Annotated in this window: 108 protein-coding genes, 3 tRNA genes and 4 pseudogenes (1 of these 115 running past the window's edge); 23 read left to right on the plus strand and 92 right to left on the minus strand. The window is 70.7% G+C overall.

From position 1 onward, the window contains the following. The 6 genes and pseudogenes from ABEA42_RS00005 to ABEA42_RS00030 form a co-directional block, all read right to left on the minus strand. A pseudogene (locus tag ABEA42_RS00005) lies at positions 1–268 on the minus strand (hypothetical protein); the annotation flags it as partial. Positions 269–401: 133 nt separating this feature from the next. Then, positions 402–848, minus strand: a complete 447-nt coding sequence (locus ABEA42_RS00010) for a hypothetical protein (RefSeq protein WP_345500295.1) — start codon at positions 846–848, stop codon at positions 402–404. Further along, positions 845–1,273, minus strand: coding sequence for a cupredoxin domain-containing protein (locus ABEA42_RS00015; RefSeq protein WP_345500296.1), 429 nt, complete (start codon positions 1,271–1,273; stop codon positions 845–847). Before ABEA42_RS00015 ends, ABEA42_RS00010 begins: the two co-directional genes overlap by 4 nt. Before the next feature lie 113 nt (positions 1,274–1,386). Beyond that, positions 1,387–2,472 (minus strand): redox-regulated ATPase YchF, encoded by a 1,086-nt coding sequence (ychF, locus tag ABEA42_RS00020; RefSeq protein ID WP_345500297.1) that lies wholly within the window; start codon positions 2,470–2,472, stop codon positions 1,387–1,389. 12 nt (positions 2,473–2,484) lie between these two features. Beyond that, positions 2,485–3,336, minus strand: coding sequence for a thioesterase family protein (locus ABEA42_RS00025; protein ID WP_345500298.1), 852 nt, complete (start codon positions 3,334–3,336; stop codon positions 2,485–2,487). A gap of 57 nt (positions 3,337–3,393) precedes the next feature. Then, positions 3,394–4,302 carry an NUDIX hydrolase gene (locus ABEA42_RS00030; RefSeq protein WP_345500300.1) on the minus strand — a complete coding sequence of 303 codons (909 nt, stop codon included), beginning with the start codon at positions 4,300–4,302 and terminating at the stop codon, positions 3,394–3,396. 65 nt (positions 4,303–4,367) lie between these two features. Here ABEA42_RS00030 and ABEA42_RS00035 point away from each other — a divergent pair, with 65 nt between their 5' ends. Continuing rightward, positions 4,368–5,561: a DNA recombination protein RmuC gene (locus ABEA42_RS00035; protein ID WP_345500302.1), complete on the plus strand. Its 1,194-nt coding sequence runs from the start codon at positions 4,368–4,370 to the stop codon at positions 5,559–5,561. Here ABEA42_RS00035 and ABEA42_RS00040 read toward each other — a convergent pair. Together ABEA42_RS00040 and ABEA42_RS00045 are read right to left on the minus strand one after the other, a co-directional pair. Then, positions 5,501–6,778, minus strand: a complete 1,278-nt coding sequence (locus ABEA42_RS00040) for a cytochrome P450 (RefSeq protein WP_345500303.1) — start codon at positions 6,776–6,778, stop codon at positions 5,501–5,503. The two genes, ABEA42_RS00035 and ABEA42_RS00040, sit on opposite strands and share 61 nt — an antisense overlap. A 117-nt stretch (positions 6,779–6,895) precedes the next feature. Then, a complete protein-coding gene (locus ABEA42_RS00045; protein WP_345500304.1) occupies positions 6,896–7,921 on the minus strand; it encodes a 4-hydroxy-3-methylbut-2-enyl diphosphate reductase in 1,026 nt (341 codons plus the stop codon). Positions 7,922–8,004: 83 nt separating this feature from the next. Between ABEA42_RS00045 and xseA the strand changes: the two genes are divergently transcribed. Beyond that, positions 8,005–9,267, plus strand: coding sequence for an exodeoxyribonuclease VII large subunit (xseA, locus tag ABEA42_RS00050; RefSeq protein ID WP_345500306.1), 1,263 nt, complete (start codon positions 8,005–8,007; stop codon positions 9,265–9,267). Positions 9,268–9,278: 11 nt separating this feature from the next. After that, the gene (locus ABEA42_RS00055; RefSeq protein ID WP_345500308.1) at positions 9,279–9,527 is read left to right on the plus strand and encodes an exodeoxyribonuclease VII small subunit; all 249 of its coding nucleotides are present in this window, start codon (positions 9,279–9,281) and stop codon (positions 9,525–9,527) included. A gap of 30 nt (positions 9,528–9,557) precedes the next feature. Here the strand turns inward: ABEA42_RS00055 and ABEA42_RS00060 are convergent, their stop codons facing one another. Then, positions 9,558–10,112 (minus strand): DUF4245 domain-containing protein, encoded by a 555-nt coding sequence (locus ABEA42_RS00060; RefSeq protein WP_345500310.1) that lies wholly within the window; start codon positions 10,110–10,112, stop codon positions 9,558–9,560. Positions 10,113–10,209: 97 nt separating this feature from the next. Here ABEA42_RS00060 and glpX point away from each other — a divergent pair, with 97 nt between their 5' ends. From glpX to ABEA42_RS00080, 4 genes are read left to right on the plus strand one after another with little or no spacing between them, the layout of a single operon-like run. Then, positions 10,210–11,259, plus strand: a complete 1,050-nt coding sequence (gene glpX / locus ABEA42_RS00065) for a class II fructose-bisphosphatase (RefSeq protein ID WP_345500312.1) — start codon at positions 10,210–10,212, stop codon at positions 11,257–11,259. Further along, positions 11,259–12,176 carry a carbohydrate kinase family protein gene (locus ABEA42_RS00070; protein WP_345500314.1) on the plus strand — a complete coding sequence of 306 codons (918 nt, stop codon included), beginning with the start codon at positions 11,259–11,261 and terminating at the stop codon, positions 12,174–12,176. Before glpX ends, ABEA42_RS00070 begins: the two co-directional genes overlap by 1 nt. A gap of 34 nt (positions 12,177–12,210) precedes the next feature. Further along, positions 12,211–13,905, plus strand: a complete 1,695-nt coding sequence (locus ABEA42_RS00075; protein WP_345500316.1) for a fumarate hydratase — start codon at positions 12,211–12,213, stop codon at positions 13,903–13,905. Continuing rightward, positions 13,902–14,420 (plus strand): beta-class carbonic anhydrase, encoded by a 519-nt coding sequence (locus ABEA42_RS00080; protein ID WP_345500318.1) that lies wholly within the window; start codon positions 13,902–13,904, stop codon positions 14,418–14,420. The genes ABEA42_RS00075 and ABEA42_RS00080 overlap by 4 nt, the downstream gene beginning before the upstream one ends. 85 nt (positions 14,421–14,505) lie before the next feature. Here the strand turns inward: ABEA42_RS00080 and ABEA42_RS00085 are convergent, their stop codons facing one another. Further along, positions 14,506–14,934, minus strand: coding sequence for an organic hydroperoxide resistance protein (locus ABEA42_RS00085; protein WP_345500319.1), 429 nt, complete (start codon positions 14,932–14,934; stop codon positions 14,506–14,508). A 107-nt stretch (positions 14,935–15,041) separates the two neighbouring features. Here ABEA42_RS00085 and ABEA42_RS00090 point away from each other — a divergent pair. Further along, positions 15,042–15,110, plus strand: a pseudogene (locus tag ABEA42_RS00090) (hypothetical protein); the annotation flags it as partial. A 106-nt stretch (positions 15,111–15,216) separates the two neighbouring features. Continuing rightward, positions 15,217–16,227 (plus strand): annotated as a pseudogene (lhgO, locus tag ABEA42_RS00095) (L-2-hydroxyglutarate oxidase); the annotation flags it as partial. A 12-nt stretch (positions 16,228–16,239) separates the two neighbouring features. On the opposite strand, the gene glmM reads toward lhgO, so the two are convergent. From glmM to rplM, 3 genes are all read right to left on the minus strand, one after another. After that, complete coding sequence (glmM, locus tag ABEA42_RS00100; RefSeq protein WP_345500320.1) at positions 16,240–17,586, minus strand: phosphoglucosamine mutase; 1,347 nt, start codon at positions 17,584–17,586, stop codon at positions 16,240–16,242. A 217-nt stretch (positions 17,587–17,803) separates the two neighbouring features. Continuing rightward, positions 17,804–18,304 carry a 30S ribosomal protein S9 gene (gene rpsI, locus ABEA42_RS00105; protein WP_056883327.1) on the minus strand — a complete coding sequence of 167 codons (501 nt, stop codon included), beginning with the start codon at positions 18,302–18,304 and terminating at the stop codon, positions 17,804–17,806. Positions 18,305–18,346: 42 nt separating this feature from the next. Beyond that, positions 18,347–18,790 (minus strand): 50S ribosomal protein L13, encoded by a 444-nt coding sequence (rplM, locus tag ABEA42_RS00110; RefSeq protein WP_345500322.1) that lies wholly within the window; start codon positions 18,788–18,790, stop codon positions 18,347–18,349. Between the two features lie 235 nt (positions 18,791–19,025). Here rplM and ABEA42_RS00115 point away from each other — a divergent pair, with 235 nt between their 5' ends. The 3 genes from ABEA42_RS00115 (at position 19,026) to ABEA42_RS00125 (ending at position 21,705) form a co-directional block, all read left to right on the plus strand. After that, the gene (locus ABEA42_RS00115; RefSeq protein WP_345500324.1) at positions 19,026–19,643 is read left to right on the plus strand and encodes a winged helix-turn-helix domain-containing protein; all 618 of its coding nucleotides are present in this window, start codon (positions 19,026–19,028) and stop codon (positions 19,641–19,643) included. Next, entirely contained in the window at positions 19,640–20,938 is a 1,299-nt protein-coding gene (locus tag ABEA42_RS00120) for an MFS transporter (protein WP_345500325.1), read from the plus strand. The genes ABEA42_RS00115 and ABEA42_RS00120 overlap by 4 nt, the downstream gene beginning before the upstream one ends. A gap of 107 nt (positions 20,939–21,045) precedes the next feature. After that, positions 21,046–21,705 (plus strand): LmeA family phospholipid-binding protein, encoded by a 660-nt coding sequence (locus ABEA42_RS00125; protein ID WP_345500327.1) that lies wholly within the window; start codon positions 21,046–21,048, stop codon positions 21,703–21,705. A gap of 58 nt (positions 21,706–21,763) precedes the next feature. On the opposite strand, the gene pulA is transcribed toward ABEA42_RS00125, so the two are convergent. Both pulA and ABEA42_RS00135 read right to left on the minus strand, forming a co-directional pair. Then, the gene (gene pulA, locus ABEA42_RS00130) at positions 21,764–27,574 is read right to left on the minus strand and encodes a pullulanase-type alpha-1,6-glucosidase (RefSeq protein WP_345500329.1); all 5,811 of its coding nucleotides are present in this window, start codon (positions 27,572–27,574) and stop codon (positions 21,764–21,766) included. A gap of 140 nt (positions 27,575–27,714) precedes the next feature. Further along, on the minus strand, positions 27,715–29,397 hold the full coding sequence (locus ABEA42_RS00135; RefSeq protein WP_345500330.1) for an ABC-F family ATP-binding cassette domain-containing protein: 1,683 nt from the start codon (positions 29,395–29,397) through the stop codon (positions 27,715–27,717). A 170-nt stretch (positions 29,398–29,567) separates the two neighbouring features. Here ABEA42_RS00135 and ABEA42_RS00140 point away from each other — a divergent pair, with 170 nt between their 5' ends. Beyond that, a complete protein-coding gene (locus ABEA42_RS00140; protein WP_345500332.1) occupies positions 29,568–30,521 on the plus strand; it encodes a hypothetical protein in 954 nt (317 codons plus the stop codon). Here ABEA42_RS00140 and ABEA42_RS00145 read toward each other — a convergent pair. Further along, complete coding sequence (locus ABEA42_RS00145; RefSeq protein WP_345500334.1) at positions 30,511–31,155, minus strand: TetR/AcrR family transcriptional regulator; 645 nt, start codon at positions 31,153–31,155, stop codon at positions 30,511–30,513. The two genes, ABEA42_RS00140 and ABEA42_RS00145, sit on opposite strands and share 11 nt — an antisense overlap. A 62-nt stretch (positions 31,156–31,217) precedes the next feature. Here ABEA42_RS00145 and ABEA42_RS00150 point away from each other — a divergent pair, with 62 nt between their 5' ends. Continuing rightward, positions 31,218–31,754 (plus strand): cupin domain-containing protein, encoded by a 537-nt coding sequence (locus ABEA42_RS00150; RefSeq protein WP_345500335.1) that lies wholly within the window; start codon positions 31,218–31,220, stop codon positions 31,752–31,754. Here ABEA42_RS00150 and ABEA42_RS00155 read toward each other — a convergent pair. Next, complete coding sequence (locus ABEA42_RS00155; protein WP_345500336.1) at positions 31,709–32,656, minus strand: tRNA pseudouridine synthase A; 948 nt, start codon at positions 32,654–32,656, stop codon at positions 31,709–31,711. The genes ABEA42_RS00150 and ABEA42_RS00155 overlap by 46 nt on opposite strands. 125 nt (positions 32,657–32,781) lie before the next feature. Between ABEA42_RS00155 and ABEA42_RS00160 the strand changes: the two genes are divergently transcribed. Beyond that, on the plus strand, positions 32,782–33,972 hold the full coding sequence (locus tag ABEA42_RS00160; protein WP_345500338.1) for an MFS transporter: 1,191 nt from the start codon (positions 32,782–32,784) through the stop codon (positions 33,970–33,972). A gap of 146 nt (positions 33,973–34,118) precedes the next feature. Here ABEA42_RS00160 and rplQ read toward each other — a convergent pair whose 3' ends face one another. The 33 genes and pseudogenes from rplQ to ABEA42_RS00325 form a co-directional block, all read right to left on the minus strand. Next, on the minus strand, positions 34,119–34,817 hold the full coding sequence (gene rplQ / locus ABEA42_RS00165) for a 50S ribosomal protein L17, sunset domain variant (RefSeq protein ID WP_345500340.1): 699 nt from the start codon (positions 34,815–34,817) through the stop codon (positions 34,119–34,121). Positions 34,818–34,879: 62 nt separating this feature from the next. Then, positions 34,880–35,914 carry a DNA-directed RNA polymerase subunit alpha gene (locus tag ABEA42_RS00170; RefSeq protein ID WP_345500341.1) on the minus strand — a complete coding sequence of 345 codons (1,035 nt, stop codon included), beginning with the start codon at positions 35,912–35,914 and terminating at the stop codon, positions 34,880–34,882. A gap of 143 nt (positions 35,915–36,057) precedes the next feature. Then, the gene (gene rpsD / locus ABEA42_RS00175) at positions 36,058–36,666 is read right to left on the minus strand and encodes a 30S ribosomal protein S4 (protein ID WP_345500342.1); all 609 of its coding nucleotides are present in this window, start codon (positions 36,664–36,666) and stop codon (positions 36,058–36,060) included. A 23-nt stretch (positions 36,667–36,689) separates the two neighbouring features. Beyond that, entirely contained in the window at positions 36,690–37,094 is a 405-nt protein-coding gene (rpsK, locus tag ABEA42_RS00180; protein WP_056883316.1) for a 30S ribosomal protein S11, read from the minus strand. Further along, entirely contained in the window at positions 37,094–37,471 is a 378-nt protein-coding gene (rpsM, locus tag ABEA42_RS00185) for a 30S ribosomal protein S13 (protein ID WP_345500343.1), read from the minus strand. Before rpsM ends, rpsK begins: the two co-directional genes overlap by 1 nt. 255 nt (positions 37,472–37,726) lie before the next feature. Beyond that, on the minus strand, positions 37,727–37,840 hold the full coding sequence (rpmJ, locus tag ABEA42_RS00190; RefSeq protein ID WP_010148647.1) for a 50S ribosomal protein L36: 114 nt from the start codon (positions 37,838–37,840) through the stop codon (positions 37,727–37,729). Between the two features lie 73 nt (positions 37,841–37,913). Further along, entirely contained in the window at positions 37,914–38,135 is a 222-nt protein-coding gene (infA, locus tag ABEA42_RS00195) for a translation initiation factor IF-1 (protein ID WP_013493543.1), read from the minus strand. A gap of 175 nt (positions 38,136–38,310) precedes the next feature. Further along, positions 38,311–39,153, minus strand: a complete 843-nt coding sequence (gene map, locus ABEA42_RS00200) for a type I methionyl aminopeptidase (RefSeq protein WP_345500345.1) — start codon at positions 39,151–39,153, stop codon at positions 38,311–38,313. Next, positions 39,153–39,728: an adenylate kinase gene (locus tag ABEA42_RS00205; RefSeq protein ID WP_345500346.1), complete on the minus strand. Its 576-nt coding sequence runs from the start codon at positions 39,726–39,728 to the stop codon at positions 39,153–39,155. The genes map and ABEA42_RS00205 overlap by 1 nt, the downstream gene beginning before the upstream one ends. Continuing rightward, positions 39,728–41,041 carry a preprotein translocase subunit SecY gene (gene secY, locus ABEA42_RS00210; protein WP_345500347.1) on the minus strand — a complete coding sequence of 438 codons (1,314 nt, stop codon included), beginning with the start codon at positions 41,039–41,041 and terminating at the stop codon, positions 39,728–39,730. Before secY ends, ABEA42_RS00205 begins: the two co-directional genes overlap by 1 nt. A 200-nt stretch (positions 41,042–41,241) precedes the next feature. After that, positions 41,242–41,742, minus strand: a complete 501-nt coding sequence (rplO, locus tag ABEA42_RS00215) for a 50S ribosomal protein L15 (protein WP_345500348.1) — start codon at positions 41,740–41,742, stop codon at positions 41,242–41,244. A 2-nt stretch (positions 41,743–41,744) separates the two neighbouring features. Beyond that, the gene (rpmD, locus tag ABEA42_RS00220; protein WP_056884064.1) at positions 41,745–41,927 is read right to left on the minus strand and encodes a 50S ribosomal protein L30; all 183 of its coding nucleotides are present in this window, start codon (positions 41,925–41,927) and stop codon (positions 41,745–41,747) included. Beyond that, entirely contained in the window at positions 41,924–42,571 is a 648-nt protein-coding gene (gene rpsE, locus ABEA42_RS00225; protein ID WP_345500350.1) for a 30S ribosomal protein S5, read from the minus strand. The genes rpmD and rpsE overlap by 4 nt, the downstream gene beginning before the upstream one ends. 46 nt (positions 42,572–42,617) lie before the next feature. Next, positions 42,618–42,992, minus strand: coding sequence for a 50S ribosomal protein L18 (gene rplR, locus ABEA42_RS00230; protein WP_056883310.1), 375 nt, complete (start codon positions 42,990–42,992; stop codon positions 42,618–42,620). 3 nt (positions 42,993–42,995) lie between these two features. After that, the gene (gene rplF / locus ABEA42_RS00235) at positions 42,996–43,532 is read right to left on the minus strand and encodes a 50S ribosomal protein L6 (RefSeq protein WP_345500351.1); all 537 of its coding nucleotides are present in this window, start codon (positions 43,530–43,532) and stop codon (positions 42,996–42,998) included. Positions 43,533–43,544: 12 nt separating this feature from the next. Then, positions 43,545–43,943 carry a 30S ribosomal protein S8 gene (gene rpsH, locus ABEA42_RS00240; RefSeq protein WP_056883308.1) on the minus strand — a complete coding sequence of 133 codons (399 nt, stop codon included), beginning with the start codon at positions 43,941–43,943 and terminating at the stop codon, positions 43,545–43,547. 97 nt (positions 43,944–44,040) lie between these two features. Then, positions 44,041–44,226, minus strand: a complete 186-nt coding sequence (locus ABEA42_RS00245; RefSeq protein WP_056883307.1) for a type Z 30S ribosomal protein S14 — start codon at positions 44,224–44,226, stop codon at positions 44,041–44,043. Between the two features lies 1 nt (position 44,227). Next, entirely contained in the window at positions 44,228–44,794 is a 567-nt protein-coding gene (rplE, locus tag ABEA42_RS00250; protein WP_345500352.1) for a 50S ribosomal protein L5, read from the minus strand. A gap of 5 nt (positions 44,795–44,799) precedes the next feature. Beyond that, complete coding sequence (gene rplX, locus ABEA42_RS00255) at positions 44,800–45,150, minus strand: 50S ribosomal protein L24 (protein ID WP_056883305.1); 351 nt, start codon at positions 45,148–45,150, stop codon at positions 44,800–44,802. Between the two features lie 3 nt (positions 45,151–45,153). After that, positions 45,154–45,522: a 50S ribosomal protein L14 gene (gene rplN / locus ABEA42_RS00260; RefSeq protein ID WP_056883304.1), complete on the minus strand. Its 369-nt coding sequence runs from the start codon at positions 45,520–45,522 to the stop codon at positions 45,154–45,156. A 147-nt stretch (positions 45,523–45,669) separates the two neighbouring features. After that, positions 45,670–45,960, minus strand: a complete 291-nt coding sequence (gene rpsQ / locus ABEA42_RS00265; protein WP_056883303.1) for a 30S ribosomal protein S17 — start codon at positions 45,958–45,960, stop codon at positions 45,670–45,672. A 35-nt stretch (positions 45,961–45,995) separates the two neighbouring features. Next, a pseudogene (gene rpmC / locus ABEA42_RS00270) lies at positions 45,996–46,208 on the minus strand (50S ribosomal protein L29); the annotation flags it as partial. Then, positions 46,208–46,627, minus strand: coding sequence for a 50S ribosomal protein L16 (rplP, locus tag ABEA42_RS00275; protein ID WP_056883301.1), 420 nt, complete (start codon positions 46,625–46,627; stop codon positions 46,208–46,210). The pseudogene rpmC and the gene rplP, both read right to left, overlap by 1 nt. 1 nt (position 46,628) lies before the next feature. Then, positions 46,629–47,459 carry a 30S ribosomal protein S3 gene (gene rpsC / locus ABEA42_RS00280; RefSeq protein WP_345500357.1) on the minus strand — a complete coding sequence of 277 codons (831 nt, stop codon included), beginning with the start codon at positions 47,457–47,459 and terminating at the stop codon, positions 46,629–46,631. Further along, positions 47,459–47,827: a 50S ribosomal protein L22 gene (gene rplV, locus ABEA42_RS00285; RefSeq protein WP_056884063.1), complete on the minus strand. Its 369-nt coding sequence runs from the start codon at positions 47,825–47,827 to the stop codon at positions 47,459–47,461. The genes rpsC and rplV overlap by 1 nt, the downstream gene beginning before the upstream one ends. A 32-nt stretch (positions 47,828–47,859) precedes the next feature. Continuing rightward, positions 47,860–48,141, minus strand: coding sequence for a 30S ribosomal protein S19 (gene rpsS, locus ABEA42_RS00290; RefSeq protein WP_056883299.1), 282 nt, complete (start codon positions 48,139–48,141; stop codon positions 47,860–47,862). 18 nt (positions 48,142–48,159) lie between these two features. Beyond that, entirely contained in the window at positions 48,160–48,996 is an 837-nt protein-coding gene (gene rplB, locus ABEA42_RS00295) for a 50S ribosomal protein L2 (RefSeq protein ID WP_345500359.1), read from the minus strand. Between the two features lie 34 nt (positions 48,997–49,030). Continuing rightward, positions 49,031–49,336, minus strand: coding sequence for a 50S ribosomal protein L23 (rplW, locus tag ABEA42_RS00300; RefSeq protein ID WP_056883297.1), 306 nt, complete (start codon positions 49,334–49,336; stop codon positions 49,031–49,033). Beyond that, a complete protein-coding gene (gene rplD, locus ABEA42_RS00305) occupies positions 49,333–50,088 on the minus strand; it encodes a 50S ribosomal protein L4, sunset domain variant (protein WP_345500361.1) in 756 nt (251 codons plus the stop codon). Before rplD ends, rplW begins: the two co-directional genes overlap by 4 nt. A gap of 5 nt (positions 50,089–50,093) precedes the next feature. Next, positions 50,094–50,747, minus strand: coding sequence for a 50S ribosomal protein L3 (gene rplC / locus ABEA42_RS00310; RefSeq protein WP_345500363.1), 654 nt, complete (start codon positions 50,745–50,747; stop codon positions 50,094–50,096). A gap of 11 nt (positions 50,748–50,758) precedes the next feature. Beyond that, complete coding sequence (gene rpsJ, locus ABEA42_RS00315; RefSeq protein ID WP_009775966.1) at positions 50,759–51,067, minus strand: 30S ribosomal protein S10; 309 nt, start codon at positions 51,065–51,067, stop codon at positions 50,759–50,761. Positions 51,068–51,426: 359 nt separating this feature from the next. Next, positions 51,427–52,530 (minus strand): YihY/virulence factor BrkB family protein, encoded by a 1,104-nt coding sequence (locus ABEA42_RS00320; RefSeq protein WP_345500364.1) that lies wholly within the window; start codon positions 52,528–52,530, stop codon positions 51,427–51,429. A 111-nt stretch (positions 52,531–52,641) separates the two neighbouring features. Then, positions 52,642–54,609, minus strand: a complete 1,968-nt coding sequence (locus ABEA42_RS00325) for a S53 family peptidase (RefSeq protein ID WP_345500365.1) — start codon at positions 54,607–54,609, stop codon at positions 52,642–52,644. A gap of 234 nt (positions 54,610–54,843) precedes the next feature. Between ABEA42_RS00325 and ABEA42_RS00330 the strand changes: the two genes are divergently transcribed. Beyond that, the gene (locus tag ABEA42_RS00330; RefSeq protein ID WP_345500366.1) at positions 54,844–56,133 is read left to right on the plus strand and encodes an alpha-hydroxy-acid oxidizing protein; all 1,290 of its coding nucleotides are present in this window, start codon (positions 54,844–54,846) and stop codon (positions 56,131–56,133) included. Positions 56,134–56,282: 149 nt separating this feature from the next. Here the strand turns inward: ABEA42_RS00330 and tuf are convergent, their stop codons facing one another. The 25 genes from tuf to ABEA42_RS00455 all read right to left on the minus strand — a co-directional run bounded on the left by tuf (position 56,283) and on the right by ABEA42_RS00455 (position 85,726). Continuing rightward, positions 56,283–57,479: an elongation factor Tu gene (tuf, locus tag ABEA42_RS00335; protein ID WP_345500367.1), complete on the minus strand. Its 1,197-nt coding sequence runs from the start codon at positions 57,477–57,479 to the stop codon at positions 56,283–56,285. Positions 57,480–57,599: 120 nt separating this feature from the next. After that, positions 57,600–59,717, minus strand: coding sequence for an elongation factor G (gene fusA / locus ABEA42_RS00340; RefSeq protein ID WP_345500369.1), 2,118 nt, complete (start codon positions 59,715–59,717; stop codon positions 57,600–57,602). 117 nt (positions 59,718–59,834) lie between these two features. Next, positions 59,835–60,305 carry a 30S ribosomal protein S7 gene (gene rpsG / locus ABEA42_RS00345; protein ID WP_056883291.1) on the minus strand — a complete coding sequence of 157 codons (471 nt, stop codon included), beginning with the start codon at positions 60,303–60,305 and terminating at the stop codon, positions 59,835–59,837. After that, complete coding sequence (rpsL, locus tag ABEA42_RS00350) at positions 60,305–60,679, minus strand: 30S ribosomal protein S12 (protein WP_056883290.1); 375 nt, start codon at positions 60,677–60,679, stop codon at positions 60,305–60,307. The genes rpsG and rpsL overlap by 1 nt, the downstream gene beginning before the upstream one ends. A 375-nt stretch (positions 60,680–61,054) precedes the next feature. Further along, the gene (locus ABEA42_RS00355; protein ID WP_345500371.1) at positions 61,055–64,933 is read right to left on the minus strand and encodes a DNA-directed RNA polymerase subunit beta'; all 3,879 of its coding nucleotides are present in this window, start codon (positions 64,931–64,933) and stop codon (positions 61,055–61,057) included. 100 nt (positions 64,934–65,033) lie between these two features. Further along, the gene (rpoB, locus tag ABEA42_RS00360) at positions 65,034–68,510 is read right to left on the minus strand and encodes a DNA-directed RNA polymerase subunit beta (protein WP_345500373.1); all 3,477 of its coding nucleotides are present in this window, start codon (positions 68,508–68,510) and stop codon (positions 65,034–65,036) included. A 399-nt stretch (positions 68,511–68,909) separates the two neighbouring features. Then, complete coding sequence (locus ABEA42_RS00365) at positions 68,910–69,662, minus strand: hypothetical protein (protein ID WP_345500375.1); 753 nt, start codon at positions 69,660–69,662, stop codon at positions 68,910–68,912. After that, positions 69,646–70,266: a hypothetical protein gene (locus ABEA42_RS00370; RefSeq protein ID WP_345500377.1), complete on the minus strand. Its 621-nt coding sequence runs from the start codon at positions 70,264–70,266 to the stop codon at positions 69,646–69,648. The genes ABEA42_RS00365 and ABEA42_RS00370 overlap by 17 nt, the downstream gene beginning before the upstream one ends. Then, entirely contained in the window at positions 70,263–71,543 is a 1,281-nt protein-coding gene (locus ABEA42_RS00375) for an MlaD family protein (RefSeq protein WP_345500378.1), read from the minus strand. Before ABEA42_RS00375 ends, ABEA42_RS00370 begins: the two co-directional genes overlap by 4 nt. Continuing rightward, the gene (locus ABEA42_RS00380) at positions 71,540–72,850 is read right to left on the minus strand and encodes an MCE family protein (protein ID WP_345500380.1); all 1,311 of its coding nucleotides are present in this window, start codon (positions 72,848–72,850) and stop codon (positions 71,540–71,542) included. Before ABEA42_RS00380 ends, ABEA42_RS00375 begins: the two co-directional genes overlap by 4 nt. 2 nt (positions 72,851–72,852) lie before the next feature. Beyond that, positions 72,853–74,112 carry an MCE family protein gene (locus ABEA42_RS00385; protein ID WP_345500382.1) on the minus strand — a complete coding sequence of 420 codons (1,260 nt, stop codon included), beginning with the start codon at positions 74,110–74,112 and terminating at the stop codon, positions 72,853–72,855. After that, on the minus strand, positions 74,112–75,083 hold the full coding sequence (locus ABEA42_RS00390; RefSeq protein ID WP_345500384.1) for an MlaD family protein: 972 nt from the start codon (positions 75,081–75,083) through the stop codon (positions 74,112–74,114). Before ABEA42_RS00390 ends, ABEA42_RS00385 begins: the two co-directional genes overlap by 1 nt. Next, the gene (locus ABEA42_RS00395) at positions 75,083–76,111 is read right to left on the minus strand and encodes an MlaD family protein (protein ID WP_345500386.1); all 1,029 of its coding nucleotides are present in this window, start codon (positions 76,109–76,111) and stop codon (positions 75,083–75,085) included. Before ABEA42_RS00395 ends, ABEA42_RS00390 begins: the two co-directional genes overlap by 1 nt. Before the next feature lie 58 nt (positions 76,112–76,169). Then, on the minus strand, positions 76,170–77,432 hold the full coding sequence (locus tag ABEA42_RS00400) for an MCE family protein (RefSeq protein WP_345500387.1): 1,263 nt from the start codon (positions 77,430–77,432) through the stop codon (positions 76,170–76,172). A gap of 132 nt (positions 77,433–77,564) precedes the next feature. Continuing rightward, complete coding sequence (locus ABEA42_RS00405) at positions 77,565–78,392, minus strand: MlaE family ABC transporter permease (protein WP_345500388.1); 828 nt, start codon at positions 78,390–78,392, stop codon at positions 77,565–77,567. Between the two features lie 12 nt (positions 78,393–78,404). Continuing rightward, positions 78,405–79,175 carry an MlaE family ABC transporter permease gene (locus ABEA42_RS00410; protein WP_345500390.1) on the minus strand — a complete coding sequence of 257 codons (771 nt, stop codon included), beginning with the start codon at positions 79,173–79,175 and terminating at the stop codon, positions 78,405–78,407. Then, positions 79,175–80,251 carry an ABC transporter ATP-binding protein gene (locus ABEA42_RS00415; protein ID WP_345500391.1) on the minus strand — a complete coding sequence of 359 codons (1,077 nt, stop codon included), beginning with the start codon at positions 80,249–80,251 and terminating at the stop codon, positions 79,175–79,177. The genes ABEA42_RS00410 and ABEA42_RS00415 overlap by 1 nt, the downstream gene beginning before the upstream one ends. Before the next feature lie 382 nt (positions 80,252–80,633). After that, positions 80,634–81,023, minus strand: a complete 390-nt coding sequence (rplL, locus tag ABEA42_RS00420) for a 50S ribosomal protein L7/L12 (protein ID WP_345500392.1) — start codon at positions 81,021–81,023, stop codon at positions 80,634–80,636. Between the two features lie 87 nt (positions 81,024–81,110). Continuing rightward, a complete protein-coding gene (gene rplJ, locus ABEA42_RS00425; protein ID WP_345500393.1) occupies positions 81,111–81,734 on the minus strand; it encodes a 50S ribosomal protein L10 in 624 nt (207 codons plus the stop codon). Between the two features lie 327 nt (positions 81,735–82,061). Next, entirely contained in the window at positions 82,062–82,841 is a 780-nt protein-coding gene (locus tag ABEA42_RS00430; protein ID WP_345500394.1) for a hypothetical protein, read from the minus strand. Positions 82,842–83,014: 173 nt separating this feature from the next. Then, entirely contained in the window at positions 83,015–83,734 is a 720-nt protein-coding gene (gene rplA, locus ABEA42_RS00435; RefSeq protein WP_345500395.1) for a 50S ribosomal protein L1, read from the minus strand. Positions 83,735–83,846: 112 nt separating this feature from the next. Continuing rightward, positions 83,847–84,284 carry a 50S ribosomal protein L11 gene (rplK, locus tag ABEA42_RS00440; protein WP_056882220.1) on the minus strand — a complete coding sequence of 146 codons (438 nt, stop codon included), beginning with the start codon at positions 84,282–84,284 and terminating at the stop codon, positions 83,847–83,849. Between the two features lie 92 nt (positions 84,285–84,376). Then, the gene (gene nusG, locus ABEA42_RS00445) at positions 84,377–85,261 is read right to left on the minus strand and encodes a transcription termination/antitermination protein NusG (RefSeq protein WP_345500398.1); all 885 of its coding nucleotides are present in this window, start codon (positions 85,259–85,261) and stop codon (positions 84,377–84,379) included. 64 nt (positions 85,262–85,325) lie between these two features. After that, entirely contained in the window at positions 85,326–85,586 is a 261-nt protein-coding gene (gene secE, locus ABEA42_RS00450; protein WP_345500400.1) for a preprotein translocase subunit SecE, read from the minus strand. Positions 85,587–85,653: 67 nt separating this feature from the next. After that, a tRNA-Trp gene (locus ABEA42_RS00455) sits at positions 85,654–85,726 on the minus strand. Positions 85,727–85,995: 269 nt separating this feature from the next. On the opposite strand from ABEA42_RS00455, the gene ABEA42_RS00460 reads away from it, so the two are divergent. The 3 genes from ABEA42_RS00460 to ABEA42_RS00470 all read left to right on the plus strand — a co-directional run bounded on the left by ABEA42_RS00460 (position 85,996) and on the right by ABEA42_RS00470 (position 89,054). Further along, positions 85,996–87,306: an aminotransferase class I/II-fold pyridoxal phosphate-dependent enzyme gene (locus ABEA42_RS00460; protein WP_345500401.1), complete on the plus strand. Its 1,311-nt coding sequence runs from the start codon at positions 85,996–85,998 to the stop codon at positions 87,304–87,306. A 106-nt stretch (positions 87,307–87,412) separates the two neighbouring features. After that, positions 87,413–87,913 carry a DUF5709 domain-containing protein gene (locus tag ABEA42_RS00465; RefSeq protein ID WP_345500402.1) on the plus strand — a complete coding sequence of 167 codons (501 nt, stop codon included), beginning with the start codon at positions 87,413–87,415 and terminating at the stop codon, positions 87,911–87,913. A gap of 115 nt (positions 87,914–88,028) precedes the next feature. Continuing rightward, complete coding sequence (locus tag ABEA42_RS00470) at positions 88,029–89,054, plus strand: adenosine deaminase (RefSeq protein WP_345500403.1); 1,026 nt, start codon at positions 88,029–88,031, stop codon at positions 89,052–89,054. Between the two features lie 9 nt (positions 89,055–89,063). On the opposite strand, the gene ABEA42_RS00475 is transcribed toward ABEA42_RS00470, so the two are convergent. The 17 genes from ABEA42_RS00475 to ABEA42_RS00555 form a co-directional block, all read right to left on the minus strand. Continuing rightward, positions 89,064–90,140 carry a UDP-N-acetylmuramate dehydrogenase gene (locus ABEA42_RS00475; RefSeq protein WP_345500405.1) on the minus strand — a complete coding sequence of 359 codons (1,077 nt, stop codon included), beginning with the start codon at positions 90,138–90,140 and terminating at the stop codon, positions 89,064–89,066. Positions 90,141–90,150: 10 nt separating this feature from the next. Then, positions 90,151–90,573, minus strand: a complete 423-nt coding sequence (locus ABEA42_RS00480; RefSeq protein WP_345500407.1) for a MaoC family dehydratase — start codon at positions 90,571–90,573, stop codon at positions 90,151–90,153. Positions 90,574–90,575: 2 nt separating this feature from the next. Beyond that, positions 90,576–91,022: an FAS1-like dehydratase domain-containing protein gene (locus ABEA42_RS00485; RefSeq protein WP_345500409.1), complete on the minus strand. Its 447-nt coding sequence runs from the start codon at positions 91,020–91,022 to the stop codon at positions 90,576–90,578. Between the two features lie 85 nt (positions 91,023–91,107). Then, the gene (rpmG, locus tag ABEA42_RS00490) at positions 91,108–91,278 is read right to left on the minus strand and encodes a 50S ribosomal protein L33 (protein ID WP_345500411.1); all 171 of its coding nucleotides are present in this window, start codon (positions 91,276–91,278) and stop codon (positions 91,108–91,110) included. Positions 91,279–91,401: 123 nt separating this feature from the next. Beyond that, positions 91,402–91,475 (minus strand) — tRNA-Met (locus ABEA42_RS00495). Between the two features lie 33 nt (positions 91,476–91,508). Further along, a tRNA-Thr gene (locus ABEA42_RS00500) sits at positions 91,509–91,581 on the minus strand. 135 nt (positions 91,582–91,716) lie between these two features. Beyond that, the gene (locus ABEA42_RS00505; protein WP_345500413.1) at positions 91,717–92,913 is read right to left on the minus strand and encodes an acyl-CoA dehydrogenase family protein; all 1,197 of its coding nucleotides are present in this window, start codon (positions 92,911–92,913) and stop codon (positions 91,717–91,719) included. Positions 92,914–92,936: 23 nt separating this feature from the next. Continuing rightward, positions 92,937–93,395, minus strand: a complete 459-nt coding sequence (gene aroQ / locus ABEA42_RS00510; RefSeq protein ID WP_345501398.1) for a type II 3-dehydroquinate dehydratase — start codon at positions 93,393–93,395, stop codon at positions 92,937–92,939. Positions 93,396–93,554: 159 nt separating this feature from the next. Beyond that, a complete protein-coding gene (locus ABEA42_RS00515) occupies positions 93,555–94,280 on the minus strand; it encodes an SRPBCC family protein (protein WP_345500415.1) in 726 nt (241 codons plus the stop codon). A 4-nt stretch (positions 94,281–94,284) separates the two neighbouring features. After that, positions 94,285–95,139 (minus strand): FAD binding domain-containing protein, encoded by an 855-nt coding sequence (locus ABEA42_RS00520; protein ID WP_345500417.1) that lies wholly within the window; start codon positions 95,137–95,139, stop codon positions 94,285–94,287. Then, positions 95,136–97,628, minus strand: coding sequence for a xanthine dehydrogenase family protein molybdopterin-binding subunit (locus ABEA42_RS00525; protein ID WP_345500419.1), 2,493 nt, complete (start codon positions 97,626–97,628; stop codon positions 95,136–95,138). Before ABEA42_RS00525 ends, ABEA42_RS00520 begins: the two co-directional genes overlap by 4 nt. Next, complete coding sequence (locus ABEA42_RS00530) at positions 97,625–98,125, minus strand: (2Fe-2S)-binding protein (RefSeq protein WP_345500421.1); 501 nt, start codon at positions 98,123–98,125, stop codon at positions 97,625–97,627. Before ABEA42_RS00530 ends, ABEA42_RS00525 begins: the two co-directional genes overlap by 4 nt. Before the next feature lie 88 nt (positions 98,126–98,213). Continuing rightward, positions 98,214–99,416: an XdhC/CoxI family protein gene (locus ABEA42_RS00535; protein ID WP_345500422.1), complete on the minus strand. Its 1,203-nt coding sequence runs from the start codon at positions 99,414–99,416 to the stop codon at positions 98,214–98,216. After that, on the minus strand, positions 99,409–100,533 hold the full coding sequence (locus tag ABEA42_RS00540; RefSeq protein WP_345500424.1) for a vWA domain-containing protein: 1,125 nt from the start codon (positions 100,531–100,533) through the stop codon (positions 99,409–99,411). The genes ABEA42_RS00535 and ABEA42_RS00540 overlap by 8 nt, the downstream gene beginning before the upstream one ends. Then, on the minus strand, positions 100,530–101,423 hold the full coding sequence (locus ABEA42_RS00545; protein ID WP_345500426.1) for an AAA family ATPase: 894 nt from the start codon (positions 101,421–101,423) through the stop codon (positions 100,530–100,532). The genes ABEA42_RS00540 and ABEA42_RS00545 overlap by 4 nt, the downstream gene beginning before the upstream one ends. A gap of 143 nt (positions 101,424–101,566) precedes the next feature. Next, positions 101,567–102,181, minus strand: a complete 615-nt coding sequence (locus tag ABEA42_RS00550) for a nucleotidyltransferase family protein (protein WP_345500427.1) — start codon at positions 102,179–102,181, stop codon at positions 101,567–101,569. Between the two features lie 14 nt (positions 102,182–102,195). Then, complete coding sequence (locus tag ABEA42_RS00555) at positions 102,196–107,709, minus strand: ATP-binding protein (protein WP_345500428.1); 5,514 nt, start codon at positions 107,707–107,709, stop codon at positions 102,196–102,198. 143 nt (positions 107,710–107,852) lie between these two features. Between ABEA42_RS00555 and ABEA42_RS00560 the strand changes: the two genes are divergently transcribed. The 4 genes from ABEA42_RS00560 to paaA form a co-directional block, all read left to right on the plus strand. Next, positions 107,853–109,241 (plus strand): cryptochrome/photolyase family protein, encoded by a 1,389-nt coding sequence (locus ABEA42_RS00560; protein ID WP_345500430.1) that lies wholly within the window; start codon positions 107,853–107,855, stop codon positions 109,239–109,241. Further along, on the plus strand, positions 109,238–109,960 hold the full coding sequence (locus ABEA42_RS00565) for a CPBP family intramembrane glutamic endopeptidase (protein WP_345500431.1): 723 nt from the start codon (positions 109,238–109,240) through the stop codon (positions 109,958–109,960). The genes ABEA42_RS00560 and ABEA42_RS00565 overlap by 4 nt, the downstream gene beginning before the upstream one ends. Before the next feature lie 4 nt (positions 109,961–109,964). Continuing rightward, the gene (locus ABEA42_RS00570) at positions 109,965–111,380 is read left to right on the plus strand and encodes a tryptophan-rich sensory protein (RefSeq protein WP_345500432.1); all 1,416 of its coding nucleotides are present in this window, start codon (positions 109,965–109,967) and stop codon (positions 111,378–111,380) included. Between the two features lie 147 nt (positions 111,381–111,527). Further along, positions 111,528–112,277, plus strand: partial view of a 1,2-phenylacetyl-CoA epoxidase subunit PaaA gene (gene paaA, locus ABEA42_RS00575; protein WP_345500433.1) — the 5' portion only. Its footprint extends 210 nt past the window's final position; 750 of the gene's 960 nt are visible here — the first part of the coding sequence; it begins with the start codon at positions 111,528–111,530; its stop codon lies beyond the right edge, outside the window.

Raw genomic sequence — 112,277 nt, forward strand, 5'->3', positions numbered from 1 at the left:
GGCACTCGTGACGGGCGTCGGCGCCGAAGTGGATGTGCGCTGCGTGGGGGTTGTCGGGCAGCAGCCCGTTGGCGGCCATGGTCACGTTGATCCGGTTGCCCGTGACCGTCACCATCGCGGTACCGCTCCCCTTGACGCCGTTGAGCGCGACCGGCCGCAGGGTGGCCATCGTGCTGCCGTCCGCGGCCTGCGCGATGCCGGCCCCCAGGAACGGGAGCAGGGCGGCAGAGCCGAGGGCGACGGAGGCGATCTTGGTGGTAGTACGCATTCGGTATCTCCTTGATTCGCGACCACTTCGGGTCGCACTGGGAACCACGCTTGTGCCGGTACTTCGTCACCTGGAGCGAACCGGATGGGTCTGTGTCCGGACTTTCTGCGCCGAGGGCCCACATCGGCGCCGGTCAGCGCCGGTGGAGGCGGTTTCCACCGACGAGCAGCCCCAGGCCGGCAGCCGCGGCCGCCACGCCCTCTGCGACCGCGCTCACGACCTTCTCGGCGAACCAGACGGGCTCGTACATCGCCGGCAGGGGCCCGAACGCAGGAATGTCGACGTAGCGGTAGAGGACGACCGCAGCCACTGCGCTCAGACCCACCACGAGGGCCGCGAGGTTCGCCGACCGGCTCCCTCGAGACAGCACCCACACGGTAGCGACCAGAGCGGCGACCGCCTCGACCCGAAAGAGGGTGCCCGCCCCGACTCCCCCGGGGGCCGACGCCTGGTAGCCCGTCGCGAGACGGAGGTGGACCACGGCGTCCACGAGCAGCGCCACCGCGACGAGGGCGCGGAGGGCGAGCGCTGCTCTAGAGCGCCCTGCGGCCCCGGACGAGTTGCGCCGGTCGGCGCTCACTTCACCACGAGCGTGCCGGTCATGTTCGCGTGGAACGAGCAGACGAACTTGTAGCTGCCCGGCTTGGTGGGAGCCTTCATGGTCGCCGTCCCCTGCGGGTCGACCTTGACGTCGAAGCCGCCCTCCTTGGACGTGACGGTGTGGGCCTGCGAGTCAGAGTTCTTGATGGTGATCGTGGCTCCGGGCGCCACCGACGCCGGCACCGTGTACGCGAAGTCCGCGATCGATATGACGGCTTCGGCACTGTCCGACGACGAGGAGGAGGGCGCGGTCGAGCTGCTGGAGCCCGAGGACGAGGGCATGTCCATCGACGACATCGAGCTGGAGGTCGATGACGACCCCGCATCGGGGGTCGACGAGCCACAGGCTGCGAGGCCCAGTGCCAGAGCAGGGATGATGCCGAGAAGAGCGATTCTGCGGGTCATGGGATGCCTCCGGGTCAGGCGGCCGACGAGACGACCACGACCAGGAGTTCGGCGCCACGGCCCCAGCGGGTTGGTGTCGTCGGCCCTTCGCTGACCTGCGGCGACGGCAGGGTCTAGACGTTGAAGCGGAACTCCACCACGTCGCCGTCGGCCATGACGTAGTCCTTGCCCTCGATGCGGACCTTGCCGGCAGCCTTGGCGGCGACCATCGACCCGGCCTCGACGAGGTCGTCGAACGAGACGATCTCGGCCTTGATGAAGCCCCGCTGGAAGTCGGTGTGGATGACACCGGCGGCCTGCGGGGCCGTCCAGCCCCGGCCGATCGTCCAGGCGCGAGACTCCTTGGGCCCGGCGGTGAGGTAGGTCTGCAGGCCGAGGGTGTGGAACCCCGTCCGCGCGAGCTGGTCGAGGCCGGACTCGGTGGCGCCGAAGGACTCCAGCAGCTCCATGGCCTCGTCGGGCTCCATCTCCATGAGGTCCATCTCCAGCTTCGCGTTGAGGAACACCGCGTCGGCGGGCTCCACCAGCGCGCGCAGCGACGCGTGCAGGTCCGCGTCCCCGAGCTGGTCCTCGTCGAGGTTGAACACGTAGATGAACGGCTTCGTGGTGAGCAGCCCCAGCTGCTTCGCCTCGGCGAGGTCGACACCAGCAGCCGCGCCGGCGGCATACAGGGTCCTGCCCTCCTCGAGGACCTTCTGGGCCGCCACGGCGTTGTCGTAGGAGGCCTTCTTGTCCTTCTGGATCCGCGACTCCTTCTCGAGGCGCGGCACGGCCTTCTCGAGGGTCTGCAGGTCGGCGAGGATCAGCTCGGTGTGGATCGTCTCGATGTCGGACGCGGGCGAGACCTTGCCGTCCACGTGCACGACGTCGCCGTCCTCGAACGCCCGGACGACCTGGCAGATCGCGTCGGCCTCGCGGATGTTGGCGAGGAACTTGTTGCCCAGGCCCTCACCCTCGGAGGCGCCGCGGACGATGCCGGCGATGTCGACGAAGGACACGGTCGCAGGGAGGATCTTCTCGGACGAGAAGATCTCGGCGAGCTTGCCCAGCCGTGCGTCCGGAAGGGGCACGACCCCGACGTTCGGCTCGATCGTCGCGAACGGGTAGTTCGCCGCGAGCACGTTGTTCTTGGTCAGGGCGTTGAACATCGTGGACTTGCCCACGTTGGGCAGGCCGACGATTCCGATAGTGAGAGCCACAAGGCCGAGAGTCTACCGTCGCGGTGTCGCGGCCCTGGCCAGCTGGCGGGAGAGGGCGACCAGCCTGCCCTCGCTGTCCCACACCTCCGCGTCCTCCTCCAGGTAGCCGCCCGACATGGTGCGGCTCGTGAGCACGACGCGCAGCCAGCCGGGCGCGGGGCGGGCTCGCACGTGGGCCGTCAGCTCCAGCGTGGGGGCCCAGCCCGGGAGGCCGAGCTCGAAGGCGACCGGGGGCAGCGCGTCGACGGCGAGCAGGAGCAGCAGGGGGTCGGGTTCGCGCCCGTCCGCCATGCGCAGCCACCCGCGGATGACACCGTTGCCCGACGGCTTTCCCACCGCCCAGCCGGTGGTGGCGGGGTCCAGCCTCAGGTCGAGGCGCTCGAGCAGCGACGCGTGCTTGAGGAACTGCGGGGGCGCCTGCTCGGCCGAGACGCAGCGGTCCGGGGGCGGCAGCTCCGGCGGCACCGCGGTGGTGGTCGCGTCCTGGTCCATGGTGGCGAGGTCGCCGTACGTCGCAAGGACCCGGAGGCGTTCGACCTCGCCACCCGCCCCGTCCTCCTGCACGAGGGAGGCCTGACCGTTGGAGACGGCCCGGCCGTGGCGCAGGACCGAGGTGCGCACCGTCGCCGGGCCGGGAACGCCGGGGGTCAGGTAGTAGGCGCTGATGGCCAGCGGGTGCGGGTGCCCGGGCCGTTCGCCGTCCTCGCGACCCAGCTCCTCCGAGAGCGCCCGACCCACGACCGACAGCAGCAGGCCGCCGTTGACCCCTCCCCCGATGCGCCACCCCTCGCCGAGCCCGGCGTCGTAGACCCCAACCTCACCCGCGCGTGCCGATACCGCCGAACCGTCGTCGAACTCGCTCACCGGCACAGTCTGGCGCACCCGCACGGCGGCCACGCGCGATACGTGTGCGGGCTCACCTCACAGGGCCGGGAGGCCGTCCTCGAGGTAGGCGGTGGGTCCCTGGTGCCCGAGGAGGAAGGCGAGCAGCCGCTGGTTGTACGGCGCGACGCGCGCCTCCAGCTCCTCCTCACCGACCCAGTGCACAGCGCGAATCTCCCTGGGCTGCAACGTGGTCCGCGCAACCAGGTCCTCGTCGGCGACGCCGAGGTCGAAGACGAACACCGTGGCGTCGGACCAGCCACGCCACGGCGGCAGCCAGTTGACGGCGAGCAGCGAGCGCACCTCGACGTCGACGCCCAGCTCCTCGCGGACCTCGCGGACCACGCACTGCGCCGGCGACTCGAACGGGTCGACGACCCCGCCGGGCAGGTCCCATTCCTGCTTGTAGACGAGCTCGCACAGCAGCACGCGGCCCTCGGCGTCCCGGATGACCCCCTGGGCGATGGCCCGCTTGGTGGGCAGCGCAGCGTTGAGCTGGGCGATGAAGCCCTCACGCGTGTGCGGCGGGGCGTCGTCGTCGAGCGCGCTGAGCACCATGACGTCCCCACGACCACCCGGGACCGCGACGGCGCGGCTCACCCCCTCCTTGCGCAGGCCGGCGCGCATGGCAGCCCGCACCCCGTCACGGTCGTCGTCCTCGACGCGGGCCTCGACGCGCCGCAGCCCGAGCTCGTCGAAGGCCCAGCGGACGACCAGGCGCAGGGCGCGCTCGACCACCCCGACGGCGCGGTACTGCGGCACGAACAGCCAGATGAGCTCGGCATCGCCGACGTCACCGCGCAGCAGCTCCACCCGTCCCACCCGCTCGTGCTGCCAGATGGCCTCGAAGGCCATGACCCCGTCGTCGACCGCGGCGTCGTGGAGCCCGTGCAGGACGAGGTCGTCGTCGACGAGGAGGGGCTCCGGCGCGGCAGGCTGGTCGGGCATGTCCGGCACGCTACCTCCGAGGCGCCTTCGCCATCCTGTCGGTGGGTGGTGGCAGGGTCCGCACCATGGAACTCGTCCTCGCCCTCCTCGCCGGGCTCGCCCTGGGCGCCGCCGTGGCCGCCGCCGTCACGCAGCAGCTGGGTACGGCGCGCGCTGCCGGGGTGCGCGCCGAGCGCGACCTGCTGCGCGAGCGGGTCGTCGACCTCGAGGCGGCCCTCTCCGACGACGCCCAGACCGCAGCCGCGTTGGCACCGCTGCGTGACGCCCTCGGCCGGGTCGAGCAGCAGGTGGGCACGCTGGAACGCGACCGCACCCACCAGTTCGCGGCCCTCGAGCAGACCATCGCCCAGGTGCAGGCCTCGACCACCGCCCTGGGCCGCCAGACCCAGAGCCTCGCAGGATCGCTCAACGCCTCGACCGTGCGCGGCGCCTGGGGCGAGGTGCAGCTGCGCCGGGTCCTCGAGCACGCCGGCCTGCTCGCGCGGTGCGACTTCGACGAGCAGGTGACCCGGGTGAGCCGCCACGACCGCCAGGTGCGTCCCGACGTCGTGGTGCGCCTCCCCGGCGACAAGTACCTCGTGGTCGACTCGAAGGCACCGATGGTCGCCTTCCTGCGCGCCCAGGCCGACGACCTGCCGGCGTCGGAGCGCACCGGCCTGCTGCGCGAGCACGCCACGACCTTGCAGGGACACGTGCGCTCGCTCGCGGCCAAGGACTACTGGTCGGCGTTCGACAGCTCGCCGGAGATGGTGGTGTGCTTCGTCCCGAGCGAGGCCATGCTCTCCGCGGCCCTGGCTGCGGACCCCGCGCTCCACGAGGACGCCATGGCGCGCCGGGTCGTGCTCGTCGGCCCGGGCGCCCTCATGGCCCTCTTGCGCACGGTGGCGTTCACCTGGCAGCAGGACGCCCTGACCGCCGGCGCCCGCGAGCTCATGGCCGTCGGGCGGGAGCTCTACGACCGCCTCGGCACCCTCGGCGGGCACGCCGCGCGGATGGGCAGTGCCCTGCAGCGGTCGGTCGAGACCTACAACCAGCTGGTCGGCGCGCTGGAGTCACGCGTCCTCGTCACGGCCCGCAAGATGCACGACCTCGAGATCGTCGAGGACCGGCTGGCCGTCCCGCGGCCGGTCGAGGCGGGGCCCCGGGTCCTCACCGCGGTGGAGCTGCTCGAGGCAGCCACCGCGCAGGACGCGAGGCCTCAGCTCGACCTCGACGCGGAGTCGGGGCCGAGGTGGACCGGCAGGGAGTCCACCGCGTAGACGATCGACTGGTCGCGGAAGCGCAGTGCAGAGGGGTCGACGGCGAGCCGCATCTCGGGGAAGCGCCGCACCAGCCGGGGGAAGGCCGTACGCAGCTCCAGCCGGGCCAGCTCGGCCCCCACGCAGCGGTGGAACCCGTAGCCGAAGGCCAGGTGCGGCGACGGCGGCCGGGTGGGGTCGAAGCGGTCGAGGTCGGGGCCGATGCGCCCGTCGCGGTCTGCCCGGCTGAGGGCCACCACGACGACGTCACCCTTGCGGACCTTCCTGCCGAACAGGTCGAGGTCCTCCAGGGCGAAGCGCGGGAAGGCGATCTGCACCACGGACAGGTAGCGCAGCATCTCCTCGACGACGGGGTCGACCGAGGCGTCGTCGTCACGGACGAGGTCGAAGTGGCGCCGGTCCCGCAGGAGCACCAGCGACCCCAGCGCGAGCATGCTGGCCGTGGTCTCGTAGCCACCGGTGAACACGCCGTCGGCCAGCCCCGCGATCTCGTCGTCGCCCACCTCGTCACCGACGGCGGTGATGATGCGCCCGAGCAGGCCGTCACCCGGGGCCTCGCGCTGCCGCCGCGTCGCCTCGAGCAGGAAGCTCCGCGAGGAGGAGATCGCGCCGAAGGCGCCCGTCCCCCCGGCCGAGACGTCGAACCGGGCGTGGCTGAGCGCCCGGAACCGCTCCCGGTCCTCGGGGGGCAGGCCCAGCAGCTCGCAGATCACCAGGAAGGGGATGGGGAAGGCGAAGTCACCGACCAGGTCGACGTTCGGGCCCTTCGCCGCGAACTCGTCGAGCTGGGCGTCGACGATCTGCTCGATGCGGGGCGCGAGCCGGTTGATCCGGCGCATCGTGAACTCGGGGGTGAGGAGCGAACGCAGCCGCGTGTGCTCCGGCGGATCGGTGAACCCCAGCCCGCCCACGCTGCCGCTGCTGCTGCCGACGTAGGGGCGCAGGTCGTTGCTGAAGCGACCCTGCTCGGCGAGGACGGCCCGACCCTCCTCGTGGCCGGAGACGAGCCAGATGTTCATGCCGAACATGTGGGCGAGGCGGTGCACCGGGTCCGGGACCGTCGCCCCGAGGCGCGCCACGGGGTCGAGGCCGTCGCGGCGCAGCGGGCGCAGGAGTCGGCGGGGCACCGAGTCGAGCATCGACAGGTCGACGACGGCAGGGCTGCGGGCCACCAGGCGCTTCAACACGCGCCTGCGCGTCGACGCCAGGGTGTTCATGGCCCAGACGCTACCTGCGAGGTGCCCCGGATCGACAAGACGCGCCGAACCCCGCGGGGTGGCCGTCGCACTGCCCGGGCGCCCGGTCGACGCGGTGCGCCCCCGACGCCGCCGGCGTCAGTGCAGGGAGCCGGCCTCCTCGAAGCTGGCGTCGTGGCGCATCTTGTCGCTGAGCCCCCGCGCCTTGAGGTCACGGCGGATCTCGTTGGGCAGGGAGAACAGCAGGCTCTCCTCGGCTGCCACGACCGGGGTGACGTCGCCGTACCCGCGCTCGGCGAGGTAGGTGAGCACGTCGCGGACGAGGACCTCGGGCACCGAGGCACCGGACGTGACGCCGACCGTGGTGACCCCGTCCAGCCAGGCCTCGTCGATCTCGTCGGCGTAGTCCACGAGGTGCCCGGCCCGGGAGCCGTGCTCGAGCGCGACCTCGACCAGGCGCACCGAGTTGGAGGAGTTGCGCGACCCCACGACGACCATGAGGTCGCACTCGGGGGCCATCTGCTTCACGGCCAGCTGGCGGTTCTGCGTGGCGTAGCAGATGTCGTCGCTCGGCGGGTCCTGCAGGGAGGGGAAGCGCTCACGCAGTCGCCGCACCGTCTCCATGGTCTCGTCGACCGACAGCGTGGTCTGGGAGAGCCACACGACCTTGTCGGGGTCGCGGACCGTGATGTTCGGGACGTCGTCCGGGCCGTCGACCAGGGTGATGTGCTCGGGCGCCTCACCGGCGGTGCCGACCACCTCCTCGTGGCCCTCGTGGCCGATGAGCAGGATGTCGTAGTCGTCGCTGGCGAACCGGACCGCCTCGCGGTGGACCTTGGTGACCAGCGGGCACGTCGCGTCGATCGTCTTGAGGCTCAGCGCCTTGGCCTCCTCGTGGACGACCGGTGCCACGCCGTGGGCGCTGAAGATGACGGTGGCGCCCTCGGGCACGTCGTCGGTCTCCTCGACGAAGATGGCGCCGCGCTTCTCCAGCGTGGTCACGACGTGCTTGTTGTGCACGATCTCCTTGCGCACGTAGACCGGGGCGCCGTAGAGCTCGAGCGCCTTCTCGACGGTGACCACCGCGCGGTCGACGCCCGCGCAGTACCCGCGGGGCGCGGCCAGCAGGACGCGCTTGGTGGGTCGTTCGGCGGTCTCAGTCATGTCCCCATGGTAGGTCGCGCCCTCGGGGCGCCCCAATCCGCGTCGCGCCGCCGGACCGGGGCGGCACCTCCTAGAGTGGCCCCGTGACCGGCCCCGAGCAGCGCCCGACCCTGCCCGAGCGGGCCGGCGACACGACCGCCGAGTCGCCTTGGCCGGTCCGGTTGCTCAGCATGAAGATCGCCGAGTACGTCGAGAAGATGTCGGTGCTGTGGGTCGAGGGCCAGGTCGTCCAGCTCACCCGCCGCCCCGGCTCCCGCACGGCCTACCTCACGCTGCGCGACCCCGATGTCGACATGTCGCTGTCGGTCGCGATCTCGACCAACGCCCTCGACGCCATGCCCGTGCCGGTCGCCCAGGGCGCGCGCGTGGTCCTGCAGGCCAAGCCGGTGTTCTGGACCCAGCGCGGCTCGCTCATGCTCGACGCGCGCCAGATCCGGCCGGTGGGCGTCGGCGAGCTGCTGGCCCGCGTGGAGCACCTCAAGCGCACGCTGGCGTCCGAAGGGCTGTTCGACCACGACCGCAAGAAGGCGCTGCCGTTCCTCCCCCGGACCGTCGGGCTCGTCTGCGGCCGCGCCAGTGCCGCCGAGAAGGACGTCGTCGAGAACGCCCGCCGCCGCTGGCCCACCGTGCGCTTCGAGATCCGGGAGGTCGCGGTCCAGGGCCCCTCGGCGGTCCAGGAGGTGATGGCCGCCCTGCAGGAGCTCGACGGGCTCGACGGGGTCGACGTCATCGTCATCGCCCGCGGTGGCGGCTCGGTCGAGGACCTTCTCCCCTTCAGCAACGAGGCCCTCCTGCGGGCCGTCGCGGCAGCCCGGACCCCGGTGGTGTCGGCGATCGGGCACGACGTCGACACCCCGCTGCTCGACCACGTCGCCGACTGGCGCGCTTCCACACCCACCGACGCGGGCAAGCGGGTCGTGCCCGACGCCCAGGCCGAGCGCGCCGGCACCAGGGCGGCTCGCGACCGGGCACGCCGGGCCCTGGCTGCCCGCGTGTCCAGCGAGCGCCGCCACCTGGTCGCCCTGCGCTCCCGGCCCGTGATGGCCAACCCCGCGGCGATGATCGACGCCAGGCGCGCCGAGCTGGACGCCCTGACCGACCGGGCCACCCGACGGGTGCTCGGGTCGGTGCACCGGGCGGCCGACCAGGTCGGCCACCTGCGGGCGCAGGTCCGCACGCTGTCCCCCCTGTCCACCCTGGAGCGCGGGTACGCCGTGGTGCAGCACCGCGACGGCCGCGTGGTCATGGACCAGGACGAGGTCGTGCCCGACGAGCTGCTGCGCGTGCGCGTGGCCCGCGGCGACTTCGCGACCCGGGTCGTGGGAAGCACCCCCGACGCCGGTTAGGCTCCTTCCCCATGGCCAAGGGAGCACAGCAGGACCCGTCCGCCGCACCCGGGACGGCCGAGGAGTTCGCGGACGTCGCCGAGCTGACCTACGAGCAGGCCCGCGACGAGCTCATCGACATCGTCGCGCAGCTCGAGGGCGGCCAGGTCGGCCTCGAGGAGAGCATGCGGCTGTGGCGGCGCGGCGAGGCCCTCGCCTCCCACTGCAGCACCTGGCTCGACGGCGCGGAGGCCGCGCTCACCCAGGACGACCCCCGGTAGGGAGGTCGCCGCACGTCGGACCCGCGGCGGTCAGCCCTTGGGGACCGGGCGCAGGCTGTCGGCGAACGCCGTGAGCTCGGGGAAGGTGCCCGTACCGGTCACGATGGTGGTGAGCTGTCCCACCGCGCCCTTGTTGACGAGGCTGTTCTGCACCTTGCCGTTGCGCACGTAGGTGTCCCACGTCCGCCCACCGGCCTCGGTGGTCCCCGTCTTCGCCGCCCGGTTGGTCTGCGCCTCGACCCAGCCGGAGGTGGCGTCCTTGGTCTGCTCGATCGCCACGTAGTTGCCGGTCGGCGACTGGTAGCCGGCGTGCCAGGTCATCAGGCCGTCGGTCGAGCGCACGTAGCGGACGCTCGTGGCCTTCCACCCGTCGGGCAGGCCCTCGGGCCGCTCGATGGCCCAGCCGCTGTCGCGGGCGACCTCCGCGGACGCGCCGGAGACGTCGACGGGCGGCTGGCTGACGTTGTTGACGCGCGGGACCACGGCCACCAGGACGGCGACCAGCGCCCCGATCACCAGGAGCGACCGGACCATGTTGGCGACGGAGCCGTTGGCGTAGGAACTGCGGGGTGCCGGGGTGCTCACGGACCCATCGTCCCTGACGCGGACCGGTCGGCGCCAACTGCCCCCGCCACCGATAGTCTCGGGGCACTCACCCGCCGCCGCGTGAAGGAACTGACGCATGTCCGAGCAGCACCTCCCCTCGTCCCTTCGCGTGGGTGTCGAGGCTCCTGACCGCAACCTCGCGCTCGAGCTCGTCCGCGTCACCGAGGCTGCTGCCATGGCCGGCGGCCGGTGGGTCGGGCGGGGCGACAAGAACGGCGCCGACGGGGCCGCGGTCGAGGCGATGCGGACCCTCATCTCCACGGTCTCCATGAAGGGCGTCGTGGTCATCGGCGAGGGCGAGAAGGACGACGCCCCGATGCTCTACAACGGCGAGGAGGTCGGCGACGGCAACGGGCCCGAGTGCGACGTGGCCGTCGACCCGATCGACGGGACGACGCTCACCGCCAAGGGGCAGTCCAACGCCGTCGCGGTGCTGGCGGTGGCCGACCGGGGCAGCATGTACGACCCGTCCGCCGTCTTCTACATGGACAAGCTCGTCACGGGCCCCGAGGCCGCCGACTCGGTGGACATCCGCCTGCCGGTGGCCGAGAACATCCGCCGCGTCGCCAAGGCCAAGCACCAGACCGTCGAGGACGTCACCGTCGTCATGCTCGACCGTCCCCGCCACGAGCAGCTGGCGGCCGAGGTCCGTGGCGCGGGCGCCCGGCTGCGGTTCATCTCCGACGGCGACGTGGCCGGCGCGATCATGGCGGCCCGCGACGACACGGGCATCGACCTGCTGCTGGGGATCGGGGGCACACCCGAGGGCATCATCGCGGCCTGTGCCATCAAGTGCCTCGGCGGCGTCATCCAGGGCCGGCTGGCCCCCCGCGACGACGAGGAGCGGCAGAAGGCCATCGACGCCGGGCACGACCTCGACCGGGTCCTGTCGACCGACGACCTCGTCCGCGGCGAGAACTGCTTCTTCGTCGCCACCGGGATCACCGACGGCGAGCTGCTGCGCGGCGTCCGCTACCGGGCGGGCGGGGTGACGACCCACTCGCTGGTCATGCGCTCCAAGTCGGGGACGATCCGCCACATCGAGAGCCACCACCAGCTGGCGAAGCTGCGCGCCTACAGCTCCATCGACTTCGACCACGCCACCTCCTCGAACCAGGACGCCTGATGACCGCCCGGCTGCTGGTGGTCGGCGAGGCCCTCGTCGACGTCGTCACCGACGCCAACGGCGAGTCGGCCGAGCACGTGGGCGGCAGCCCGGCCAACGTCGCCGTCGGGCTCGCCCGGCTCGACCACCCGGTCGACTTCGCCACGTGGCTGGGCCACGACGACCGCGGCGAGCGCATCGCCGCCCACCTGCGCCGCCACGGCGTCAACCTGCTCGAGGAGAGCTTCGGGCCGTCGCCCACGTCGGTCGCCGTGGCGACGCTCGACCAGCAGGGCGCCGCGACCTACGACTTCGACCTGCACTGGGACCTGCCGGAGGTGACGCTCCCCGAGGGCACCGGCCACGTGCACACGGGCTCCATCGCGACCGTGCTCCAGCCCGGCGCGCAGAGCGTCACCTCGGTGCTGCGCGCGGTCCGCGAGCAGGGCACGGTCTCCTACGACCCCAACATCCGGCCGAGCATCATGGGCGACCTCGACGCGGTACGGCGCCGCGTCGAGGAGCTCGTCGCCCTCTCGGACGTGGTCAAGGCCAGCGAGGACGACCTCGCCCTGCTGTACCCCGACGAGTCACCCGAGCAGGTCATGGGCCGGTGGGTCCGGCTCGGGGCGGGTCTGGTCGTGATCACCCTCGGCGCCGAGGGCGTGGCCTACCGCGTCGCCTCGGACGAGCGCAGCGAGCGGGCCCCGGCGCGCGTCAAGGGGGTCGTCGACACCGTCGGTGCCGGTGACTCGTTCATGGCCGGGCTGGTGTCCGGACTCGTCGTCGCAGGGCTGCTGGGCGACCCGGGTGCACGGCAGCGGCTGCACGACGCGACACTGGAGGAGGTGGGGCACGCCATCGAGCGCGGCCTCGCCACGAGTGGAGTCACCGTCGGCAGGGCCGGGGCCTACGCCCCCAGCCTCGACGAGCTGTAGTCGCCGCAGCGGCGACCCGAGGAACAGGAGCACCATGCCGGAGTTCGACCCGGAACCCGAGGTCCCCTACGAGGACCTGCTGCCCATCGGCCCCGACCGGACCGAGTACCGCCTGCTTACCTCCGAGGGCGTGAGCACCGTCGAGGGCCCGGGGGGCCGCACCTTCCTGCAGGTGGAGCCGGAGGCGCTGCGGCTGCTCACCGAAACCGCCATGCACGACATCGCGCACTACCTGCGCCCTGCACACCTCGCGCAGCTGCGCCGGATCATCGACGACCCCGAGGCGAGCAACAACGACAAGTTCGTCGCCCTCGACCTGCTCAAGAACGCCAACATCGCCGCCGGCGGCGTCCTTCCCATGTGCCAGGACACCGGCACCGCCATCGTCATGGGCAAGCGCGGCCAGCACGTCCTCACCGAGGGCACCGACGAGCGCGCGATCGCGCGCGGCGTGAGCGACGCGTACACCCGGCTCAACCTGCGCTACTCCCAGATGGCGCCCCTCACGACGTGGGAGGAGAAGAACACCGGGTCCAACCTGCCCGCGCAGATCGAGCTCTACGCCGACACCGCCGAGGGCCACGAGACCTCCTACAAGTTCCTCTTCATGGCCAAGGGCGGCGGCAGCGCCAACAAGTCGTTCCTCTACCAGGAGACCAAGGCGATCCTGAACCCCGAGCGGATGCTCGCGTTCCTCGACGAGAAGCTGCGCTCCCTCGGCACGGCGGCCTGCCCGCCCTACCACCTGGCCATCGTCATCGGCGGCACGAGCGCCGAGTTCGCCCTGAAGACGGCGAAGTACGCCAGCGCCAAGTACCTCGACGACCTCCCTCGCGAGGGCTCCATGAGCGCCCACGGGTTCCGCGACACCGAGCTCGAGGAGCAGGTGCTCGAGCTCACCCGCAACTTCGGCATCGGCGCGCAGTTCGGTGGCAAGTACTTCTGCCACGACGTCCGCGTCGTCCGCCTCCCCCGCCACGGCGCGTCGCTGCCGGTGGCCATCGCCGTCTCCTGCTCCGCCGACCGCCAGGCCCTGGGCAAGATCACCCCCGAGGGCGTCTTCATCGAGGTCCTCGAGAAGGACCCGGCGCGCTTCCTCCCCGAGACGACCCACGAGCACCTCGAGGGCGAGGACGACGTCGTCCGCATCGACCTCAACCGCCCGATGGACGAGATCCGCGCCGAGCTGTCCGGGTACCCCGTGAAGACCCGGCTCTCGCTCAGCGGGCCGCTCGTCGTCGCGCGCGACATCGCGCACGCCAAGATCAAGGAGCGCCTCGACGCGGGCGACGGCATGCCGCAGTACCTCAAGGACCACGCGGTCTACTACGCCGGGCCGGCCAAGACGCCCGAGGGCTACGCCAGCGGCTCGTTCGGGCCCACGACGGCCGGGCGCATGGACTCCTACGTCGACCAGTTCCAGGCCGCCGGCGGCTCGATGGTCATGCTGGCCAAGGGCAACCGCTCCAAGCAGGTCACCGATGCGTGCCACAGCCACGGCGGCTTCTACCTCGGCTCGATCGGTGGCCCCGCGGCGCGCCTCGCCCAGGACTGCATCAAGAGCGTCGAGGTCCTGGAGTACCCCGAGCTGGGCATGGAGGCGGTCTGGAAGATCGAGGTCGAGGACTTCCCCGCCTTCATCGTCGTCGACGACAAGGGCAACGACTTCTTCGCGTCCACCACCAAGCCGATGGCCATGTCCATCTTCAAGAGAGCAGGCCTGCTGTGAGCGAGTCATCCACCACCGCAACGGGTTTCGACGATCTGATCGCTGCCAACCAACGTTATGCCGAGACGGAGTTCACCACCGGCGGGTTCGACGGCATCGCCCACGCGGGCGTCGCCATCGTCACCTGCATGGACTCCCGCATCGACCCGCTGAGGCTCGTCGGGCTCAAGCCCGGCGACGCCAAGATCTTCCGCAACCCCGGGGGACGGGTCACCCTCAACGCTCTCGAGGCGCTGGTCCTCGGAGTGCACCTGCTCGGGGTCAAGCGCATCCTCGTCGTCCCCCACACCCGGTGCGCCATGGCCAGCAACACCGAGCAGGAGCTGCGCGAACGCGTGGGCCAGTCCGCCGGGCAGGATGCCTCGTGGCAGGGCTTCCACGTCGTCGGCGACCAGCGGGCAGCCCTGGCCGCCGACGTGGCCGCCGTCCGCAGCCACCCCCTCATCCCCGACTCGGTGGCCGTGGGTGGGTTCATGTACGACGTCGACTCCGGCCTGCTCGAGCAGCTCGTCTAGTCCGCCCCCGGACAGCACGAGGGCGGGGTACGGCGCGTGGTGACCACGCGCCGTACCCCGCCTTTGTGCGTGGCGGACGCTCGGGTCAGGCGCCCTTGCCGGTGATGGTGACGTCGATGTTGCCGCGGGTGGCCTTGGAGTAGGGGCACACCTCGTGGGCGGCGTCGGCGAGCTTCTGCGCGGTCGCGTCGTCGACGCCGGGGACCTCGGCGGTCAGCGCGACAGCGAGGCCGAAACCGGTGTCCGTGGAGCCGAACTCGACGTTCGCCGTGACGGTGGAGGTGCTGACGTCCAGCCCCTCCTTCTGGGCGACGGCAGCCAGGGCACCACTGAAGCAGGCGGCGTAGCCGGACGCGAACAGCGTCTCCGGGTTGGCCTTAGGGTTGCTCGTGCTGCCGGGCTTGCCGAGCGGCAGGTCCACGACCCCGTCCTCGCTCCGGACCCGTCCCTGGCGTCCACCCTGGGCGGAGGCGGCGGTGGTGTAGAGCGTCTCGTTCACTGCTTCGAAGGGCATGGTCGTCCTGTCTGTCGGTGGTCGGTTACCTCTGGGGCAACCGGGCGGGAACGGTGACCATTCCCCTGGTCCGCGTGCCATCCATCACGTGGACCTAGGTTGGGACCATGCCCACCAGCACCCGCGTCGTCGTGGTCGGTGGCGGCATCCTGGGCCTGGCCGTCGCCGAGCGCCTGTGCCGCACCCGGCCGGGCACCGCGGTGACCGTGGTGGAGAAGGAGGTCGCCTGGGCGCGCCACCAGACGGGGCGCAACAGCGGGGTCATCCACTCCGGCCTCTACTACCCCCCCCGGCTCGGCCAAGGCGCGGCTGTGTCGAGCCGGAGCGGGCTCGATGGTCGCGTTCGCCCGCGCCGAGGGCATCCCCCACGCGGTGTGCGGCAAGCTCGTGGTGGCGACCAGGGCGGACGAGCTCCCGCGTCTGCGGCAGCTCGCCACGCGCGGCCGCGCCAACGGGCTGACGGTCACCGAGCTCGACGCCGCGGGCGCGCGCGAGCACGAGCCGCACGTCGGGGCGCTGGCTGCCCTGCACGTCGCCGAGACCGGCGTGGTCGACTACGCGGCGGTGTGCGCGGCGCTGGTGCGCCGGCTCGAGGAGCACGAGGCCACCCTGCTGCTGGGCACGGAGGTGCTCGGCGCCCGTGCCGGGGCCGTGCTCACCTCCCGGGGCGATCTCGCTGCCGACCTGGTGGTGGCGTGCGCCGGGCTGCAGGCCGACGTCGTGGCTCGGAGGCTCGGGCACGACCCGACCGCCCGGATCGTGCCCTTCCGCGGCGAGTATCGCGTGCTGGCGCCCGACGCCGCCCACCTGGTACGCGGCCTCGTCTACCCCGTCCCCGACCCGGAGCTGCCGTTCCTCGGCGTCCACCTGACGCGGGGCGTCGACGGCTCGGTGCACGCGGGCCCCAACGCCGTGCTGGCGCTGGCCCGTGAGGGCTACACCTGGGGCACCGTGTCGTGGCCCGACCTGCGCGACACCCTCACGTTCCCCGGCTTCTGGCGGCTGGCGCGACGCCACCGCCGGACGGGAGCGCAGGAGGTGGCACGCTCGGTGTCGCCCCACCGGTTCGCCGACAGCTTGCGCCGCCTCGTGCCGGACCTGCGCGACGAGGACCTGCTGCCGTCACCGGCCGGGGTGCGTGCCCAGGCCGTGCGACCGGACGGCAGCCTGGTCGACGACTTCCTGGTGGAGCGCTCAGGCTCGGTCGTGCACGTCCTCAACGCGCCGTCGCCCGCTGCGACGAGTGCGTTCGAGATCGCACGCCACATCGTCGACGACCTGCTCGGCGCGTGACGAGCTGCTCGGCTACAGGCTCAGGCGGGCCTTGACGACGTCGACCAGTCGCCCGGCCACGGCATGGGCCTCGTCCTCGTCGCCCGCCTCGACCATGACGCGTACGACGGGCTCGGTGCCGGACTTGCGCAGCAGAACCCGTCCCGAACCGGCGAGGGCCGCTTCCTCCTTGGCCACGGCCTCCTGCAGCTCCGCATCGCTCTCGACCCGGGTCTTGTCGACGCCCTTGACGTTGACGAGCACCTGCGGGAGGCGACGCATGACCGACGCGAGGTCGGCGAGGGAACGCCCCGTCGACGCCATACGCGCAGCGAGCATGAGGCCGGTGAGGACGCCGTCGCCGGTGGTGCCGTGGTCGAGGAAGATGACGTGCCCGCTCTGCTCGCCGCCGAGGGACAGCTCGTGGGCGCGCATCTCCTCCAGCACGTAGCGGTCGCCGACACCCGTCTGGCGCACGGTGACGCCTTCGCGCTCCATGGCCTGGATGAGCCCCAGGTTGCTCATGACCGTGGCGACGAGGGTGTCCTGCGCCAGCACGCCGCGCTCCTTCATGTCGACCGCGAGGATCGCCATGATCTGGTCGCCGTCGACCTCGGTCCCGGACGCGTCGACGGCAAGACAGCGGTCTGCGTCTCCGTCGTGCGCGATGCCGAGGTCGGCACCCTTGGCCACGACAGCGGCCTTGAGGTGGTCGAGGTGGGTGGACCCGTACCCGTCGTTGATGTTGAGGCCGTCGGGCTCCGTACCGATCTCGTGGACCGTCGCCCCCGCGAGCCGGAACACCTCGGGCGAGACCGAGCTCGCGGCGCCGTGGGCGCCGTCGATGACCACCGTGATGCCGTCGAGCCGGTGCGGGAGCACCGCCAGCAGGTGGGAGATGTACCGCGTGTGCCCGTCCGGCATCGTCACCACGCGGCCCACGTCGGCCCCGGTCGGTCGCTCCCACTCGCGGTCGAGCAGGGCTGCGATCTCGTCCTCGACCGCGTCGTCGAGCTTGTGCCCACCCGTGGCGAAGAACTTGATGCCGTTGTCCGGCATGGCGTTGTGCGACGCCGAGAGCATGACCCCGAAGTCGGCGTGCGTGTCGGCCGTGAGGAAGGCGATGGCCGGCGTCGGCAGGACGTTGGCGTGGTAGACGTCCACCCCGGCGGAGGCGAGCCCGGCGATGACCGCGGCGGAGAGGAACTCCCCTGACGCCCGGGGGTCGCGCCCGACGACCGCCTTGGGACGGCGACCGTGCTTGCGCGCCTCGTCACCGAGGACGTGGGCCGCGGCGACGCTCAGCCGCAGGGCGAGCTCGGCGGTGATGTCGACGTTCGCGAGCCCGCGGACTCCGTCGGTACCGAACAGTCGTGCCATGGAGGGGAAGCCTTTCGACGAGCGGGGGTGCACACGGCGTACCCGAAGGGCATCGGCGCGCGGCAGGAAGCGTCTGGGCGAACCTACTCCCCCAGACGCCGAAGGCGGCACCCGAGTTGTCGGGTGCCGCCTTCGGTGCTGGCCAGCAGGCGCCGGAGCGGCGCCAGCCGGGATCAGCGCGTTGGAGCCAAGCGTGTGAGCCCGGCGCCAGCCGGGATCAGCGCTTCGAGTACTGAGGCGCCTTGCGGGCCTTCTTGAGACCAGCCTTCTTGCGCTCCGGGACGCGGGCGTCGCGGGTGAGGAAGCCGGCCTTCTTGAGCGCCGGACGGTTCAGCTCCTCGTCGACCCCGTTGAGGGAGCGGGCCACGCCGAGGCGCACCGCGCCGGCCTGGCCGGAGGGGCCACCACCGTGGACGCGCACGAGCACGTCGTAGGCGCCGTCGAGCTCGAGCAGCGTGAGCGGCTCGTTGACGATCTGCTGGTGGACCTTGTTCGGGAAGTACTGCTCGAGCGTGCGCCCGTTGATCTTCCACTCGCCGGTGCCGGGGACGATGCGCACGCGGGCGATGGCCTGCTTGCGACGACCGGTCGCGGCGCCGGGAGCCGACGCGCTGGGGCGCCGGACGGCCTCGCCGGAGACGGGGCCCTCGGACTCGGAGGTGTACTCGGTGAGCTCGACCTCGTCGGTCGAGTCGATGTTCTCGGTGGTGTCAGCCACGTGATGTCCTCAATTCGCTTTCTTGCACAGGTCCTTGCGGACTTACTGCGCGACCTGTGAGATCTCGAAGGGCTTGGGCTGCTGTGCCGCGTGCGGGTGCTCGCCACCGGCGTAGACCTTGAGGTGCGTCAGCTGCTCGCGCCCGAGGGTCGTCTTGGGGAGCATGCCGCGGACGGCCTTCTCCACGGCCTTCTCGGGGCTCTTGGCGAGGAGCTCGGTGTACGAGGTGCTCCGCAGGCCGCCCGGGAAGCCCGAGTGGCGGTAGGCCTTCTTCTGCTCGAGCTTGGCGCCGGTGAGGGCGACCTTCTCGGCGTTGATGATGATGACGAAGTCACCACCGTCGACGTGCGGGGCGAAGGTGGTCTTGTGCTTGCCGCGCAGGAGGATCGCGGTCTGGCTCGCCAGGCGACCCAGGACGACGTCCGTGGCGTCGATGACGTGCCAGGTCCGAGTGACCTCGGCCGGCTTCGGGGTAAAAGTGCGCAATGTACTGGCCCTTTGCTTGCTGGGAAGGATCGTGTGCCGTGGGCGCCCGAGGCGCTGGTGTGTCGCCTTCCGAGGGCGCACGGCACAACAGTGGTCAAGTTTACGGGTGGGGTGACCAGCACCCCAAATCGCTGCCCCGGGGTCCGAAAAGGGCACCTGACCTGCGCAGACGTGCAGAAGACCACCTCGTGCACACTACTTGTGCAAACAGATTGTGCAAAGGTATTGTGCACGCATGGCCCCTGACGAACCCCAGATGAGCGCCGGCATGACCGGCATCCGGCTCGACGCGACCTCACTGAAGGTCCTCGCCCACCCCCTGCGCTCCCGGCTGCTGTCGAGGCTGCGCGTCGGCGGCCCGGCCACGGCCACCGACCTGGCGACCGCCCTGGGCACCAACTCCGGCGCGACCTCCTACCACCTGCGCAAGCTCGAGTCCGTCGGGCTGGTCACCGACACCGGGGACGGCGAGGGCAAGCGGCGGCTGTGGCGGGCGGCCACCGAGAGCCACCAGTTCGAGCCCAGCGACTTCGTCGGCGACGAGGACTCCGAGACCGCGCTCAACTGGCTGGTGCGCGACTACACCCGCCACTTCTCCGAGCAGTTCGAGCGGTGGCTGGACGTCGAGGCGACCTGGCCGACCGAGTGGCGCGACGCCGTGGGCATGAACGACTCGTTCATCGTCGCCACCGCCGCCCAGGTCGAGGAGCTCAAGGTCGAGCTCGACGAGCTCATCGCCCGCTACCGCCGCGTCGGGCAGGGCAACCCCAACGCCCGGCGCCTCGCCGTCTACACCGCCACCTACCCGCTGGACCTCGACCGGGTGCCGCGGGGGACGGAGCAGCAGTCATGACCTACTCCCCCGTCACCGCCCGCCGCGCGCGCTCGGTACTGCTCCTGCTGACGTTCACCCGCTGGTTCCCGGTGGGCCTGACCATCGGCGTGACGACCCTGCTCGCACTCGAGCGGCACATGAGCCTGGCCCAGATCGGCGTCATCTTCTCGATGCAGGGCTTCGTCGTGCTGGGCCTCGAGCTGCCCACCGGTGGGTTCGCCGACGCCCTCGGCCGCCGACCGGTGCTCGTCGCCTCGGCCGTCGTGGCCCTGGTCTCGAGCCTGGTGTTCATCACTGCCCACACCTTTGCCGCCTTCGTCGTGGCCATGCTCCTGCAGGGCGTCTTCCGCGCCCTCGACTCCGGCCCGCTCGAGTCCTGGTACGTCGACACCGCCCACGCCGACGACCCCTCGACGAGGGTCGAGGACGGGCTCTCGCGTGCCGGCATGGTGCTCGGCCTCGCCATCGCCTCGGGCGCCCTGGTGTCCGGCGGCCTCATCGCGTGGCACCCCGTGCGCTCGATGACGGCCCTGGAGTTCCCGTACTGGTGCGCCATCGGGCTCTTCGCGGTGCACCTGGCCGCGGTGTCGACGCTGGTCCGGGAGCCGCGCACCCACGTCGACTCCACGGGGCTGCGGCGAGCGATGGCCTCGGTCAGGCAGGCGCCCTCCGTCGTCGTCGACGGCATCCGCACCCTCGGCACGTCACGGGTGCTGCTGGCGCTGGTGCTCGTCGAGGTCTTCTGGTCCGTGGGCATGATCGCGTTCGAGACGCTCATGCCGGTCAGGCTGGCCGAGGTGGCGGGGGGCGAGACCCGCGCGGGCGCCCTCATGGGCCCGGTGTCGGCGGCTGCCTGGGGGCTGTTCGCCGTCGGCTCGGCCGTTGCCGGCCTGACCAGCCGTCGCATCGGGGTCGGGTGGACCGCGCTCGCGGCGCGGGTCCTCAACGGCGCGTTCGTCGTCGTGATGGGCCTGATGGCCGGGCCCGTCGGCCTCATCACTGCCTTCCTCGTCACCTACACGCTGCACGGCTCGGCGGGGCCGGTCCACAGCACGCTCCTGCACCGGCAGGCGGAGGCGCGCAACCGCACGACCGTGCTGTCGATGAACTCCATGGTCGCCGGCGGTTGCTACAGCCTCGGACTGCTCGCGCTGGGCCCCCTCGCCGAGCACGCGGGCACGACCACGGCGATCATCACCGCAGGGGCGTTCAGCATCCTCGGCGCGGCGCTCTACCTCCCGGCCATCCGGCAGGAGCGCGCCGCCGAGCGGGTCACCGCGCCGGCGGCCGCCCAGCCCGTCCCGCCCGCCTAGCCCGTCACGCCCACCTCCCGCCCATCGGGCGGGCGGGACAGGTCGGGCCCAAGGCAGGCGGCAGCTGGCGGCGGGCGGCGGCGCGGCGAAGCACCCAGACTGGGCACATGCGCGCCTTCCTCGCCGGAGTCCTGACCACCCTCGTGGGCCTGGCCGTCGCCGCCGCGATCGCGGTCTCCTCGCTGCCGGTGGTCGACCCTGCCCAGGCCGCCCCGCCGAGCCCGGCCACGCCCTCCGCACCGGGGGCACCGAGCAGCGTGGCCAAGGGTGAGACCTGGCTGGCCGACGTCGACCTGTCCAGCAGCCGGGTGCTGACGTCCGACGGCCCGCTCACGGACGTCACCGCGACGGGCGCCGGGGTCCGGCTGACCTCCCAGGGCCTGCGCGCCCAGCGGCTCGACCTCGAGGCCGTTCTCCCCTTCGCCACGGCTGCCAAGCAGATCGGCAAGGACGTGCAGCTGTACGACGCGGGCGGCGGTCGCGCCGGTGTCCGCCGGATCGAGACGGTCCTGGGCCGACGGGTCGCGGTCCGTGCCACCGGCACCGTCACCGCCGTCAACGGCCAGCTGGTCATCGTGCCCGAGACCGTCGACCTCGGCGGCCCGGGCGTCATCGACTCCGCGCTCTCGACGGCCGCTCGCAAGCTCGTCACCATCCGGCACACCGTCACGGGACTGCCCGCGGGGGTGCGGCTCACGGCCGTGAAGGTGGAGCAGGGCGGCTTCCGCACGAAGCTCACGGGCACCGACGTCGTCCTGACCCAGTAGGCAGCGCGAGGCCCCCGGACGAACGCTCGTCCGGGGGCCTCGGTGACCGGGCCGCGGGTCAGCGCTGGACGAACACCGCCACCGACCGGGCAGGCACCGTGGCCGAGCCCGAGGCCGAGTCCCACGCCGAGGCCTTCACGACGGCGTCGGCGCCACTCGCCTGCACGGGCGAGAGGGACAGCGCTGCCCCGGCCAGTCCGGGCACCTTCTGGGTGACGGCCTCCGGCGAGGCGTTGATGACGACCACGAGGCCCTTGAGGGCGGGGTCGACGTCGGCGCCGACGGTGTCGTCGATCCGCATGGCGATGACCCCGGCCTTGGCGTCGGGCGTGCCACTGGCGGGGTAGCTCACCTTGGTGTTGATCGCCGCAGCCGAGCCCAGCCGGAACAGCGGGGTGGAGAACCGCAGCTCGAGCAGCTCCTGGGCCTGCGCGGAGGCCGACTGCACGTCGGACGCCGTCGGCTTGAGGGCCGGGTCGGCCAGCAGCGGCTTCATGTAGGGCCACTTGGCCTCGTTGTCGCCCTTGAGCGGCAGCCCGTGCCCGAAGCCGTTGTCGGCGCCGGTCCAGTCGAGGGTGTTGAACCAGTCGCCGCTGTCGTAGCTGTTGCGGTCGAGCGACTTGCTGCGCAGCAGGTCGGCTCCGGCGTGCCAGAACGACGGCGTCTGCGCGAGCGCCGTGGTCGCCAGCGAGATGGAGTTCATCCGCACACGGTCGGCCATCGAGGTGGCCTGCGGCAGCTTGAACGCCAGGCTGTCGAACAGGGTCTCGTTGTCGTGCGCGTCGACGTAGCTGATGACCTCGTCGGGCTGGTCGGCGTAGCCGGCGGGGGCGCCGTTGTAGTCGACGTCCTTGCCCTGGGCGACCTGGCCGTTCTCGTTGAGCCGCATGGAGAACGTGCGCAGGTTGCCTGCCATGCCGAGCTGCACGAGGTCGGTGTCGTGCTTGAGCCTCGTGGCTGCCGACGGGTTGGCCGTGGCGTCGCCGTTGGGGTCGGTGGCCTCGCCGCTGCCGAACCCCTGGGTGCGGGGGTCGTCGTCGAACGGGCCGCCACCGCGCACCGCGTCGCGGAGCCGGTCGGAGAACGTCCCGATGCCCGTGCCGCCGAGCTGGCCCTGGGTGGCCTGCACGAAGCGGGCGTTGTCGGCGACCTCGCCGAAGTTCCAGCCCTCGCCGTACAGGTAGATCTTCTTTCCATCGACCCCGTCCTTGGCCGGGGTGAGCGCGTCGAGGGCGGACCGGACAGCCAGCATGTTGGCCCTGCTGTGGTGACCCATGAGGTCGAACCGGAAGCCGTCGACCTTGTAGTCCCTGGCCCACAGCACCACCGCGTCGACCATGGCCTTCTGCGCCATGACGTGCTCGGTCGCGACGTTCTGGCAGCAGGTGGAGGTCTCCACGGCGCCGGTCGCGTTGAGCCGCTGGTAGTAGCCGGGGACGACCTTGTCGAGGACGCTGGTCGACGCCTGGCCCGAGGTCGGGGTGTGGTTGAAGACCTGGTCGAGGACGACCCGCAGCCCGTCGCGGTGCAGGGCACCGACCATGGTGCGGAACTCCGCGACGCGGGCGCCGCCGTCGGCCTTGGCCGGCGTGGAGGCGTAGGAGCCCTCCGGCGCCATCCAGTGCCACGGGTCGTAGCCCCAGTTGAAGGCGTCGCCGGCCCGGGTCGGCTCGATGCAGGCCTGCTGCTGGTCACTGTCCGGCGCGTACGACTTGAGGTCGCAGGCCGGCTTGGCCTGCTTCGCCGGGTCCTCCTCGATCGAGGCGATGTCGAAGGTCGGCAGGAGGTGCACGGTGTTGAGCCCCGCGGCGGCGAGCGCCTTGAGGTGCTTGGTGCCGTCGCCGTTCTCGGCGAACGCGAGGTAGGAGCCGCGGTTCTCCGCGCTCACCGTCGGGTCGTTGACGGAGAAGTCCCGCACGTGCAGCTCGTAGATCGTCGAGTCGACGTCCTGCTTGAGGGCGGGCGACCTCGTCGTCGACCACAGCGAGGGGCGGTAGGCCGCGTCCTTGAGGTCAACGGCCACCGACCGGGTCGAGTTCAGCGTCAGGGCCACGGAGTACGGGTCGGTGACCTGGGTGGTCTCGACCTTGCCCGTCGTGGGCACCCACACCGTCACCTCGTAGAGGTAGCGCGCGTTGCGCGCCCCCGCCGTCGCCGACCACGAGCCGTCGGAGGAACGCACCATCGCGGTCCGCGTGGCGGCGCTGGTCGGCGCGTCGGCGGCCGAGCCCGGCGCCCAAGTGAGGACGTCGACCTTCTGGGCGGTCGGCGCCCACAGGCGGAAGGACGGCTTCGTCCCCGCGAAGCTGACGCCGTAGGCGCGCTTGGTCGCCGCCGCGGAGTACACGTCGTCCAGGACGTAGGCGACCTGCACGCCGGAGGCGTCGAGCAGGCGGTTGAGGGAGTCGTACATGCCCACGGCCACCTGGCCCTGGAGGATGTCCGGCACCTGGGCCGTCGTGGTGCGGTCGAGGCGCAGGGCGAGGTAGCCCTTGAGCTCGGGGTGGGCGGCGACGACGCTCGCGGGCAGGCCCTTGGGGTCGTAGCGCAGCCCTGCTGACGAGCCACCGGTGATCGCCTCGGCGTCGACCGCCAGGCCACCCGTGCGCGACCAGGCCAGGCGCCACTTGAGCAGGGCCGGGTCGGCGCCGTCGGGCACCATGGCGGCCGGCCACGCCACCGTGTCCCTGCTGACCCAGATCGCCCGCTGCTTGGTCAGGTCGGGGGCGGAGCCCGCCTTGGCCACCTTCGTGGTCGTCTCGTGCGTCGCGAGGTCGTAGGAGATGGTCGTGACCATGCCGTCGGCCGGCACCGTGACGGAGATGTTGGCTCCGCCGGGGGCGCCGCCCGCACCGTAGTTCTCCGCCCAGCCCAGCCTGTGGGCGACCTTGAACTCGTAGGTGCCGGCGGGGAGCTGGTCGCTGGACCAGGTGTAGGTCCCGTCGCCGTCGGGGTCCTGCAGCCACGGCTTCATGCAGTCCGGGCTCCAGTCGGCGGGGCAGCCGAGCTCGGTCTGGAACGAGCCGGGCGCGGTGATGATGTCGCCCTGGGCGTCACTGGTGACCCAGTGCGTCGCGTGGTCGTAGTAGAAGCTGACCTGGCCGGAGGCAGGCACGGTGTAGCTGATGTTGTCGCCGTTGGGGCGCCCACCCGCCCCGTAGTTCTCGTCCCACTTCTTGTCGATGGCGGCCTTGTAGGCGTGCGGGGCCACCGGCAGCGTGTAGGTGCCCTTCCACACCTGGTCCTTGGGGTCCAGGGTCAGCTGGGCCTCGGGGCAGGCCGGGTCCCAGTCGCCGCCGCAGCCCATCTCGCTGTTGTGGTCGCCGGGGACGCTGACGTTGGCCGGCTGGGTGACCGGGCCGACCCCGCCACCGTCGCCGCCACCGCTGACCTTCGGGTCGCCGACGATGCCGTAGGACGAGGAGGCGGAGAGGTGCCCTGCGCTGTCCTTGGCGACGGCGCGGTACTCGAGCAGGGTGCCCTTGGCGAGACCCGTGACGTCGTGGAAGACGCGGTAGGGCGCGTTGTCGTCGGTGCCGAGCCGCTTCCAGGCGGTGGTGCCGACCGGGCGGTAGAGGAAGCTCACCTGCGCGAAGGTGTTGTCGGGGATGGCTGCGCCGATCTCGGCCCGGCCGCCGACGACGTCACCGGCGCCCGGCGAGGTCAGGTAGACGGGCGGGGCCGACTTCGGCGTGTCCATCGGCGAGGTCGCCTTCCAGACGGACACCGACTGGGCCGGGACGCTCACCGTGACGCGGCCGTCCTTGCCAGAGCGCACCGGGGCTGCCGCGCCGTAGACCGGCGTGAACGTCTGGTTGTGGCCGTACGTCGCGAAGGACGCAGACGAGGTCGTCGTCGCGTTGTTGGCGGCGACGACGTACTCGACGCGCCTGCCCTGGTCGATCCGGGAGAAGGCGTAGATGCCGGCGTTGCTGCTGGCGTAGCGGTGCACCTGCGCGCCGTCGGCCAGGGCCGGGTTGGCAGCGCGGACGGCCGCGAGCGCCTTGATGTGCTGGTACAGGGGAGCGCTCGTCGAGTAGCGGTCCATGGAGCCGGCGGTGCCACCGAGGACGGGCTGGGTGGTGTAGCCGCGGTCGACCGAGCCGTCCGGCTTGGTGCGGTCCTCGACCTTGGTGGCGAACATGTCCTGCCGCGCGTCCTTGTCACCGCCGTAGCCGACGAAGCCCTGCTCGTCGCCGTAGTAGGTGATGGGTTGGCCGCGGGTGAGGTACATGAGCGAGTCGGCGAGCTTGACCCGAGACATCAGCGCAGGACCGACCGGGTCCTTGCCCTGGAGGAGGAAGCCGACGCGGCCCATGTCGTGGTTGCCGAGGAAGGTCGGCAGCTCGTAGGCGTTGGAGTCGGTGTCGGTGTAGTAGTCGTCGTCGGCGTAGAGGTCGCGAAGGTCCGTGCCCGCCTTGCCCTGGGCCCAGCTGGTGGCCTGCGCCTGGAACCCGAAGTCGAGCGTGGCCGGCAGCTTCCCCGTGGTCGTGAACTGCGACATGTAGGACGGGCGGGCGTCGTAGACCTCGCCGAACATGAAGAAGTCGTCGTTGCCGTCCTTGCGGGCCTGCTCGAGCATCGCGGGGCTGAAGGACTGCCAGAACTCCATGTTGACGTGCTTGACCGTGTCGATGCGGAAGCCGTCGACGCCGAAGTCGACCCACGACTTGTAGATGTCCTCCATGCCCTGCTGCACGTTGAGCTTCTCGGTGAACAGGTCGTCGAGGCCGACGAAGTCGCCGTACTCCGCGGACTCGCCGGCGAAGGTGGAGTCACCGCGGTTGTGGTAGTTGGTCGGGTCGTTGAGCCACGCCGGGACCTTGGCCGTCGCGTCACCGGGGTTGGTGAAGACCGGGGTGTAGGGGAAGGAGGTGTTGGGGTCCATCGCCGGGAACCCGGGCTTGCCCGCGTACTGCTTGTCGTCGAACACCGTGCCGTCCGCGTCCTTGTAGGGGAACGCGGTCTTGTCGCGGTAGGTGTACTGCTTCTCCTTGTAGTCGATGACGTCGGCCGTGTGGTTGGTGATGATGTCGAAGAAGACCTTCATCCCCTTGGCGTGCGCGGCCGCGATCAGCGCCTTGAGGTCGGCGTTGGTGCCCAGGTGCGGGTCGACCTGGGTGAAGTCGGTGATCCAGTAGCCGTGGTAGCCGGCGCTCTCGGTGCCCGGGGTGCCCTGCACCGGCTTGTTCTTGAACGACGGCGTGAGCCAGATCGCCGTGGTGCCGAGGCCCTTGATGTAGTCGAGCTTGCCCTGGATCCCCTTGAGGTCACCGCCGTGGTAGAAGCCCTTGTCGGTGGGGTCGTAACCGGTTTTCAGCCGGTCGCCCGTCAGGCCGCCGAGGTCGTTGGACTTGTCGCCGTTGGCGAACCGGTCCGCCATGACGAAGTAGTAACGCTCCTTGGTCAGGGGCTGGCGCAGCGAGTCGGTCGCGTACGCTTGGTCTGCCCGGGTCGCAGGACCGGACAACCGGACGGGGCGCACCCCGATCTGGTGGGAGACGTCGTCGTAGGTGAACTCGAGCTTCGCGGGCCCCTGCAGGACCAGGGGGAGGTCGGCCCCGCCCTTGGCGCCGCCCGCGCCGTAGCTCTCGGCCCAGCTGTGGTCGATGGCGACCTTGTACGCGTAGGTGCCCGCAGGGACGGTGACGGTCTTCGCGTACGTCGTCGTGCCCTCCACCGGGGCGAGGTCGGTCGAGGTGCACGTCTCGTCCCAGTCCTTGCCGCACCCCAGCTCCGACTGCATCGTGCCGACGAGGGTCACCGTGCGCTGCGCGGCGTGGGCCGGCAGCGCACCCAGCGGGACCAGCAGCCCCGAGACGACGAGTGCCGCGCCACTGAGGGCGGCGACCAGGGACCTGCGGGCCATGACAGCTCCTTTGCTGCGGGGAGGGGCCCACCCCTGCGAGAGGACCGCGGGTCACCCTAGGACGCGGCGCCGACACCCCGCCAGAGGGCCTGTGCAAGTTTCTGCAAGAAATTGCACTCTCTTGACCTGCGGGAACCCGCTCAGCGGCTGCGGGCGACCCGGCCCTCGTCCCACACGGGCTCGTCGCTCTCGTAGACCCGGCCGTCGGCCCCGAACACGAGGAACCGGTCGAAGCCGCGCGAGAACCACCGGTCGTGGGTGACCGCGATGACGGTGCCCTCGAACGCCTCGAGCCCCTCCTCGAGCGCCTCGGCCGAGTGCAGGTCGAGGTTGTCGGTGGGCTCGTCCAGCAGCAGGCACGTGGCACCCGACAGCTCGAGCAGCAGGATCTGGAACCTCGCCTGCTGCCCACCGGAGAGCGAGTCGAACGTCTGCTCGCTGGCCCGGGCCAGGCCGTAGCGGTCCAGTGCTCGCGCCGCCTCCTCCCGCGGCTTGCCGGCGCGGTGCTCGTCGCCGCGGTGCAGGATCTCCAGCAGCGTGCGGCCCGTCAGGGAGGGCTGCTCATGGGTCTGGGCGAACCAGCCGGGCCGCACCCGGGACCCGAGCCGGAGCCGACCCGTGTGGGCCACGGGCGACGGCACGACGTCGCCAACGGGCCGGTGCTCGGCGTCGGGGTCACTGCCGCCGCACGCGACCAGCCGCAGGAAGTGGGACTTGCCCGACCCGTTGCTCCCGAGGACCGCCACCCGCTCCCCGAACCACACCTCGAGGTCGAAGGGCCGCATCAGCCCGGTCAGCTCGAGGCCCTCCGCGATGACGGCGCGCTTCGCGGTGCGGCCGCCCTGCAGCCGCATGCGGACGTTCTGCCGCAACGGGATCGCCTCAGGCGGCCCGGCCTCGACGAACCGCCGCAACCGCGTCTCGGCCGCCTGCAGCTTCGGCGCCATGTCTGAGTTGTAGGACGCCTTCTGCCGGTACATCACGACGAGCGCCTTGAGCTTGAGGTGCTCCTCGTCCCACCGCCGGGCGAGCTCCTCGAGCTTGGAGTTCCGGTCCTCGCGCGCCTGCTGGTAGGTCGAGAAGCGACCGGGGTGCACCCACAGGCTGGAGCCGGAGCTCCCCGGCTCGAGCGTCGCGATGCGGGTGGCCACGCGGTCGAGCAGCTCGCGGTCGTGGCTGACGAACAGGACCGTCTTGGGCGAGGCGATGAGCTGGTCCTCCAGCCAACGTTTGGCCGGCACGTCGAGGTAGTTGTCGGGCTCGTCGAGCAGCAGCACCTCCTCCGGGCCGCGCAGGAGCGCCTCGAGGACGACCCGCTTCTGCTCCCCTCCCGACAGGGTCGTGACCTTGCGCCACTGGGCCTTCTCGAACGGCATGCCGAGAGCCGCCACCGTGCACACGTCCCAGAGGGTCTCGTAGTCGTACCCGCCGACGTCGCCCCACGTGACCAGCGCATGGGCGTAGGCCATCTGGTCCGACTCCTCGTCGCGCTCCATCATCGCGAGCTCGGTGCGGTCAATCTCGGCCGCGGCGTCGCGGATCGCTGCAGGTGCCACCGAGACGAGCAGGTCGCGCACGGTGGACTCGTCACGCAGCTGACCCACGAACTGGCGCATCACCCCGAGGCCCCCGGAGCGCGTGACGGCCCCGTCCTGCGCCACGAGGTCGCCGGCGATGATGCGGCCCAGCGTCGTCTTCCCGGTGCCGTTGGGGCCGATGAGTGCGACCTTGGCGCCCTCCCCCACCCGGAGGGAGACGCCACCGAGCAGCGGCCTGCCGTCGGGCAGTACGAAGGTGACGGAGTTGACGTCGATGTGGCCCACGGGACCAGCCTGCTGCACGCGGAGCCCCTCCGTCACCTCCATATCAGCCCACCGGTCGGCCGGGGCCGCCGTGGACGAACGGAGGAGACGACCGTAAAGGCTTGGCCAAGTTGGCAAGGAGCACTCCCGCAGCCCGCTGACCATGGGAATGTCGTCGAAAGGAGCGCCCCGTGACCCCCCGCACCGCCCGGCCCCTGCGCCTGCTGGCTATCGTCGCCACCGTGGCCATCCTGGGTGCCGTGGGCGCCACCGCCGCCGGCGCCGCGCCGGCGGGGAAGACCTCCCGGACGACGGCCCGGGCGACGGCGCCGCTCACCCGGACGACGACCGCCCCCGCCTCCCGGGCCGACCGGCCGGCCGCACCGCGGGCCATGTGGGTGTGGGACACCTCCGACCCGGCAGCCGTGGTCACCCTCGCCACCAGCCGCGGCATCGGCCAGCTGTACGCCGCCGTGCCCCCCAGCGTGGGCAGCTCACCCCAGCTCGCGCAGCTGCGACGGCTCGTCGAGCTCGCCGACGCGGCGGGGCTGAGGGTCGACGCCCTCGGCGGGGACCCCGGCTGGGTGGACAACCCCACCTGGGTGGTCAACAACTGGCTGAAGCCCGCGCTCGCCACCGGGCTGTTCACGGGCGTCCACGTCGACATCGAGCCGTACACCACGTCTGCGTGGACGACGAACCGCGCCGCGGTGGTCAAGCGCTACCTGTCGACCCTGGACACCCTGCGCACCGCGGCCGGGGCCGCGCCGATCGAGGCCGACATCCCGTTCTGGTACGACGAGGTGGCCGCGAACGGCTCGACCCTCGACCGCGAGACGATGCGCCGGACCGCCGCCGTCACGGTGATGGCCTACCGCAACCTCGCCGATGGCGTCGACGGCTCGATCGCCGTGTCCGCCAACGAGATCCGGGCCGGCGTCGAGCTCGGTCGCCCGGTGCGGGTCGGCCAGGAGACCACCTACCTGGGCACGGACCCGACCGAGGTGAAGCAGACCTTCTTCGGCCAGTCGCTGACCCAGATGGAGTCCCAGCTCAGCCGCATCACCGCCGCCTACAGAGGGTCTGCCTCCTTCGCGGGCCTGGCGATCCACGACGCCAAGGGCTACGCCGCGGTCACGGGCTGAGCAGGACCCGGCACCACAGGTCCTCGAGCAGGTTCGACCAGCGCGTGGCCGACCAACCGCGCGACTGCATCGCCAGCCAGTAGTCGGGCGCGTTCGTCGACCAGACGATGTCGGCGACGTCCTGGTCGCTGAGGTCGTCGCGCACCTCGCCGGTGGCACGCAGGTCGCGTGCGAGGAGCAGCATGTTGGCCGCGCGACGGTCCATCACCGCCCGGTGGGCCCTCGCCGAGGCCTCGTCGACCTCCCCCGCGCGGCGCAGCGCCTCCAGCAGGGGCGCGACCCTCGGGATCAGGGTGCGCAGCGCCGCGGCGTACACCGCGAGCTTCTCCCGCGCCGTACCGGCTGCCTGCACCGCCACGACGTAGTCGCGTTCGCGGGCAGGGACGGGTTCGTCGGACGACGCGAGGACCATGTCGACCACGGCCACGGCCAGCTCTGGCTTGCGCCCCACGCTGGCGTAGACCGTGTCGACGGACACACCGGCCGCGGCGGCGACGGCGGCCACGGAGGTGCCCTCGTACCCCTGCTCGACGAAGAGGGACCGGGCGGCGAGGAGGACCGAACGCCGCGTCTGCTGCGCCTTCTCGGCACGCAGGGTCGAACGGTAGGTGCGGGTCTTGACGGTGTCGGCCACGCCACCTACCGTAGCAATATTCATCCGAATCCGCTTCGGGTGAAATAGTCAGGAGGACGTCCATGTCCGACATCGACAGCAGCACCGGGCAGCTCGGCACGGCCACCTCGGCGGTGGTCCACCGCCCCGCGGGGAGCGCCCGGGGCACGTGGGCCATGGGCAGCCTCTTCGAGCACCTGCTCACCGCCGAGGAGTCCGGGGGCCGCGTGGGCGTCGCCCTGGTCACCCAGCCGGCGGGCACTGCCACCCCTCTGCACCGCCACACGCGAGAGGCAGAGGCCTTCTACATCCTGTCAGGCACCATGACCTACCGTGCCGGCGACGAGCTCTTCCACCTGGCCGAGGGGGACTTCATCTGGCTGCCGCCGCACGTGCCGCACGCCTTCCGGGTCACCGGGCACGAGGACGTACGGTTCCTCGGCCTGACCGACCCCGGGCACCTCTTCGGTCTCTACGACGAGGTGGGGCTGCCGGCCACCGCACGCCGGCTGCCCGGCGCGGACGGCCGCCCGATGGGCGAGGAGATCGGGCGGTGGAACGTCGTCGGCCCCCGCTACGGGCTCGAAGTCGTCGGTCCCCCGCTGCCGGAGGACGCCTGAGCACCGCCCTCGCCACCATCCGGGGTCGGGGGCGCGGCTGCGGGCAGGCTGCGTACGGCGCGTGACTCGACCGCGCGCGCGGCGAGGTCGCGGTCGTCGGGGTAGACGACCTCCTCCAGCGACAGCCCGTGCGGCGGCATGACGCCCACTGCCGGGTCACGTCGCCGGGCCCGCATCACCTCGGCGGGCCAGCTAGCGTCGCGACGGCCCTCGCCGACGGGCACCACGGCTCCCACCAGCGCCCTGACCATCGAGTGGCAGAACGCGTCGGCCACCACCGTCGCCGCCAGCGTCCCGTCGTCGAGGCGCGCCCACGAGTACTCCAGCAGCGTGCGCACCGTCGTGGCGCCCTCCCGCTTGCGGCAGAAGGCGGCGAAGTCGCCCAGCCCCACAAGGGTCCGCGCCGCCCGGTCCATCGCCGCCACGTCCAGGGGGCGCTTGTGCAGCACCGTGTCGCGGCGCCGCAGCGGGTCGGCCGCAGCCGGGTCGTCGCACAGCCGGTAGAGATAGCGGCGCCGCAGGGCCGCGGAGCGCGCGTCGAACCCGTCCGGCGCCACCGTTGCGTCGTGCACCACCACGTCGGCGGGGAGCACCCCCCGCAGCCGCGACAGCGCGGCCTCTGACGGCGCCCGGTCGGACCGGCCCGGCAGCGCCTCCCAGGCGGCGACCCCGACGTCGGCGTGGACCACCTGGCCGCGGGCGTGGACCCCGGCGTCGGTGCGTCCGGCAACGGTGAGCCGCACCGGCTCGTGCGCCCGCAGGACGGTGGTCAGGGCGGAGGACAGCTCGCCCTCGACGGTACGCAGGCCGGGCTGGGCGGCCCACCCGGAGAAGTCGGTCCCGTCGTAGGCGAGGTCGAGCCGGATGCGCAGCGACCCCTCCTGCGCCCGCGACTCGACCATGGCGGCAGCCTAGCGAGGGCAGGGGCTGCCCCTCGCGCGTCCTGACCGGGAGCCCGTGGACGCCTGACCACCGCTCCACGGCGCGTGGCCCCGCCCCACCCCCTCCGGTCTGGGACAGTGGGCCCGTGAGCCTCCAGCGGACCGGCACCGAACCCGCCACCGACCTGTCCCGGCACCGCCTGGGCATCGCGGCGACCTTCGCCACCCAGGGGTTGCTCTTCATCTCGGTGACGACGCGCCTGCCGCGGTTCCAGGAGCGCTGGGACCTCACCGAGCTGTTCGTCACCGGGCTGCTGCTCATGGTCGTGCTGCTCGCCGGCCTGGGGTCGGTCCTGGCAGAGCCCGGGGCCGCCAGGCTCGGCAGCGCGAAGGTCCTGCGCTGGGCGTTCGGCCTCATCGCGGTGGGGCTGTCCCTGGTCGCCATCGCGCCGCAGCGCCCCGTCTTCGTCGCCGGCCTCGCCGTGTACGGGCTGGGCCTCGGCGCTGTCGACGCCGCCGGCAACATGCAGGCCGTGGCCCTCGAGCACCGGTGGGGCCGCACGATCCTGCCCTCCTTCCACGGCGCCTGGACGGTCGGCGGCATCGTCGGGACCCTCGTCGCCATCGCCGTCACGGGGGTCGGCCTGACCGCCGGGCTCCTCCCCCTGGCGGCGGTGGCACTGCTCGTCCTCGCCGCTCCCCTCCTCCCCCACGCGGTGTCCGCCGCGGCCGACGCGCCGAGCACCGTCACCGTGCAGGTGCCCTGGCGACGCCTGGGGCTGCTCGGCGCAGCGATGGTGCTCTTCTACATGGTCGACACGGCCGCGACGACGTGGGGCCCGGTGTTCCTCAAGTCGGCCCACCACGCTCCCGCGTGGCTGCTCCCACTCGCCACGCTCCCCTACCTCGTGGCCAGCGGCCTGACGCGGCTGCTCGGTGACCGGGCGGTGGAGCGGTTCGGCCCGGTCGCCCTGCTGCGCACCGGCGCGGTCATCGCCTCCGTCGGGCTCGCCATCATCGTGTTCTCGCCGGGGTGGGCGGTCGCGGTGCTCGGCTTCACCGTCGTGGGCGCCTCCGTGGCGGTCATCGCGCCGCTCAGCTTCTCCGCCGCGGCTGCCGTCGCAGGTGGTGGCGTCGACGGCGAGGCACGCCGGGCACGGGTCGACGCGGTCATCGCCCGCTTCAACCAGTTCAACTACGTCGGGGGCCTGCTGGGCGCGGTGCTGACCGGCGCGGTGGGCCAGGACTCCCTGCGGGTCGGTTTCGCCGTGCCCATGGTGCTGGTCCTGCTCATCCTCCCGCTGGCGGGCGTCTTCCGTACCCGCCGCGCTGCCTGACCCGCCCCGCCCCGCCACCCGACCCTGCCCGCGGCCGGACCCGCCCGGGCCATCCGGCTGCGCGACGCCGGCCCTGGAGATGGCGAAGGGCCGCCCACCCCGATGGGGTGAGCGGCCCTTCGACGGTCCAGCCGGTGGCTACCGGGTCAGGAACCGGCCTTGGTGAAGCCGGCCTTCTCCGCGTCCTCGGCGGACTTGAACCAGAACTCGGCCTGCGTCTGCTCGAACCACTGGCCGTCGGCCTCGTGGTACTTGCCGGAGTCGGCGTTGCCCTTGACGACGTAGGCCTCGTCGGGCGAGGACCCGTCCTCGTTGGCAGCGATCGCACCCTCGGGCAGCGCAGCCGCCTCGGTGGTCTCGGTCGCCTCGTCGGCCTTCGCCTCGTCCTCGGCGGCCTTGGTGTCAGCCGCGGCCTCCTTGGCCTCGGCCTGCTTGGCGGAGCGCTTGGTGGCGGCCTCCGCCTCCTTGACCGTGGCCTTCTTGGCGATGGGCTCGCGGACGAGCTCGATCACGGCCATGGGGGCGTTGTCACCCTTGCGGGCGCCGATCTTGGTGATGCGGGTGTAGCCGCCGGGACGCTCGGCCATGTCGGGCGCGATCTCGGTGAAGAGACGGTGCACGACACCCTTGTCGGAGATGACCGACAGGACGCGACGACGGGCGTGGAGGTCACCGCGCTTGGCGAACGTCACCAGACGCTCGGCCAGCGGGCGCAGGCGCTTGGCCTTGGCCTCGGTGGTGGTGATGGAGTCGTGCTCGAAGAGCGAGCTGGCCAGGTTGGCCAGGATGAGCCGCTCGTGAGCCGGACCGCCGCCGAGACGGGGACCCTTGGTGGGCGTAGGCATTCTTAGGTTCTCCTTGGTGTGTGAGGTGGCGGCTTGCAGACCGCCACCTCAGCGGCGGTTGGTCAGAGCTGCTCGTCTTCGGCCAGCGCGCGGCCGTCGTCAGCGAAGTCGTCGTCGTAGTCGCCGTAGTTGTCAGCGATCGCGCTCGGGTCGAACCCGGGCGGGCTGTCCTTGAGCGCCAGGCCCATGCCGACGAGCTTGGCCTTGACCTCGTCGATCGACTTCGCACCGAAGTTGCGGATGTCGAGCAGGTCGGCCTCGCTGCGACCCACGAGCTCACCCACGGTGTGGATGCCCTCGCGCTTGAGGCAGTTGTAGGACCGGACGGTCAGGTCGAGGTCCTCGATCGGCAGCGCGAGGTCGGCGGCCAGGGCGGCGTCGGTCGGCGACGGGCCCATGTCGATGCCCTCGGCCTCGACGTTGAGCTCGCGGGCCAGGCCGAACAGCTCGACCAGGGTCTTGCCGGCAGAGGCCATGGCGTCGCGGGGAGCCATCGAGTTCTTGGTCTCGACGTCGACGATGAGCTTGTCGAAGTCGGTGCGCTGCTCGACTCGGGTCGCCTCGACCTTGTAGGTCACGGCGAGCACGGGCGAGTAGATGGAGTCGACCGGGATGCGGCCGATCTCCTGGTCACCGGACTTGTTCTGGTTGGCCGAGACGTAGCCGCGACCGCGCTCGACGGTCAGCTCCATCTCGATCTTGCCCTTGCCGTTGAGCGTCGCGATGTGCAGGCCGGGGTTGTGGACCTCGACACCGGCCGGCGGAGCGATGTCCGCGGCGGTGACGGCGCCCGCACCCTGCTTGCGCAGGTACATGACGACCGGCTCGTCGTGCTCCGAGGAGACGACCAGGCCCTTGATGTTGAGGATGATCTCGGTGACGTCCTCCTTGACCCCGGGGATCGTGGAGAACTCGTGCAGCACGCCGTCGATGCGGATGCTGGTCACGGCGGCGCCGGGGATGCTCGACAGGAGCGTGCGGCGCATGGAGTTGCCGAGCGTGTAGCCGAAGCCGGGCTCGAGGGGCTCGATGACGAAGCGGCTGCGGTTGTCCGCAACGACCTCTTCGCTGAGGGAGGGGCGCTGTGCGATGAGCACGGGTGTTTCCTTTCTCGTCGGCGACCGCTATATGACGCCGATGAATTTCGGACCGGGTGGTCCAGGTCGGGGCCCCCTCTGTCCGGGGCCACGACCGAGGCGAGGTATGCCGCGGGGTCACCCCCGCGGCATACCTCGTGCGATCAGTTCTTCGAGTAGAGCTCGACGATCAGCTGCTCGGTGAGGATCGTGTCGATCTGCTCACGCACGGGCAGGCTGTGGATCATGATCTGCAGCGTGCCCGGGACGACCTGCATCCAGGCCGGGGTGGGGCGCTCACCGAACGTCTGGCGGGCCAGCTCGATCGGGAAGGTGTTCACGGACTTGGCGCGGACCGTGATGATGTCGTACTGCTCGACGCGGTAGGACGGGACGTCCACGCGCACGCCGTTGACCTCGAAGTGGCCGTGCGTGACGAGCTGGCGAGCCGCACGACGGGTGCGGGCCAGGCCGGCGCGGTAGACCACGTTGTCCAGGCGGGACTCGAGGATCTGCAGCAGGGTCTCACCGGTCTTGCCCGAGCGGCGCGAGGCCTCCTCGTAGTAACCGCGGAACTGCTTCTCCATGACGCCGTAGGTGAAGCGGGCCTTCTGCTTCTCCTGCAGCTGGGTGAGGTACTCCTTCTCCTGCATCCGGCGACGGCCGTGCTGGCCGGGCGGGAAGGGACGGAGCTCGAAGTTCTTGTCGCCGCCGACGAGGTCGACCTTGAGACGACGCGACTTCTTGGTGATGGGGCCGGTGTAACGAGCCATGAGTTTTCTCTATCTCCCAGTTCTCAGACGCGACGGCGCTTGGGCGGGCGGACGCCGTTGTGCGGCGAGGGGGTGACGTCGCTGATGGCGCCGACCTCGAGGCCGGTGGCCGTCAGGGAGCGGATGGCGGTCTCGCGACCGGAGCCCGGGCCCTTGACGAAGACGTCGACCTTGCGCATGCCGTGCTCCATGGCACGACGGGCGGCCGCCTCGGCAGCCATCTGCGCCGCGAACGGGGTGGACTTGCGCGAGCCCTTGAAGCCGACCTGGCCGGCGGAGGCCCACGAGATCACGGCGCCGGTGGGGTCCGTGATCGAGATGATGGTGTTGTTGAACGTGCTCTTGATGTGAGCGTGCCCGTGGGCGACGTTCTTCTTCTCCTTGCGGCGCACCTTCTTGGCGCCAGCGGTACGAGCCTTGGGAGGCATTACTTACCAACCTTCTTCTTGCCGGCGACGGTGCGCTTCGGGCCCTTGCGGGTGCGCGCGTTGGTCTTGGTGCGCTGACCACGCACGGGAAGGCCGCGACGGTGGCGCAGGCCCTCGTAGGAGCCGATCTCGACCTTGCGGCGGATGTCGGCGGCGATCTCACGGCGGAGGTCACCTTCGATCTTGACGTTGGCCTCGAGGTAGTCGCGCAGGGCGACGAGGTCGGTGTCGGTGAGGTCGCGGACGCGGGTGCTCGGGTTGACCCCGGTGGCAGCCAGCGCCTGCTGGGAGCGGGTACGACCCACTCCGAAGATGTAGGTGAGAGCGACCTCGACGCGCTTCTCGCGCGGGAGGTCCACACCAACAAGACGTGCCATGTTGTGCGTTCCTTTGTTTCACCGGAGGTCTGGTGCAGTACCGGTCCGGGCGAGTTCCCGAAGCTTTCCTCGGGGCACCGGTCCCCGGCCTCCGGGCCGGGGGTGACGTCCTGGTCGGCGTGAAGTCGTCCTTCGACGATGCCGCGCACAGGGGCCGGGTACTGCGTCATTCACTTGTCTGCGCTTCTCGAAGAGATGCGACTCGTGCTCGGGCGCGAACCCGGGCGGAGGTCCCGTGCGGGACCCAGGTCATGCTCAGCCCTGGCGCTGCTTGTGGCGCAGGTTCTCGCAGATGACCATGACCCGGCCGTGACGGCGGATCACCTTGCACTTGTCGCAGATCTTCTTGACGCTCGGCTGAACCTTCATAGCCTCTGCTTCGAGTCGATCTGGCACTGCCGTCCCGGACGGGCCGGCAGGTCTTGCGGGGTGTGCGGTCTGCTCAGCGGTAGCGGAAGACGATCCGGCCACGGGTCAGGTCGTACGGGCTGAGCTCAACGACCACGCGGTCCTCGGGGAGGATCCGGATGTAGTGCTGACGCATCTTGCCCGAGATGTGAGCGAGAACCTTGTGACCGTTCGACAGCTCAACCCGGAACATCGCGTTCGGGAGAGCCTCGACGATCGTGCCCTCGATCTCGATGACACCGTCCTTCTTGGCCATAGCCTCCACAATCCGTTGCATCGGTCTGCCCCAGGCTGGGACACACACATGGAAACCGGCACGCGCGCACACGCATGCCGACATGACAGTCTACGGCAGTCCTTCCCCAGCACGAAATCGTGCTCAGGGCCCGGATCAAGCCCCGCAGATCGGGCCAGCGGATCAGGCCCGCGGATCAGGCCAGCGGGGCGTACGGCGCGCCGGCGGCCTCGAGCCGCTCCTTGCCGCCGTCGAGGGCGGTGAGCACCCAGAGTCCCTCGTCGGTGACCGCGACGGTGTTCTCCCAGTGCGCGGCGCGCGAGCCGTCGGTGGTCACCACGGTCCAGTCGTCGCCGAGGACGCGGGTCTCCGGCGACCCCAGGGTCACCATGGGCTCGATCGCCACGGTCACCCCCGAACGCACCGTGGGGCCCTTGTCGCGCACGCGGTAGTTGGGCACCTGGGGGTCCATGTGCATCGAGGTGCCGATGCCGTGGCCGACGTACTCCTCGACGATGCCGTAGTCCCGCCCGAGGCGCTCCCCCGAGGCGACCACACTGTCCTCGACCCCGGCGCCCACGGCGTACAGGGACTCCCCCACGGTGAGCGCGGCGATGCCCGCCCACATGGAGTCCTCGGTGGCGTCGATGAGCTCGAGGTCCTCCGGCCGGCCGGCGTCACGACCGCCCACGATCACCGAGATCGCGGCGTCGCCGTGCCAGCCGTCGACGATCGCCCCGCAGTCGATGGAGATGAGGTCACCCTCGGCGAGCACCCGGGACCCGGGGATGCCGTGGACGACCTCGTCGTTGACCGACGTGCAGAGGCTGCCCTTGAAGCCGTGGTAGCCGAGGAAGCTCGGGGTCGCCCCACAGCCGCGGATGTGCTCCTCGGCCAGCTCGTCGAGCTGCTTGGTGGTCATGCCCGGGCGCACGGTCTGCGCCATGAGCTGGAGGGTCTGGCCGACGACCAGACCCGCCTTGCGCATGCGCAGGATCTGGTCGGGCGTCTTGGTGTCGATGCGGGACCTGCCGAACATCAGGAGCGAGCAACCCCTTCGAGCGCGGTGCTGATCCGCGCGAAGACCTCGTCGACCGAGCCCATGCCGTCGACCTGCACGAGCAGGCCACGGCCGGCGTAGACCTCCGTCAGGGGCGCGGTCTCGCGACGGTAGATCGCCTGGCGCTCCCGGATGACCTCCTCGGTGTCGTCCTCGCGGCCCTCGATCTCGGCCCGCTTCAGCAGGCGGGAGACGACCGCGTCCTCGTCGACGGTGAGCTCGAGGACGGCCTCGAGCTGGTGGCCGTGCTCGGCGAGGATGGCGTCGAGGGCGTCGACCTGCGCCGAGGTCCGCGGGTAGCCGTCGAGCAGGAAGCCCTTCTCGGCGTCGTCCTCGAACAGGCGGTCGCGCACGATCGCGTTGGTGATCTCGTCGGTGACGTAGCCACCCGAGGCGAGGATGTCCTTCACCTGGCGCCCGAGGTCGGTCTCGTTCTTGATGTTGGCGCGGAAGATGTCGCCGGTCGAGATGGCGGGGATGCCGAGGGACTCGGCGATCCGCCCGGCCTGCGTGCCCTTACCTGCACCGGGCGGGCCGAGGATGATCAGACGCATCAGCGGAGGAACCCTTCGTAGTGACGCTGCTGCAGCTGGGACTCGATCTGCTTCACCGTCTCCAGGCCGACGCCGACGATGATGAGGATGGAGGTGCCACCGAACGGGAAGTTCTGGTTGGCGTTGACGAGCACCAGTGCGATGAGCGGGATCAGCGAGATGAGGCCGAGGTAGATGGCCCCGGGGACCGTGATGCGGGTGAGCACGTAGTCGAGGTACTCGGCCGTGGGTCGCCCGGCGCGGATACCTGGGATAAAGCCGCCGTAGCGCTTCATGTTGTCGGCGACCTCGACCGGGTTGAACGTGATCGACACGTAGAAGAACGTGAAGAACAGGATCAGCCCGATGTAGAGCGCCATGTAGATCGGGTGGTCACCCCGGACGAGGTGCTGCTCGATCCACGTCACCCAGCCGGCCTGGTCGCCGGTGGTCGACCTGTTGAACTGTGCCAGCAACGACGGCAGCGCGAGCAGGGACGAGGCGAAGATCACGGGGATGACGCCGGCCATGTTGACCTTGAGCGGGATGTAGGTGGACGTGCCGCCGTACATCTGGCGACCCACCTGGCGCTTGGCGTACTGCACCGGGATGCGGCGCTGGCTCTGCTCGACGAAGACGACGAGCGCGATGATGAGGAAGCCGAGCAGGATGACGCCGATGAAGACGTCCCAGCGGCCGTCCTGCTGCTGGATCGCCCAGAGCGAGCCCGGGAACGAGCTGGCGATCGAGGTGAAGATCAGCAGGGACATGCCGTTGCCGATGCCCTTGTCGGTGACGAGCTCGCCGAGCCACATCACCACACCGGTGCCGGCCGTCATGGTCAGCACCATGATGACCAGGGTCGGGATGGAGTCGTTGGGCAGGATGCTCGTGCAGCCGGGGCCGAACAGCGCGGTGGGGTTCTGCGCGAACGTGATCAGCGTCGAGGACTGCAGGATCGCGAGCCCGATCGTCAGGTAGCGCGTGTACTGCGTCATCTTCGTCTGGCCCTGCTGGCCCTCCTTCTTGAGGGCCTCGAACCGCGGGATGACCACGGTGAGGAGCTGCACGATGATGCTCGCCGTGATGTACGGCATGATCCCGAGCGCGAAGATCGACAGCTGGAGCAGTGCGCCGCCGCTGAAGAGGTTGGCCAGGCCGAGCACCCCGGAGTTGGTCGGGGCGTTCTTGATGCACGCCTGGACCGCCGTGTAGCTGACACCCGGGACGGGCACGTGCGAGCCGAGCCGGAACACGATGACGATGGCGAGGGTGAACAGCAGCTTCCTGCGCAGGTCCGGCGTCTTGAACGCACGGGTGAAGGCGGTGAGCACAGGTCCTCCTGGATGACGCGGGCGCAACGGCCACGCGGTGGGACGGTCAGGCAATCCTAGGCACGATACCCCGCGGACAGTGCAGGGCATCACCCAACACGACCCCGGACGGGGTGTGGGGGACGATCAGGACAAACAGGTATGCCGCGGGCTCACCTTGAGCGGTGAGACCCGCGGCATACCGTGGAACGTGGTGGTGCTCAGGCGGAGGTGACCGAGCCGCCAGCGGCCTCGATCTTCTCCTTGGCGGACGCCGAGAACTTGTCAGCGGTCACGTTGACCTTGACGCTGATCTCGCCGTCGCCGAGCACCTTGACCGGCGCGCTGTCGCGAACCGCACCCTTGGCCACGAGGTCGTCGACGGTCACGTCGCCGCCCTGCGGGTAGAGCGCGGAGAGCTTGTCCAGGTTGACGACCTGGTACTCCACCTTGAACGGGTTCTTGAAGCCGCGGAGCTTGGGCAGCCGCATGTGCAGCGGCATGGCGCCACCCTCGAAGCGCTCGGGCACCTGGTAGCGGGCCTTGGTGCCCTTGGTGCCACGACCGGCGGTCTTGCCCTTGGAGCCCTCACCGCGACCCACGCGGGTCTTGGCGGTCTTGGCACCCGGGGCGGGACGCAGGTGGTGCAGCTTGAGAGCGGTGCCCTCGACGGACTTCTCCGACTTCGCAGCAGCGGCCTTGGTGGCCTTCTTCTCTGCCATGGTCAGTCAACCTCCTCGACGGTCACCAGGTGGGTCACCGTCTTGACCATCCCGCGGATCTCGGGACGGTCCTCCTTGACGACGACGTCGCCAATGCGCTTCAGACCGAGGCTGCGCAGCGTGTCACGCTGGTTCTGCTTGCCGCCGATCTCGGAACGGGTCTGGGTCACCTTGAGACGCATCAGGCACCTGCCTTGGCGGCCTCGCGGCCAGCAGCCTGGGCGCGCAGCATGGCGGCCGGGGCGACCTGGTCCACGGGGAGCCCACGGCGCGCGGCCACGGCCTCGGGACGCTCGAGGCCCTTAAGGGCCGCGACCGTCGCGTGGACGATGTTGATCGCGTTGTCCGAGCCGAGCGACTTGCTCAGCACGTCGTGGATGCCGGCGCACTCGAGCACCGCACGCACCGGGCCACCGGCGATGACACCGGTACCGGGGGCGGCGGGACGCAGCATGACGACACCCGCGGCGGCCTCACCCTGCACGGGGTGCGGGATGGTGCCCTGGATGCGCGGGACCTTGAAGAACTCCTTCTTGGCCTCCTCGACACCCTTGGCGATCGCGGCGGGGACTTCCTTGGCCTTGCCGTAGCCGACACCGACGGTGCCGTCGCCGTCGCCCACGACCACGAGGGCGGTGAAGCTGAAGCGGCGGCCACCCTTGACGACCTTGGCGACGCGGTTGATGGTCACCACGCGCTCGACGTAGGCGCTCTTCTCGGCCTGGTCGCGGCCACCGTCACGACGGTTGTCGCGGCGGTCGCGGCGGTCGCCACGCTCGCCTCCGGCGGCGCCAGCGGCTCCAGTGCCTCGACGCTGGGGTCCGGGCATCAGACGTTCCTCATCTCAGTAACAGTCGAGTTCATTGCGGTGCCGGTCACAGGGACAGCCCACCCTCGCGGGCGCCCTCGGCGATGGCCGCGACGCGACCGTGGTAGCGGTTGCCCCCACGGTCGAAGACGACGGCCTCGATGCCGGCGCTCTTGGCACGCTCGGCGAGCAGCTCGCCCACCTTGCGGGCCTTGGCGGTCTTGTCACCCTCGAAGGTGCGCAGGTCCGCCTCCATGGTGGAGGCCGAGGCCACGGTCTTGCCGACCGTGTCGTCGACGACCTGGACGAAGACGTGGCGCGAGGAGCGCGAGACGACCATGCGGGGACGCACGGCGGTGCCGGTCACCTTCTTGCGCAGGCGCAGGTGGCGGCGGCCGCGTGCGGCGGACTTGCCCTTGGCGCGCTTGACGATCATTGCCATGACTTACTTACCGGCCTTTCCGACCTTGCGACGGATGTGCTCGCCCGCGTAGCGCACGCCCTTGCCCTTGTACGGGTCGGGCTTGCGCAGCTTGCGGATGTTCGCGGCAACCTCGCCGACCAGCTGCTTGTCGATGCCCTGCACCGCGAAGCGGGTCGGGTTCTCGACGGCGAAGGAGATGCCCTCGGGGGCCTCGACGGTGATCGGGTGGCTGTAGCCGAGCGCGAACTCGAGGTTCCCGCCCTTGTTGGCCACGCGGTAACCCGTGCCGTGGATCTCCATCTTCTTCTCGTAGCCCTCGGTGACACCGAGGACCATGTTGTTGATGAGCGAGCGGGTCAGGCCGTGCAGGGCACGGGACTGGCGCTCGTCGTTGGGCCGCTTGACCTCGAGGCCCTCGTCACCCTTCTCAACGGTGATCGGCTCGGCCACCACGTGGCTGAGCTCGCCCTTGGGGCCCTTCACCTTGACGGCGCGGCCGTCGATGGTGACGTCGACACCGCTGGGGATGGAGACCGGGAGTCGTCCAATACGCGACATGTCGAATACCCCTTACCAGACGTAGGCGAGGACTTCCCCGCCCACACCCTTGGAAGCCGCCTGGCGGTCCGTGAGGAGCCCAGACGAGGTGGAAATGATGGCCACACCGAGACCGCCGAGAACCTTGGGAAGGTTCGTCGACTTGGCGTAGACGCGAAGACCGGGCTTGGACACGCGCCGCACACCAGCGATGGAACGCTCGCGGTTGGGGCCGTACTTCAGCTCGATCGTCAGCGTCTTGCCGACCTCGGCGTCCTCGACCTTCCAGGAGGCGATGTAGCCCTCGGCCTGGAGGATCTCGGCGATGTGGGACTTCAGCTTGGAAAACGGCATGGAGACTGCGTCGTGGTGCGCCGAGTTGGCGTTCCGGACGCGGGTCAACATGTCCGCAATCGGGTCAGTCATGGTCATGGGCTTCTCCGGCCCTCTCTCACCGCGGTTTCACTGCGCTGTGCGCTGCGACCTGCGATGTAGAACGAAATCAATGGGTGGGGTGGTGCTGAGCTTCTTACCAGGAGCTCTTGGTGACGCCGGGCAGCTCGCCGCGGTGGGCCATCTCGCGAAGGCACACACGGCACAGCCCGAACTTGCGGTAGACCGAGTGCGGTCGGCCGCAGCGCTGGCAACGGGTGTAGCCACGCACCTTGAACTTCGGCTTCTTGTTGGCCTTGTTGACCAGGGCGGTCTTCGCCATGTCAGTTCTCCTTGAAGGGGAAGCCGAGCGCCTTGAGCAGAGCACGGCCCTCGTCGTCGTTGGTGGCGGTGGTCACCACAGTGATGTCCATGCCACGCACGCGGTCGATGCGGTCCTGGTCGATCTCGTGGAACATCGACTGCTCGGTCAGGCCGAACGTGTAGTTGCCCTTGCCGTCGAACTGCTTGGGCGACAGGCCGCGGAAGTCGCGGATGCGGGGAAGCGCCGTCGACACGAGGCGGTCGAGGAACTCCCACATGCGGTCGCCACGGAGCGTGGTGTGCGCACCGATCGGCATGCCCTCGCGCAGTTTGAACTGCGCGATGGACTTGCGGGCCTTGGTGACCAGCGGCTTCTGACCGGTGATGGCGGACAGGTCGCGGATCGCGCCCTCGATGAGCTTGGCGTCCTTGGCGGCGTCGCCGACACCCATGTTCACGACGACCTTGACGACGCCGGGAACCTGCATGACGTTGGCGTGGCCGAACTGCTGCTGCAGCTGGCCCTTGATCTCCTCGGCGTACCGCTGCTTGAGGCGGGGCACCTGGGTGGTTGCGGTCTCGGTCATGTCTGTCACAGGTCCTTGCCCGAGCGCACCGCAACGCGGGTGCGGACGGCCTTGTCACGGCCGTTGCGCTCGACGGTCTCGACGCGGGTCTTGACCCGGGTCGGCTTCTTCTCGGTCGGGTCGACGATCGCCACGTTGCTCACGTGGATCGCGGCCTCCTGGACGACCAGGCCACCGGTGCGGGTGCCACGGGCGGACTGGCCGGCCTTGGTGTGGCGGGTCACGCGGTTGACACCCTCGACCAGCACGCGCTGGGTCTCCGGGTACACGGCGATGACCTTGCCCTGCTTGGCCTTGTCCTTGCCCGTGAGGACCTGGACGAGGTCGCCCTTCTTGATCTTCATCTTTGCAGCCATGGCTCAGAGCACCTCCGGCGCCAGCGAGATGATCTTCATGAACTTCTTCTCACGCAGCTCGCGGCCCACGGGGCCGAAGATGCGGGTGCCACGGGGGTCCCCGTCGCCCTTGAGGATGACGGCGGCGTTCTCGTCGAACTTGATGTAGCTGCCGTCGGAGCGACGACGCTCCTTCGTGGTGCGCACGATGACTGCCTTGACGACGTCGCCCTTCTTGACGTTGCCGCCCGGGATGGCGTCCTTGACGGCGGCGACGATCACGTCACCGATGCCGGCGTAACGACGACCGGAACCACCGAGAACACGGATGCAAAGGATCTCCTTGGCACCAGTGTTGTCGGCGACACGCAGTCGCGACTCCTGCTGGATCACTGTCTAACTCCTGTCGTCGAGCTGGTTCTCACTCGCGGTGAGCCTTGCCGAACTGTGGGTGGTCTGTTGCCGCTCCCCCGCGGTATACCGGCTCGGGGCCGGTACGCCGCGGTGGCGGCGGATGCTGGGTGGTGCAGGCCTGGAGGACTACTTGGCCTTCTCGAGGATCTCCACCACGCGCCAGCGCTTGGTGGCCGACAGCGGACGGGTCTCCATGATCGAGACGCGGTCGCCGATGCCGGCAGCGTTGTTCTCGTCGTGGGCCTTGACCTTGCTCGAGCGCCGCAGGACCTTGCCGTAGAGCGCGTGCTTGACGCGGTCCTCGACCTCGACCACGACGGTCTTGTCCATCTTGTCGCTGACCACGTAACCCTGGCGGGTCTTGCGGTAGTTGCGGTCCTGCGCCGTCACGGCCTCATCCTTGTCGTTCTTGCTCATGCCGACTTCTCCGTGCTCTGCGGGGTGGCCCCACCGATGCCGAGCTCACGCTCACGCAGCTCGGTGTAGATGCGTGCGATGTCCTTGCGGACCGCGCGCAGCCGGCCGTGGTTGTCCAGCTGGCCGGTGGCCGACTGGAACCGGAGGTTGAAAAGCTCCTCCTTGGCCTTGCGCAGCTCGTCGACGAGACGCTCGTCGTCGAGTCCACGCAGGTTCTCGGACGTCAGGTCCTTGGATCCGACTGCCATCAGATGTCACCACCCTCACGCCGAACGAAGCGGCACTTCATGGGGAGCTTGTGCATCGCCAGACGCATCGCCTCGCGGGCGACCTCTTCGGACACACCGGAGACCTCGAACATCACGCGACCAGGCTTGATGTTGGCGATCCACCACTCGGGGGAACCCTTACCGGAACCCATGCGGGTCTCGGCGGGCTTCTTGGTCAGCGGGCGGTCGGGGTAGATGTTGATCCACACCTTTCCACCACGCTTCATGTAACGCGTCATCGCGATACGAGCGGACTCGATCTGGCGGTTGGTGACGTAGGCGGGCTCGAGGGCCTGGATGCCGTAGTCGCCGAACGCGATCTTCGTGCCACCCTTTGCAGCGCCCGAGCGACCCGGGTGGTGCTGCTTGCGGTGCTTGACTCGACGAGGAATCAACATGTCAGGACTGCTCTCCCTCAGTGCTGGCAGCGGCAGCCGGGGCCTGGGCCTCGGTGGCGGGCGCTGCGGCAGCGGTCTCGGTGGCGGTGCCCTCCGGACGCTCGCGACGAGCGCGGGCCGGACGGTCGGCGCCGTCGCGACGCGGGCCACGGCTCGGGCGCGGCGCAGCAGCCTGCTGCTGGGCCAGCTCACGAGCGGTGACGTCGCCCTTGTAGATCCACACCTTGACGCCGATGCGGCCGAAGGTGGTGCGGGCCTCGTAGAAGCCGTAGTCGATCTGCGCACGCAGGGTGTGCAGCGGGACGCGACCCTCACGGTAGAACTCCGTGCGGGACATCTCCGCGCCGCCGAGGCGGCCGGAGACCTGGACACGGATGCCCTTGGCGCCGGCGCGGGTGGCGGACTGCATGCCCTTGCGCATCGCGCGACGGAACGACACACGAGCAGACAGCTGCTCGGCGATGCCCTGGGCGACGAGCTGGGAGTCGACCTCGGGGTTCTTGACCTCGAGGATGTTCAGCTGCACCTGCTTGCCCGTGAGCTTCTCGAGCTCGCCACGGATGCGGTCGGCCTCGGCGCCACGGCGACCGATGACGATGCCCGGACGCGCGGTGTGGATGTCCACGCGGACGCGGTCACGGGTGCGCTCGATCTCGACGCGGGAGATGCCGGCCCGCTCCATGCCCTCGGACATGAGCTTGCGGATGGCGACGTCTTCCTTGACGTAGTCGCGGTAACGCTGCCCCTCCTTGGTGGAGTCAGCGAACCAGCGGCTCTTGTGCTCGGTGGTGATGCCGAGGCGGAAGCCGTGCGGGTTGACCTTCTGGCCCATTAGCGGGTGCCTCCCTTGGGGGTCTTCGGCGTGACGACCACGGTGATGTGGCTGGTCCGCTTGTTGATGCGGGCCGCGCGGCCCTGGGCACGCGGGCGGAACCGCTTCATCGTCGGGCCCTCGTCGACGTAGGCGGCGCTGATGACGAGGTTGCGCTCGTCGAACGCCTCCGACGCCTTGTCAGCCTTGACCCGGGCGTTGGCGATGGCGCTCTCGAGCACCTTCTGGATCGGGTCGGACGCCGACTGCGGGGCGAACCGCAGCGTCGCGACGGCCTCGACGGCCTGCTTGCCGCGGATGAGGTCGATGATGCGACGCGCCTTCTGGGGCGTGACGCGGACGTGCCGCGCGCTCGCCTTGGCTTCCATCACGTTGTCCTTGTTCTCGGTGGGGGCGGCCATCAGCGACGACGCCCCTTCTTGTCTTCCTTCACGTGACCCTTGAACGTGCGGGTCGGCGCGAACTCGCCGAGCTTGTGGCCGACCATCGACTCGGTGACGAACACCGGGACGTGCTTGCGGCCGTCGTGCACGGCAAAGGTGTGACCGAGCATGTCGGGGCTGATGACCGACCGACGCGACCAGGTCTTGATGACTGTCTTGGTGCCCGCTTCGTTCTGGACGTCGACCTTCTTCTGAAGGTGGTCGTCGATGAAGGGGCCCTTCTTCAAGCTACGAGGCATGGTTCTTCAGGCTCCTTCTCAGCGCTTCTTGCCAGTACGACGGCGGCGAACGATCATCTTGTCGCTCGGCTTGCCGGGGCGGCGGGTGCGGCCCTCGGCCTGACCCCAGGGGCTGACCGGGTGGCGACCACCGGAGGTCTTGCCCTCACCACCACCGTGCGGGTGGTCGACCGGGTTCATGGCGACACCACGGACGGTCGGGCGCTTGCCCTTCCAGCGCATGCGGCCGGCCTTGCCCCAGTTGATGTTGGACTGCTCGGCGTTGCCCACCTCGCCGACCGTGGCGCGGCAGCGCAGGTCGACGTTGCGGATCTCGCCGGACGGCATGCGCAGCTGCGCGTAGGGGCCGTCCTTGGCGACGAGCTGCACACGCACACCCGCCGAACGGGCGATCTTCGCGCCGCCACCGGGCTTGAGCTCGACGGCGTGGATGACCGTACCGGTCGGGATGTTGCGCAGCGGCAGGCTGTTGCCGGGCTTGATGTCGGCACCGGCGCCGTTCTCGATGTTGGCGCCCTGCTCCAGACCACGGGGGGCCAGGATGTAGCGCTTCTCACCGTCGGCGTAGTGCAGGAGGGCGATGCGTGCGGTGCGGTTGGGGTCGTACTCGATGTGAGCGACCTTGGCCGGCACGCCGTCCTTGTCGTGGCGACGGAAGTCGATGACGCGGTAGGCGCGCTTGTGACCCCCACCGATGTGGCGGGTCGTGATGCGGCCGTTGCTGTTGCGTCCACCGGACTTCGTCAGTGGACGGACCAGCGACTTCTCCGGAGTGGAGCGCGTGACCTCGACGAAGTCGGCAACGCTGGAGCCTCGACGCCCAGGCGTCGTCGGCTTGTACTTGCGGATACCCATGTTCTAAGTCCCTAACGTCTCTTCAGCGTCCTGGTCAGGCGCCGGCACCGAAGATGTCGATCGAGCCCTCGCGGAGGGTGACGATCGCACGCTTGGTGTCCTTGCGCTTGCCGATGCCGAACCGCGTGCGACGGGTCTTGCCGACACGGTTGAGGGTGTGCACGGAGTCGACCTTGACACCGAAGACACGCTCAACGGCGATCTTGATCTCGGTCTTGTTGGCCCGCGGGTCGACGATGAAGGTGTACTTGCCCTGGTCGAGCAGCGAGTACGACTTCTCCGAGACGACCGGAGCGATCAGGATGTCGCGGGGGTCCTTGCCTGCAGCGAGCGTGCTCACTTGCTCTCCTCCTCATCCGCGGTCTCGGCCTTGGCAGCCTTCGCGGGCTTGTCGGCCTTGGCAGCCGCGGGCTTCTTCGCAGCAGCCTTCTTCGCGGGCTTCTCGGCCGCGGCCTCGGTCACCTCGACCTCGACCTCGACGACGCCACCGACGGGCTGGGCACCGGACACGAACGCGTCCAGGGCGGCCTTGGTGAAGACGACGTCGTCGGACATCAGCACGTCGTAGGTGTTGAGCTGGTCGGCAGCCAGGACGTGGACGCCCTCGAGGTTGCGCACCGACTTCAGCGACACCAGGTCGCTGCGGTCGAGCACCACGAGCACGTTGGTCCGGGTGGTGAGGCCGGCCAGCAGCGCGGCGGCGTCCTTGGTGGACGGCGCGTCGGCCGTGACCAGGGAGTCGACCACGTGGACGCGGTCGTGACGGGCCCGGTCGGACAGGGCGCCACGCAGGGCGGCGGCCTTCATCTTCTTGGGGGTCCGCTGCGAGTAGTCACGCGGCTGCGGGCCGTGGACGACGCCACCGCCGGCGAACTGCGGCGCGCGGGTCGAGCCCTGGCGGGCGCGGCCGGTGCCCTTCTGGCGGTAGGGCTTGCGCCCACCGCCGCGGACCTCGCCGCGGGTCTTGGTGGAGTGCGTGCCCTGGCGCGCGGCAGCCATCTGCGCCACGACGACCTGGTGGATCAGCGGCACGTTGACCTGGACGTCGAAGATCTCGGCGGGCAGGTCAGCAGCGACGGTCTTGGTAGCCATAGGGGTCAGGCTCCCTTCGCGGCCGTGCGGACGAGGACGGTGCCGCCGCGGGGGCCGGGAACGGCACCCTTGACGAGCAGCAGGCCGCGCTCGACGTCCACGGCGTGGATCGTGAGGTTCTGGGTGGTCTGGCGCACGCCGCCCATGCGGCCGGCCATGCGCATGCCCTTGAAGACGCGACCCGGGGTGGCGCAGCCACCGATCGAGCCCGGCTTGCGGTGGTTCTTGTGCGCACCGTGGGAGGAGCTGACGCCGTGGAAGCCGTGACGCTTCATGACGCCGGCGAAGCCCTTGCCCTTGGTGGTGCCGGTGACGTCGATGTCCTGGCCGGCCTCGAAGGTCTCCACCGTGATCTCCTGGCCGAGCGAGTACTCGGCGGCGTCAGCGGTACGGAGCTCGACGAGGTGGCGACGCGGGGTCACGCCGGCCTTCTCGAAGTGCCCGGTGAGGGGCTTGGTCACCTTGCGCGGGTCGATGGCGCCGAACGCGATCTGGACGGCGTCGTAGCCGTCCTTCGCGGCGTCGCGCACCTGCGTGACGACGCAGGGGCCCGCCTCGATGACGGTGACGGGGACGAGCCGGTTGTCGGCGTCCCACACCTGGGTCATGCCGAGCTTCTTGCCCAGCACGCCCTTCACGGTCTTGGTAGCAGTGGTCATTGTCGCCAGCCTCAGAGCTTGATCTCGATGTTGACGTCAGCCGGCAGGTCGAGGCGCATCAGCGAGTCGACGGCCTTCGGCGTCGGGTCGATGATGTCGATCAAGCGCTTGTGGGTGCGCATCTCGAAGTGCTCGCGGCTGTCCTTGTACTTGTGGGGCGAACGGATGACCACGAAGACGTTCTTCTCCGTGGGCAGCGGCACGGGGCCGACCACCGTCGCGCCAGCACGGGTCACCGTGTCGACAATCTTGCGCGCCGAGTTGTCGATGACCTCGTGGTCATACGACTTCAAGCGGATGCGGATCTTCTGTCCCGCCATCTCCGTTACGTCTCTCTCTCGCCGAACATCTAGCTTGTGGCCGACCCTGTGGGCTTCTCCGACCCCCGCGGTCGGGTGTGTCGCACCCGCTTCGCGGCCCGACGACATGCGCTCTCACGCAGTGGTCGTACGGATCGGTTCAGTCCGGCAGAGCCGGGGCTTGCGCTTCCCTGGAGTGTCGCCCCGAGCGCAGCGGCTCGGTTCGAGGTGTGTCACCGGGGGTGGCGGCGTCGACATGGGTCAACGGCGCGCGTCAAGCAACCGGTCCAGTGTGCCAGAGGCCCCCGCGACCTACCAAATCGCGGTCGGGGCGCACGGCATCCCCGCGCGCGTGGCGCGTCGCGGGCGGCGTACGGACCTCAGGCGTCGTCGCGGTCGCCCGGTCGGCCCGGGTCGGCCGGTCCTCCACCGCGGCGCACGGACTCCTCGCGGAGCTCGCGCCCCCGCTCCTCGTGCTCGCGCAGCTTGCGGGCCGCCTTGTCCGAGACCCTGGTGTCCCGCGGCGGCAGCTGCAGGGTGCGCTCGGCCTCGATGCCTGCGACGAGCTCCCGCGAGCGCTCGAGCTCGGAGTCCACCTCGGCGCCGAACAACAGCGCCAGGTTGGTCAGCCAGAGCCACAGCAGGAACACGACGACCCCGGCCAGCGACCCGTAGGTCTTGTCGTAGGAGCCGAAGCCGGCGACGTAGAAGCCGAAGGCCGCCGACGCCAGGACCCACACGACGATGGCTATGGCCGCACCCACGCTCATCCACCGGAACCGGGGCTGTCGGACGTTCGGCGTCGCGTGGTAGAGCATGGCCACGAGGACCACGACGATGGCCAGCATCACCGGCCACTTGGCGATGTTCCAGGCGGTGACCGCTCCGTCGCCGAGACCGATGGTGTCCCCCAGCGACCTCGCGACCGGACCGCTCACCACCAGGCCCACGAGCACCAGGGCGACGGCGACGACGCCGACCAGGGTGAGCAGGAGCTGCAGCGGCCGCAGCTTCCACGCGGGTCGGCCCTCGTCGACCTGGTAGACCCGGTTGAGCGCGCGCCCGAAGGCGCCGACGTAGCCCGAGGCCGACCACAGGGCACCGAGCAGCCCGAGGACGAGCGCGAGGCCGGCCGAGTGGTTCTGGGTCATCTGGGTGATGGGGCCCCGGAGCTGGTTCGCCGTGTCGCCCTGCCCCAGCGAGCGGACCAGGTCCAGCAGGGCGTTCGTCGTCGTCTCCCCCTGGCCGAACACGCCGAGCAGCGAGACCAGGGCGAGCAGCGCCGGGAACAGCGACAGCACCGAGTAGTAGGTCAGGGCCGCTGCGAGGTCGGTGCACTGGTCCCGGGAGAACTCGGCCCACGCCTTCCTGGCCGTGTAGGTCCACGACCGGGTCGGCAGGTCTCCGAGGGAGTCGGGCTTGCGGGTGTCGTCCGGCGGCGGGGCGGTCGCCGACTTCTCGGCGCTGGTGCCTGGGCTGGCCATGGTGCTCCTTCGTCTGGGGGACTCCCGTGGGAGTGCCCGCCCCGGGGTCCGCCAAACGTCCGGACAGCAGGAACCGGCCGGCGGCAGTGCCGCCGGCCGGTCCGGTGTGCGTCAGTGACGGGCGCCCAGTGCGGTGAGGAACGCCGTCCCGTGCGGGCTCCCCACGCCGGTGACGTCGTCGTACCCGGGACGGGTGAAGATGGTCCCCGTCTGGTTGAGGGTCCTCAGGGACGTCACGGTGCCGTCGGCGGCGTCGAAGCCGTTGACGAAGTCCACGCGGACGACCGCGTCAGTGACCCGGCGCCCGTGGTCGACGTCGCGGAGGGCCGAGCTGCCCGCGAGGGCGTACAGCCTCGGGTTGAGGAAGCCCAGCGAGCTCCCGTGCACCTGGTTGGCCACCGCGACCACCCCGGCGAACAGCGGCGAGGACAGCGAGGTGCCACCGATGCGGTACTCGGAGTAGCGGATGCTCCCGTCGGGGAAGGTCTGGCTCTGCCCGACGAGGAACCCGGTGTTCGGATCACCCACCATGGCGACGTCGGGCACCACCCGGTGCATCGTCCCGTCACCGAAGTAGCCCGCGAGCTGGTCCGGGACCACGCCCTTCTGGTAGGCGGGCTCCCGGTACAGGCGGCTGGTGCCGCCACCGCCGCCGTACAGGTAGGCCGGCGGGACCGGGGTCCAGGCGCCGTCGACGAGCGTCGACTTGCCCGTGCCCCAACCCTGCTCGAAGCCGTAGCCGTTGGACTTCGTCACCGCCAGGGAGGTGCCGCCCACGGCGGTGACCTTCGGGTCGGAGGCCGGCGAGTCGGTCTGACGGGTCCCGGTGTTGAGGATCTCGTCACCGTCGTCACCCGAGGAGAACACCATGGAGATGCCCTCGGCCGCGGCCTGCAGGAAGGTCTCGTGCTGGGCCACCAGGTCCGCGGCCAGCACGGCGTCGTCGGGCTCGCCGTAGGAGTTGGAGACGACCTGCGCGAGCTGGTTGTCGACGATGGTGTTGACGGCGGCGTTGATGTCGGAGTCGAGGCAGCTCCTGGCCCCCACGTAGAGGATCTTGGCGCCGGGCGCGGTGGCGTGCACCGCCTCGACGTCGAGGGTCTCCTCGCCGTACCACCCGCTGGGGCCGCACAGCTTCGCGTGGGTGAAGGACCTGGGCACGATCTGCCGGAGCTGGTCGGACCGCAGAGGGTTCCCCGGGTCGTTGCGCCGGGCGTAGGTGGCCGCGTCCTGCGCGATGTAGGCGGAGGCGTACGCGTCGACGATGGCGACCGTGCCGCCCTTGCCGTCGAGCCCTCCCGAGAGTGCGCTCTGGGTGCCATAGGCGCCCCGGACCTGGGCCGGCTTGTAGCCGCACGGTGCGTAGGGCTGCGGGTTCGTGACCAGCTGCGGCACACCGGTGGCGAGCTTCTCGCCGTAGTAGGAGGAGCAGGGCCTCCCGTTCCGGAACACCGGGTCGGGCGGGGGCAGCAGCTCGTCGGACGCGCTGGAGCTGGCACCGGCACGCTGCTCGGTGGTGTCAGGCGTCGTGTGCAGCGGCACCTGACGCTGCGAGGTGTCCAGGCCGCCCACGGCTGCCACGACCCCGGCGAGGGCCTCCGGCACCGAGTACTCGGCGGCGGGTGCGGTCACGTCGTGGCCGTCCTTGACGAAGGCATCCAGGCGGGTCGCCAGCGCCTTCTCGGTGGTCGCCGTGGACGCAGTGACCCTGATGTAGCGGTGGTTAGCGGGCACCTCGACGACGCGGAAACCGCTGGACCGCAACCAGTCCGAGACCGCGCGGACCTGCGCGTCGCTGGGGGCGAACCGGGCTCGCCACTGCGCGGCGGTGAGGTAGTGCCCGTACTGGGCGCTCGTCGGCGTCGAGACCGCGTCGGCGAGCGCCTCCGCACCGGAGGCGTCGCGCAGGTTGAGCACGAAGCTGAGGTCCTGCTGCGTCGCACCGGACAGCCGGCCGACGTGGTGGGCCCGGGACGTCCACGTGGGGGCGTGCCCGAGGACGTGCCGGCTGGGGCTGCTTCCGGCGTGCGCCAGGCCCGGGGTGGCGAGGGTCAGGGCAAGGCAGCTCGTGACTGCCAACCCTGCCTTACTCCTGGTGAGAGCTTTCATGCCGCGATGACCTCCGAGGGTGAAGAGCTACGGGGCCCGCGGAGCCGCGTCCCCCTCCCGCAGTTTCGTCCGCTTTTCCCGGGGCGCCGATGCCGGATGTCATGGGGCCACCTACGCGGAATGGAGGTTGTGCGTGCGCCAGAGCCGCACGTCGGCCGGACCGGACCGGGCCCGGCCGGCCCCGCGCGGTGACAGGATCGCGGCATGAGGATCCCAGTGGGCCCCGGGCGGGCGCGGCAGGCCGAGGTCTACCGCGCCGGCGTCCTGGGTCGCCGCCCCACCATCCCCTCCGACCTCGCCGAGCTGGAACGTCGCGCCCGGCGGGCCATGAGCCCCAAGGCGTGGGCCTACGTGGCTGGTGGCGCCGGGAACGGCGCCACCATGCGGTCCAACCGGGCGGCGTTCGAGCGACGTCAGCTGGTCCCCCGGATGGCTGCAGGCCACCGGCAGCGCGACCTGTCCACGACCCTGCTCGGCCAGCGGCTGCCCTCCCCCCTGCTGCTCGCGCCCATCGGGGCCGCGGGCCTGGTCAGACGCGGAAGCGACCTCATGGTGGCGCGGGCCGCGGCCCGGCTCGGCACGCCGTACATCGTCTCCAACCAGGGGTGCTCGCCGATGGAGGACGTGGCGCGAGCCATGGGCGGCACCCCATGGTGGTTCCAGCTGTACTGGTCGACCGACGAGGACCTCGTGGACAGCATGCTGCAGCGTGCGGAGGCCAGCGGCGCCGCAGCCGTGGTCGTCACGGTGGACACGACGATGCTCGGCTGGCGCCCCCGCGACCTCGACCTCGGGTCCCTGCCGTTCTCCCAGGGCGTCGGGATCGCGCAGTACACCTCCGACCCCCGGTTCAGGCAGATCGTCGCGGAGCGCGTGGATGTCGCAGCCGCCGCGGGGCGCGACCGCGACGTCGAGGTCACCATCGGTGCGGTGCGGTCGCTGCTGTCCATCAGCCGCGAGCACCCGGGGTCGTGGCGGGACAACCTCCGCTCGCCGGTGCCCCGGGCCGCCGTCGAGACCTTCCTCGACATCTACTCCAACCCCGGGCTCGCCTGGGACCACCTGGCCACCCTGCCCGAGCGCACCCGGCTGCCCGTCGTGGTCAAGGGGGTGCTGCACCCCGACGACGCGCGCCGCGCGGTGGACCTGGGCGCGGCCGGTGTCGTGGTGAGCAACCACGGCGGCCGCCAGGTCGACGGTGCCATCGCCTCCCTCGATGCCCTCGCAGCGGTCCGGTCCGCGGTGGGCGGGCAGACCGCGGTGGTCCTCGACAGCGGGGTGAGGTCCGGTGCAGACGTGGTCAAGGCCCTCGCCCTCGGTGCCGACGCCGTCGCCCTCGGACGGCCCTACGTGTACGGCCTCGCCCTCGACGGGCAGTCTGGGGTGCGCGACGTGGTCGCGAACGTCGTCGCCGAGCTCGACCTGACCCTGGGGCTCTGCGGGGTCGGCTCGGTGGCCGAGGTGGGGCCCGACCTGCTGGCCGACGCCGGCTGACCACGGCTGACCACGGCCCGCAGGCTCCCTCCACCGCCGGGCAACGCCTGCCGTCGGTGGACGGCCGCCGGCCGACGTCCCCCGGGCATGCAGAAGGGCCCCGCAGCCGGAGCTGCGGGGCCCTTCCGGGTGGTGCTGGGTGCGTCAGATCACTTGATGATCTTGGTGACGCGGCCGGCGCCGACGGTCCGGCCACCCTCGCGGATGGCGAACTTCAGGCCCTCTTCCATGGCGATGGGCTGGATGAGCTCGACCTTCATCTCGGTGTTGTCACCGGGCATGACCATCTCGGTGCCCTCGGGGAGGTGCACGACGCCGGTCACGTCGGTCGTCCGGAAGTAGAACTGCGGACGGTAGTTGTCGTAGAACGGCGTGTGACGGCCACCCTCGTCCTTGGACAGGATGTAGACGTTCGCGTCGAACTCGGTGTGCGGGGTGATGGAACCCGGCTTCACCACGACCTGGCCGCGCTCGACGTCCTCGCGCTTGGTGCCACGAAGGAGCAGGCCGACGTTCTCGCCAGCGCGACCCTCGTCGAGGAGCTTGCGGAACATCTCGACACCGGTGACGGTGGTCTTGGCCGGCGGCCCGGTGTGGATGCCGACGATCTCGACCTCCTCGTTGACCTTGAGGACACCGCGCTCGATGCGGCCGGTGACGACCGTGCCACGACCGGTGATCGTGAAGACGTCCTCGACGGGCATGAGGAACGGCTTGTCGATCTCGCGCTCGGGCTCCGGGATCGCGTTGTCGACGGCGTCCATGAGGTCGAGGACCGACTGGCCCCACTCCGGGTCGCCCTCGAGCGCCTTGAGCGCCGAGACCTTGACGACCGGGAGGTCGTCGCCGGGGAACTCGTAGGAGGACAGCAGCTCGCGGACCTCCATCTCGACGAGCTCGAGGATCTCCTCGTCGTCGACCATGTCGGCCTTGTTGAGCGCCACGACGATGTAGGGGACGCCGACCTGGCGGGCCAGGAGGACGTGCTCCTTCGTCTGCGGCATCGGGCCGTCGGTCGCCGCGACCACGAGGATCGCGCCGTCCATCTGCGCGGCACCCGTGATCATGTTCTTCACGTAGTCAGCGTGACCCGGGCAGTCGACGTGGGCGTAGTGACGACCCTCCGTCTGGTACTCGATGTGCGCGATCGAGATCGTGATGCCGCGCTGCTTCTCTTCCGGCGCCTTGTCGATGTCGTCGAACGCGAACTGCGGGTTCAGGTCCGGGTACTTGTCGTGCAGGACCTTGGAAATCGCAGCCGTCAGCGTCGTCTTACCGTGGTCGATGTGACCGATGGTGCCGATGTTGACGTGCGGCTTGGTCCGCTCGAACTTTGCCTTCGCCACTTGGTGTCCTCCTCAGGACTCTCTTCTTGGTGGAACGCCTTTGTGCCCAGGTGGGACGTGGCGCGCTGTGGGGGGTGGTGCTGGGGGGTCAGACCGTGCTTCGACCGTTGATCTTAGCGGTCACTCACCACGGGTCTTCTTGATGATCTCCTCGGCGACAGCCTTGGGGACCTCGGCGTAGGAGTCGAACTCCATGGAGAAGCTCGCCCGGCCCTGCGTCTTGGAACGCAGGTCACCGACATAGCCGAACATCTCGGACAGCGGGACCAGGCCGCGGACGACCTTGGCGCCACTGATGTCCTCCATGCCCTGGATCTGGCCACGGCGGGAGTTGATGTCACCGATGACGTCGCCCATGTAGTCCTCGGGCGTACGCACCTCGACGGCCATCATCGGCTCGAGGAGCACGGGGTCGGCCTTGCGGACGGCCTCCTTGAGCGCCATGGAGCCGGCGATCTTGAACGCCATCTCGGAGGAGTCGACGTCGTGGTAGGCGCCGTCGAGCAGGGTGGCCTTGATCCCGACCAGCGGGTAGCCGGCGAGCACGCCGTACTGCATGGCGTCCTGGATACCGGCGTCGACCGACGGGATGTACTCGCGCGGGACGCGACCACCGGTGACCTTGTTCTCGAACTCGTAGAGCTCGCCGGACTCGGTGGTGTCCAGGGGCTCGATGGAGACCTGGACCTTCGCGAACTGGCCGGAGCCACCCGTCTGCTTCTTGTGCGTGTAGTCGAGCTTCTCCACCGCGCGGCGGATCGTCTCGCGGTAGGCCACCTGCGGCTTGCCGACGTTGGCCTCGACCTTGAACTCGCGCTTCATGCGGTCCACGAGGATGTCCAGGTGGAGCTCGCCCATGCCGGCGATGATCGTCTGGCCGGTCTCCTCGTCGAGGTGGACCTGGAAGGTCGGGTCCTCGGCGGAGAGCTTCTGGATGGCCGTCGACAGCTTCTCCTGGTCGCCCTTGGTCTTGGGCTCGATGGCCACCTGGATGACCGGGTCCGGGAACGTCATCGACTCGAGCACGATCTGCTCGTTCGGGTCGCTCAGGGTGTCACCGGTGGTGGTGTCCTTGAGGCCGATCGCCGCGTAGATGTGACCCGCGAGGGCCTCCTCCACGGGGTTCTCCTTGTTGGCGTGCATCTGGAACAGCTTGCCGATGCGCTCCTTCTTGCCCTTGGTCGTGTTGACGACCGGCGAGCCCGCGGCGACGCGGCCGGAGTAGACCCGGATGAAGGTGAGCGTGCCGAAGAACGGGTGCGCCGCGACCTTGAACGCCAGGGCGGAGAACGGCTCGTCCTTGCTCGGCTTGCGGGTCATCTCGACCTCCTCGTGGTTCGGCTTGTGGCCGACCATCGGGGGGACGTCGAGGGGGGACGGCAGGTAGTCGACGACCGCGTCGAGCATGGGCTGGACACCGCGGTTCTTGAACGCGGAGCCGCACAGGACGGGGTAGAGCACCGAGTTGACCGTGAGCTTGCGGATCGCGCCCTTGATCTCCTCGGGCGTCAGCTCCTCGCCACCGAGGTACTTCTCCATGAGGTCGTCGTCGGACTCGGCGACGCGCTCGACGAGCTGGTGGCGGTACTCCTCCACCTTCTCGACCATGTCGGCCGGGATCTCCTGGATCTCGTACTTGGCGCCCATGGTGACGTCACCCTTGGCGTCGCCGGGCCACACGAGCGCACGGCGGTAGATGAGGTCGACGACACCGACGAAGTCGTTCTCGGCACCGATCGGCAGCTGGAGCACGAGGGGCTCGGCGCCGAGGCGGTCCTTGATGGTCTGCACGGTGAAGTAGAAGTCCGCGCCCAGCTTGTCCATCTTGTTGACGAACGCGATGCGGGGGACGTCGTACTTGTCGGCCTGGCGCCAGACGGTCTCGGACTGGGGCTCGACGCCCTCCTTGCCGTCGAACACCGCGACGGCGCCGTCGAGCACGCGCAGCGAGCGCTCGACCTCGACGGTGAAGTCGACGTGGCCGGGGGTGTCGATGATGTTGATCTGGGTGCCCTCCCAGAAGGAGGTCACGGCGGCAGACGTGATCGTGATGCCGCGCTCCTTCTCCTGCTCCATCCAGTCGGTGGTGGAGGCACCGTCGTGGGTCTCACCGATCTTGTGGTTGACCCCGGTGTAGAAGAGGATGCGCTCAGTCGTCGTCGTCTTGCCGGCGTCGATGTGCGCCATGATCCCGATGTTGCGGACCTTGGTCAGGTCCGTCAGGACGTCGAGTGCCAATGTGATCGTCTCATCTCGCTCGTTACGAAAAATCTGTGGTGGTGCAGTGGCGCGTGAGCACCACGCACCTCCGGTGTGCCGCGGGCCGGCGGTGGGCCCGCGGCACCCCGTCCGCCTTTACCAGCGGTAGTGCGCGAAGGCCTTGTTGGACTCGGCCATCTTGTGGGTGTCCTCGCGACGCTTCACCGCGGCACCGAGGCCGTTGGACGCGTCGAGGATCTCGTTCATGAGGCGCTCGGTCATCGTCTTTTCACGACGCTGACGCGAGTAGCCGACCATCCAGCGCAGGGCCAGCGTGGTCGCGCGGTTGGGCTTGACCTCGATCGGCACCTGGTAGGTCGCGCCACCGACACGGCGGGACTTGACCTCCAGGGTGGGGCGGATGTTGTCGAGGGCACGCTTGAGCGTGACCACGGGGTCGGTGCCGGTCTTCTCGCGGCAGCCCTCGAGGGCGCCGTAGACGATCGTCTCGGCGATGGACTTCTTGCCATCGAGGAGGATCTTGTTGACCAGCTGGGTCACCAACGGAGAGTTGTGGACCGGGTCGACGACGAGGGGGCGCTTGGGCGCGGGTCCCTTGCGAGGCATTACTTCTTCTCCATCTTCGCGCCGTAACGGGAGCGGGCCTGCTTGCGGTTCTTCACACCCTGGGTGTCGAGGGAACCGCGGACGATCTTGTAGCGCACGCCGGGGAGGTCCTTCACACGACCCCCACGCACGAGCACGATGGAGTGCTCCTGCAGGTTGTGGCCGACGCCCGGGATGTAGGCCGTGACCTCGATGCCGCTGGTGAGGCGCACACGGGCGACCTTGCGCAGGGCAGAGTTCGGCTTCTTGGGGGTGGTGGTGTACACACGCGTGCACACGCCACGGCGCTGGGGCGAGCCCTTGAGGGCAGGAGTCTTGGTCTTGGTGACCTTGTCCTGGCGCCCCTTGCGCACAAGCTGGTTGATCGTAGGCAACCTGTTCTCCGTACGTAGTTGATGTTCTGCACCTTCGGGCTCTCGCCCTACGGCACTCCTTGGTGTGGTCGCTCTGCCCGACCCCCGCACTCGGGTGTGTCGTGCTCGGCGCTCCCCCCTGCACTCCCCACGCGCCATCCATGCGGATGGGTCGTGGGTTGCCCGGCGAGAGGTGTGCTGGCCCGGCTGCCTGAGACGGCGGCGGCTCCAGCGGGCATGCCCGAGGGTTGGCCCTCAGACACAGTGTTCAAAGATACCGCCTGCGTGGTACCCGACCAAATCGGTGCGGGACCCCTCCCCCACCCGCTGACGCCCGAGGGGGCCGGCCCGGCGAACCGGGCCGACCCCCTCGGGTCGTGCTGTGCGAGCGAGTCGTCAGTCGAGCCCGAGCTCGGCGTCGTCGAGGCGGATGGCCTCGCCGGAACCGGGCCCGAAGACCGGGTAGTCGTACTCGTAGCTCGGCATCGAGTACATCGCCGCCTTGGCCTCTTCCGTGGCCTCGACCTTGATGTTTCGGTAGCGCGGCAGGCCGGTGCCGGCCGGGATGAGCTTTCCGAGGATGACGTTCTCCTTCAGACCCAGCAGCGGGTCCGACTTGGCGTTCATCGCAGCCTCGGTGAGCACGCGGGTCGTCTCCTGGAAGGAGGCGGCCGACAGCCACGAGTCGGTCGCGAGCGAGGCCTTGGTGATGCCCATGAGCTCGGGACGTCCCGACGCGGGGCGGCCGTTCTCGGCCACGACGCGACGGTTCTCGTTCTCGAAGCGGCCACGCTCGGCCAGCTCACCGGGCAGCAGGTCGGCGTCACCGGACTCGATGATCGTGATCCGGCGCAGCATCTGCCGCACGATGACCTCGATGTGCTTGTCGTGGATCGACACACCCTGCTGGCGGTAGACGTGCTGGACCTCGTCGACCAGGTGCATCTGGACCGCACGCGGGCCGAGGATGCGCAGCACCTGCTTCGGGTCGATGGAGCCGACCGTGAGCTGGTGGCCGACCTCGACGTGCTCGCCGTCCTGCACGAGCAGGCGCGCACGCTTGCTCACCGGGTAGGCGTGCTCCTCGGAGCCGTCGTCCGGGGTCAGCATGAGGCGACGCGTCTTGTCCGTGTCCTCGATCGTGACGCGGCCGGAGGCCTCGGCGATCGGGGAGACACCCTTCGGGGTACGGGCCTCGAAGAGCTCGACGACACGCGGCAGACCCTGGGTGATGTCGTCACCGGCCACACCACCGGTGTGGAAGGTACGCATCGTCAGCTGGGTGCCGGGCTCACCGATGGACTGGGCGGCGATGATGCCGACCGCCTCACCGATGTCGACGAGCTTGCCGGTGGCCAGCGAGCGGCCGTAGCAGGCGGCGCAGGTGCCGACGTGGGACTCACAGGTGAGCACCGAGCGGACCTTGACCTCCTCGACGCCGGCGGCGACGAGGGCGTCGATGACCACGTCACCGAGGTCGATGCCGGCCACGGCGAGGACGGAACCGTCCTTCTCGACGTCGGCGGCGAGCGTGCGGGCGTAGACCGAGGTCTCCACGTCGTCGTGCTCGACCAGCGCGCCGGCCGCGTTCTTCTGCGCGATCGGCATGGTCAGGCCGCGGTCGGTGCCGCAGTCGTCCTCGCGGATGATGACGTCCTGCGACACGTCCACCAGACGACGGGTCAGGTAACCCGAGTCGGCGGTGCGCAGCGCGGTGTCGGCAAGACCCTTACGCGAACCGTGCGTGGAGATGAAGAACTCGAGCACCGACAGACCCTCGCGGAAGTTCGCGCGGATCGGACGCGGGATGATGTCGCCCTTCGGGTTGGACACCAGACCACGCATACCGGCGATCTGACGCAGCTGCATCCAGTTACCACGCGCACCCGAGGACACCATCTTGTAGATGGTGTTGGTCTTCGGGAGGTTGGCCTCCATCTCCTTGGCGACCTCGTTGGTGGCCTGGGTCCAGATCTCGATGAGCTCCTGGCGACGCTCGTCGTCGGTGATCAGACCGCGCTCGTACTGGACCTGGACCTTGGTGGCCTTGGTCTCGTAGCCCTCGAGGATCTCGAGCTTGCGCGGCGGGGTCACGACGTCGGAGATGGCGACCGTGGTGCCCGAGCGGGTCGCCCAGTGGAAGCCGTACTCCTTGAGCGCGTCGAGGCTCGCCGCGACCTGGACCTTGCTGTAGCGCTCGGCCAGGTCGTTGACGATCGTGGACAGCCGCTTCTTGTCGACGGGGGCGTCGACGAACGGGTAGTCCACCGGCAGCGTCTGGTTGAACAGCGCGCGGCCCAGCGTGGTCTCGAGGGTGAGCGAGGGCACCTGGCCCAGCTCGTTGGCCTCGACACCCTCGGGCAGCTCGGTGCCGGGGATCGGGACGACGTCGAGCAGGCGGATCTTGATCTTGCTGCCCAGCTCGAGCTTGCCGGCGTCGAAGGCCATGCGGGCCTCGGCGACCGAGGAGAACGCCCGACCGGTGCCCCGACCGTCCTCCACCTCGGAGGTGAGGTGGAACAGGCCGATGATCATGTCCTGGGTGGGCATGGTCACGGGGCGGCCGTCGGCCGGCTTGAGGATGTTGTTGCTCGAGAGCATGAGGATGCGGGCCTCGGCCTGCGCCTCGGTGCTCAGCGGCACGTGGACGGCCATCTGGTCACCGTCGAAGTCGGCGTTGAAGGCCGAGCAGACGAGCGGGTGGATCTGGATGGCCTTGCCCTCGACCAGCTGGGGCTCGAAGGCCTGGATGCCGAGGCGGTGCAGCGTGGGTGCGCGGTTGAGCAGCACGGGGTGCTCGGTGATGACCTCTTCGAGGACGTCCCACACGACCGGACGGGCACGCTCGACCATGCGCTTGGCCGACTTGATGTTCTGCGCGTGGTCGAGGTCGACCAGGCGCTTCATCACGAACGGCTTGAAGAGCTCCAGCGCCATCTGCTTGGGCAGGCCGCACTGGTGCAGCTTGAGCTGCGGGCCGACGACGATGACCGAGCGGCCGGAGTAGTCGACGCGCTTGCCGAGCAGGTTCTGGCGGAACCGGCCCTGCTTGCCCTTGAGCATGTCGGACAGCGACTTGAGCGGACGGTTGCCGGGGCCCGTGACCGGGCGACCACGACGGCCGTTGTCGAAGAGGCTGTCGACAGCCTCCTGGAGCATGCGCTTCTCGTTGTTGACGATGATCTCCGGCGCACCGAGGTCGAGCAGGCGCTTGAGCCGGTTGTTGCGGTTGATCACACGACGGTAGAGGTCGTTGAGGTCCGAGGTCGCGAAGCGGCCACCGTCGAGCTGCACCATGGGGCGCAGGTCCGGCGGGATGACCGGGACGGCGTCGAGCACCATGCCGGCCGGCTTGTTGGTCGTGGCCTGGAAGGCCGTGACGACCTTGAGCCGCTTCAGGGCGCGGGTCTTCTTCTGGCCCTTGCCGGTGGCGATGATCTCGCGCAGCAGCTCGGCCTCGGCCTCGAGGTCGAAGTCCTGCAGGCGCTTCTGGATCGCCGCCGCGCCCATGCCGCCCTCGAAGTAGAGGCCGAAGCGGTCGCGCATCTCGCGGTAGAGGATCTCGTCGCCCTCGAGGTCCTGGACCTTGAGGTTCTTGAAGCGGTCCCAGACCTGGTCGATGCGCTCGATCTGCTGGTCGGCGCGCTTGCGGATCTGGTTCATCTCGCGCTCGGCGGACTCGCGGACCTTGCGGCGCGCGTCGGCCTTGGCACCCTCGGCCTCGAGCTCGGCGATGTCGGACTCGAGACGCTTGGCGCGAGCCTCGATCTCGGAGTCGCGACGGTTCTCGAACTCCTTCTTCTCGACCTCGATCTGGGCCTCGAGCGACGGCAGGTCCTTGTGGCGCTGCTCGTCGTCGACGGACGTGATCATGTACGCCGCGAAGTAGATGACCTTCTCGAGGTCCTTCGGGGCGAGGTCGAGCAGGTAGCCCAGGCGCGACGGGACGCCCTTGAAGTACCAGATGTGGGTGACGGGGGCGGCGAGCTCGATGTGGCCCATCCGCTCACGACGCACCTTGGCGCGAGTGACCTCGACACCACAGCGCTCGCAGATGATGCCCTTGAAGCGCACCCGCTTGTACTTGCCGCAGTTGCACTCCCAGTCCCGGGTGGGGCCGAAGATGCGCTCGCAGAACAGGCCCTCCTTCTCGGGCTTGAGCGTGCGGTAGTTGATCGTCTCGGGCTTCTTCACCTCACCGTGGCTCCACTGACGGATGTCGTCAGCAGTGGCCAGGCCGATGCGCAGTTCGTCAAAGAAGTTGACGTCGAGCACGTGGTTCCTTCTCTCGTGTCTCTTGTTAAGTCTGGGGTGGGTCGGGAGGAGGGGCGGTGTGCCGCGCGGTCACCTGGGTGCTGCGCGGCACACCGACGCCTTAGACCTCTTCGACCGAACTGGGCTCGCGCCGGGACAGGTCGATTCCGAGCTCCTCCGCCGCGCGGAAGACGTCCTCGTCGGACTCCTTCAGCTCGATCGAGGTGCCGTCGCTGCTGAGCACCTCGACGTTCAGGCAGAGCGACTGCATCTCCTTGATGAGCACCTTGAAGGACTCGGGGATGCCGGGCTCGGGGATGTTGTCGCCCTTGACGATGGCCTCGTAGACCTTGACGCGACCCTGCACGTCGTCGGACTTGATCGTCAGGAGCTCCTGCAGCGCGTAGGCCGCGCCGTAGGCCTCGAGGGCCCACACCTCCATCTCACCGAAGCGCTGGCCACCGAACTGCGCCTTACCACCCAGCGGCTGCTGCGTGATCATCGAGTACGGGCCGGTGCTGCGGGCGTGGATCTTGTCGTCCACGAGGTGGTGCAGCTTGAGGATGTACATGTAGCCCACGGAGACCGGCTCGGGGAACGGCTCGCCGGAGCGGCCGTCGAAGAGCCGGGACTTGCCGGAGCCGTCGATGAGGCGGACGTCGTCACGGGTCTTGGTCGTCGAGTCGAGCAGACCGACGATCTCGTCCTCGCGCACACCGTCGAACACCGGCGAGGCGACACGCGTGCCGGCCGGGGCCGAGCGCGCGTCCTCGGGGATGAGCTTGGCCCAGTCCGGGTTGCCCGCGATCTCCCAGCCGCGGCTGGCAGCCCAGCCGAGGTGCAGCTCGAGGATCTGGCCGACGTTCATACGACCGGGCACACCGAGCGGGTTGAGCACGACGTCCACGGGGGTGCCGTCCTCGAGGAACGGCATGTCCTCCACGGGCAGGATCTTGGAGATGACGCCCTTGTTGCCGTGACGGCCGGCGAGCTTGTCACCATCGGTGATCTTGCGCTTGTTGGCGACGTAGACGCGCACGAGCTGGTTGACACCCGGGGGCAGGTCGTCGCCCTCGTCCTTGTCGAACACCTTCACGCCGATGACCGTGCCGGTCTCGCCGTGGGGCACCTTGAGGGACGTGTCGCGGACCTCGCGGGCCTTCTCACCGAAGATGGCGCGCAGCAGGCGCTCCTCCGGCGTCAGCTCGGTCTCGCCCTTGGGCGTGACCTTGCCGACGAGCAGGTCACCATCGCGGACCTCGGCACCGATGCGGATGATGCCGCGCTCGTCGAGGTCGGCCAGGACCTCCTCGGAGACGTTCGGGATGTCCCGGGTGATCTCCTCCGGCCCGAGCTTGGTGTCACGGGCGTCGACCTCGTGCTCCTCGATGTGGATCGAGGAGAGGACGTCGTCCTGCACCAGGCGCTGGCTGAGGATGATCGCGTCCTCGTAGTTGTGGCCCTCCCACGGCATGAACGCCACGAGCAGGTTGCGCCCGAGCGCCATCTCGCCACCGTCGGTCGCGGGACCGTCGGCGATGACGCCGCCGGCCTCGACCCGGTCGCCCTCGTTGACGACGACGACCTGGTTGTAGGACGTGCCCTGGTTGGAGCGCGCGAACTTGGCGATCCGGTAGGTGCGGGTCGCACCGTCGTCACCGGCGACGGTGACGAGGTCGGCGGAGACCTCGGTGACCACACCGGCGGCCTCGGCCCGGACGACGTCGCCCGAGTCGAGCGCGGCGCGGTACTCCATGCCGGTGCCGACCAGCGGCGCCTCGGACTTGACCAGCGGCACCGCCTGGCGCTGCATGTTGGAGCCCATGAGCGCACGGTTGGCGTCGTCGTGCTCGAGGAACGGGATCAGCGCGGTCGCGGCCGACACCATCTGGCGGGCGGAGACGTCCATGAAGTCGACGTCCTCACCGGGGATGTAGTCGACCTCGCCGCCCTTGGTGCGGACCAGGACGCGCTCGTCGGTGAAGTTGCCCTCGGCGTCGATGACGGCGTTGGCCTGCGCGATGACGTGCCGGTCCTCCTCGTCGGCGGACAGGTAGTGGATCTCGTCCGTGACCTGGCCCTTGACCACCTTGCGGTAGGGGGTCTCGATGAAGCCGAACGCGTTGATCCGCCCGTAGGACGCCAGCGAGCCGATGAGGCCGATGTTCGGGCCTTCCGGGGTCTCGATGGGGCACATGCGGCCGTAGTGCGACGGGTGGACGTCACGGACCTCCATGCCGGCGCGGTCGCGGGAGAGACCGCCCGGGCCGAGGGCCGACAGACGCCGCTTGTGCGTCAGGCCCGCGAGCGGGTTGTTCTGGTCCATGAACTGCGACAGCTGGGAGGTGCCGAAGAACTCCTTGATCGAGGCCACCACGGGGCGGATGTTGATCAGGGTCTGCGGGGTGATCGCCTCGACGTCCTGCGTGGTCATGCGCTCGCGGACGACGCGCTCCATGCGGGACAGGCCGGTGCGGACCTGGTTCTGGATGAGCTCGCCGACGTTGCGCAGGCGACGGTTGCCGAAGTGGTCGATGTCGTCGACCTCGACGGGGACGTCCTCGCCGTTCTTGCCCTTGAGCGTGGTCTCACCGGCGTGCAGGGCGACGATGTACTTGATCGTGGCCACCACGTCGTCGACCGACAGGACCGAGTCGCCCAGCTCGGCGGTGACGCCGAGCTTGCGGTCGATCTTGTAACGGCCGACCTTGGCGAGGTCGTAGCGCTTGGGGTTGAAGTAGAGGTTGTCCAGGAGGGTCTGGGCGGCCTCACGGGTCGGCGGTTCGCCCGGGCGCAGCTTGCGGTAGATGTCGAGCAGCGCGTCGTCCTGGCCGGCCGTGTGGTCCTTCTCCAGGGTGAGGCGCATCGACTCGTAGTCGCCGAACTCCTCGAGGATGTCGGCCTCGGACATGCCGAGGGCCTTGAGCAGGACCGTGACCGACTGCTTGCGCTTGCGGTCGACGCGGACGCCGACCATGTCGCGCTTGTCGATCTCGAACTCCAGCCAGGCGCCGCGGCTCGGGATGACCTTGGCGGTGTAGACGTCCTTGTCGGAGGTCTTGTCGGGCGTGCGCTCGAAGTAGACACCCGGGCTGCGGACGAGCTGGGAGACGACGACACGCTCGGTGCCGTTGATGACGAAGGTGCCACGCTCGGTCATGAGCGGGAAGTCGCCCATGAACACGGTCTGGCTCTTGATCTCGCCCGTCGTGGTGTTCATGAACTCCGCGGTGACGAACAGGGGCGCGGAGTAGGTCTGGTCGCGCTCCTTGCAGTCCTCGATGGAGTACTTGACCTCTTCGAAGCGGTGGTCGCGGAACGACAGCGACATGGAGCCGCTGAAGTCCTCGATCGGTGAGATTTCCTCGAAGATCTCCTCGAGGCCGGAGCGATCCGGCACATCCCCACGGCCTGCGGCCTTGGCCTCTGCGACACGGGCCTGCCAGCGCTCGTTACCGAGCAGCCAGTCGAAGCTTTCCGTTTGCAGCGCCAGGAGGTCGGGGACCTCGAGGGGTTCGCGGATCTTCGCGAACGACAGACGGCCGGAAGCCGTCCGTGCGGTGGACACAGTCTGAGTCGCGTTGCGCGAGGCAGCCAAGGAGGGGTCCTTCCACGGGCCTGTCTTAAAACTGATGGTTCGAAACCGAATTGGCGCCAGCCGCCATCACGGCTCCGTCTCGGTCCTGGCCACGAATTCGTGCCGGAGGGCACGACGAAGGGCTGGTGTCCGGGGCGGGGTCGACGAAAGAGGGCAGCGCAAAGGATGAGCATACAGTAAGAGGGCAGCCTCGTCCAACCGTGTCCAGCGGGAAGATCCTTCGCCTTGACGGGGGTCTCGCCCCCACAAGGGGCGGGTGCGACGCAGACGAGGATGACGCGCCCACGCCCGCACGTCAAGGGCGCCACACGGGGAGGGGGCCGAACGGTGGGGGCGGACGGCTGCGGCGACGCCCCCGGGGGGACGTCGCCGCAGGTCAGCAAGGGTTCGGGTGGACTGTCAGAACGCGTCGACCCGGCTGATGAGCCACCGGTTGCCGACCTTGGACATCGTCGCGAGGACCCGGTTCTGGTCGACGACGGGGTCCTTCTGGTCGCTGCCGACCCGCGCCTGGTTGACGAAGGCCATCACCTTCACGGTGGTCGGCGTGGAGCTCATGACCCCGATGTCGGAGACCCGCGCCTGCACCACCGTCTGGTTCTTCACGGCGAGCGGCTTGATCTGCTTGTCCATGGCGGTGGTGAACTCACCCTTGAACGCGCCCGTCAGCAGTCCCTCGATCTGCGCCGACTGCGCGTCGATGGTCTTGTAGTTGTAGCTGAGCATCTGCTCGATCGAGGTGCGGGCCTGGCTGGAGGCTGCGCGCTCCACCGCGGCCTCCTCCCCCGTGTCGCGGAGGCTCACGCCGAGGACGGTGCCGAGCAGCGCGAGGCTGGCCACGAGCGCGACCAGCGGGACGGCCCAGCGGCGGTGGCCGGCCCGGGCGGGCGACGCGTCGGCCGCGACGGCCGGCGCGCCGACCTCGCCTGCGGGCTGGGTACCGGGCCGTGCGGCCGGGCGCCGGAACCGGCTGCGGCGGGTCCCAGCCCCGGGCGTGGCCAGCGGGGCGGCGCTGGTGGCGGGCTCGACCGTGGGCTCGACGGTGGGGGCGGTCGATCGAACCGAGCCGGTGGTGGCCTCGGTGGCACGGGCCCGGGCGCGGTGACCGGCGACCCTGGGGCGGGGACGGGGGGTCTCAGCCGACGAACTCAAGGTTCTCCACCTTCCATGCCTGGCCGACCCGGCGCAGCTCAAGCCGCATCCGGTAGGTCTTGGTCTCCCCCGCCGGGACGGCGGTGTTCTTCGTGGGGGCCACGACGCCCACCAGGGCGACAGCCGAGTCACGGTCGCCCGACACCAGGGCTGCCTCGGTGCGCTGGACGGTGGAGACGGTCTTGTTGGCGACGAGCACCTTCTTGAGCTCCTCGACCGAGGTCGAGTAGCTCTTGAGGAACTGCCCCGTGGCCCCGGCCCGGACGCGGGCCGTGTCCGCGTCGACGCGGGTGTAGTCCACGGTGACGAAGTTGACCGCCAGCTGCTTCGCCGCGGCCACGGCGGCGCTGTGGGCCTGCTCCGTCTGGCGGGCCGAGTACCAGTTGCGCCCACGGGTCGCCCCGAGGGCGACCGAGGCGGCGAGGGCGAGCACCACCAGCGCCCACACGAGGCGGGGGGTGATCCGCGCGACGCCGACCCTTGCAGGGGTCGACGCGTCGGGCGAGGCGTCCTCGCGCTGGTGCCGTGTCGTGTCGGCAGGGGCGCCCTCGGGGGCGCTGCCGGCCGTCACCGCCCGCCCGGCGTGGGTGGTGATCGTGCTCATCGAGCAGCCTCCTTCATGATCCACAACCACGAGGGATCGCTGCCGTCACCTCCCGACGGGAGCACGGGGACCGACACCTGTGGCGTTGTCATGCCCAACGACGCAGCCATGCCCGGGGATACGGGCTGGTCGCCGAAAGCCAGCGGCAGGGTCGAGTTCGTGCTCGAACCCGACGACGGCCCCGGGGCGTTCTGCGCGCCGCGGACGGTGGTCCCCGACCCGCGGGGCGCCGTGCAGCGGGCGGAGGTGTTGACCGGGGGGAGGTTGGTGGTCGTCTTCGGGTCGGTCCGCTTGGTGCCGCCGTACCCCTGCGTGCAGACCGGCGGGTCCTGGGCCAGGGCCAGACCGAAGTGGGCCGTCCCGTCGCCCGGGACCACCGTGTAGCCACCGGCCACGACGTCGGGGTAGGTCACGAGCAGCTGCTGGATGCCGTCCACGTGCGACGTGGTGACCTGGCCGATGGTGATGAGGTTGGCCAGGAGGGCGGCAAGGTTGCCCTTGTTGTCGCGGATGAGGGCCTCGAGCTCCCCCGAGGCGACGGCCCCGCGGTCGAGCACGAGCCGCAGGTCGCCGTCGGAGGACTTCAGGGTCTGCGACAGCTCCTTGAAGTTCTTGGCGAAGACCTTGATCTGCCCCGAGGTGTCGCGCTGGGTGTCGAGGACGATGCGGCCGTCGTCGATCAGCTTCTCGGTCTGTGGCAGGGCCTCGGTGGCCGCCTTGGTGAGCGCGTCGCCGCTGTCGATGAGGCGCTGGAGGTCCTGGCCACCGTCGGCGAACCCGGTGCCGAGCTCGTCGACCACGGTGGACAGGTCCTTCCGGTCGACCGAGTTGACGGTCTGGTCGAGGTCGAGCAGCAGGGTGTCGACCCGCAACGGGTAGCCCGTGTCCCGCCGCGGGATGCGTGCGCCGTCGGCGAGGTCCGGCCCGCGGTCGCTGCGCGGCTGGAAGTCGAGGTACTGCTCCCCCACGGCCGAGCGGTTCTCCACCACGACCTTGGTGTCCTTCGGGATCTTCACCCCGCGCTTGATCTTGGCCTCCACCACGACGCCGTCCTTGGAGAGGCTGAGGCGGTCGACCCGCCCCACGGTGACGCCCCGGTAGGTCACCTCGGAGCCGACGAAGATGCCGCCGGACTGCGCGAAGTCCGCCGAGACGCGGTACTGGCCGCCCACCACCCGGTCGTAGAGCCCGACGTAGCGGGCCGAGAGCACCGAGACCGTGAGCAGCGTGATGAGCATGAAGGCGAAGAGCTGCACCTTCACCGAGCGGCGGATCATGAGCCACCTCCGTAGAGCGAGCGCCACGAGCCGTCCGAGCCGGAGGTCTGCGCGGAGCTCCCCGACTGCTGGGAGGACTGCTGGGACGAACCCAGGGGGCAGAGCAGGCCGGTGCAGGTGGTGGACGACCCGGAGGAGGTGGAGCTGGTGCCAGGGAGACCGGGAAGTCCCGGCAACCCGCCCGTGGGGAGCGGGACCGAGGGCAGGGGGCCCGTGGGCAGACCGGTCGGGAGCCCGGTCGGCAGGCCGGTGGGAGGTGCCGTGGGGAGCCCGAGGTTGCCGGCGAGGTTGACCAGGTTGAGGTCGATGTCGGCCGAGAGGTTGGTGTAGTCGCCCTTGATCGCCCCCGTCGCGCTGTCCGGGAAGGGGTAGGTCAGCAGCAGCTGGAGGGACTTCGGGAGGTCGTCCCCCGCCTTGGTCAGCTGGGCGAGGATCGGTGCCAGCGCCTTGAGGTTGGCCGCCGTGTCGTCCTTGCTCTGCCGGATGACGTCGGTGCCGACTGCGCCCAGGCGACTGAGGGCCGCGAGCATCTGGACGAGCTGCTTGCGCTGGTCGGCGAGGACCTTCAGGCCGCCCGGGAGGGCCTCCACCGCCCGCGCGATGTCGTCCTTCTGCGCGGCCAGCCTGGCGGCGAGCTTGTCGATGTTGTCGATGGCGCGGACGATCTCCGACTTCTGCTGGTCCAGGCCCCCCACGAACGTGTCGAGCTGCTTGATGAGGTCCCTGATCTGGGTCTGGTTGCCGCTCAGGGCGTTGTTGAGCTCGGTCTCGATCGTCTTGAGCTGCGCGACCCCTCCCCCGTTGAGGAGCAGCGACATCGCGCTGAGGACCTCCTCGACCTCGGGGTTGCGGCCGGTGCGGTCGAGCGGGATGTTGTCGCCGTCGCCGAGCCGGCCCTCCGGGGTGCCGGTGGGCGGGGGCCCCAGCTCGACGTACTTCTCCCCGAGCAGCGAGGTCTGCTTGAGCTCGGCGACCGCGTTGTCGGGCAGCTTCACGTCACGGGGCAGCCGCAGGGTCACCCGGGCCGTCCAGCCGTTGAGCTCGATCTTCTCCACCGACCCGACGGTGACCTGGTCGACCTTGACGGAGGACTGCGGCACGAGGTCGAGGACGTCGGCGAACTCGGCCGTGACCCGGATGATGTCGCCGTGCTCGGCTGCGCCCCCGGGAAGGGGCAGGTCGAACGCGCCCTGACAGCCGCTGGTGACCAGCACCGCTGCGGCGGCGAGGCCGGCGACGGCGAGGCGGGAGCGCCGTACCCCTGCGTGGCTCGTGGCGCCGGTCCCGAAGGTACGCGCGGGTCCCATGCTCATCGCCCTCCCTCCAGCAGCCCACCGAGGGTGGGGTCGGCCCCGCGCACCTGCACGGTGGACGAGTCAGTGGTGCCCGTGGCCGCGCCGGCCTCGGGACCGGTGCCGCCCTGCGACCTCGGTATGGCGCTGAGCAGGTCCAGCGGCAGCTTGACGCCCGCGCCCTTGAGCGTGTCGAGCAGGTCGGTGACCGGCTTGAGCACGCCGCTGACGGTCTTGCACACGCTGGCGGGCTGTCCACTGGCGGTGATGAGGTTGCACAGCAGCGTCTGCAGCTTGAGGTTCTCGTTGACGTTGGCGCGGGTGTCCAGGGTGCCCGTGGCCGGGTTGTAGGCGTTCTGCAGGTTGCTGATGGCCACGGGCGCGTTGGTCAGCGTCTCCGCGAGGGCGTCGCGCTGCTTGGCCACCGTGCCGGTCACCGAGGCGAGCTGGTGCAGGTTGGTGGTGAGGCCCGCCCGGTTGTCGTGGACGAAGGAGCTGACCTCGCTGAGGGCGACGGCGAGGTTCTTCAGGGCCGCCGCCAGGTCGTCGCGCTCGGCGTCGAGCTGGGTCGAGACGCTCGCAAGGTCGCCGTTGAGGCGGCGTACCTGCTGGTCGTTCGTGGCGAGCATCGTCGTGAACGTCTGCAGGTTCTTCACCGTCCCGAACAGGTCGTTGCGCCCACCCGAGAGGGTCTCGAGGGCCTTGCTGAGGTCACGGTTGGTGTCGTGCAGCTTCTGGCCCTGGCCGTCGAGGTTCTTGGCGCCGGTGTCGAGCGCCTGCGCGAAGGCGCCGTCCTTGTTGGCCCCCGTCGGCCCGAGGGCCACGAGCAGGTCGTCCAGGCTCGAGGAGATGCGGTCCAGCTCGACCGGCACCGCGGTGCGGTCGAGCCCGATCTGGGCGTGGTCCTTCATGACCGGGCCGCCGGTGTAGGCAGGGAACAGCTGGACGTAGCGGTCGCTCACCAGCGACGGCGCCACGACGGCAGCCTTGGCGTCGGCGGGCACCTTGTACTTGCGGTCGTACTCGAAGACCACCTCGACCTTGTCGCCCTTGGGGGTGACCTCGGCGACCTTGCCGACCTTGACGCCGAGGATCCGGACGTCGGACCCCGGGAAGAGCCCGACCGCGCGGGTGAACTCACCGGTCACGCGCACGCTTTCGTGCCGCGGCCAGAACGCGTAGGCGCCGGCGGCCAGGGCCACCACGGTCAGGGCCGCGACCAGCTTGGGGATGAGGCCCACGTGCGGCAGGCGCGGGAGCGAGGGGCGGCGCACCATCAGTTGCCTCCCAGGTCGACGGGCGTGGTGAGGTTCTGGATGTAGGTGTCGAACCAGCGGCCGTTGCCCAGGACGTTGGCGAACAGGCGGGTGAACGGCGCCATGGCAGCGATCGTGTCGTTGAGGTCCTGCTCGTGCTTCTGCAGGACGGCCAGCACCTTGGTGAGCTGGTCGAGGGCCGGCTTGAGCTCGGCGCGGTTGTCGCGGACGAGGCCGGTGATCTGCTGGGCCATCCGCGAGGTGTTGACGAACAGCGTGTGGATGTCCTCACGCCGCTTGTCGAGCTCGACCAGGAGCAGGTCGGCGTCCTTGATGATCGACTCGACCGCCTTGTTGCGCTGCGCCACCGTGCCGGAGACGCTGTTGGCGGAGGCGAGCAGTCGCTTGAGCTCGGCGTCTCGGGAGGCGATCGTGCGCGACAGTCGGCTCAGTCCGTCGAGGGCCGCCCGGACGTCCTGAGGGCTGTCCTTGAACTCGGTCGCGAGGGTGGTCAGCGACTTGGCGAGCTGGCCGGTGTCGATGCGCTCCGTCGTCGTCGCGAGGTCGCTGAAGGCGTTGACGATGTCGTAGGAGGACACGGTGCGGTCCAGCGGGATCTCGCTGCCCTCCTTGAGCTGGCCGGGGCCGCCGGGTTCGAGGGCGAGGTACTTCTGGCCCAGGAGGGTCTTCATCCGGACCGAGGCTCCCGTGGTCGTGCCGAAGGCGGCCGGCTCGGTGACCTTGAAGTCGACCACGACGTGGTCGCCCGCGAGGTCGACGGCGTCGACCTTGCCGACCTTGACCCCGGCGATGCGGACGTCGTCGCCCTTGAGCAGCCCACCGGCCTCGCTGAAGGCGGCCCGGTAGTGGTCGCCTCCCCCGATGAACGGGATGCTCTGGATGTTGAACGCCAGGACCAGCAGGAGGGCGATGACGAGCAGGCCTGCGGCACCGATGGGCACCGGGTTGCGCTCACGGAACGGGATGGCCATCAGGAGCACCTCGCCGCGCTGAGGCCACCGGGCTTGCCCAGCTTCACCGGCGGACCGGCGGGCAGCTTGATCGTGCCGCTGAAGTCGCAGAGGTAGAAGTTGAACCACGAGCCGTAGGTGGCGGTCCGGGTGATGGTCGAGATCTTGCCGGGCGACGTGGACAGGAACTTCTCGAACGTCGCCGTGTTGGACGGCTTGTTGAGGCTCGCGCCGAGCTGTCGCAGGTTGCTGATGTCGGTCTTGATGGACGGCCTGGTCACCTGGAGCAAATCGGCCGTCTGCGCGGTGAGCGAGTTGATGTTGGTCAGCGAGGCACCGATGGTCTCGCGGTCGGCGGCGAGCCCGGAGACGAACCGCTGCAGCTGGTCGATGAGCTGCTTCAGGGCGGCGTCGTGCTCGTCGACCGTGCCGAGGACGGTGTTGAGGTTGCTGATGGTGCGGCCGATGACCTCGTCACGGTCCGCCAGCGTGGACGTCAGGGACGCGGTCTTGGCCAGCAGGGAGTTGATGTTGCCGCCCTCCCCCTGCAGGACGCTGATGATGTTGCCCGACAGCTCGTTGACGTCCTTGGGCGACAGCGCCGCGAAGAGCGGCTTGAAGCCGTTGAACAGGACCGTGAGGTCGAGGGCGGACCGGGTGTGCGCGAGCCCGATGGTCGCGCCGTCCCGCAGCGGGGTGGCGGCACCGACCTCCTGGGTGAGGGCGATGTAGCGCTCGCCGACGAGGTTGCGGTACTTGATGGTGGCCGTCGTCCCCTGGGTCAGCACGCTGGTCTTGAGCACCTTGAACTGCACGTCGGCGTGCACCCGGTCGCGAGCCACCTTGATGCCCGTCACCTCGCCGACGCGGACACCCGCGATGCGCACCTCCTGGCCGTTGGCGAGGCCGGTGACGTCGTCGAACACGGCGGTGTAGGTGGCCTTGTCGCCGAACTGGATGTTGGCGATGGTCGCGGCGAGGGTGCCGGTGGCCAGCAACGTCGCGGCGACGAAGACGAGGAACTTCACGAGGCTGGAACGGGTGCTCATCGGGGTCCTCGCCAGGTGTCGGAGCGACGAAGGAGCAGAGAACGTGGTGGGGTGATGTTCACTGCTGGCTCACCACCGTTCCACGCAGCATGGGTCCGGCGAGGAGCGTGGTGATGGCCGAGGGCTTCGCCGACCCGTCCTCGGACAGCAGGGCGGCGACCACGTGCTGCTCCTGCTCGGTGCCGGCGAGGCCCGAGTCGGCGGTGCCGATCGCGAGGCCGGAGGTTCCGGTGAAGGCGGCGGGAAGTGCGCTGCTCGCGCTCGACCCGCTCGCTGCGGTGCCGTCGTCGAAGTGGATGCCCTTGCGGGGGTGGGCCTGGCTGCCGTACGAGTCGGGGAGGCCGTAGCAGGTGGGTCCACGGCTCTCGCCCCAGCGGGGTTCCTCCCCCGGCCGGTACCCCGGCCGCTGCGGAGCGACCTCGACCGTGATGTGGAACTGCTCCGACCGGAACGCCTCATCGATCCGCGGCACCCAGTTCGTCAACGCCGCCGCCATGCACGGATACTCCGGCGCATACCTCGCGAACACCGCCAACGTCGGCCGCTGCACCTGACCCACCCGGATCACCCGCTCACCATCAGCAGACAAGAAGTCCGCCGCCTGGTTCGCGAACCCCGCCGTCCCCGCCAAGAACCCCGCCAGGTCATCCCGCTTGGTCACCAACGTCGTGTTCGTCGTCACCAACGCCGACGCCGCCGCCACCAGATCCGGCGCCGCCACCGCATACGTGCTCGCCAGGTCCGCCAACCCACTGATGTCCGCCCGGATCGTCGGCAACCGCGGGTTCAGCTCCTTGAAGTACGAATCCACCAACACCAGGTTCTGACCCAACCGGGTCCCCCGACCCTCCAACGCCGACGCCAACGCGTTCAACGTCGCCGACAACTTCTCCGGCCGCACCGACCGCAACAACGGCAACAGGTCCGCGAACACCTTCTCCAGCTCGATCGCCACACTCGAGCGGTCCTGCCCGATCACCGCCCCCGCCCGGATCGGCCCCGACGACACCACCGGCGCCACCAGATCCACGAACCGCTCCCCGAACAACGTCTTGGGCAACAACCGCGCCGACACGTTCCCCGGCACCATCGACACCAACCCCGGGTCCAACGCCAACCCCAACCGCGCCCCCGAACCCGTCACCTCGATCGAACGGACCTCACCCACCACCAGCCCCCGCAGCTTCACATCCGAAGCCACCTGCAGCTGCGACCCGATCCGATCGGTCAACAACGTCACCTCGACCACCGGCGTGAACCGCTTCTGGAACGAGGCCACCGACAACCCCACCAACAACGCCACCACCACCAGGAACCCCACCCCGTACGCCTTGTTGCCGAGGCGGGAGAGCGCCCCGCGGGCAGGCCCCACGGGCCGCTCCGGGATGGTGGTCACCTCGGGGGCGGCGGTCGGCTGGGGGGCCTCGGTGGGCTCAGGGGTCTGGGTCATCGGCTATCCCGCGATCCGGACGGTCGTCGTGGCGCCCCACACGGCCAGGGAGAAGAAGAAGTCGACGATGTTGATGGCCACGATGGACGTGCGCACGGCCTTGCCGACCGCGACGCCCACCCCGGCGGGGCCACCGGAGGCGTTGTAGCCGTAGTAGCAGTGGATCAGGATGATGACGACGGCGAAGACCATCACCTTGAGGAACGAGAAGAGCACGTCCACCGGGGGCAGGAACAGGTGGAAGTAGTGGTCGTAGGTGCCCTTGGACTGGCCGAAGTACTCGGTGACGATGAACCGGGTCGCGCCGTACGACGACAGCAGGCCGAGCACGTAGAGGGGCACGACCGCGACGAACCCGGCGATCATGCGCGTGGTCACGAGGTAGGGCAGCGAGGGCACGCCCATCACCTCGAGGGCGTCGACCTCCTCGGAGATCCGCATGGCGCCCAGCTGCGCCGTGAAGCCGCAGCCCACGGTGGCCGCGAGGGCCAGGCCCGCCACGAGCGGGGCGATCTCACGGGTGTTGAGGTAGGCGGACACGAAGCCGGTGAAGGCTCCGGTACCGAGCTGGTTGAGCGACGAGTACCCCTGCAGCCCGACCTGGCTGCCGGTGAAGAACGCGAGGAAGGCGATGACGCCGACGGTCCCGCCGATGACGGACAGGGCCCCGGAGCCGAGGGAGACCTCGGCCAGCAGCCGCAGGACCTCCTTCTTGTAGCGCCGGAGAGTGCGCGGGCTCCACGCGAGGGAGCGGACGTAGAACCGCATCTGCTCGCCGAGACTTTCGAGGGCCTGGCCGGGTCGGCCGGCGAGCTCGAGGACCTTGCTCATCGGGACACCTCCTCAGATCTTCTGGGGGACGACTTGGAAGTAGATGGCGCTGGCGACGAAGTTGACGACGAACAGGAACATGAACGTGATGACCACGCTCTGGTTCACGGCGTCGCCCACGCCCTTCGGGCCACCGCCGGCGGTGAGGCCCTTGTACGAGGCGACGACCGCGGCGATGAAGCCGAAGATCACCGCCTTGATCTCGCTGGTCCACAGGTCGGCCAGCTGGGCCAGGGCCGTGAACGACGCGATGTAGGCACCCGGGGTGCCGCCCTGGATGATGACGTTGAAGAAGTAGCCGCCAGCGACCCCGACCACCGACACCAGGCCGTTGAGGAGCAGCGCCACGACCATGGCGGCGAGGACGCGGGGGACGACCAGGCGCTGGATCGGGCTGATGCCCAGCACCTCCATGGCGTCGATCTCCTCGCGGATCTTGCGGGAGCCGAGGTCTGCGCAGATGGCCGAGCCGCCGGCGCCCGCGATGAGCAGGGCCGTGACGATCGGCGAGGCCTCGCGGATGACCGCCAGCACCGAGGCGGCCCCGGTGAACGACTGGGCGCCGAGCTGGCGGGTCAGCGTGCCGAGCTGGAGGGCGATGACCGCGCCGAACGGGATCGACACCAGCGCGGTCGGCACGATGGTCACCGAGGCGATGAACCAGCACTGCTGGATGAACTCCTTGGCCTGGAACGGCCGCCGGGGCATCGCCCGCAGCGTGTCGAGGACGAGGGCGAACAGCGAGCCGCTCTGGCGCAGGGCGGCGGTCACGGGGTTGGCCATCAGACCGGCTCCTCCACGGAGTCCGCCTGCGCGTCGCCGGTGGGGGTGGCGTCGGTGGGGGCCGTGTCGCTGTGGGTGACGTCGGCTCTGGTCGTGTCGGTGGGGGTGGTGTCGGCGCGGACGCCCGGGACCCCCGCGTTGTGCGACTGGAACGACCCGGGGGGCGGGGTGACACCGTGCTCACGGCACCACTCCCCCGCCGGCCGCTCGCCTCTGCGCGGGGCGCCGTCGCTGGTGCCCAGCTGGAGCGGGATGGGGGGCAGCGGGGGCAGCTCCTGCCCCGACTTCGCCTCGGCGGCCAGCTCGTCGGCGTCCTTCTCCTCCGACATGCCGATGGGGCCGATCGTCTGGGCGTTGAGGAACTGGCGGACGACAGGCTCCTCCGAGCTCAGCAGCATCTCGCGCGGCCCGAACATCGCCAGGTGCTTGTGGTAGAGCAGGCCGATGTTGTCCGGGACGGTCCGGGTCGAGTTGATGTCGTGCGTGACGATGAGGAACGTCGCGTCGATCTGGGCGTTGAGGTCGATGAACAGCTGGTTGATGTACGAGGTGCGCACCGGGTCCAGGCCGGAGTCGGGCTCGTCGATGAGCAGGATCTCGGGGTCGAGGACCAGGGCTCGCGCCAGGCCGGCGCGCTTGCGCATGCCGCCGGAGATCTCGCCCGGCAGCTTGGACTCGGCGCCGGAGAGGCCGACGAGGTCCATCTTCTCCATGACGATCGACCTGATGTCGGACTCGCTCTTGCGGGTGTGCTCACGCAAGGGGAAGGCGACGTTGTCGTAGAGGTTCATCGAGCCGAACAGCGCGCCGTCCTGGAAGAGGACGCCGAAGAGCTTGCGGATCTCGTAGAGGTCGTGCTCGCGCAGCTTGGTCAGGTCGCGGCCCTGGATCATGATCGACCCGGCGTCGGGCTTGAGCAGCCCCACGAGCGTCTTGAGGAACACCGACTTGCCCGTGCCCGAGGGGCCGAGCATGACCGAGATCTCGCCGGCGGGGAGCGTGAGGGTCACGTCGTTCCAGATCACCTGGGACCCGAACCGCTTGGTCAGTCCCTCGACCTTGATCTCAACGCCCACTGCTCACCTCGTCGTGGATTCCTGGGGTGGTGCCGGGCCGACGCGCAGGGGGCGGTCGGCCGTTCGCAGGGCTCAACGACGGGCGGGGCCGGAGGTTACGGTCCGGCGGGCACGGGCTGCAGTGGGGCGTGGACGGGCGCCAGCCCTGCCCCATACCCGCGCCCCACCCGCGACACCCCCGCGACCCACCTCCGACTTCTTGCCCGGCAAGCACCTCAACCACCGCGGATCCACGCCCGATCGGTGCAGACCGGGCAAGAAGTCCGGGCAGGTCCAGGGCAGGGGGCGGCCGGTCCGGGCATGCGAAAGGCGGGCCCGACCGGAGTCGGACCCGCCTTCGCGGAAGTGCTGTGCTCCCCCGCCGCAGCGGGGAAGCGTCAGGTCACTTGAGGGTGACGGTGGCCCCGGCGCCCTCGAGGGCCTCCTTGGCCTTGTCCGCGGCAGCCTTGTCGACCTTCTCGAGAACGGGCTTGGGGGCGCCGTCCACGAGGTCCTTGGCCTCCTTCAGGCCGAGGGAGGTCAGCGCGCGGACCTCCTTGATGACCTGGATCTTCTTGTCGCCAGCAGCCTCGAGGATGACGTCGAACTCGTCCTGCTCCTCGGCAGCAGCAGCGTCGCCGCCGCCAGCCGGGGCGCCGGCCGCGGCAACGGCCACGGGGGCAGCAGCGGTGACGTTGAAGGTGTCCTCGAACTGCTTCACGAACTCGGAGAGCTCGATGAGGGTCATTTCCTTGAAGGCCTCAAGGAGCTCGTCGGTGGAGAGCTTCGCCATGATGGGCGTCCTTTCGTGTGTTTCGTATGCCGTGAGTGGCGGTTTGGTGGTGCGAGCTGCACTGGTCGGGGTCACCCCCGGACCGGGTCAGCTCTCGTCGCCACCCTCGGCGACGTCGGTGGCCTCGGCCGCGGGGGCCTCGGCGGGGGTCTCCGCAGCCTCGGCAGCGGGGGCGGCGGCATCGGCCACCGGACCCTCGGCCTCGACCTTGGCACGCAGTGCGTCGACGACCCGAGCGGTCTGCGACAGCGGCGCGGCGAAGAGGTAGACAGCCTGGCTGAGCGACGCCTGAAGGGCACCGGCCAGCTTGGCCAGGAGAACCTCGCGGGACTCGAGGTCCGCGAGCTTCGTGATCTCCTCGGGGGTGAGGGCCTTGCCGTCGAGGACGCCGCCCTTGATCACGAGGAGGGGGTTCGCCTTGGCGAAGTCACGCAGGCCCTTGGCAGCCTCGACCGGGTCGCCGTCGACGAAGGCGATGGCGGACGGCCCGACGAGCTGGCCGTCGAAAGCCGTGACACCGGCCTCCTTGGCAGCAATCTCGGTCAGCGTGTTCTTCACGACGGCGAAGGTGGCGTTTCCGCGCAGCGAGGTGCGCAGGGCGGTGATCTGCTTCACCGAGAGCCCGCGGTACTCGGTCAGCACGGCCGCGCCCGAGGTGCGGAACTTGTCCGACAGCTCGGCGATGGCGGCAGCCTTGTCAGCCTTGGCCATGTGGCCTCCCTTCCGTGTGTGCGACCGTCCGGAGTGAGGGACCCACATGGGAAGAGCCCCGTGCACAGGGCACGGGGCTCGCACGCGGACCAGCTCGGGAGCGGGTCCTGCGGGTGAATCGTGGCCTGCGCTGGATGCCCACCGGGTGGGACCTTCGGTCACGTGCTGCCTCTTGCGGTGGCACGCGACAACCGAGCGGTCTTTGGTCAGGTCACAGCGTAGGCGCTGACCCCGGCCCCGACCAAATCGCACCGCCCCCTCGGGTCCCGAGGGGGCGGTGCGGTGACGCGGAGCCCGGCGCGCCGCCGGACCTGGTGCAGCCGTCCGTCAGCTGCTGGGCATCTGGAACGTGCCGACCTGGCTGGCCGGCGGCACCGCGATCTTGACCGACTTGCCCCAGTCCGAGAAGGCGATGGTGATCGTCTGCCCCTCGGCCTCGACGGTCATCTTGGTCGGGCGGTCCTGGGCGTCGAGGGTGTAGCGGGCCTTGACCGGCTTGGCCGACGGCGCGGCGGTCTGGCCGCTGGAGCCGAGCAGGGTGTTGGGGTCGATGGTCACGTCGTAGACCTTCTCGTCGGCCGACGAGCTCACGACCGTCGCCTTGGAGCCCTTGAGCGCCTTCGCCAGCTGGCGCGGGTCACCCATGTCCCCCGTGAGCCCCGCGAACATCTTGCTCATCGGGTCGTTGCCCTTGGGGTCGATCTTCACCCACGGCTTCTGCGAGCCCGGCAGGCCCTTCATGTAGATGATCCCGCCGGCGGACACGACCCGCAGGGTCTGGCCCTGGATCTCCATCGTCATGTCCTGCTCCATCTTGCCGCCGTTCATGGCGAACTCGCCCTTGGCGCTGCCCGAGGAGCCGAGGTCCATGCTGACGGTGCCCGAGCCGGCCTTGACCATGGCGTCGGTCATGCGGGTCGCCAGCTCGGCCCCGTCGACGGAGTCGCCCGCCTTGAGGGACGGTGCCGAGGAGCTGGAGCTGCTGCTCGAGCTGCTCGAGGAGCCCGACGAGGTCGAGGCGGCAGGCGACCCGGAGTCGGAGCTGCCGCAGCCGCTCAGGCCCAGAGCCGCGGCCAGCGCGACGGCAGCGATCGAGGTGGTCTTCATGCGTCGTCCCCCAGGGTGTGTGGCGCGGCGCGTCGTCGCCGCGGCAGGTGGTGCGCACGCGTGGCATGGGGCCGGTCCATCACGGAATGCGTGCTCGTCCACCATAACCGCCAGCGCACGCAAAGAGCCCGCCACCCCGAGGGGGTGACGGGCTCCGAGCGGTGCGGGGGACGTCAGGCGGTGGCCTCGTCCTCGACCAGCAGGTTGCGGGTGCGGCTGTGGTCGAGCGGGATGCCGGGGCCCATCGTCGTGGTCATCGTGGCCTTGAGGATGTAGCGGCCCTTGGACGCCGACGGCTTGAGGCGCAGGACCTCCTCGAGGGCGGCGCCGTAGTTCTCCACGAGGGACTTCTCGTCGAACGAGGCCTTGCCGATGATGAAGTGGAGGTTCGCGTGCTTGTCGACGCGGAACTCGATCTTGCCGCCCTTGATGTCGGTCACGGCCTTGGCGGTGTCCATGGTGACGGTGCCGGTCTTCGGGTTGGGCATGAGACCACGCGGGCCGAGGACCTTGCCGAGGCGACCGACCTTGCCCATCATGTCCGGCGTCGCGACGACGGCGTCGAAGTCGAGCCAGCCACCGGCGACCTTCTCGAGCAGCTCGTCGGAGCCGACGTGGTCGGCGCCGGCCTCACGGGCGGCCTCGGCCTTGTCGCCGTTGGCGAACACCAGGACGCGGGCGGTCTTGCCCGTGCCGTGCGGCAGGTTGACGGTGCCGCGGACCATCTGGTCGGCCTTGCGGGGGTCGACACCGAGGCGCATGGCGACCTCGACGGTCTCGTCGTACTTGGCCTTGGCGTTGGTCTTGGCGAGGCGGACGGCCTCGAGGGGGGCGTAGACCTTCGAGCTGTCGATGCTCGAGGCGGCCTCGCGGTAAGCCTTGCTGCGCTTCATTTCTGCTCCTGTATCAGGTGGTGCGGTGGAGTTGTGGTCTCGCGGACCAGCGCGGTCCTGCCACGGTCCCCGGTACGCCGCTCGCGCGGCGTACCGGAGGGGGTTCGGGGTGTTACTTGAGCTCGGTCTCGACGCCCATGGAGCGGGCGGTGCCGGCGATGATCTTCATGGCCTGCTCGACGTCGTTGGCGTTGAGGTCCTCCATCTTCATCGTGGCGATCTCGCGGACCTGGTCGGCCGACAGCTTGGCGACCTTGGTCTTGTGCGGCTCGCCCGAGCCCTTGGGCACGCCGGCAGCCTTCTTGATGAGCTCGGCGGCCGGGGGCGTCTTGGTGACGAAGGTGAAGGAGCGGTCCTCGTAGACCGTGATCTCGACGGGGATGACGTTGCCGCGCTGGGACTCCGTCGCAGCGTTGTACGCCTTGACGAACTCCATGATGTTGACGCCGTGCTGACCGAGGGCGGGGCCGACGGGCGGGGCGGGCGTCGCGGCGCCGGCCTGGATCTGCAGCTTGATGAAGCCGGAGATCTTCTTGCTCTTGGGAGGCATGTGCTGGTGTTCCTTCTGTGGTGGTTGGGCCTACGCCGTGGGCGATGACCCGGTTGCAGTACCCCCGAGGACCGGGGGCAGGAGCCGTCCGCTCAGATCTTGGCGACCTGGTTGAACGACAGCTCGACCGGGGTCTCCCGGCCGAAGATCGAGACCAGCACCTTGAGCTTCTGGGTGTCGGCGTTGATCTCGGAGATCGTGGCGGGAAGGGTCTCGAAGGGCCCTTCCATGACGGTGACCGACTCGCCGACCTCGAAGTCGACGACGGCGGTCTCGCGGGGCTTGCCCGCCGCGGTGCCGGGGGCGGCGCCGGCGGCAGCCGTGCTCCCCAGGTCGGCCGGGGCCAGCATGGTGAAGACCTCGTCGAGGCTCAGCGGCACGGGCTGGTGGGCGTTGCCGACGAAGCCGGTGACGCCGGGGGTGTGGCGGACCGCACCCCAGGACTCGTCGGTGAGGTCCATGCGCACGAGGACGTACCCGGGCATCCGGACCCGCTTGACGAGCTTCTTCTGCCCGTTCTTGATCTCGGTGACCTCTTCCATCGGGACCTGGGCCTCGAAGATGAAGTCCTCCATGTTGAGGGAGGTCGTGCGGTTCTCGAGGTTGGCCTTCACGCGGTTCTCGTAGCCGGCGTAGGAGTGCACGACGTACCAGTCGCCGAACTTGCTGGCGAGGGCGTCCTTGAACTCCTTGACCGGGTCGGCCGGGGGTGCGTCGACGTCGGGCTCGTCGGTGGCGGCCGGCTCGCCGGCGGCGTCGTCGGTGTCGCTGAAGGAGACACCGGCGGGGGCGTCGGTGTCAGCGCCCTCGTCGACACCCTCCTCGGGGGCGACCTCGTCGTCGGAGGCGGTGGCGTCGGTGTCCACGGAGTCGTCGACAGAGTCCGTCCCCGGCTGCTCGAGCTCGGCGGCGTCGGTGCTCGCGGCGACCTCGTCGGTCTGCGGCTCCGCGTTGTCGGTGGTCCACTGGTCGGACACGCTGATGACCTACTTCCTTCTGGTGTTACCGGGTGAACCCCGGGTCAGTGCGGGCGGGCGGCGACTAGCCGCCGAAGACCCACAGGACGAGCTTGGTGAAACCGAAGTCCACGGACGAGACCAGCGCCATGACGAACACGACGAACACGATCACGACGATCGTGTAGTTGACCAGCTCCGCCCGAGTCGGCCGCACGACCTTGCGCAGCTCGTCGAGGATCTGGCTGACGAACAGGGACAGCGCCCGGAAGAACCGGGAAACCGGGTTGCCGCTCCTGCCGCCCTTGCGGCTGGTGCGACCAGAGCCGCGGGTCTCCGCGCTCACGTCCGTCACGATGCCTCTGCTTTCACTGTGTCTGCCCTGGGCCTGGTCGGCCGCAGGTCCTGCAACGCAGGGCAGGAGGGACTCGAACCCCCAACCGCCGGTTTTGGAGACCGGTGCTCTACCAATTGAGCCACTGCCCTACGGAACGCCTCGCGGGGAGCGGGGAGTTCCGAGGCCGTCCCGGACCGTGCGCCGGCGACCCGTTGCAGGGCACGCCGGAAGCATGGTCAGAGTCAACCGAGGAGCAAGCATACGTGAGCCGCGGCCCGGAACGCGAACTCGCCCGCGAGGCGCCGTTCCCGTGGATGGGATGGGCCCTCCGCTCGGGTGGGTCGGGGCCTCATGGCCCGGCTGTGCGCCATACGGACGCCCGCTGCGTACCCGGCCCGCGCTCTGGGAGCATGGCAGCGTGACCGAGCAGACCGCCACCGACCGCCCCACCCCCCTCGCCGAGCGCTCCGCCGACGACCTCGCGTCGTTCGCCCGTGAGCAGCGGGAGGCGTACGCCGCGCTCAAGGAGCGCGGGCTCAAGCTCGACCTCACCCGGGGGAAGCCGGCGAGCGAGCAGCTCGACCTCGCCAACGACCTGCTCACCCTGCCGAAGGGGTGGACCGACGCCAGCGGCACCGACACCCGCAACTACGGCGGCCTGGAAGGCCTGCGCGAGCTGCGGGAGATGTTCGCGGAGCTGCTGTGGGTGGCGCCCGAGCAGGTGGTCGCCGGGGGCAACTCCAGCCTGACGATGATGAAGGACACCCTCGTCGACCTGCTCCTGCACGGCGGCGTCGACTCCCCCCGCCCGTGGGGCAAGGAGGAGAAGGTCACGTTCATCTGCCCCGTCCCGGGCTACGACCGGCACTTCACCCTGCTGCAGTCGTTCGGCATCGAGATGGTGACCGTGCCGATGCACGACGACGGCCCGGACGCCGAGGCCGTGGCGGCGCTCGTGGCGGACGACCCCAGCATCAAGGGCATGTGGGTCGTCCCGACCTACGCCAACCCGTCCGGGTCGGTCGTCAGCCAGGAGGTGGCCGCGCGGCTCGCCTCCATGGAGACGGCGGCGCCCGACTTCAAGATCTTCTGGGACAACGCCTACGCGCTGCACCACCTCACCGCCGACGAGGCCAAGAGCGCCGACATCCTCAGCCTGGCGGCAGCCGCCGGCCACCCGCACCGCCCGGTCATGTTCGCGTCGACCTCCAAGATCACCTGGGCCGGTGCGGGCGTGGCGTTCCTCGCCGGGTCGGTCGAGACCGTCAAGTGGTACCTGGGTCACCTCGGCAAGGGCTCGATCGGCCCCGACAAGGTCAACCAGCTGCGCCACGCCCAGTTCTTCGGCTCGGCCCAGGGCGTGCGCGACCACATGGTGAAGCACCGCGACATCATCGCCCCGAAGTTCGCGGAGGTGGAGCGCGTGCTCACCGAGCGCCTCGGCGGTCTCGGCGTCGCGACCTGGACCCGTCCGAAGGGTGGCTACTTCGTCAGCCTAGACGTCCTCGACGGCACCGCCTCCCGTGTGGTGCAGCTCGCCAAGGAGGCCGGTATCGCGCTCACGCCGGCCGGCTCGTCGTTCCCCCTCGGCGACGACCCGCGCGACCGCAACATCCGCCTCGCCCCGACCTTCCCCCCGCTCGGGCAGGTCACCGAGGCGATGGAGGCGGTCGCGACCTGTGTGCTGCTCGCCGCCGCGGAGCAGGCTGCCGAGGAACGCTCCTCCTGAGACCACCTGCTGCCGCCACGGGTGGTGGGGCGGTGGCACCGGCGCGGGGATCGAAGGCGGGACCCCTGGCCTTGCGGCGCCCCCTCCCCTGCCGCAGGGTGGGGGCATGAGCGATCAGCCCGGAACCGAAAGCATCGAGGACGACCTCGGCAGCTACAGCGTGGACGACGCCGTCGACGCCGGCAGCGGCCAGGAGCAGCTGCTGGACTCGAGCGAGGGTGACAACGAGCCCTGGTCGCCCCCGGACCAGCAGCCCCGCAGCACCGAGTGGGGCACCACGGCAGCCGAGCAGGGCCAGGACGAGACCATCGACCAGCGGGTCATGCAGGAGGTCCCCGACCCCTCCTCGGCCTACGGCGCACCCGACAACGAGAGCGGCCTCGACCCGGAGCCCCGGGTGGGCGGCGACGACCCCGACAGCATCGACGCCAGCGAGGACTTCCTCGGTGACGCCGAGGTGGGGGACGTAGGGGTGGGGCAGCTCGCGGACCCCGACGAGGGCGGCCGGGAGGACGACGAGCCCGAGCTGCTCGGCGAGGAGCTCGGCTCCGGGGACGGCGACCTCAGCCCCGAGGAGCAGGCCATGCACGTGGTCGACGGCGACTGAGCCGAGGACCCGCCCCGACCCGTACCGCATCCATCGACAGCGAGCCGCACACCGAGGCGCCGACCCGAGCGGGTCGGCGCCTCGGCGCGTGGCCGCCGGTGCCACACTGCAGCGCATGCCCCGGCCCGTCGACACGCTGCCCAAGGCCCACCTGCACCTGCACTTCACCGGGTCGATGCGGGTGGAGACGGTGCGCGAGCTCGCGGCCAAGCACGGCATCCGGCTGCCCGAGGCGCTGACGAGCGGTTGGCCGCCGCGGCTGAGCGCCCGGGACGAGCGCGGCTGGTTCCGCTTCCAGCGCCTGTACGACGCCGCCCGGGCTTGCGTGCGCGACGAGGCGGACCTGCGGCGGATCGTGCGGGAGGCGGCGCGGGACGATGCAGCCGAGGGTTCGCGGTGGCTCGAGCTGCAGGTCGACCCGACGTCGTACGCGCCCTTCGTGGGTGGCATCACGCCCGCGCTGGAGATCGTTCTCGACGAGGCGGCCGCCGCCTCGCGCGAGGAGCAGACCTCCGTGGCCGTCGTCGTGGCCGCCAGCCGCATCCGCCACCCCCTCGACGCCCGGACCCTGGCCCGCCTCGCGGTGCAGTACGCCGGCGAGGGGGCGGGCTCGGTCGTGGGGTTCGGGCTGAGCAATGACGAGCGCCGCGGCGACACCGCGGAGTTCGCCGCCGCCTTCCGGATCGCCCGGCACGCGGGTCTGGCGCTGGTGCCGCACGCCGGTGAGCTCCTCGGCCCGGCAGCCGTCGAGGCGACACTGGACGCCATCGAGCCCGATCGGCTCGGCCACGGGGTGCGGGCCGTCGAGGAGCCACGCGTGCTCGACCGCGTCGCGGAATCGGGCATCGCCCTCGAGGTGTGCCCCGGGAGCAACGTCGCACTCGGGGTCTACGCCACCGCCGACCAGGTGCCCCTGCGCACCCTGGTGGAGCACGGCATACCGGTGGCCCTGGGGGCCGACGACCCGCTGCTGTTCGGGTCGAGGCTCGCGGCGCAGTACGACGCGGCGCGGGCGCTGGGCTTCGACGACGACGAGCTGGCGGAGCTGGCGCGCGGGTCGCTGCGGGCGAGCCGGGCTCCTGCGGAGGTGCGCGACGCGGCCCTCGCCGAGGTGGACGCCTGGCTGGACGCACCCGCGTGACCCACGCGGTTACAGGTCGTGGCCGACCATCACCGGCTCGTTGACGAGCGTCACGCCGAACGCGTCCTGGACCCCGTCGCGGACCGCCCGGGCGAGGTCTGCCACCTGCGCCGCCGTCGCCCCACCACGGTTGGTGAGGGCGAGGGTGTGCTTGGAGGAGATGGCGGCCGAGCTGCCCGGCAGGGCGAAGCCCTTGGTGAAGCCGGCCTGCTCGATGAGCCAGGCCGCACTCGTCTTGGTGCCGCCGCCGGCGTCGGGGAAGCGAGGCGGCGTGGGACCGTCCGGCCCGAGCCGGCTGGCGGCCCTCGACTCCAGCGCGGCGAACCGCGACGCGGACAGGATCGGGTTGGTGAAGAAGGAGCCGCACGACCAGGTGTCGTGATCGTCGGCGTCGAGCACCATGCCCCGGCGGCGCCGCTGGGCCAGCACGGCCTCGCGGGCGTCGGCGAGCGGCACGCGGTCGCCCACGGCGACGTCGAGCTGACGGGCGAGGTCGGCGTACCCGACCGGCTGGCTCAGGTCGCCCGGGACGAGCTGGAAGAGGACGTCGAGGACGACGAACCGCGAGGTGCCCTTGAAGATCGAGTGGCGGTAGGTGAACCGGCAGTCGGCCGAGGCGAACGTGCGCACCCGCTGCTCGCTGCGGTCCCAGGTGCGGACCGAGGCGATGGTCTGGGCCACCTCCTGGCCGTAGGCACCGACGTTCTGCACCGGCGTCGCACCCGTGCCACCGGGGATGCCCGAGAGCGCCTCGATGCCGGACCACCCCTCGGCCACGGCCCGGGCGACGAGCTCGTCCCACGGCACGCCGGCAGCCACGCGCACCATGACGCCACCGCACAGGTCGGCCGACTCCACCTCGACACCGTCGGAGCCGACGCGCACGACCGTGCCGGCGAAACCCTCGTCGGCGATGACGACGTTGCTGCCACCGGTGACCACGAGCAGCGGCTCGTCGGCGTCGTCGACCTCACGGACCGCGTCGACCACCTCGTCGGTGGTCGTGGCGGTGACCAGGCGGGCTGCGGGCCCGCCCACCCGCATGGTCGTCAGCTCCGCCAGGGGGACGTCGTGCTCCTCACGCATGCAGCGGCGCTCAGTCGAGCTGGACGACGGCGAGGCAGCGGCCGAGGACCTTGTCGCCCCCGCTGGTGGCGGTGAGCTCGACGGTGGCCCGGCGTGACTGCTCGTCCAAGGCCTTGACGACGCCGGCGACCTCGACGGCGCCGCCGTCCTGCGGGACGACGACGGGCTTGGTGAAGCGGGTGCCGAACTCGACGACCCGGCCACCGTCACCGGCCCACTCCTCCACGACGGAGCCCGCGGCGCCCATCGTCCACATGCCGTGGGCGATGACGTCGGGAAGGCCGACGGAGCGGGCGAACTGCTCGTCCTGGTGGATCGGGTTCTGGTCGCCGGACGCCGCGGCGTAGGCGACGAGGGTGTCGCGCCCGACTGCGATCGTGCGGGCCTCGATGGTGTCGCCCACGCTGGTCTCCGCAAGGGTGCGCACGGCCATGGTCACTCCCCTCCCCTGATGACGATGGTGGACGTGGAGGTGCACAGCGCCTCGCCGGCGCTGGTGGCGAGCTCGGTGCGCGTCGTGACCATCGAGTGGCCGCCGGCGGCGCGCACCGAGTCGACGGTGAGGGTGCCGAGCACCTCGTCGCCCGCGGTGATCGGGCGGTGGTGGACGAAACGCTGCTCGCCGTGGACGACGCGGCTGTAGTCGATCCCCGCCTCGGGGTCCTGCACGAACACGGCGTCGCACTGCTGCGCGATCGTCACCGCGAAGGTGGGGGGAGCGATGACGTCGGCGTACCCGGCGGCCCTGGCCGCCTCGGCCGAGGAGTGCACGGGGTCGGTGGAGCCGACGGCGGCGGCGAAGGCGGCGATGGCCTCGGCACTCACCGCGTACGGGCCACTGGGCGGGTAGCTGCGCCCCACGAAGTCTGCGTTGACGGGCATGGGCACCACCCTATTGCGCCCGCGCACGGACACGACAAAGCCGCCCGTGGACCGAGGTCCGGGGCGGCTGTCGAGGCGGTTCAGCTCAGCGGGTCTCGCGGTGGACCGTGTGCTTGCCGTCGCGCGGGCAGTACTTCTTCATCTCCAGGCGGTCGGGGTTGTTCCGACGGTTCTTCTTGGTGATGTAGTTGCGCTCCTTGCAATCCACGCACGCCAAGGTGATCTTGGGGCGGACGTCTGCGCTCTTGCTAGCCACGGGGCAACCTGCTCTCGGAACTGACGGTGGTGATGTCTGGGGCGCCGCGCCGTGACATCCGGGGACATCAGGCGGCGACACATCAGGGTACGCGGATTCAGGCTGATCCTGAAATCGCGGTTGTAGCGGGAGCGGGGCTCGATCCCGCGACCTCACGATTATGAGTCGTGCGCTCTAACCAGCTGAGCTACCCCGCCATGGGGTGCAGCGCCTCGCGACGCCTTTCCCAGAGCCCCCTGTCGGAATCGAACCGACGACCTTTTCCTTACCATGGAAACGCTCTGCCGACTGAGCTAAGGGGGCCTGCACACCGGGGCTCGCAGAGCCGCGCGGAAGTGCGACGGTGAGACTACACGCTCGGGTGCCCGGACCGAAAATCGAGGTCCGGAGAGCCTCGGCGGGACCCTCTGGCAGGGCTCGGCGACCCCGTCGGAGGGCCTACCTGAAGGCCTGTTGACCGGTCATCGCCTGCCCGATGACGAGGGTGTGCATCTCCACCGTGCCCTCGTAGGTGAGCACCGACTCGAGGTTGTTCATGTGCCGGATGACGGGGTACTCGAGGCTGATGCCGTTGGCCCCCAGGATGGTCCGCGACGTGCGGCAGATGTCCAGCGCCTCGCGGATGTTGTTGAGCTTGCCGAGGCTGACCTGCTCCGGGCGCAGCGTGCCGGCGTCCTTGCGGCGGCCGAGGTGCAGGGCCAGCAGCTGGCCCTTGACCAGCTCGAGGGCCATGTCGGCGAGCTTCTGCTGGGTGAGCTGGAACCCCGCCAGCGGGCGGCCGAACTGCTCGCGCTCCATCGAGTACCGGCGCGCGGTGTCGAGGCTGGACCGCGCGGCACCCAGAGAGCCCCACACGATGCCGTAGCGCGCCTCGGAGAGGCAGGACAGCGGCCCCTTGAGCCCCCGGACCTCGGGGAGGACGGCGTCGGCAGGCAGCCGGACGCCGTCGAGGACGAGCTCACTGGTCACCGAGGCGCGCAGGCTCATCTTGTGCTTGATCAGCGGCGCGGAGAAGCCGGGGGTGGTGGTCGGCACGACGAAGCCCCGGATGCCGCCGTGCTCCTCCCCCGCCTGCGCCCACACGACCGCGACATCGGCGATCGAGCCGTTGGTGATCCACATCTTGGCCCCGTCGAGGACCCAGTCGTCGCCGTCGCGCCGCGCCCGGGTGCGCATCGACGCCGGGTCGGACCCGTGGTCGGGCTCGGTCAGGCCGAAGCACCCGATGGCCTCGCCGGCAGCCAGCTGCGGCAGCCACTGCTGCTTGTGCTCCTCGCTCCCCCAGCGGTGGATCGCGAACATCGCCAGTGACCCCTGCACCGAGACGAGGCTGCGGACGCCGGAGTCGGTGGCCTCGAGCTCGAGGCAGGCCAGGCCGTAGTCGACCGCGCTCATGCCCGCGCAGCCGTAGCCGTCCAGGTGCATGCCGAGCAGCCCGAGGGCGCCCAGCTCCTTGGTCAGGCCACGGACGTCGTCGAGCTCACCGCGCTCGAACCAGTCGGCGACGTGGGGCTCGACCCGCTCGTCGAGGAAGGTGCGCACGGTGCTGCGGACGGCCTTCTCCTCGTCGGAGAGGAGGTCGTCGATCCCGGCGAGGTCCATCGGGTCGAGGGGGCGACGGGTCGTGGGAGCCATGGCCTCATCCTGCCCCTCGACGGTCAGCCGCGCTGCTGCACGAGCTCGGCGACCCGGGTGACCGCGAACGCGTACCCGCTCGGCCCGCACCCCACGATGACGCCGGAGGCGATCGCCGACAGGTAGGAGTGGTGCCGGAACGGCTCGCGCGCGTGGACGTTCGAGAGGTGCACCTCGATGACCGGGCCCGTGACCGTGGCGAGCGCGTCGCGCAGGGCGATCGAGGTGTGGGTCAGGGCTCCCGCGTTGACGACGAACCCGGCTGCGGACGACCGCAGCTCCTGCACCGCGTCGACGAGCACGCCCTCGTGGTTGCTCTGCCGGAAGTCCACCGCGAGGCCCGCCTCGCCCGCGACCTCGCGGCACAGTGCCTCGATGTCGGCCAGCGTGTCGTGGCCGTAGACCTCCGGCTCGCGCTCGCCGAGCAGGTTGAGGTTCGGTCCGTTGAGGACGACGACGGTGGGCTCGCTCGGGCCGGTCATACCGCTCATGCGGCCCAGCGTAGGTGAGCAGGCCCCGTACGCCGGGTCTTTGAGCGCCTGACCCGGTCAGGACCGTGCCAGGCGCTCAAAGACCTCGGGGACCACGCGAGGGGCTCCACCCTCGCGGGCGGAGCCCCTCCGGTCGTGCGTACGGCGTGGTCAGCCCTTGCGGCGCCGCAGGCTGCGCAGCAGGACCACGAGGACCACCAGGGCCGCCACGGCTCCGGCGATCTGGGTGGCGTAGGACCTCAGCACCACGGGGAGGACCGTCGCCCCGAGGTCGAGCGAGTCGGCCTCCCGCGCCGGGCTCGGGGTCCGCGCCGCTGCCGCGGCTGCCGGCACCGGGGTCACCGCCGGACCCTGACCCGGCGACGGGGTCACCTCCTGTGGCGCCGGTGCCTCCGCGGGCGCGGTCGGAGATGGCTCCGCGGCGGCCGGGGGCGCCCCGACCTTGCCCTCGATGCAGTCGACGAACTGGCCGAGCAGCTTGTCGGAGACGTCCTGCATGACGCCCCGCCCGAACTGGGCCGGCTTCCCGGTGACGTTGAGGTCGGTCCTCACGTCGGCCTTCGTCGTGCCGTTGCCCGCGTCGGTGAGCTGGATGGTCACCGTCGCCCCGGCCGTGCCGTTGCCACGCTTGTCCTTGCCCTTGGCGTCGATCACCGCGCGGTACGCCTCGTCGTCGCGCTCCACGAAGGAGCCGCTGCCGGAGTACACCAGGGCGATCGGGCCGAGCTTGACCTTGACGGTCCCCGCGAAGCCGTCACCGGTGACGTCGGTGACGGTCGCCCCGGGGAAGCAGCTGCCGACCTCCTGGAGGTCCATGAAGGTCGCCCAGGTGTGCTCGACCGACGCGGGGACGGTGAACGAGTGGGTCAGCTCCACGGGCTCACCGACCTGCCGCGGCGAGCACCGCGCGCCGGGTGAGGACGGTGGCGAGGTGCTTGCGGTAGTCGGCGTCGCCGTTGAGGTCCGAGGGCGGGTTGGTGCCCTCGGCGGCCGCGGCACACGCCTCGCGCACGGCTTCCTCGGTGGCCTCCTTGCCGACGAGCGCCTGCTCCACGGCGGTCGCCCGCAGCGGTGTCGAGCCCATGTTGGTCAGCCCGATCCTCGCCTCGGCGATGGTCCCGCCGTCGACCCGGACCGTCGCGGCGACCGCGACGATCGACCACTGGTGGGCCACCCGGACGAACTTCTCGTAGCGGCTCCCCCACCCGGTGTGCTTGGGGACGCGGATCGCCGTGAGCAGCTCGCCCTCACCGACGGCCGTCTCGAACAGGTCGACGAAGAAGTCGCCCGCCGCGACGGTCCGGTCGCCACCCGGCCCGGTGATGACGAACTCGGTGTCGAGCGCGAGCGCGGGCGCCCCGACGTCCCCGGCCGGGTCGGCGTGCACGAGCGCACCGCCCACGGTCCCGCGGTGCCGGATCTGGGGGTCGGCGACCTCCTCGATGGCGTCGGTGAGCACCCCCGCGTGCTGGCGCACGAGGTCGCTGGCCAGCACGTCGGCATACGTGGTCATGGCACCGATGACGACGTGGTCGCCCTCTTCGCGCACCCCACGCAGCTCCTCGATCCGGCCGAGGTCGATGACCTTGTCGGGGGCGTTGAGGCGCATGCGCAGGATGGGCAGCAGGCTCTGCCCGCCGGCCATCACCTTGGCGTCGTCTCCCGCCTCGGCCAGGGCGCTGAGCGCCTCGGCCAAGGACGTGGGGGCGGCGTAGTCGAACGGGGCCGGGATCACTGTCCTGCTCCTTCCGCGGACGCGCTGCTACTGGGGTCCGGCGGCGCCTGGTTGGGCGCCCCCTCGTCGAAGTGCGGCTGCGCGCCACTCGTCGTGGGGTCGGCCTGGTTCGAGCCGGCCGACTGGATGGCCTTCCAGACCCGCTCGGGAGTGCACGGCATCTGGATGTCGTTGATGCCCAAGGGGCGCAGTGCGTCGACGACGGCGTTGACGACGGCCGGGGTCGAGGCGATGCAGCCCGCCTCGCCGACGCCCTTGGCGCCGAGGTCGTTCGTGGTCGACGGCGACACCGTGTTGTCGGTGACGAACGAGATCGTGTCGGCCGCGGTGGGCAGGGTGTAGTCGACGAACGAGCCCGACACGAGGGTGCCCTGGTCGTCGTAGACAGCCTCCTCCCACAGCGCCTGCGCGATGCCCTGGACCAGCCCGCCGTGCACCTGCCCCTCGACGATGAGGGGGTTCATGATGTTGCCGATGTCGTCGACGCAGACGTACTTGCGCATCGACACCTGCCCCGTCTCGGTGTCGACCTCCATGGCGCACAGGTGGGTGCCGTGCGGGAAGGAGAAGTCGACGGGGTCGTAGGTCGCGTCGGCGTCCAGGGTGGGCTCGAGGCCCTCGGGCAGGTCGTGCGAGGCGAAGGCGGCCCAGACCACCTCTGCCATGGCCTTGCCGTTGTCGGTGCCCTTGACCTTGAACTGGCCACCGGAGAACTCGATGTCGTCGACGGACGCCTCGAGCAGGTGCGCGGCGTGCGGCTTGGCCTTCTCGATGACCCGGTCGGCTGCCATGACGAGGGCCTGCCCACCGACGACGAGCGAGCGCGAGCCGTAGGTGTCGAGTCCGCGGTTGGCGATCTGGGTGTCGCCGTGCAGCACCTCCACGTCCTCGAACGGGACGCCGAGCTTGTCGGCGATGATCTGGCTCCAGACCGTCTCGTGGCCCTGGCCGTGCGGCGAGGTGCCCGTGACCACCTCGACCTTGCCGGTGGGCAGCATGCGGACGGTGGCGTGCTCCCAGCCGCCGGCGGCGTAGCGGAGCGCACCGAGCACCCGGGAGGGGGCGAGGCCGCACATCTCGGTGAAGGTCGAGATGCCGATCCCCAGCTGGACGGGGTCGTTGCGGTCACGCCGCTCCTGCTGCTCGCGGCGCAGGCCGTCGTAGTCGAAGAGCTCCCGCGCCCGGGCGGTCGCGGCCTCGTAGTTGCCGGAGTCGTACGTCATGCCCGCGACCGTGGTGAACGGGAACTCCTCGTGCTTGATCCAGTTCTTCTCCCGGATCTCCAGCGGGTCGACCCCGACCTCCACCGCCAGCTCGTCCATGAGCCGCTCGATGGCATACGTCGCCTCGGGGCGCCCGGCGCCGCGGTAGGCGTCGGTCCAGGTCTTGTTGGTGAACAGGTTGGTGCAGTTGAACTGGTAGGCCGGGAACTTGTAGATGGCGTTGAACATGAAGGCACCCAGGACGGGGATGCCGGAGGTGACGAGCCCCAGGTAGGCGCCCATGTCGGCGAGGAGGTCGACCTTGAGCCCGGTCACGGTGCCGTCCTTGGTCGCCGTCAGCGTGAGCTTCTGCCACTGGTCGCGACCGTGGTGCGCCGACAGCAGCGACTCGCTGCGGGTCTCGGTGTACTTCACGGGCTTGCCCGTGTGCCGTGCCGCGAGGACGGCGATGACCTCCTCCGGGGTGTGCTGGAGCTTCCCCCCGAAGCCGCCGCCGACGTCGGGGGCGATGACGCGGATCTTGCTCTCGGGGATGCCGAGCACGAGGGCGGTGAAGATGCGCACGAAGTGCGGCACCTGCGTGGCCGTCCAGATCGTCAGCTGCTCGCCCGTGGGGTCGCACACGACCGACCGGGGCTCCATGAACGCGGGGATGAGCCGCTGCTGGCGGTACTCGCGCTCGATGACGATGCCGTCGGCCCTGGCCTTCTCGATCGCCTCGTCGATCGACCCGCCCGTCCCCGCACCAGCGGAGTCGAACTGCCAGAACGCGCTCTTGTTGGTCCCCAGGCTGGGGTGGGCCAGCACCTCGTCGGTGGCGGCCGCCCTGAGGTCGAGGACCGGCGGCAGCTCGTCGTAGTCCACGTCCACCAGCTCGGCGGCGTCGCGGGCGGCCGCCGCGCTGCGAGCGATGACGACGGCGACGATCTCGCCGGCGAAGGCGACGTGGTCCACGGCGATCGCCGGGTGCACGGGCGCCTTCTGGTCCTCGGTGATCGGCCAGGCGTTGGCCATGCCGCCCTGGATGTCCTTGACGTCCTCACCGGTGAGGACCGCCAGGACCCCGGGCGAGGCCTTCGCCGCGGAGGTGTCGATGCCGGTGATCGTGGCGTGCGCGAAGGGGCTGCGCACCATGGCCAGGTGCTGCATGCCCTGGAGCTGGATGTTGTCGGTCCACTTCGTGCGGCCGGTGATGAGGCGCTGGTCCTCCTTGCGCTTGCGCGCCGCGCCGATCTCGGTCTTCGGGCGGTCCTCGACGGCGGTCATGACCGGTCACCTCCCTGGGCACCGGACGGGGCGGCAGCACCGGCGCCTGCGGCCTCCTGGACCGCCTTGACGATGTTGTGGTAGCCGGTGCAGCGGCAGAGGTTGCCCTCGAGGCCGACCCGGATCTCCTGCTCGGTGGGGTGCGGGTTGTCGTTGAGGACGTCGATGGCCTGCATGATCATGCCGGGGGTGCAGTAGCCGCACTGGAGAGCGTGGCAGTCGTGGAACGCCTGCTGCATCGGGTGCAGCTCGCCGTCCTGGGCGAGGCCCTCGATCGTCGTCACCTCGTGGCCGTCGGCCTGGACGGCGAGGACGTTGCACGACTTCACGCTGCGGCCGTCGAGGTGCACGGTGCAGGCACCGCAGTTGCTCGTGTCGCACCCCACCACGGTGCCGGTCTTGCCCAAGGTCTCCCTCAGGTAGTGGACGAGCAGCGTGCGCGGCTCCACCTCGTCCTCGTAGCCGACACCGTCGACCGTGACGTTGATCCGGGTCATCCAACACTCCTTTGTGTTCGAGGGGCACCTTCCGGCGCCCCCTTCGGATACTTGCTGCACTGCCCTGCCGTGCCAACCTCCGGACCGTCTAGGTCCCCGCCCCACCTCCCGTGCCCCGGCCGACGCCGGCGGCCACCTGCGGGGGCTCCCCCGCGGTGCCGGTGTGGTGGTGGATGGGGCCCTCGCGGTGGGCGAGGCGGTCACCGAGCCCTCCCCACTGCAGGGCCACGATCTCGGCGGCGATGCTCACCGCCGTCTCCTCGGGGGTGCGCGCACCCAGGTCGAGCCCGATGGGGCTGGAGAGCCGACGCAGCTCGTCCTCGGTGAGCCCGGCCTCGCGGAGCCGCGCGAGCCGGTCCTCGTGGGTACGGCGCGAGCCCATCGCCCCGACGAAGGCCACCTCCGGCAGGCGCAGCGCGACCTCGAGGACGGGCACGTCGAACTTGGGGTCGTGGGTGAGCACGCAGACCACGGTGCGGCCGTCGACCCGCCCGGCGTCGCGCTCGGCCTCGAGGTAGCGGTGGGGCCACTGCACGACGACCTCGTCGGCCGACGGGAAGCGGCTGGCCGTGGCGAAGACGGGCCGGGCGTCGCAGACGGTCACCTCGTAGCCGAGGAAGTGCCCCATGTGGGCGACGGCCGCCGCGAAGTCGATGGCGCCGAAGACGAGCATCCGGGGGCGCGGCGCGAACGACGACACGAAGACGCGCATGCCCTCGCCCCGTCGTTCGCCGTCGGGACCGTAGGTGAGCGTCTCGGTGCGCCCCGCCGCGAGGAGCCCTCGCGCGTCGTCGGTGACGGCGTCGTCGGCGCGGGAGGAACCGAGCGAGCCGCTGTCACCGAGCTCTGCACCCTCGGGCCGCACCACCAGCCGGCGGCCGAGCCAGCCGGGGTCCGGGTGGTCGATCACGGTGGCGACGGCCACGGGCCGTCCCGCCTCGACGTCCTCGGCGACCCCGCCGAGCTCGGGGAACGTCTCGCGGCTCACCTTCTCGACGAAGACGTCGAGGATTCCACCGCAGGTGAGCCCCACGGCGTACGCGTCGTCGTCGCTGACACCGTAGCGCTGCAGGACCGGTGCGCCGTCGGCGACGACCGCGGAGGCCAGCTCGTAGACGGCGCCCTCCACGCAGCCGCCGGAGACCGACCCCACCGCCTCGCCGCCCGGCCCCACGAGCATCGAGGCCCCGGCGGGCCGTGGCGCGGACCGCCAGGTGGCCACGACCGTGCCGACGCCGACGGTCGCCCCCGCCTTCCACCAGCTCAGCAGCTCGGGCATCACCTCACGCACGGGCCACCACCTCGACCAGCTCCTCGAAGGCGGCCATGGAGTGCCCGGCCACGAAGTCGTCGATGTGCGGCAGGGCCGCGACGATCCCCTGCTGCACCGGCGCGTACCCGGCCTTGCCACGGTGCGGGTTGACCCAGACCACCCGGTGCGCGAGGGCACCCAGCCGTCGCATCTGCTCGCCGAGGGCCTCCGGGGCCTCGCGCTCCCACCCGTCGCTGAACAGCACGACGACGGCGCCACGGGCCATGCCCCGCCGACCCCAGCGGTCGAGGAAGACCTTGATGCCCTGGGCCAGCCGGGTGCCCCCCGACCAGTCGGGGACCGCGTCGCCGCAGGCCACCAGCGCCCGCTCGGGGTCACGCTGGCGCAGCGGCCGCGTCACGTGGGTCAGGCGGGTGCCGAGGGTGAAGACCTCGACGGGCAGGCCGGTCGCCGCGTAGGTGTGGGAGAGCCGCAGGAGGGCGTCCGCGTAGGGGCTCATCGAGCCCGACACGTCCACGAGCAGGACGACCCGCCGCGGCCGGGTCCCCCGGCGCTGCCACGCGATGGGCCCGGGCTCCCCCATCCGGCGCAGCTGCTCTCGCAACGTGCGCCGGGCGTCGACGAGGCCGCGCCCGGCCGGCGTAGGGCGGTGCGCGCGGCGTCGCGGCGCCCGGGGGCGCAGTTCGGCGAACATGGCTGCGAGGTGGGCCCGCTCCGCACTCCCCATCGTGGCGATGTCGCGGTGCCGCAGCACCTCGGTCGCGCTCGCCTGCGCCTGGACGGCGTCCTGCTCCTCCTCCGACCCGCCACGGCCACCACCGGCGTCGAGGGACGCCATGGTGAGGGTGGGCGAGGACTCCTGGCGCGGGCGGCTGCCGGCGCGCTCGAGCCCGAACCACGCGGCGTACACCTGGTCGTAGCGCTCGAGGTCGGCCGGCGACGAGCACAGCGTCGCGCGACCGGCCCAGTAGACGGCGGACGCGTCGAGCAGCCCGACCTCGGCGGCCGCCTCGAGGTAGGTGCGCTCGCGGTCGGCCGTCACCGCCACCCCGGCTGCCCGGAGCGCCCGCGCGAACCCGAGCAGGACCGCGTCGGGGGCGTGGGGCCGAAGGGCGGCCGGGGCGGCGGAGGTCATGACGCCAGGATCCGGTCGAGGGCGGAGCGCACGCGCTCGGCGTCCTCGCGGTACTTCACCGCGACGCCGAGCGTCGCCGAGGCAGTGTCGAGGTCGAGGGTCGGGGAGCCCAGCTCGTGCAGGGCCCGCGCCCAGTCCAGGGTCTCCGCGACCCCGGGGGGCTTGATCAGCTCGTGGTCGCGCCGGAGCGCCTGCACCGTCGAGACCACTTGCGCCGCAAGGGTGTCGGAGACCTGGGGGGCGCGAGTGCGGACGATCTCGAGCTCGCGCTGCAGCCCCGGGTGGTCGATCCAGTGGTAGAGGCAGCGCCGCTTGAGCGCGTCGTGCAGCTCGCGGGTGCGGTTGGAGGTGAGGACCACCACCGGCGGGGTCGACGCCGTCACCGTGCCCAGCTCGGGGATGGTGACCTGCCAGGTCGAGAGCACCTCGAGCAGGAACGCCTCGAACTCGTCGTCGGCCCGGTCCACCTCGTCGACGAGCAGGACGGCAGGAGCCTCGCGCAGGGCCCTCAGGACCGGCCGCGCCAGCAGGAACCGCTCGTCGAAGAGCTGGTCCTCGACCGCCTCCACGTCCGTCGCGCGGTCGGCGGCGACCGCCTCGATGGCGCGCAGGTGCAGGATCTGGCGGGGGAAGTCCCAGTCGTACAGGGCCTGGGTCGCGTCGATGCCCTCGTAGCACTGCAGCCGCACCAGCGGCAGGTCGAGCGTCTCCGCGATGGCCTCCGCGAGGGCGGTCTTCCCCGTGCCGGGCTCGCCCTCGAGCAGGAGCGGGCGCTGCAGGCGCAGCGCGAGCCAGGCGACCGTGGCGAGGGAGGCGTCCGCGAGGTACCCGGTCCGCCCGAGACCCTGCGCCAGCTCCCCGGCCGACGCAAAGGCCTCCCGTGGCTCCATGACCTGATCATCACCCACGCCGCTCCGCAGCGAAAGAGCAGCAGCGGACCGGGCGCGACGAGAGGTCCGTTCGCGCCGTCCAGCGGTGGGCACGGTGGCAGGTGTGCCGGCACCCGGGATGCCGGACGAGGTCGGCCGGGGTGTCAGCCGAGGTCGGCCGGGGTGTCCGCGTCCTCACCGCCGGCGAGGTCACCGCACTCGACCGTCGCGTGGGGGTGGGCCGCGAGGTAGTCGCGGGCCCCCCGGTCCCCCTCGAGGACGTCCAGCACCCCCGCCCAGTGGTCGCGGCCGATGACCACGGGGTGGCCGGGCACGCCGGCGTAGGCGGCGCGGGCCAGGCTCGCCGGGCCCCCACCGTCCGTCGCCGCCAGCACCCGGCGCACCACGTCCGGGCCCACGTCGGGTAGGTCGACGAGCAGCACCACCACCGCGTCGGCGGCCGAGGCAGACACCGCCTCGAGACCGGCCCGCAGCGATGCACTCTGCCCCTGCGCCCAGTCGTGCGCCACGACGACCGTGTCGGCGCCCGTGGCGAGCGGCTGCGCCTCCGGCGCCCCGGCGCCGAGCACCACGACCACGGGGTCGCACCCCGAGGCGCGCAGCACCCGCAGCCCCCGCTCGAGGAAGGTGCCGCCGGAGGGGTCGTCGAGCAGCGCCTTGGGGCCGCCCATCCTCCGGCCACCACCCGCCGCGAGCAGGAGGCCGGCGACCGACCGGGGGCCGGGTGGCGTGCCGACCTCCTCGCCGGTGGTCGGCACGCCCCGCGGACCCATCAGCCCTTGAGCCCCGCCTCGATCGCCGCGATGATCCGCGGCCGCAGCTCCTGCGCGGAGATGACCGCGTCGACCGACCCGACCGACACGGCCCGGTGGATGCTGTGCACGCGGTCGAACTCGGCCGCGACCTCGCCCAGCTTCTCGCTGCGTACCGCGGCGCGGACCTCGGCGAGCTCGGTCGCGAGCTGCGCCCGACGCAGCTCCCCACCCTCAGCGAGGGCGGCCTCCAGCTCCCGGACCCGCGGGTCGGCGTTGGTCCGGGCGTCCACGTCCCGCGAGAACACGACCGCGGCGGCCGGGGCGCCACCGAGCACCGAGGCGAACGACCCCTCGACGGCGAGCACCGTCATGCGCGGGTTGAGCACCTTGGAGAAGACGACGAAGGCACCACCGTGGTAGCGCGACACGACCGTGAAGACGATCGGCCCGTCGAAGTTGACGATGGCGCGGCCGATCTCGGCGCCGTACTCGAGCTGGAGGCTGCGCATCGACTCGGGCGAGCCGTCGAACCCGGACAGGTTGGCGAGCACGACCAGGGGGCGGTTGCCACTGGCGGCGTTGATGGCGCGGGCCGCCTTCTTGGACGACCGCGGGAACAGCGTGCCCGCGGTGTAGGTGTCCGGGCCGTCGGTGGGCGGGAACCCGCGCCGCGCAACGGTCTTGGACTCGATACCGAGCAGGCACACCGGGATGCCGCCGAGGTGCGCGTCCTGCACCACGGCCGTCTCGGCGTCGGCCATGCCGGCCCAGCGCTCGAGCGTCTCGTGGTCCTGGTCGGCGACCGCGGCCATGAGGGTGCGGATGTCGAACGGCTTCTTGCGGTCGGGGTTGGTGACCGGGGAGAAGATGTCGCCCACCGTCGTGAAGCCCGAGTCCGCGAGCGTGTGCGGGTAGGACGTCACGTCCCGGTCGACCGGGTCGGTGGTGCGCGCCCTGCGGGGGCCGTCCTCGCCCGGGTGGACGTAGGTGTGCTCGTAGTGCGCCATGAGGATGTCGCGCGCGCCCACGAGGTCCGGCGCCCAGTACTGCGCCTGCCCGTTGGGCCCCATCACGCGGTCGTAGCCGCCGATGCCGAAGTTGTCCTCGGCACTGACCCCGCCGGAGAAGTCGAGGGACTGCTTGCCGGTGAGCACCATGGCGCTGTCCGGGGTCATGACGAGGATGCCCTTGGTGTGCATCAGCATCGTCGCCTCGGCGTTCCAGTAGGGCTGGGCACCGACGTTGATCCCGGCGACGACGATGTTGATCTCGCCGCCGTCCTGGGTGAACTCCACGATGCGCTTGAGCGCCCGGGCCACCCAGTCCATGTTCTCGGTGCCCGAGTCCATGGAGATGCGGGCACCGGCCGAGAGCGCGAACCACTCGACGGGCACACCCATCTCCTGCGCGAGGTCGAGCGCCGCGATGATGCGGGTGCACTCGGCCTCGGAGACGGCGCCCAGCGCCTTGAGGGGGTCGCCGCAGAGCAGCACGCGGGTGACGCCCTCGGGGTAGCGCTCGGTGGGGCTGCTGATGACGCCCGCGATGATGCCGGCCTTGTTGTGGCCGTACGGACGCTCCACCGGGACCAGGCTGCCGCGGTCGTCGAGGTCGTACTCGACGGCGGTGCCGCCGGGGCCGGCGATCATCGCCTGGAGCTCGTACGGGTACACCACACCACGGCGGCGGGCGCGGACGACCTTCTGCGCGTAGTCGTCGAGGGGCTTGAGCAGGTCGGCCGGCGGCTCCTCGACGGAGGTCACGACACCGGACCCCGGCTGGTAGTGGAACCGGGCCGCGAGCGGGGCGCTGTCGCCGCCCGGGCTGGAGATGCGGCCCTGGACGAGCACCTCCTCGATGCCCGCACCCGCGGTCAGCGGCGCGATCTTGGCCTGCAGCGCGGTGAGCTGGTCGAGGTCGGCCTCCACCGGCGGCCAGATGTGCACCCAGACGTAGTTCATGTCGAGGCGGGCGCCGGCGGCCCCGCTCTCGGCGCGTGCACGGCGGATCGCCTCGAGGCAGTTGGCGATCGCCCGCTCCGCGTGGGGCAGCGCGGTCACCCGGCCTGCGTCGTCACGCACCACCGCGAGCTGTCGCACCTGCGCGAGGGCGACCAGCCGCTGGTCGGACTCGTTGCCGGGGGCCACACAGCGGTAGAGGAGCACGTCCTCGGGCGCCTCGAGCCGCGTGACGTCGAAGGCCCGCAGGCGCCACAGGTTGAGGCGGCGGCCGACCATCGGGTGCACCCCGCGGACCAGGTCGTCCTCGACCATCGCGCCGTCACCGGGACGGAACGTGAAGTAGCTGACCTCGCGCCCGCCACCGGGGCAGACGGCAACGGCGACGCGGCGCACGTCCTGCGCCCACGGGATCTCGGCGAGCCGGGCGGCGAGGAGCTCGGAGGCCTGCTCCGGGCCCTCGGGCTCGTCGGGCCACGACAGGTAGAGGTCGACGACGGCCTCCTGGCCCGCGGTGCGCTCGTCCAGCCGGGCGGCGACGGCGTCCACGAGGTCGGACCCCGGGGTGAGCTCGTCGACGCGCCCGACCGTCGTCACGAGGTGGGTGGGGCGCCCGTCGAGGCTGTAGTCGGCGACGGCGAAGGGACGGCTGCCGCTCTGGAGCTCGCGCAGACCGGTGAGGTCGTGGTCGCGGTAGTGGCGCTTGACCAGGACGGCCAGCATCGGCTCCCGGGTGGGGACACCTGCCTCCAGCCGGTCGGAGAGGAAGCGGACGATCTGCTCGGGGATGGCGGCCAGGGCGTCGATGCGGCGGGCGCGCTCCTCCCCGCCGGGGATGCCCTCGAGGGCGGCGAGCTCGTCGCGCACGCCGCCCAGCACACTCGCCCGGTCGGCGTCGACGAGCGGCTGGTCGAACCAGCGGAACCGCACGCTGCGGGCGAGGTCGCCGATGACGGGGTGGCGCAGCTGGGTGGCGACGACGAGCCGGTCGAGCACCTCCCGCGCGGCGGCGTCGAGCGGGGGCTCGGGGCACGGCTCGACGATCCAGCGCTGCAGGAGCGCCGTGGCGAGGACGACCTCGGGCGCCGAGCGCTGCTGGGCGAGGAACACGCGGAAGACCGCCTCCTCGAGCTGCGGCGTCCGGTCGAGGCTGTCGAGGCCGTAGTGGCGCAGGACCTGCGAGAGCTTGGTGCGGAACTGCTCGGGCAGGGCGCCGCGCTCGACGTCCAGGCTCTGCAGGTAGGTGTGGAAGTGCTCGCGGGGGCTGTGCACGCGGTTCTCGACGTGGTCCTCCTCACCCGCCGGCCGGTTGCGGCTCAGCTCGGCGAAGTCGGCGAACACCTCGAGCACCGCGATCTCCGCCCCCACCTGGGAGGCGCCGGCCGCGGAGAGCTCGTCGCGGGCCTCGAGGTAGGAGCGCAGCGTGTTGCCGTCGTCGCGGGGGTCGACGTCGTAGCCGAGGAGCATGGCGCACAGCGCGGCACGCGAGCGCCGGGCCACCTCGTCGGCCCCGGCCGCACCGAGGTCGTGGGTGGGCAGGTCGAGGTCGACCGTGTCCTGGGCGGCCTCGTCGGCGACCTCGTCACCGTCGCCGACGGGCTCGAGACGGACCAAGGGCGCACCGGTCTCCACCTGGCTGCCGGTGGAGACGAGCAGCTCCTTGACCCGGGCGGCGAACGGCGCGGGCAGCACCGTCTCCATCTTCATCGACTCGAGCACGAGGACCGGGGCGCCCGCGGCCACCTCGGCGCCGACGGGTGCGGGCGTCGCGACCACGAGGGCCGGGGCGGGCGAGCGGAGCACGCCGCCCTCGTCCCGGGACACCCGGTGGGTGACGCCGTCGACCTCGACGAGCTGCACCGGTCCGTGCGCGGCCGAGATGAGGCGGTGGGTGCGACCGCCGATGGTGACGCGGCTGGTGTACTCGTCGAGCCGGTCGAGCTCGGCGTCGACGGTCTGCTCGGTGGTGCCGTTGGCCACGGTGACGCGGAACAGGTGCGGCCCGATGCGCCACACCGTGACCTTGTACGCGGTGCCGCGCAGCTTGAGGTCGATGGCGCGGCCGGTGCGGTGCTGGACCTGGGGGCGCCCACCCCGGGAGGTCTCGAGCAGGCGGGTGCGCTCGACGCCCTCCTCGTCCTCGTAGCCCTCGATGCCGGCGACGACGAGCGCGACGCCGGAGTGGCGGTGGGAGACCAGGCGTCCCTCGCCGCGCACGCGGTCGATCCAGCCCGTGTCGGCGCTGCCGTCGACGACCTCGGGCTGGTCGAGCAGGTCGAGGATGAAGCTCTTGTTGGTGGAGCCGCCCTCGATGACCACGGTCGTCTCGGACATCGCGCGCCGCAGCCGGGCGAGCGCCTCGTCGCGGTCCGCGCCGACGGCGATGATCTTGGCGATCATCGAGTCGAAGTCGGCCGGGATCGAGTCGCCCTCGCCGACCCCGGTGTCGACACGGATGCCCGGGCCGGCGGGGAGGTCGAGCAGGGCGATCCGGCCCGGCGACGGGGCGAAGTCGCGGTCGGGGTCCTCGGCGTTGAGCCGCGCCTCGACGGCGTGGCCCTCCTCGGTCGGCCGCTCCCCCTCGAGGCGGCCCCCGGACGCGACGTGGATCTGGAGCTTGACCAGGTCGGTGTCGGTGGTGGCCTCGGTGATCGGGTGCTCCACCTGCAGGCGGGTGTTGACCTCGAGGAACGCGAAGAACTTCTCGCCCGGGTGGTAGAGGAACTCCACGGTGCCGGCGCCGGCATACCCCACCGCGATGGCGAGGCGCTCGGCGCTGGCCTTGACCTCGGCGACCTGCTCCGGGCCGAGGACGGGCGAGGCCGACTCCTCGATGACCTTCTGGTTGCGGCGCTGCACCGAGCAGTCGCGAACGCCGAGGGCCCACGCCGTGCCGTGGCCGTCGGCGATGACCTGGACCTCGACGTGCCGTGCCCCCGTGACGAGCTTCTCGAGGAAGACGACCCCGGAGCCGAACGCGCGCTGGGCCTCGTCGCGGGTGCGCTCGTAGGCGTCGGTGAGGTCGGCGTCCGACGCGACCATGCGGATGCCGCGCCCGCCACCACCGGCGGTCGCCTTGAGCATGAGGGGGTAGCCGATCTGCGCGGCGGCGGCCTTGGCGTCCTCGAGGGTGTCGACACCTCCGCGGCTCCACGGCGCGACGGGCACGCCGACCTCCTCGGCGATGAGCTTGGAGCCGATCTTGTCGCCCAGCTTGCGCATCGCCTCCGGGCTCGGGCCGATGAACGTCACGCCGATGCGCGCGCAGAGCTCGGCGAAGTCCGGGTGCTCGGCGACGAAGCCCCAGCCCACCCAGGCCGCGTCGGCGCCGGTCTCGCGCAGCGCCTGCTCCAGCACGGCGTAGTCGAGGTAGGGGCGGTTGGCCGCCGGGCCGAGGTTGTGGGCGTGGTCGGCCTCGCGCACGAACATGGCGCGCTTCTCACCCTCCGTGTGCAGGGCGACGGTCTCGATGCGGTGGCCACCGACGCCTGCCTGCGCGTTGAGGTCGCGCACGGCGTGGATGAGCCGCATCGCGGCCTCACCCCGGTTGACGATGGCGATGCGCGAGAACATCGAGTGGGCCTCCCAGCACGGACGGACGACGGGGGCGGCGCAGACGGCACGCCACCGAGGCCCGAGCCTGCCACCGATCGTCGGTGACTCGCGAGTAATGCTCGCCGAGGCATGCCCGCGCCGCCCCACCTAGGGTTGGTGACATGTCCCGCGCTGCCTCGGTCCTCTGGCTCCGCCGCGACCTGCGCAGGGGCGACCTGCCCGCCCTCGGGGCCGCGGCGTCGGCCGCGGACGGCGGCAACGTGCTCGTGCTGTTCGTCCTCGACCCCGCCCTGTGGGACGGCGGCGGCCCCGCCCGGCGGGCATGGCTCGCCGCGACCCTGGAGGCCACCCGCGAGGCGTACGACGGCCGGCTGTGCCTGCGCGTCGGCGACCCGGCCGAGGTCGTCCCCGCGGTCGTCGAGGAGGTGGGCGCCACCTCGGTGCACGTCTCCCGCGAGACCACCCCAGCCGGCGTACGGCGCGACAAGGCGGTCGCCGCCGCGCTCGGCGAGGCGGGCGTGGAGTGGGTCGAGACCGGCACGCCGTACGCTGTGGGCCCGGGGTCCGTGGTCAACGGCAGCGGTGACCCCTACAAGGTGTTCACGCCGTTCAGCCGCGCCTGGCGCGACCACGGCTGGCCCGCCCCCGCGACCGAGCCGCAGGACCTCTCACTCGCCCGGGTGGCCTCCGACGACGACGGCTGGAAGACCGTGCGCGCGGCCCTCTCCGAGGACGACCTGCCCGAGCTGCCGGAGGCAGGCGAGGAGGCCGCGCTCCAGCGGTGGCGGGACTTCCTCGACGACTCCGTCACCGCCTACAAGGACGAGCGCGACCGGGCCGACCGGCCGGGGACCTCACGGCTGTCGCCCTACCTCAAGATCGGCGCCGTCCACCCGCGGACCCTGCTCGCAGAGCTGAGGGGCCGGACCGGGCAGGGCGCGCAGACGTTCGAGACCGAGCTGTGCTGGCGCGAGTTCTACGCCGACGTCCTCTGGCACCACCCGCGCTCGTCGTGGCACGACCTGCGTCCCGCCCTGAAGGGGATGACGTACGAGGACAACCCCGAGCTCGTGCAGGCGTGGAAGGAGGGGCGCACCGGCTACCCCGTGGTCGACGCCGCGATGCGCCAGCTGCTCACCGAGGGCTGGATGCACAACCGGATGCGGATGGTGACGGCGAGCTTCCTCACCAAGGACCTGCACGTCTGGTGGCCCGTCGGCGCCCGCCACTTCCTCGACCACCTCATCGACGGCGACATCGCGTCGAACAACCACGGCTGGCAGTGGGTGGCCGGCACGGGGACCGACGCCTCGCCCTACTTCCGCGTGTTCAACCCGGTCACCCAGGGCCAGCGCTTCGACCCCCGGGGGGACTACGTGCGCCGCTACGTGCCCGAGCTCGCCCACGTGCCGGGCAAGGCGGTCCACGAGCCGTGGAAGCACGACGGCGCCTACGACCACGGCTACCCCCAGCCGGTCGTCGACCACGCCGAGGAGCGCCGCGAGGCGCTGCGCCGCTACGACGCGGTACGCGGCTCGGGGTCGTCGTGATCGACCCGGTCGCCGAGGTCCGCTCGTTCGTCCGGGCAGCCCTGGTGACGCCGGTGCCCCGCGACCACACCGAGTCGGACGCGGCCTTCCGCCGACGCCGCGTCGTCGCCGTCGTCACCCTCGTCGTGGGCAGCGTCGTGCTCACCCTCGCCCTGCGCATCCCGCCCGGTGACCCCCTCTTCTACGCCGCGACGGTGGGGCTCGCCGCGATCTGGACCATCGGCGCGTTCGTGTCCGGCCCGCTGCACCTCGGCCGGGCCCGCACCAGGTCCGGCGGGGACGCGAGACCCCTCGTGCAGTCGCTGGCCCTCGGGGCGATCCTGCTCGCGGTGTTCCTGCTCGGCGGGTTCGTCATCGCGCACGTCCCGCCGCTGCGCGACCCCGTCACCCACCTGCTCGACCACGCCCGGCTCGGGTCGCTCACCCTCGTGGCCGCGATCACCGCCGTCAACGGGATCGCGGAGGAGCTCTACTTCCGCGGCGCCCTCTACTCCGCCGTCGGGCGCCGGCACGCCGTGCTCGTCACGGCCGTCGTCTACGCCCTGACCACCGTGGGTTCCGGCATCCCCCTCCTGGTCCTCGCCGCCGCCCTGCTGGGGGTCCTCACGGGCCTGCAGCGACGGGTGACCGGCGGCATCCTCGGCCCCATGGTCACCCACCTCACGTGGTCCCTCGGGATGCTCCTGCTCCTCCCCCTCGTCCTCTCCTCAGGAAGCTGATCGCATGCCTTCGTCCCCCGGCACGTCCCGCACGGTCCTGGTCACCGGCGCCACCGGCTACGTGGGCGGCGTCCTCGTCCCGGCACTGCTCGACCGGGGCTGGCGGGTCAGGGTGCTGACGCGCAGCCGCCGCGGGCTCGAGGGCAAGCCGTGGGCCCACGACGTCGAGGCCGTCGAGGGCGACGCGACCTCGGCGCAGGACTGCCGGCGCGCCATGGACGGCGTCGACGTGGCCTACTACCTGCTGCACTCGATGGACGGCAAGGGCGACTTCATGGAGCGGGACCGCTCCATGGCGCGCACCTTCGCGCAGGCCGCCTCCGACGCGGGCGTCGGCCGGATCGTCTACCTCAGCGGCCTGCACCCGGAGGGGCGGCTGTCCGACCACCTCGCGTCGCGCGTCGAGGTCGGCGACATCTTCCTGGCCGGTCCCGTCCCAGCCACGGTGCTGCAGGCCGGCATCGTCCTCGGCGACGGCTCGGCGTCGTTCGACATGCTGCGCCACCTCACCGAGCGGCTGCCCGCCGTCATCGCCCCGCGCTGGCTGCGCAACCGGATCCAGCCGATCGCGGTCGACGACGTCGTCCACTACCTCGCCGGGTCCGCCGAGATGGGGCCCGAGGTCAACCGGACGTTCGACATCGGTGGCCCCGAGGTGCTCACCTACGCCGAGATGATGCAGCGCTACGCCGAGATCGTCGGGCTGGGCCGCCGCTGGATCACCACCGTGCCCGTCCTGACGCCGCGCCTCGCCGGCCTGTGGATCGACATCGTCACGCCGATCTCCCGCGGCATCGGCCGACCGCTCATCGGCAGCCTGGTCCACGAGGCGGTGTGCGGGGAGCAGGACATCGTGGACGTCACCGGCCCCCCGCCCGGCGGCCGGACGGCGTTCGAGGACGCCATCCGAGCGGCCAACAAGGGCATCGACCCGTTCCGCTGGCGCCGGACCCTGGCCCGCACCAGCGCGATGGTCGGCGCTGCCGCCGTGACCGGGTCGCTGCTCACCGACCCGACCTCGCGCTGGTACCGCAGGCTCGACAAGCCGTCGTGGGAGCCGCCGCCCGCGGCCTTCCCCGTCGTCTGGACGGGCCTGTACGCCGACGTGGCCCTCGTCAGCGCGGTGTCGTCCTCCTACCTCGCCGAGGCCGGACGCGAGGACGAGGCGAAGCAGCTCGAGCAGGCACTCGCCCTCAACATGGCGCTCAACACGGCTTGGACCGGCCTGTTCTTCCGCGCCCGGAAGCCGTGGCTCGCGACCGCCGAGTGCGCGGTGCTCACGCTCTCCTCGGCCGACCTCGCCCGGCGTGCCGGCGCGGCCGGGCGGGGCAAGGCGGTGGCCATCGGTGCGTACGCCGCGTGGTGCGGGTTCGCGACCGTGCTGTCGGGCACCATCGCGCACCGCAACCGCCGTCGCTGAGGTCGACGCTCGCTGGGGTCGACACCGACCGCCGCGGGACCGTGGTTGCCTCGGGACCGCGCACCTGAGAAACTATTACAGACCGTTCGGTCAGTAATTGACCGCGGCGCCCCGAGCCACCCTCTCGTCCCGACCCGTGGAGGACGCATGACCGACACCGCCACCGACCCGCTCCAGGCCGGTTTCGACGCGACCATCGGGCACGGCGACCGCATCGAGCCGCGCGACTGGATGCCCGAGGGCTACCGGCGCACGCTCGTCCGCCAGGTGGCCCAGCACGCGCACTCCGAGATCATCGGCATGCAGCCGGAGGGCAGCTGGATCGGCCGGGCGCCATCGCTGCGGCGCAAGGCGATCCTGCTCGCCAAGGTGCAGGACGAGGCCGGGCACGGCCTCTACCTCTACTCGGCGTGCGAGACCCTCGGCGTCAGCCGCGGCGAGCTCACCGAGAAGCTCATCTCGGGCGCCCAGAAGTACTCCTCGATCTTCAACTACCCGACGCTGACCTACGCCGACGTGGGCACCATCGGCTGGCTCGTCGACGGCGCCGCCATCTGCAACCAGGTGCCGCTGTGCCGCACGTCGTTCGGCCCCTACGGCCGCGCGATGATCCGCATCTGCAAGGAGGAGTCCTTCCACCAGCGTCAGGGCTACGAGCTGCTCATGACGATGATGCGCGGCACGGACGAGCAGCGGGCCATGGTGCAGGAGTCGGTCAACCGGTTCTGGTGGCCGGCGCTGATGATGTTCGGCCCGCCGGACGACGAGTCCCCCAACTCGGCGCAGTCGATGGCGTGGGGCATCAAGCGCAACAGCAACGACGACCTGCGCCAGCGGTTCGTCGACATGTCGGTGTCCCAGGCGCAGGCCCTCGGCGTGACGTTCCCCGACCCGGAG

It is taken from the genome of Pedococcus ginsenosidimutans, from assembly GCF_039544395.1.
GTDB lineage: Bacteria > Actinomycetota > Actinomycetes > Actinomycetales > Dermatophilaceae > Pedococcus > Pedococcus ginsenosidimutans.

Excerpts from the sequence above, each read along its gene's own strand:
- ABEA42_RS00015 (WP_345500296.1), bottom strand. The coding sequence starts at position 1,273 with ATGACCCGCAGAATCGCTCTTCTCGGCATCATCCCTGCTCTGGCACTG.
- ABEA42_RS00030 (WP_345500300.1), bottom strand. The coding sequence starts at position 4,302 with ATGCCCGACCAGCCTGCCGCGCCGGAGCCCCTCCTCGTCGACGACGAC.
- ABEA42_RS00035 (WP_345500302.1), top strand. The coding sequence starts at position 4,368 with ATGGAACTCGTCCTCGCCCTCCTCGCCGGGCTCGCCCTGGGCGCCGCC.
- ABEA42_RS00040 (WP_345500303.1), bottom strand. The coding sequence starts at position 6,778 with ATGAACACCCTGGCGTCGACGCGCAGGCGCGTGTTGAAGCGCCTGGTG.
- ABEA42_RS00045 (WP_345500304.1), bottom strand. The coding sequence starts at position 7,921 with ATGACTGAGACCGCCGAACGACCCACCAAGCGCGTCCTGCTGGCCGCG.
- ABEA42_RS00055 (WP_345500308.1), top strand. The coding sequence starts at position 9,279 with ATGGCCAAGGGAGCACAGCAGGACCCGTCCGCCGCACCCGGGACGGCC.
- glpX (WP_345500312.1), top strand. The coding sequence starts at position 10,210 with ATGTCCGAGCAGCACCTCCCCTCGTCCCTTCGCGTGGGTGTCGAGGCT.
- ABEA42_RS00070 (WP_345500314.1), top strand. The coding sequence starts at position 11,259 with ATGACCGCCCGGCTGCTGGTGGTCGGCGAGGCCCTCGTCGACGTCGTC.
- ABEA42_RS00075 (WP_345500316.1), top strand. The coding sequence starts at position 12,211 with ATGCCGGAGTTCGACCCGGAACCCGAGGTCCCCTACGAGGACCTGCTG.
- ABEA42_RS00085 (WP_345500319.1), bottom strand. The coding sequence starts at position 14,934 with ATGCCCTTCGAAGCAGTGAACGAGACGCTCTACACCACCGCCGCCTCC.
- glmM (WP_345500320.1), bottom strand. The coding sequence starts at position 17,586 with ATGGCACGACTGTTCGGTACCGACGGAGTCCGCGGGCTCGCGAACGTC.
- ABEA42_RS00115 (WP_345500324.1), top strand. The coding sequence starts at position 19,026 with ATGGCCCCTGACGAACCCCAGATGAGCGCCGGCATGACCGGCATCCGG.
- ABEA42_RS00120 (WP_345500325.1), top strand. The coding sequence starts at position 19,640 with ATGACCTACTCCCCCGTCACCGCCCGCCGCGCGCGCTCGGTACTGCTC.
- ABEA42_RS00125 (WP_345500327.1), top strand. The coding sequence starts at position 21,046 with ATGCGCGCCTTCCTCGCCGGAGTCCTGACCACCCTCGTGGGCCTGGCC.
- pulA (WP_345500329.1), bottom strand. The coding sequence starts at position 27,574 with ATGGCCCGCAGGTCCCTGGTCGCCGCCCTCAGTGGCGCGGCACTCGTC.
- ABEA42_RS00150 (WP_345500335.1), top strand. The coding sequence starts at position 31,218 with ATGTCCGACATCGACAGCAGCACCGGGCAGCTCGGCACGGCCACCTCG.
- ABEA42_RS00155 (WP_345500336.1), bottom strand. The coding sequence starts at position 32,656 with ATGGTCGAGTCGCGGGCGCAGGAGGGGTCGCTGCGCATCCGGCTCGAC.
- rplQ (WP_345500340.1), bottom strand. The coding sequence starts at position 34,817 with ATGCCTACGCCCACCAAGGGTCCCCGTCTCGGCGGCGGTCCGGCTCAC.
- rpsD (WP_345500342.1), bottom strand. The coding sequence starts at position 36,666 with ATGGCTCGTTACACCGGCCCCATCACCAAGAAGTCGCGTCGTCTCAAG.
- rpsK (WP_056883316.1), bottom strand. The coding sequence starts at position 37,094 with ATGCCTCCCAAGGCTCGTACCGCTGGCGCCAAGAAGGTGCGCCGCAAG.
- rpsM (WP_345500343.1), bottom strand. The coding sequence starts at position 37,471 with ATGGCACGTCTTGTTGGTGTGGACCTCCCGCGCGAGAAGCGCGTCGAG.
- rpmJ (WP_010148647.1), bottom strand. The coding sequence starts at position 37,840 with ATGAAGGTTCAGCCGAGCGTCAAGAAGATCTGCGACAAGTGCAAGGTG.
- infA (WP_013493543.1), bottom strand. The coding sequence starts at position 38,135 with ATGGCCAAGAAGGACGGTGTCATCGAGATCGAGGGCACGATCGTCGAG.
- map (WP_345500345.1), bottom strand. The coding sequence starts at position 39,153 with ATGTTCGGCAGGTCCCGCATCGACACCAAGACGCCCGACCAGATCCTG.
- ABEA42_RS00205 (WP_345500346.1), bottom strand. The coding sequence starts at position 39,728 with ATGCGTCTGATCATCCTCGGCCCGCCCGGTGCAGGTAAGGGCACGCAG.
- rplO (WP_345500348.1), bottom strand. The coding sequence starts at position 41,742 with ATGGCAGAGAAGAAGGCCACCAAGGCCGCTGCTGCGAAGTCGGAGAAG.
- rpsE (WP_345500350.1), bottom strand. The coding sequence starts at position 42,571 with ATGCCCGGACCCCAGCGTCGAGGCACTGGAGCCGCTGGCGCCGCCGGA.
- rplR (WP_056883310.1), bottom strand. The coding sequence starts at position 42,992 with ATGGCAATGATCGTCAAGCGCGCCAAGGGCAAGTCCGCCGCACGCGGC.
- rplF (WP_345500351.1), bottom strand. The coding sequence starts at position 43,532 with ATGTCGCGTATTGGACGACTCCCGGTCTCCATCCCCAGCGGTGTCGAC.
- rpsH (WP_056883308.1), bottom strand. The coding sequence starts at position 43,943 with ATGACCATGACTGACCCGATTGCGGACATGTTGACCCGCGTCCGGAAC.
- ABEA42_RS00245 (WP_056883307.1), bottom strand. The coding sequence starts at position 44,226 with ATGGCGAAGACCGCCCTGGTCAACAAGGCCAACAAGAAGCCGAAGTTC.
- rplE (WP_345500352.1), bottom strand. The coding sequence starts at position 44,794 with ATGACCGAGACCGCAACCACCCAGGTGCCCCGCCTCAAGCAGCGGTAC.
- rplX (WP_056883305.1), bottom strand. The coding sequence starts at position 45,150 with ATGGCTGCAAAGATGAAGATCAAGAAGGGCGACCTCGTCCAGGTCCTC.
- rpsQ (WP_056883303.1), bottom strand. The coding sequence starts at position 45,960 with ATGAGCAAGAACGACAAGGATGAGGCCGTGACGGCGCAGGACCGCAAC.
- rplP (WP_056883301.1), bottom strand. The coding sequence starts at position 46,627 with ATGTTGATTCCTCGTCGAGTCAAGCACCGCAAGCAGCACCACCCGGGT.
- rpsC (WP_345500357.1), bottom strand. The coding sequence starts at position 47,459 with ATGGGCCAGAAGGTCAACCCGCACGGCTTCCGCCTCGGCATCACCACC.
- rplV (WP_056884063.1), bottom strand. The coding sequence starts at position 47,827 with ATGGAAGCCAAGGCGAGCGCGCGGCACGTCCGCGTCACGCCCCAGAAG.
- rpsS (WP_056883299.1), bottom strand. The coding sequence starts at position 48,141 with ATGCCTCGTAGCTTGAAGAAGGGCCCCTTCATCGACGACCACCTTCAG.
- rplB (WP_345500359.1), bottom strand. The coding sequence starts at position 48,996 with ATGGGTATCCGCAAGTACAAGCCGACGACGCCTGGGCGTCGAGGCTCC.
- rplD (WP_345500361.1), bottom strand. The coding sequence starts at position 50,088 with ATGGCTACCAAGACCGTCGCTGCTGACCTGCCCGCCGAGATCTTCGAC.
- rplC (WP_345500363.1), bottom strand. The coding sequence starts at position 50,747 with ATGACCACTGCTACCAAGACCGTGAAGGGCGTGCTGGGCAAGAAGCTC.
- rpsJ (WP_009775966.1), bottom strand. The coding sequence starts at position 51,067 with ATGGCGGGACAGAAGATCCGCATCCGCTTGAAGTCGTATGACCACGAG.
- ABEA42_RS00320 (WP_345500364.1), bottom strand. The coding sequence starts at position 52,530 with ATGGCCAGCCCAGGCACCAGCGCCGAGAAGTCGGCGACCGCCCCGCCG.
- ABEA42_RS00330 (WP_345500366.1), top strand. The coding sequence starts at position 54,844 with ATGAGGATCCCAGTGGGCCCCGGGCGGGCGCGGCAGGCCGAGGTCTAC.
- rpsG (WP_056883291.1), bottom strand. The coding sequence starts at position 60,305 with ATGCCTCGCAAGGGACCCGCGCCCAAGCGCCCCCTCGTCGTCGACCCG.
- ABEA42_RS00370 (WP_345500377.1), bottom strand. The coding sequence starts at position 70,266 with ATGAGCACGATCACCACCCACGCCGGGCGGGCGGTGACGGCCGGCAGC.
- ABEA42_RS00375 (WP_345500378.1), bottom strand. The coding sequence starts at position 71,543 with ATGATCCGCCGCTCGGTGAAGGTGCAGCTCTTCGCCTTCATGCTCATC.
- ABEA42_RS00380 (WP_345500380.1), bottom strand. The coding sequence starts at position 72,850 with ATGGGACCCGCGCGTACCTTCGGGACCGGCGCCACGAGCCACGCAGGG.
- ABEA42_RS00385 (WP_345500382.1), bottom strand. The coding sequence starts at position 74,112 with ATGGTGCGCCGCCCCTCGCTCCCGCGCCTGCCGCACGTGGGCCTCATC.
- ABEA42_RS00390 (WP_345500384.1), bottom strand. The coding sequence starts at position 75,083 with ATGGCCATCCCGTTCCGTGAGCGCAACCCGGTGCCCATCGGTGCCGCA.
- ABEA42_RS00395 (WP_345500386.1), bottom strand. The coding sequence starts at position 76,111 with ATGAGCACCCGTTCCAGCCTCGTGAAGTTCCTCGTCTTCGTCGCCGCG.
- ABEA42_RS00405 (WP_345500388.1), bottom strand. The coding sequence starts at position 78,392 with ATGAGCAAGGTCCTCGAGCTCGCCGGCCGACCCGGCCAGGCCCTCGAA.
- ABEA42_RS00410 (WP_345500390.1), bottom strand. The coding sequence starts at position 79,175 with ATGGCCAACCCCGTGACCGCCGCCCTGCGCCAGAGCGGCTCGCTGTTC.
- rplL (WP_345500392.1), bottom strand. The coding sequence starts at position 81,023 with ATGGCGAAGCTCTCCACCGACGAGCTCCTTGAGGCCTTCAAGGAAATG.
- rplJ (WP_345500393.1), bottom strand. The coding sequence starts at position 81,734 with ATGGCCAAGGCTGACAAGGCTGCCGCCATCGCCGAGCTGTCGGACAAG.
- ABEA42_RS00430 (WP_345500394.1), bottom strand. The coding sequence starts at position 82,841 with ATGAAGACCACCTCGATCGCTGCCGTCGCGCTGGCCGCGGCTCTGGGC.
- rplA (WP_345500395.1), bottom strand. The coding sequence starts at position 83,734 with ATGAAGCGCAGCAAGGCTTACCGCGAGGCCGCCTCGAGCATCGACAGC.
- rplK (WP_056882220.1), bottom strand. The coding sequence starts at position 84,284 with ATGCCTCCCAAGAGCAAGAAGATCTCCGGCTTCATCAAGCTGCAGATC.
- ABEA42_RS00465 (WP_345500402.1), top strand. The coding sequence starts at position 87,413 with ATGAGCGATCAGCCCGGAACCGAAAGCATCGAGGACGACCTCGGCAGC.
- ABEA42_RS00470 (WP_345500403.1), top strand. The coding sequence starts at position 88,029 with ATGCCCCGGCCCGTCGACACGCTGCCCAAGGCCCACCTGCACCTGCAC.
- ABEA42_RS00475 (WP_345500405.1), bottom strand. The coding sequence starts at position 90,140 with ATGCGTGAGGAGCACGACGTCCCCCTGGCGGAGCTGACGACCATGCGG.
- ABEA42_RS00480 (WP_345500407.1), bottom strand. The coding sequence starts at position 90,573 with ATGGCCGTGCGCACCCTTGCGGAGACCAGCGTGGGCGACACCATCGAG.
- ABEA42_RS00485 (WP_345500409.1), bottom strand. The coding sequence starts at position 91,022 with ATGCCCGTCAACGCAGACTTCGTGGGGCGCAGCTACCCGCCCAGTGGC.
- ABEA42_RS00505 (WP_345500413.1), bottom strand. The coding sequence starts at position 92,913 with ATGGCTCCCACGACCCGTCGCCCCCTCGACCCGATGGACCTCGCCGGG.
- aroQ (WP_345501398.1), bottom strand. The coding sequence starts at position 93,395 with ATGACCGGCCCGAGCGAGCCCACCGTCGTCGTCCTCAACGGACCGAAC.
- ABEA42_RS00525 (WP_345500419.1), bottom strand. The coding sequence starts at position 97,628 with ATGACCGCCGTCGAGGACCGCCCGAAGACCGAGATCGGCGCGGCGCGC.
- ABEA42_RS00530 (WP_345500421.1), bottom strand. The coding sequence starts at position 98,125 with ATGACCCGGATCAACGTCACGGTCGACGGTGTCGGCTACGAGGACGAG.
- ABEA42_RS00540 (WP_345500424.1), bottom strand. The coding sequence starts at position 100,533 with ATGACCTCCGCCGCCCCGGCCGCCCTTCGGCCCCACGCCCCCGACGCG.
- ABEA42_RS00545 (WP_345500426.1), bottom strand. The coding sequence starts at position 101,423 with ATGGAGCCACGGGAGGCCTTTGCGTCGGCCGGGGAGCTGGCGCAGGGT.
- ABEA42_RS00555 (WP_345500428.1), bottom strand. The coding sequence starts at position 107,709 with ATGTTCTCGCGCATCGCCATCGTCAACCGGGGTGAGGCCGCGATGCGG.
- ABEA42_RS00560 (WP_345500430.1), top strand. The coding sequence starts at position 107,853 with ATGTCCCGCGCTGCCTCGGTCCTCTGGCTCCGCCGCGACCTGCGCAGG.
- ABEA42_RS00570 (WP_345500432.1), top strand. The coding sequence starts at position 109,965 with ATGCCTTCGTCCCCCGGCACGTCCCGCACGGTCCTGGTCACCGGCGCC.